This is a genomic window from Streptomyces sp. NPDC054047 (assembly GCF_055585065.1).
The window spans coordinates 676,197-791,539 of record NZ_JBVJKV010000003.1; the positions used below are offsets into that span (position 1 = coordinate 676,197).

The window sequence follows — 115,343 nt, forward strand, 5'->3', positions numbered from 1 at the left end:
GCGCCGAACGACGCCAGCTGCCGTACGACGATGCCGCTGGCCACCTCGCCGCCGGGCTGGCCGCCGATGCCGTCGGCGACCGCGACGACGAGGGGGTTGCCGAGCGGAAACCCCAGCGTCTGCGGGTTCTCGGTCGTGGTCCCGCACAGCGTCCACGGGCCGACGGCCAGACTGTCCTCGTTGTGATCGCGCACGAGCCCGGGGTGGCTCAGCGCCGTGACTGTTATGTAGGGCATTCCTGTCCCGCCTCTCCGCAACGGCAGGCGTGCTCCGCACCACCATTGTCACGCCGGGAGCCCCTCTCGGCTCAGTGGCGGACCGTGGTCACCCCCTGCCCACCGGTGACCCGCGCATGCCATGGTGGGGGATTCGGCTGGTCTGGACCAGCCGCCGGTCGTGGTGAGGAGCGTACGCATGCGCGGCACAACGGTCTTGCCCGGCGAGGGGAACAGCGGGTTACCGGGCAGCGGGCCACCCGGTGAGGAGGACATGCCGACGCATCGTCTTGAAGTGCCGATGCCCAACGCGCTGCCGTTCGCCATCGGCACCTTCGACACCATCGGGCCGATGTCCCGCGCGGCGTTCCCGCACCGGCACACCTTCCACGAGATCGTCCACGTCACCGGCGGCACCGGCAGCCACGTCGTCGATCTGACCCGCTTCGCGCTGCGGCCGCCCGCCCTGTGCTTCATCGCGCCCGGCCAGGTCCACCACTGGGAGAACGCCGACGGCCTGGACGGGCACGTCATCCTCTTCACCGACGACTTCCTCCTGGACCACCCCGCGGACCGCCACGCGCTGCGGGGGCTCAGCCGGCGCTCCTGTCTCGAACTCCCCGCCGACGCGGCCGACCGGACCGCGCGCCTGGTCGCCGAGCTGGACGCCGAGTACCGGACGGGCGCCGACGGATTCCAGAGCGTGCTGCGGGCCCTGCTGCACGTCCTGGTGGTGCGGGCGGCGCGGCTGCCCGCACACCACCCGGTACCGGACGCGCCCGCCCCGCGCTCGCGGCCCGGCTCGGTCGCCGCGGAGTTCGTGCTGCTGCTCGGCACTCCAGAGGGGGCTCTGCGGTCCGTGCGCGGGTGCGCGCAGCACCTGGGCGTCTCCGTGAGCTACCTCAGCGAGGCGGTGAAAGCGTCCACGGGCCGCACGCCCGGCGAACTGATCCGGCAGGCCCGGGTGCACGAGGCCAAGCGCCTGCTGCTGCGTACGGAGTTGTCGGTCCGTCAGATAGCGGCCCGGGTCGGCTTCGGCGACCCGGCCTATTTCTGCCGCTTCTTCCGCCGCGAGACCGGTGCAAGTCCCGGGGACTTCCGGCGCGGCGGTGGCGATATTCACCACGACCACCGCCTTGAGTCCATCGCCCGCGCCGGGCCCTCCGCATAGCTTCGGAGCCGATCCGGAACCCACCCCACCCCCCCCAGGAGGAGCGATGGAGCGCGAGATCGGCACGACCGGAGACGGCATACCTGACGACGGCTTACGCGACGACGGCTCACGTGCCGACGGCTCACGTGCCGACGGTGAGGGCGGCGGCCCCAGCCGCAAGACCGTCCTGAGAGCGGCCGCCGCGGTGGGCATGTCCCTGCCCGTGGCCCTCATGGGCGTCCCCGCCCTGGCCAGGACCGCGGGCGACCGGGGCGTGGCCCCGGAGGCGACCCCGGCCTGTGACGACGGCGACGACCCGACGCCCCCGCAGATGGAGGGGCCCTACTTCAAACCCAACTCCCCCCGGCGCACCTCGCTCCTCCAGCCCGGCACACCGGGCGTACGGCTCACCGTCACCGGCTACGTCTTCGGGCGGGCCTGTCGGCCGATTCCCCGGGTCCTGATGGACTTCTGGCAGGCCGACACCTACGGGACGTACGACAACACGGGATTCCGCTTCCGCGGGCACCAGTTCACCGACGCCAACGGCGCGTTCAGGCTCACCACCATCGTGCCCGGCCTCTATCCGGGCCGCACCCGGCACCTGCACGTCAAGGTGCAGGCCCCGGGGCGCCCGGTGCTCACGACCCAGCTGTACTTCCCCGGTGAGCCGCGCAACAACACGGACCCGATCTTCGACGCCCGGCTGCTCATGAACGTACGCACCGTCGGCAACACGAAGGAGGCGGACTTCGACTTCGTCCTGAACGTGCCGCAGTAGTCCCGGCGGGTGGGGCGGCTGAGCGGCGTGGGGCGGCATACAACCTTTGGTGGCCGTGGAGGGTCAAGTGATCGGCCGTCATGAACCGGCGGTGAACTCCGCCGGGCGGCCGACCGGCCGAACTCTGAACCAAAGGGAACCCGTATGTCGCGAGCCAGTCGCTCAGCCCGTCGCACCCTGCCCCTGATGGCCGCCTCGCTGCTCGTGGGCAGCGGCCTCTCGGCCCTGGCCATCGGGGCGGGCAGCGCCCAGGCGGCCACCCCGGCCGCCGACGCGGGCCGCGCGAGCGCCGCCGCGGAGAAGGCGACCGACGACTTCAACGGCGACGGCTACGCCGACCTCGTGGTCGGCGCCCCTGGCGGCACCGTCTCCGGCCAGGCCAAGGCCGGGTACGTCGTGGTGACCTACGGCTCCAAGGACGGTCTCGCCCCCGCCAACAAGAAGATCATCAGCCGCTCCACGAGCGGGGTGCCCGGCGCGGCCACCGCCAAGCAGGAGTTCGGCAGGCACTTCACCAAGGCCGACCTGGACGCGGACGGGTACACGGACGTGGTGATCGGCACGCGGCCCGCCGGCGTCGGCTCGGTGATCCTGTGGGGCTCTCCGAGCGGCTTGACCGGCGGCACCGGCATCAGCACCTTCGGATTCTCCCCGCGGGCCGGGGACTTCGACGGCGACGGCACCACCGACCTGGCCCTGTTCGACCTGGTGGGCTCGCACGGCGACGACCCGGTCGAGCAGAAGGCCCGCCTGTGGAAGGGCCCCATCGCGCGCACCGGCGCCCCGGCCGCGACCCTCGACTTCATGGACAAGTCGCAGTGGTGGAGCTACGACAGCGACGAGCGCCCCAACCCCGTCTGCCGGGAGAAGCCCGAGACGTGCGTCGACGGACCGCTCTCCGTCCAGGGCCCGGTGATCCCGGAGGCCGTCGGCGACATCAACGGCGACGGCCGCACCGACATCGCCGTCAACGACTACGCGGGCGACGGCGAGTGGGGCAACAGCATCCTGTACGGCAGCCCCACCGGCTTCAAGCGCGGTGACGCGCCGGGATCCAGGGGAGCACTCGGCGTCGGCGACGTCAACGGCGACCACTACGACGACCTGGTCGTCGGCGACGGAGACTACGAGTCCAAGGTCATGGTCGCCTACGGCTCGGCGGACGGCCTGAAGGCGGGCGTCCAGAAGTTCGACCAGGACCTGCCCGGCATTCCCGGCGCCGAGGAAGAGGGCGACCGCTTCGGCAGTTCTCTCTCCGTCGCCGACGTGACGGGTGACGGCTACGCGGACATCGCCCTCGGTGTCGTCGGCGAGGACGTCAAGGCCGTCGGCGACGCGGGCGCCGTCGTCCTCGTGCACGGAAGCGCGAACGGCGTGACGGGCTCCGGAGCCCAGGCCTTCCACCAGGACACGGCAGGCGTTCCCGGAGTCGCCGAGGCGGACGACCAGTTCGGGCAGGCCGCGGCGCTGCTCGACGTCACCGGCGACGGACACCGCGACCTGGCGGTGTCCTCCGCCCGGGAGAACGCCCAGGCGGGCGCCCTCTGGTCGCTGCGCGGCACCTCCACCGGCCTGACCGCCACGGACTCCGTCGCCTTCGGCCCCAAGGACGTCGGGGCCCCGGACGTCGCGGCGATCTTCGGCACCACCCTGCGCTAGGAGCCGAGCGGGTCACGCGCGTGCCCGCGCCCGGGGACGATGGATCGTCGCCCCCCACGGGCGCGGGCTCGCGCGTTCCTCCTCAGTCGCTTCCGCTCAGTCGCTCCCGCCGCCTCCGCCCCCACAGCCGAAGCCGGAGTCGGAGTGGTCGGAGTCGTGCTCCAGGGCTTTGCCCATCCGGATCAGGGTCCGGCCCAGGGTGGACGGGACCAACTGCGCCTCCGTGACGCTGCGTTGGACCGTCCCCTTCGGGAGGACCTCGGGTCCGCCGAACACGTAGTCCGGCAGGCTCCCGTCCTCCTCGGCCGTCTGGAGCCGCTGCCTGCCGACCCGGGTCGGCAGGTGCCGGGCCCTGGTCACCAGGCCCCACTCTGCGAGCCGTTCACCGATCTCCTCCACCTCGGGAGACTCCCGCAACTCCGCGCACACGGCCGCCGCGCCGCGGCTGCGCAGGCACGCCGTGACCAGGGCGCGCTCGACCGGGTGCTCGGGCAGCTCCCCGTCCACGGCCTGCACCCGCGAAGCCCTGAGCCTGAGCAGTCCGCCCTCGGCCAGCGCGATCATGGCGCACTCCACCACCCGTCGCGCCCCACCCGCCAGATAGGCGACGTCGTACACCCCAAGGGCCCGTCGCCCGGCCACCGCCGTCGTGGCCCGCCTGAAGTACATCCGCATGCCCCCACCCCCTTCGGACACCCCGTCCTTCGGCTGTGGTGCCCGACGGCAGGAGTGCACATCCCTCCAACTCGCCTCTTCAGAGCTAAACTTGAGGGTCCCCGCCCCATTGGTGCCGCCAGGCCCCGCGGTCATCATGAGGGCATGCGGGAATACGAGGACGTCGATGCTGCCGGCACGGACGGCGAGGCCCTCTGGAGCGCCGCGGACGGGGAAACGCATCTGCGCCGGCTGCTGGGCGCCGTCGCCACGACAATGGCGGGGCTCGGCTTCGGCGGGCTGCTGCTCGCCGCCGACGAGCCCGTCGCCGCCGCTGTGATCGCGGGCTTCCTTCTGCTCATCGGGCTGCCCATGGCCGTCCACTGGCTGCGCGAGAGCCGCTCCGTCGTCGAGGTGCGCGTGGTGCCCGGCGACCGGTCGGCCTTGCGGCTGCGCCGCGCCGGCGGAGGGATCGTGGAACTCCCGGCGGCCTCGGTCAGCCGCGTGCACATGGTGACCACGCCGTTCCAGGAGCCCGACACTCCCGGCGACGGGTCGGTGGTACTGCACCTGTACATCCGTCACGACCCGCACAGTCGTCAAGGCCGCCGCTACCGGTGCCGATTCGCGGGGATGGACACACAGAGGCGTGCCCGCTCCCAGGAGGCGTGGAGCAGGGTGTGCCCCGCCGCGTCCTTCACCACGGGAGTGCGGAGCTGGCCGCTGCCGTCCGGCGACTACGACTGATCAGTGACGCGGCGGGCAGAAGAAGGCCGGTTACGGGGGACAGGGGGAGAGACAGGCCATGTTGCGGGTGCACTTCACGGCCGAGGACCTGGCGCGGGTGCGGGTCGCATCGGGGCCGGACTTCCTGTGGGAGATCAGCAACAGCGTACAGACGCTGCAACGGCGCGACGGGGCGCGGGTGTTCGGTGAATGGAGGCGGTGGGCGAGACCGCGGCTGTCGGACAGCTGCCGCCTCCTGTCGCCCCTCCTGCCGCCGCACGGCTGCTCTCCCGACTTCCTCACCCCCACCCACGGGGAAGGCGAGACGCTCCACGCGGCGGTCGACACGCTCGTGCGCACGCCCCGCCCGCGGTTGCGCACCGATCTGACGCGGGTGGCCGCGTCGCGTCGCCTTCCGGGCTGGACGGAGTCCCTCGCGCGCGGTGACGCCGCCGCGCTGCGGCAGTTGGGGCAAGCTCTCCACACGTACCACCTGGAGGCGCTCGCGCCGTTCTGGTCGCGCATCCACGCCCAGATCGACGCCGACCGCATCATCCGGCTGCACAGCCTCCTGGACGGCGGGACCGACGGGCTGCTGGCGGGTCTGGGGCGTCAACTGCGCTGGCGCCCACCGGTGTTGGAGGTCGACTATCCCGTGGACCAGGACCTGCGGCTCGACGGCCGGGGGCTCACCCTGCAGCCCTCCTTCTTCTGCTGGCCCACGCCCGTCACGCTCGCCGACGGTGAACTGCCCCCCGTCCTGGTGTATCCCATCGACCACGCGATGGACTGGACCCATCCCACGCCTCCCGACTGCCCGGACGACGGCGCGCTGGGGCCGCTCATCGGGCAGACGCGCGCCGCCGTCCTCAAGGCGGCGCGCACCGGGTCGTCCACGGTCGAGCTCGCCCGTCAGCTCGCGGTCACCCACCCGGCCATAAGCCAGCACGTCAAAGTCCTGCGCGCGGCAGGTCTTGTGACCACGGTCCGCAGAGCGGGACGCTCGCTGCATGTCGCGACCGCGGAAGGGCGAGCGCTGCTGCGCAGTTGCGGGTCGTAAGTCTGGGCTTTCATCGATTGCGCCCGGCATGGCCATGCCAGGAAGCTGGCCGCGCTGTTGTTGCCCACGCATCCCCCCACCGCGTTGCGTCCCGACATCCCGCCCTGCGCTTCCTAGGTCAACGCGCGTCCACCTGTGGACCCGTGCGCACGGCACGAGGGGACGCATCGACGATCCGATGAAGGAGTGGCGTTGCGCACTACTACTCGTATCCTCACCCGCCGCGCGGCCGTGGCCGCCTCGCTCGCCGTGCTCGGCACCCTCTGCGCCGTGCCCGGCGCCGCAGGAGCCTTTGAACCCCCCAGGGCCTCCGCGGAGGCCTCCGGGCACGGACTGAAGTGGTTCCAGGAACGCCACGGGCTGCCCCGGACCGGCTCGGTCGACGGCGCGACGGCCAGGGCCCTTCAGCGGGCCTCCGATGCCGAACTGCACCGGACGTTCCGGACCGCGGCCGACCTCGGCCCCGAGGAACTCGCCAACGCACGCACCGTCATCGGTGTCGGCAAGGGCGCGCAGATCCCCGAACAGGGCCTGGTCATCGCGCTGATGACCGCCATGCAGGAGTCGAAGTTCGTCAACTACCTGACGCCCGTCGACCACGACTCCCTGGGGATCTTCCAGCAGCGCCCCAGCACCGGCTGGGGCACCCCCGAGCAGATCACCGACGTCGCCACCTCGTCCAAGTCCTTCTACGGAGTGGCGCCCTTCGGCAGCAACCCGGGGCTGATCCAGATCGACGGCTGGCAGACGATGCCCCCGGGCGACGTCTGCCAGGCCGTCCAGGTCTCGGCCTACCCCGACCGTTACGCCCAGTGGGAGCAGTTCGCCCGCGACCTGCTCGCCCAGGAAGGCCCCTCGGTCCCGCCGATCCCCTGACCCCCGGGCGCCGGGTCTCGCATCCCGCACGCCCCCGCACTCTTCACGCCCCCCCACACCAGGAGCCCGTATGCGCAAGAGACTTGTCTCCACAGCGATCGCCGCAGCCGCGGTCGGCGCCCTCGTCACCCCGGCCGCCGCCCAGGCCGAACCAGCGCACCCGCACAGCGTCTCCGTGCTCGGCCACGGCTCCAAGGCCGGGACCGCGGTCGTCAGCGGTCAGAACGAGCCCGGCACCCGCCTGCGCGTCGGCGGTGCGAGGACGGCGAGCGCCCACACGCTCCCGGTCGACTACCAGGTCCAGGAGACCGGCTACTGGTGCGGACCCGCCGCCACCCGCATCGCCCTGTCCGCACGGATCGCCCCGCCGAGCCAGGGCGCCCTGGCCGCGCAGCTCGGCACCACCGAGGCGGGCACCGACCACATCGGCCAGGTGACCGGCGTGCTCAACGCCAACCTCGGCACCGGTTGGTACGAGACCAAGGAGATGCCGAACGATCCGCCCACCCAGGCCCAGAAGGACCTGTTGTGGAACGACATCGTCCTGGACATCGACAACAACTACCCGCTGGTGACCAACATCGTGGCCCCGCCCGGCAACCAGCCGCCCGGCTATCCGTCGGACCAGACGATCTACCACTACTTCACGGTCATCGGCTACGACGACGCGAACCGCACGGTTCTCATCGCCGACCCCGCCTCTTTCGGCGGCAACCAGATCTACTGGCTCTCTTTCGCCCAGCTCGCCACCCTCATCCCGCCGAAGGGCTACGCAGCCTGAGACGCGGCCGTGGGCGGCGCCGCACGACACGTGCGCCGCCCACGGCCCGCTCGGTCGCCGTTTCGGGGGCAACGACGACGACAAGCCTCAGCGGCACCGACTCCGCTGAGGCCGAACAGGAAGCAGGGTCCGGGCGATCCTGCCGACCTCAAGCTCACAGCGGACATGACGAGCTGAGCTACCCCTTGCTTCCGTCCGCACGGGCCGCGCGGATGCACCCGCGCGAGGAATTCTTCATTCGTCGTCCTGCGCGCCCTCAAGGCGGAGGCGCAGACTGCGCATGCCGCGCCGCGCATGGCTCTTGACCGTGCCCAGCGGCCACCCCGTGCACTCGGCGATCTGCGGATGCGTGAGGTCCTCGTAGAACGCCAGGCGCAGCACCGTCCGCTGCGGGCCCGGGAGCCTCGCCAGCTCCTGTTTCATCAGGGTCCGGTCGACCGTCGAGTCCATGCCCTCCTGGGCGCGGTGATCCATGGCGGCGTACTGCACCCCGGCACCCTCGACGAGAGCCGCCCGGCGGCTGCGCGCCGCCAGCGCGTCCGCGATCCTGTGCCGCGTGATGCCGGTCAACCAGGCCGCCAGGCTGCCGAGTTCGGGACGGTACCCCGCCCCGCCGCGCCACGCGGCCAGGAACACCTGCTGCGTGATGTCCTCCGCCTCCCGGCTGTCACCGAGCGCGCGCTGGGCCAGGGCGTGCACCAGCGGCCCCCACCGGCGGTACACCGCCGCGAGGCTCGCCTCGTCCCCGCCGGCCAGGCCCCTGGCCAGATCCGGGGCCCGCTCACCGGCGGGGACTCGCATCGGCTGTTGCACCGGTGTGCTCATCGACGCTTCGTCAGCTCCTCGTGGCGATCACACTCGCCGTACGACCGATCGGAAACGGGCAGTCGCGCCTTCGCCGTAGCCGCGATCCGGTCATCCTGGAAACAGCCGCTCACGCTCTGCAACTCGCATCGGTTGTGCGTCGTATCGTGGCCGGATGAGCGAGGGGCAACACCACGGTCAGGACGGCGAGTCGGCGAGCACGGGAGTCACCACCGGTGCTCTGGCGCGACGGCTGGGGGTGTCACCGACGACGTTGCGCACCTGGGACCGCAGGTACGGTCTGGGCCCCGCCCGGCGCGACCCCGGTCACCACCGGCGCTGGTCCACGCGGGACATCGCCATGGTGGAGGAGATGGGCCGCCTCACCTCGGCGGGGGTGCCGCCGGCCGAGGCCGCCCAGGAGGCGCTCAAGCTGCTCGACCCCGAAGCCGCCGCCGAGACCGCCGCAGGGCCGGCCGCCGTGCCGCGGCCCAGGCGGACTCGGCGCCCGGCGCCGGCGGGGTCACCCGACGCGTTCGTGCGCCAACGACGGGGACTTTCGCGCGCCGCCGTACGGCTCGATGCCCCCACCATGGAGGATCTGCTGACCGACGCGGTGGAGAACCACAGCCTGGTCACCGCCTGGCAGGAGGTGATGGTGCCGACCCTGCACGCGGTGGGCCGCAAGTGGGAAGAGGCCGGCGACCGTTACGTGGAGGTCGAGCACCTGCTGTCCTGGCACGTCTCCCGCACCCTGCACCGCTGCGCCACCGCCCCGATCCCTGCGACCCCACCGAGCGCGCCCGCCGCGAGCACCCCCCTCGTCCTGGCCTGCGTACCGGGTGAGCAGCACTCCCTGCCGCTGGAGGCGCTCAGCGCGGCGCTGGGCGAACTCGGCGTCCCCCAGCGCATGTTCGGCGCCGCCGTGCCGGTCGAGGCGGTCTCGGCGGCCGTGCGCAGGACGGGCCCGGCCGTCGTCGTCCTGTGGGCACAGGCCCGCTCCACCGCGAGCGTCCCGCTGGCCCGGCACATCGCCGACACCCGCTGGGGCGTACGCGGGGCCCGCGGCCGTCCCGTGGTCATGCTGGGCGGGCCCGGCTGGGCCGGTCCCGCGGTGCGCGGCGCGCTGCGGCCCACCAGCCTGCGGGAGGCGCTGGCCCAGATCGGCAAGGTGCGCGGGGAGGCCGTGTCCGCACACGCGAGGTGATGCTCGCCTCGGCCCGCCGTCGTCAGTCCGCCGTCGTCAGCCCGCCGTCGTCAGTCCGGCCGCCGTCAGTGCGTCGGTGTCAACGGCTCGCGCAGGGCGCTGCGTTCGTCGCGCCAGGCGGCCAGGAACCGTGCGCCCAGGCGGTCCTCCAGGAAGCCCGTGGCCTCGATGCCGAACACCACGTCGGACTCGAGGCCGGGTTCGCTCTCCAGGAGACCGCCGATCACGTCGCGGCGCACCACCTGCTCATGCACGGCGTCGGCCTCCACATGCTCGTCGTAGAACCGCTCGGCCGCCTTCCCCGCGCCGCTCCTGCGCATGGCCTTGGCCAGCCGCCGCGAGCCCGGCGACGAGGTCACCTCGACGGCGGCGAAGTGCCCCACAAGCGCGCCGCGCAGCGCCCGGTGCAGGCCGAGCAGGGACATCAGGTTGACCGTCGCGAGCACCTCGGCAGGAGCTGCGTCGAGGTAGTACCCGTACGCCGTCTCCAGCGCGAGGTCCTCCATGAGGTCGGCGAAGAGACGGGCATGGATGTCCTCGGCACGCCCGGCCCCGAACTCGTCGAACTCGACGGCCACCATCGCCGCCTTGGCCCGGCCGTGCAGCCGCGGGATGACCCAGGCGTGCGGGTCGGCCTCCTTGAGGTGGTACAGCGAGCGCGCCGCCGCGTACTCCCGCAACTGCCACAGTTCCCCGTCGCGCTGGAGGTGGTGGCTGACGCTGGTGTCGCTGTGCCCGATGGGCTCCACAAGCAGGTCGGCCAGGGCGCGTTCGGCGCTGTCCGTGGAACGGCAGTTGGCGCGCAGGGCACCCAGGAAGCGCCCTTCGAGCGCGCGGCGCAGGCCAAGGAGCTCCGGGTCCCATTCGAGGTCCTCGCGGACGCCGTCGAAGCCCTGGTAGTGCAGTTCGTAGAGCGTGTAGAGAGCGAGCTGGAGGTCGTCCCCGTAGGGGTCGGCGTCGTGGGTGTCGATGGGCAGCGGCCCGGGGCTTCCCCCGGCGCGCAGGGTGCTGATCACCAGACGGGACAGCACCCCGCGGGGCTCGGGCAGGGCGGGGCTCGCGCGGCGCGACTCGCGCGCACCGCCGACGAGGGAGGGACTCTGGCTCTCAGCGGACATCGGGTACGTCCTCCCCCTCGGTGTTCTCGGTGTTCTCGGCGGCCTCGGTGTCGGTGTCGCCCTCTGGATCTTCCTCGGACGTGGTCTCGTCGTCTCCCCTGACGCGGCGGCGGTGGCTGGTGTCGCACCACGGGTAGGTCCGGCTGCGGCGGCAGGTGCAGATCGCGGCGGTGAAGCGCCGGGAAGCGACGACCTTGCCGTCGTCGCCCACCACTTCGACAGGCCCCTCGACGAGCAAGGGACCTTCGGGGTCGATGGTGACGCGGCGGGGGCGCTGGTCCCGTGCGGTCGGCGCGGGGTCAGGTGCGTTCGGCACGGACGACCACCAGCTCCTCCATGTTCTCGCCGTTCTCGACGCTTTCGCCGTCGTTCTCGCCGCTCCTATCGTCCAGCAGCCCCTGCCTGCGCAGGAAGGCCCGGCGCGAGCGAAGGACGGGACCGAACGGTATGAGGGCGCGGTCGACGACCGAGGCCTCCAGGCCGGCCTTCGACAGACGGCGCAACGTGGCGTCCGTGTCGCACATCGCGGAATGGACCATGAGCAGCACGCCTCCGGGGCGCAGCGCAGCCGGCGCCGCGTCGCAGATGCGGTCGACCACCGCGCGACCGTCCCGCCCCGCGTCCCAGGAACGCGCCGCGCCGCGCCGTGGCAGCAGGACGGAGGGGGAGGGCACGTACGGAGGGTTGCTCGCCACGAAGTCGAAGGACCGGCCGGGTACGGCGGCCGTGAGGTCGCCCCGCAGGACGGTGATGCGCTGGCGCGTCACCCGCGCGTTGAGCCGTGCGGTCAGGACGGCACGCCAGGCGATGTCCACGGCCGTCACCCGGGCACCCAGCCGCGCCGCATGGACGGCCAGCGCACCGCTGCCGGTGCCGAGGTCCAGCAATTCCGCGCCCGGACCGATGGCCTCGCGGCACAGTGCGCGGGCGAGGAGGCCCGTGTCGTCCTGCGGCGCGTACACGCCGGGAAGGGTCAGCAGGCGTACCGGGGGCGTCGGTGCGGCCGTGTCGGCGACCATCACGCACCTCCGCTCTCTGTGGGCCCCACGGGGCGAAGCCCACTCCTTGGCCCCCTCACCACACTCCGCTGTTCCGGGGCCGCCCACCACTCGGGTGATGACGCACAGTGATGTGCCGGACCGGCTGGGTGCACCTCTGGCCTCATGGATTCCTTGGATGCTCGGGGCTCGCTCCCGCGACTGTCGTCGTCCCTGGTGCCCGGCGAACCGTGCCGCACACGTGCCCCACTCCCCGTGGATCACTGGACGGGGGAGCCGGGGCCTGCGTGGAAGGAGGGTGGTGATTGCGCCACCGCGGCGTGGGTACGCGGCCATCCCTGCCACTCAGCGCACCTGCTGCCGGCACCCCGCGATCGAAAGGGCGCCATGCCGCACAACATCTTCGTACTCGGTCTCGACGAGGCCAACCTGCCCACGCTGCGCGCCGTGCCCGACGCGCAGGACTACGTCTTCCACCCGCTGCTCACCATCGACGAGCTCCAGAACGGCGAGGTGTCGGTCCCCGGACTGCTCGCCGAGGCCGAGCGGATCCTCGACGCGTTCGACGGCCACATCGACGCGATCGTCGGCTACTGGGACTTCCCCGTCAGCACGCTCGTGCCGATCCTCAGCGAGCGCTACGGCACGCGCAGCACCAGTCTTGAGTCCGTGGTCAAGTGCGAGCACAAGTACTGGAGCCGTCTGGAGCAGCAGCGGGTCACCGACGCGCATCCGCCCTTCGGCCGGGTCGACATGGAGAGCGCCGACCCCAAGCCCCCCGAGGGCATGGACTTCCCGATGTGGCTCAAGCCGGCCCTGTCCTACTCCTCGGAACTGGCCTACGGGGTCGGGGACCAGACCGAGTTCACCGAGGCCGCCGACCGCATCCGGGAAGGCATGGGGCGCATCGGGCGGCCGTTCGAGGACATACTCGCCCGCGTCGAGCTGCCCCCGGAGATGGCCGACGTGGGCGGCCAGGTGTGCCTGGCCGAGGGCGCGCTGAACGGCATCCAGGTCGCGGTCGAGGGCTATGTCCACGAGGGACAGGTCACCGTCTACGGCATCCTCGACTCGATCCAGTACCCCGACTCGTCGTGCTTCCTGCGCCACCAGTACCCCTCCCGGCTCCCCGAGCCCGTCCTCGAACGACTGCGGGACGTGTCGGAGCGGGTCATGCGGCAGATCGGCATGGACGCGGCGACCTTCAGCATCGAGTACTTCTACGACCCGCGGTCCGACGTGCTCAACCTCCTTGAGATCAACCCGCGCCACTCCCAGTCGCACGCGGAGATGTTCCAGTACGTCGACGGCGTGCCCAACCACCACTGCATGCTGAGCCTCGCGCTCGGCAAGGACCCCGCGCTGCCGCACCGCCAGGGTGAATACCGCACGGCCGCCAAGTGGTACCACCGCTGGTTCGCCGATGCCACGGTGCACAATGTGCCCTCCCGCAAGGACATCGAGAGCATCGAACGCCGCATCCCCGGCGTGCGCATCGACGTGGTCGTCGAGGAGGGCCAGCGCCTCTCGGACGCCTCCCAACAGGACAGCTACAGCTACGAGCTGGCGCACATCTTCACGGGCGGCGAGGACGAGGAGGACATGCGGGCCAAGTACGACCAGTGCGTGGCGGCCCTCGGCCTCACCTTCGACGAGGCCGAACCCGGCAGCCGCGAGACGAAGAACGCCTGACGCGCGCTCGACGCACGAGCACCGCCGCAACACGAAGGAGCGTCCCCGGTTTGCGCTATGTGAACGACCTTCCGTACGAGACCAAGGAAGAGGAGAACGTCACCATCCCCGCGGCGGACGGAACCCGCCTCGCGGCCCGCATCTGGCGGCCGACGTCCTCCGACCAGGCCCCCGTCCCCGCGATCCTGGAGTACATCCCCTACCGCCAGCGCGACCTGACCGCCGAGCGCGACTCCATCCACCACCCCTACATCGCCGGGCACGGCTACGCCTGCGTCCGCGTCGACCTGCGCGGCACCGGCGACTCCGAAGGGGTGCTCAAGGACGAGTACCTGGAGCAGGAGCAGACCGACGCCGAGGACGTCCTCGCCTGGCTCGCCGACCAGCCCTGGTGCGACGGCACCACCGGCATGATGGGGATCTCCTGGGGCGCCTTCGCCGCGCTCCAGGTCGCCGCGCGCCAGCCCGAGAGCCTGCGCGCCATCGCCATCGCGTCCTTCACCGACGACCGGTACGCCGACGACATGCACTACATGGGCGGCGCCCTCCTCTCGGACAACCTCGCCGAGGCGGGCACCATGTTCGCCTACGGCACCATGCCCCCGGACCCGGCCATGGTGGGGGACCGGTGGCGCGACATGTGGCACGAGCGCATGGAGGGCACCCGCCCCTGGGTGCTCGAATGGCTGCGGCACCAGCGCCGCGACGACTACTGGCGCCACGCCTCGGTCTGCGAGGACTACCAGGCCGTACGCTGTCCCGTCCTCGCGTCCAGCGGCTGGGCGGACGGCTACTCGAACGCCGTGACACGGCTCCTGGGCAACCTGGACGTGCCGCGCAAGGGGCTGATCGGCCCCTGGTCCCACAAGTTCCCGCACCTCGGCGAACCGGGCCCCGCCATCGGCTACCTCCAGGAAGTGGTGCGCTGGTGGGACCACTGGCTGAAGGGCGTCGACAACGGCGTCATGGACGGCCCGATGCTTCAGGCGTGGATGCAGGACAGCGTGCCGCCCTCCACGTCGTACGAGGAGCGTCCGGGCCGCTGGGTGGGGGAGCCGTCCTGGCCCTCCCCGCACATCACCCCCGTCGTGCGGCGCCTCACGCGCCACAGCCTCTCCGAACCGATCCCTGAGTCCGAGGCGCGGGCCGAGGCCGCGCGGGGTGCGAGTCCCGCCGAGGGCGCGGGTCCCACCGAGGGGCTATCCGTCCAATCACCGCTGTCCGTAGGCCAGTTCGGCGGGAAGTGGGCCTCCTACAACGCGCCCCCCGACCTGCCCTACGACCAGCGTGAGGAGGACGGCGGCTCACTCGTCTTCGAGACCGACCTGCTGACCGAGCGCACCGAGATCCTCGGCTCGCCCTGCGTCGAACTGGACCTGAGCGTCAGCCAGCCCGTTGCCATGGTCGCGGCCCGCCTCTCCGACGTGGCCCCCGACGGCAGCGCCACCCGGGTCAGCTACGGCCTGCTCAACCTCACCCGCCACGAGGCGCACAACGACGATCCGCGCCCCCTGGAACCCGGGCGCCGCTACCGCGCGGTCATCCCGCTCAACGGCGTCGCCCAGGCCTTCCCGCCCGGCCACCGGATCCGCCTGTCCCTGTCCACCTCGTACTGGCCGCTGGCCTGGCCGCCGCCCAAGCCGGTGCTCCTGACGGTGTACGAGACCTCGAGCACCCTCACGCTCCCGGTCCGCCCGGTGACCGAGCCCGATGAGCTGCCCGAGCAGCCCTTCGGCGACCCGGAGGGCACGCGGCCCGTCAGCCCGGTCCAGCTGACCGCCCCCGAGCAGCGCTGGCAGGTCAAGCGCGACCTGGTCGACTACGCAGCGGAGCTGGAGATCGTCAAGGACCGGGGGACGGTGCGGATGGAGGACATCCGCCTGGACGTCGGCCGCCGGGCCTACGAGCGCTACACGTCCGTGGCCGAGGACTTCACCTCCGCCACCGGGGAGTCGGCCTGGACGATGTCCTTCCGCCGCGACGACTGGGACGTACGGGTGGAGACCCGCACGGTCCTCAGCTGCGACGAGGACACCTTCCGGGTGGACGCCACCCTGGACGGCTACGAGGGCGACCGGCGGGTCTTCTCGCGGTCCTGGAACGAATCCGTGCCCCGCGACTTGCTGTGACACGTCCACGGTGCCCGCCGGGGAGAGACGGCCGGAAGTTTCTGTTTGGCCTCTTTCCGGCAGGGCACCCGGTGCTTTGGAGGTTGATCATCCCCTCCCGTTATTTGAATCCCTGCCTTTCAGGGAAAACCAATTGAGGAGTTCTCGATGAGCAACGAAATCTGGAGCTACGCTCCCACCGCCGGGCACGGCCCGGACAACGACCTGACGGGCTACAAGGTCGAGGCCGCGGACGGCCACATCGGCAAGGTCGACAAGCACTCGAACGATGTCGCCAACCAGTACATCGTCGTCGACACCGGCGTGTGGATCTTCGGCAAGGAGGTGCTGCTGCCCGCGAGCACCGTCACCGCCATCGACCACGAGGCGCGGAAGATCCTGGTCTCGCGCACGAAGGACCAGATCAAGGACGCGCCCGAGTTCGACAAGGAGAAGCACTTGGGCGACCCCGCCTACCGCGACCAGCTCGGCGGCTACTACGGCGGCCTGGGCCCGGGTCACTGACCGACCCGTCGCGGAGGCGTGCGCACGCCTCTTCACTCACACTGATGGCGTCCGAGGCACCTGGTGCCCCGGACGCCATCAGGCGTTCCGGCGAGGCTCAGTGGCGGCCAGACGAATTGCCGTGCGTCACCGCACGGCCTCGTAACCCCGGCTGCCGTGCGAAAGCTCGGGGAAATGGTTCTCCTCGATCGCATTCGATGCGCGGGTGATTCGATGCGTGAGTGTTTCGATGCGTGGGTGTGCCGAAATGGCTGGGAGTGGCGAAATGGCTGGGAGTTCTGAGAAGAACGACTTCGACGGCCTCAGGCGGCGCGGACGACGCGGGCGGCGATGGCTCGCGCGCACTCCAGGGACTCGGTGTGCGTGGTGTCCACCTCCATGTCGTAGAGCACGCCGCGGTGGACCAGGTCCGCCTGGGCTGCAGCCATCCCGGAGACGCGGTCGCCCCGTGCCGTCTCCCGGCCCGTGGCGACCCTGCTGTCGCAGCGGACGCCGACCCACAACACCCCGAGATCGCCGAGGGACTTCTGCCACCGCTGCTGGGACGCCGCGCCGCCGAGGAAGACCTCGTCGACGATGACGCGGGCACCGGCCCGGGCCATCGTCGCGATCCCCTCGATCCACGCCGCCTCCAGCGTCCGGAACTCCGGGCCGACGGTCACCGCGCCGTCCGCGGCGAACTCGATTCCCTCCGACGCGGTCCGCATGGACGCGGGTATCGCCTCGACCAGCGTGTCGCATCCGAAGGCCAGCCACGGATCGGGCAGCACCGCCTGAAGGCACCGCGCGATGCCGGACTTGCCCGAGCTGGAACCACCATTGAGAACGATCACTTGAGTCGTCACCGCGCCACAGTAGGAGCACCACCGGGCCACGGGAAACGGATTTCGGCGACCGACGTCGGCCGCGGGGTCAGCCCGTGCCGTCGTACGGGCTGACGCGGCGGTACGCGGCGCGCGCGTGCAGGACACGGCCCGCGGCCGTGCCGACGAGAGCCGCGGCCAACAAGCAGGCCATCCACTCGGGGTCCCGGTGCCCGGCCCAGGAGATCTCTCCGATGGGGTGGGCGGCGAAGAAGTTCAGCAGCATCCAGCACAGCAGGGCCGTCCCCGGCGCCGCGACGAAACGGCCCCGCAGTCCGAGCAGCGCGGCCAGCACCGAGAGAGCCGCCAGCGCGAGCCCCGTGCGGTCGAGCGCGCCGAGCAGGTCGAGCACGGTCACCAGGGCGAACGCGCCCGCGTACGCGCCCGTCCAGATGAAGGGCGTGGCCACCGGTTCGGGAACGACCCGCACGCCCTTGGCGATGTATCGCCACTCCACCACCATCGACTCCTCCCCACCGCCGGTCCGCCGGGGCGCCGATGCCCCGGGGACGTCCGTGACCGGCGCTTCCCGCAACGGGACCGACGCGCCGGAGACGGGGCACAGGGCGTGGTCCTGGGCAGATTGTCGCACCACATCCGGGGGAGGCCGTCCGGCTCGGCGTATCCGCCCACGACGGACCCTTCGGTGGAAAAGCGGTCGTCGGACACCGTCGGGATGGTCTCTACTCTCGTCGTGTCCGCGTCATAATTTCCGGATGAACCTCGCCTCGACCCCCGAGCCCTCCGCGCCACCACGCCGCGCCCGCGTCGTCGTCGTAGGAGCCGGACCGGCCGGACTCACCGTCGCCAACATCCTGCGGGCCGCCTCCGTCGACTGCGTGGTTCTGGAGACGGAGAGCAGAGAGTTCATCGAACAGCGGCCCCGCGCCGGCTTCATCGAGGAGTGGGCGGTGCGCGCCCTGGAGGAGCGAGGCCTCGCCGACCGGCTGCTGGCCCACGCGCAGACGCACGGCGAATGCGAGTTCCGCTGGGCGGGAGAGGCCGGCCGGTTCTCTTACGGCGAGCTGTCCGGCCACCGCCACTTCGTCTACCCGCAGCCGCTGTTGGTGACCGACCTGGTGCGTGCCTACGCCGACCGCGCGGGCGGCGACATCCGTTTCGGCGTACGCGAGGTGGAACTGCACGGCATCGACACGGACCGCCCCTCGGTCTCGTACACGGACCCGGGGACGGGCGAGCGCATACGCATCGACTGCGACGCCGTCGCGGGCTGCGACGGCGCGCGCGGCGTGACGCGCACCTACCTGGGGCCGGAGCGGGCCACCGTCGCCCGGCACGACTGCGGCATCGGCTGGCTTGCCCTCCTCGCCGAGGCACCGCCGTCGTCGGACTGCGTCGTCTTCGGCCTCCATCCGCGCGGCTTCGCCGCCCACATGGCCCGCAGCCCCGAGGTCACCCGCTACTACCTGGAGTGCCCGCCCGGCGACGACCCCGAGAACTGGCCGCACGAGCGCGTCTGGTCCGAGCTGCACGCCCGCCTCGCGGCGGCGGGGGCGCCGCCGCTCACCGAGGGGCGACTGATCGAGAAGCGCGTCCTGGACATGCACAACTACGTCGTGGAGCCCATGTCCTACGGGCGGCTGTACCTCGCGGGCGACGCCGCCCACCTCGCCGCCCCGATCGCCGCGAAGGGCATGAACCTGGCGCTGCACGACGCGCTGTTCCTCGGCGACGCACTCGTCGCCTATTGCGCGGACGGCGACGACAGTGATCTGAGCGGCTACTCGCAGGCCTGCCTGCCGCGGGTCTGGCAGTACGAGGAGTTCTCCCAGTGGCTCTCGGAGCTGCTGCACGGGACGTCATCGGGTGACCCGTTCAAGGCGGGCGTCGCGGCTGCCCGGCTGCGCAGAATTCTGCGCTCGCCGGCCGCCGCTGCCGCGTTCGCCGAGATCTACATCGGCAAGGGCGCCGACCACTGACACCCGTCGCGGGGGAGACGCTCACGCGATGACGGATGGTGCGCGCGGGTAAGATCGACGGATGCCGGGGTCGGCTCGCGTGCCGCCCCCACCAGGGTGCGGGACACCTTCCGTGACCTCAGCCGCGTCGCAGCCGCCGAGCGCAGCGCTTCCGGCGCCCCTTCACGCACGCCCAGGGTCATGCCCGGCGCTGCCCGAGCACGACAGGTACCTCTCTTGTCCACGTCCGCACCGTCCCCGGCCGCCCGGCTGCGTGGCCTGCGCCCCGACTGGCTCTCCGACCCGAAGGTCTGGCGCACCGAGGTGCTCGCCGGTCTGGTGGTCGCGCTGGCGCTGATCCCCGAGGCGATCTCGTTCTCGATCATCGCCGGGGTCGACCCCGCGATCGGTCTGTTCGCCTCCTGCACCATGGCCGTGACGATCTCGCTCGTCGGCGGACGCCGCGCGATGATCTCCGCGGCGACCGGCGCCGTGGCCCTGGTCATCGCCCCGCTCAACCGCGAGCACGGCCTCGGGTACCTGGTCGCCGCCGTCATCCTGGCCGGTGTCTTCCAGATCGTCCTCGGCGCCGTCGGCGTCGCCAAGCTGATGCGGTTCGTGCCCCGCAGCGTGATGGTCGGCTTCGTCAACTCCCTCGCCATCCTGGTCTTCATGGCGCAGGTCCCCGAGATGCACGACGTGCCCTGGCCCGTGTACCCGCTGATCGCGGCCGGTCTCGCCCTCATGGTGTTCTTCCCGAGGGTCACCAAGACGGTCCCGGCCCCGCTCGTCTCCATCGTGATCCTCACGGTGATCACGGTCGCCGCCGGGATCGCCGTGCCGACCGTCGGCGACAAGGGTGAGCTGCCGTCCGCGCTGCCGGTGCCGGGCCTGCCCGATGTGCCGTTCACCCTGGACACGTTGACGACCGTCGCGCCCTACGCCCTCGCCATGGCGCTGGTCGGTCTCATGGAGTCCCTGATGACCGCCAAGCTGGTCGACGACATCACCGACACCCGCTCCTCCAAGACCCGCGAGTCCATCGGCCAGGGCATCGCCAACATCGTCACCGGCTTCTTCGGCGGCATGGGCGGCTGCGCCATGATCGGCCAGACGATGATCAACGTGAAGGTGTCCGGGGCCCGCACCCGCCTGTCCACCTTCCTCGCGGGCGCCTTCCTGTTGGTCCTGTGCATCGTCTTCGGACCCGTCGTCTCCGACATCCCCATGGCAGCACTGGTCGCCGTGATGGTGATGGTCTGCTTCGCGACCTTCGACTGGCACTCCATCGCGCCGAAGACCCTCAAGCGGATGCCCGCCGGGGAGATCACGGTCATGGTCGTCACCGTGGTCTGCGTGCTCGCCACGCACAACCTCGCCGTCGGCGTGGTCGCGGGATCGGTCACGGCGATGGTCGTCTTCGCCAAACGCGTCGCCCACCACGCCGAGGTCACCGCCGTCACCGCCCCCGACGGAGGCAGCGCGGTCTACTCCGTCACCGGCGCACTGTTCTTCGCCTCCGCCAACGACCTCGTCGGACGGTTCGACTACGCGGGCGACCCCGACCAGGTCGTCATCGATCTGACGGCCGCCCACATCTGGGACGCCTCCTCCGTCGCCGCCCTGGACGCGATCGGGGCCAAATACGCCCAGCGCGGCAAGACGGTGGAGATCATCGGCCTGAACAAGCCGAGCGCCCGCATCCACGAGAAGCTCAGCGGCGAACTGACCGGCAGTAACTGACCGCCCTCGCGGCGAGGGCCACGCACACGGCGGGGTCCACCAATCGGCGCGGGGTCACGAATACCAGGTGGGTTCCGGGAGTTCACCGGTCAGGACGTGCCGCCCGACCTCGCGGCGCTTGTAGGCGACCGGGTCGTGCAGGGTGTGGGTGCGTACGTTGCGCCAGAACCGGTCGAGCCCTTCGGCGGAGGCCGTGGCGCGGGCGCCGGTCACCTCGAAGACCTGGTTGGTGATCTCCAGGGCGACCTCGGTGGCCCGCGCCTTCACCGCCGCGACCCGCACCTCGAACGCCCCGCGGGACTGCTCGGTCACCGCGTCCGGCTCGTCGTGCAGCGCCTGGCCCTCCAGGGCGACGGCGTCGGCCAGCGCCTCGACGGCCCAGAGCTTGGCGGTGAGATCGCCGTAGATGTCGATGACGTACGGCTCGTCGACTGCCCGGTCGTGGCCTCCGTGCAGCCAGGGGCGGGACTTGGCCGTGGTGTACGCGGCGGCGGTCTCCAGGGCCCCGGCGGCGATGCCGAGGTAGAAGCTGACGAAGACCAACTGGATCGTGGGGACGTTGAGCGTGTTGTAGACACGCGGCGTGAACTCCTTGTCGACGTATCCGGCGGCCGAAGCCCACGGTGTGCGCACGCCGTCGAGGGTCACGCCGCCGCTCTCGGTGAGCCGCTGGCCGATGTTGTCCCAGTCGTCGTGGAAGGTCAGGCCCTGGCTGTCGGAGGGAACGATGGCGAAGACGTGCTTGTCCGTGCCGTCCAGCACACCTTCGAGCACGGTGACGTCCGAGACCTTGCTGCCGGTCGAGAAGGTCTTGCGACCGGTGAAGACCAGGTCCTCGCCGTCCTCGGTGACCACGACGTCGTGGTCGCGCGGGTTGACCGCGCCGCCGAAGAACCACCGCTCGCGGGCGGCCTCGGCCTCGACGTGCTCCCACTGCTCGCGGGTGCCGACCAGGCGTGCGGCCCAGTTCCACAGATAGTGGTAGCCGAGCAGCTGGCCGATCGAGCCGTCGGCCTTGGCGACCTCGCGCACGACACGGTAGGCCGTCGGCCAGTCCTGACCGGCTCCGCCGTGCTCGACCGGCCCCAGGAGGGTGACGAGGCCGGCGTCCTTGAGCAACTGGACCTCGGCGTACGGGGTTTCACCCGCCTTGTCGCGGGCGACGGCGTCGGTGGCCAGTACGGCCGCGACCTCGGAGGCGCGGTCGATCCAGGCCCGGGAGTCCTTGGGCGCGGGGAGGGTCTGCCAGTCGGCGGGTGCGACGGTGCTCATGTTGATGCCTCTCTACGGGAGTTGGAGCGAGGGAAGGAAGGAGCGATGGGGGTGTGTCAGTGGTCGGCTGCGGCGGCCTCGAGCTCACGGACGATCGGGAGCACCTTCTTGCCGAAGTACTCGACCTCTTCGAGGTAGTGCAGGAAGCCCAGGAGGAAGAGGTCCACGCCGAGCCGCTTGTAGGCGACGATGCGTTCCGCGATCTGCTCCGGGGTGCCGATCAGCCCCGTACGGAAGCCGTCGTTGTACTGGACGAGGTCCTCGAAGCCGGAGTCCTGCCACATGCCCTTGCCGTCGGCGGCGGAGCGCCCCGCCTGCTTGACGGCCGCGCCGAAGCCCTCCACCGCGTCGGAGTCGGCCTTGGCGACGATCTCGCGCAGCGTCTCGCGGGCCTCGGCCTCGGTGTCGCGGGCGATGAGGAAGCCGTTGAGGCCGAAGCGGGGCGCGGTGCGCCCGGCGGCCGTGGCCGATGAACGTACGTCCTGGATCTGCTCGGTGACGCCGTCGAAGTCCTTGCCGTTGGAGAAGTACCAGTCGGAGACGCGGCCGGCCATGGCGCGGGCGGCGGTGGAGTTGCCGCCCTGGAAGATCTCCGGGTGCGGGCGCTCGGGGGTGTTGAGCGGCTTGGGCTTGAGGGAGAAGTCGCGGATCCGGTAGAAGTCCCCGGCCAGTTCGGCGTGGTCCTCGGTCCAGACCGCGCGCAGCGCCCGGATGAACTCCTCGGAGCGGCGGTAGCGCTCGTCGTGCTCCAGCCAGGGCTCACCTAGCGCGGTGAACTCGTCCTTGAACCAGCCGCTGACCACGTTGACGGCGAAACGCCCGCCCGAGAGATGGTCGGCGGTCGCGCCCAGCTTGGCGAGCACACCCGGGTGCCACAGGCCCGGATGGACGGCGGCGATCACCTTCAGACGCTGGGTGGCGAGGAGCAGGGCGAGGCTGAAGCTGGTCGACTCGTGCTGGAACTCGGCGCCGTAGCTGGCCATGTAGCGCACCTGGCTGAGGGCGTAGTCGAAGCCGTTGTTCTCGGCGAGGACGGCCAGTTCGCGGTTGTAGTCGTAGCCCCAGTCGGTGCGCTGCTCGATCTTGCTGGTGACGAGGCCACCGCTGACGTTGGGCACCCAGTAGGCGAAGCGTGCGGGCTCGGGGAAGGCAGGGGTGGATGACATGGAGAACTCCTGGGGAGCGCAGGGCAGGGCGAGACGGCGGGTCGAGGGATGAAGATGGATGAAAGGGATGCGCACCGGGACGCGTTGATCACACGGCGTCGCTCAGGCGCGGCAGGCATGGCAGGCGCGGCAGACCACCCGCGGATCGCGTCCGCAGTGGATCAATGAAGGGGAAAGGAAAGGGGGAAAGGAAGGGCCGAGCGGAGGCCGGAGGCCAGAAGTCAGCGGCGACAGAAGGCGCCGGCGAGACGTCCGAGGTCGATGTGGCGGCGCTGCGTGAGCCTGCGCATATCGATCAACTCCTCGCTGGACAGGGCCGGATACCGCACACCGAACGGTGTGGAGAGGCCGGTCCGTCCACACGTTAGCGAGCCGCACCGCTCGCGGTCGATTCGGCATTGGCGAGGGGCTGATAGGGCATCCCTTCCACCCGGCGCCGTGGACGGTGACATTTGTACCGGGGGACCGGCGACATCCGAATCTGCCCGCCGTCTCGCCGCGCAGGCACGATGAGTCAGGTGACCGCGGTGGTGGCCGAACCGCCGCGGAGGGCGCGAGAGGGAGGCGCAGGGCCATGGTCCTGCCGATGCGGAGGGACCTGAGGGTTCCGCAGAGCGGTACGTACGAGATCGACGCGGCGGCTTCGACGGTGCGGTTCCGTACGCGCGCGGTGTTCGGTCTGTTCCCCGTGCGGGGCACCTTCGGCATCGGGCGGGGGCGGATCACCGTGGCCGATGCCGTCGAGAACTCCGCGGTGGACGTGACCGTCCGGGCGGGCACCTTCGACTCGGGTCTGGGACGCCGTGACCGGCACGTCGTATCCGCCGACTATCTCGACGCGGCCGAGTATCCGGAGATCGAGTTCCGCGGCGGGCGGGTGACCCGGGCCGCGACGGGTCCGGCGGCCCTGCAAGGGGAGTTGACGGTACGAGGCGTCACGCGGCCACTCGATGTCATGGTCGGGACGATCACGCAGGACGGCCCGCGGCTCACCGTCGAGGGCACGGCCACCGTCGACCGGTACGCGTTCGGCGTGACCACGGCGAAGGGCATGACCGGCCGCCACCTGAAGATCGACCTCGCCGTCGAAGCGGTCGCCCGCTGACAGGAAAAGTGTGGTCCTGCCAGCTCCGGCGGGACGCGTGGCGAACGCCCTCCAGGCAGCCCGCGGGCGGGCGCGATCGCACTCTCGGGCGGGGCCTCCGTGAATACGCGTGAGGCGCGTGATGGACTCGGGGGCATGGCTGTGAAGGCTCTCGTCGTCGTCGACATGATCAACCTGTACGACCACCCGGATGCGGAGATCCTCCGACGGTCGGTCAGGGAAGTGCTGCCGAACGTCCGCAGGATGATCGAGCGGGCGCGGGCCGACGACATCGTGGTGATCTACGCCAACGACAATTTCGGGCAGTGGCGCTCGCACCACGACGAGCTGCTGGACATCGTCCTGAGCGGCCCGCACGCCGATCTGGTCGCTCCGATCCGCCCCGACGGCGAATCGCTCTTCGTGGTGAAGGCCCGGCACTCGATCTTCTACGACACGCCTCTGGAGTACCTGCTGCGCCAGCGCGGCATCGATTCCGTGCTCCTCTGCGGCCAGGTGACCGAGCAGTGCATCCTCTACTCGGCTCTCGACGCCCACATCAGGCATCTGCGGGTCGTCGTGGCCGAGGACGCCTGCGCGAGCATCCACGGCGACCTCGCCGCCGCCGCGCTCCAGATGATGGAACGGAACATGCAGGCACGCATGGTCCGTTCCACGGACGACGCGCTGTTCGGTCCCGCATGAACCCGCTGACCGAGCTGGACGCGCGGATCTCGGGGTGTTCCGCCTGCCCGCGGCTGGTCGCGTGGCGGGAGGAGGTGGGGCGGGTCAAACGGGCCGCCTACCAGGACTGGACGTACTGGGCCCGGCCGGTGCCCGGGTTCGGTCCCGCGGATGCCTCGATGCTCGTCATCGGCCTCGCGCCCGCGGCACACGGAGGGAACCGGACGGGCCGGATGTTCACGGGCGACCGCTCCGGCGACGTCCTGTACAAGGCGATGTACGAGCTGGGTCTCGCGTCGAGCCCGCTGGCGGTGTCCCTGGACGACGGCCTGACCTTGCGCGGGGTGCGGGTGACGTCGCCGGTGCACTGCGCCCCGCCCGAGAACAAGCCGACCCCTGGCGAGCGGGACATGTGCAGGCCGTGGCTCGTGCGGGAGATGGAGCTGCTGGGGCCGCGACTGCGATCGGCGGTGATCCTGGGGGCGTTCGGATGGCAGGCGGCGCTTCCGGCGTTCGCGGCGGCGGGATGGCGCGTGCCCAAACCACGGCCGCGGTTCGCGCACGGCGCGCGGGTGACGCTGGAGCGCGAGACCGCGCAGGAACCGGGAGGCCAAGCGCAAGCCCTCGCGCCCGGGGAGGCCGGGCCGGGCCCGGTCACGCTGTACGGCTGCTTCCACGTCAGCCAGCGCAACACGTTCACGGGCCGCCTGACCCCGGACATGCTCAAGGACGTCCTGCGGGAAGCGGCGGGCGAGGCGGACATCCCGCCCTACACGCCGGTGGAGCGGCGGCTGACCTGACGGGAACGGCCGAAGCCCCCGCACACAAGTGGGCGGGGGCTTCGGCGGAGTTGGTCAGGTGTCGCGGCGCTTGAGGGAGTCCTGGGCGCGGTCGCGGGCGTCGCCCATGGCCTTCTTGGCCTCGCCCTTCGCCTGGTCCATCTTGCCCTCGGCCTCCTTGCCACGGTCACCCGTGACCTTGCCGCCCATTTCCTTGGCCTTGCCCTTGATCTTGTCCATGCCGCCCTTGTCGGCCATGACCACTCCTTTGTCGGTACAGCGCCCACCGGTCTCACCCGTGGTGTGGGCCTCTGCAATCAACGTAGGCGGCGCACGGTGACCTCGCCCGTCCAGCCGTCACACACGGTCACCGAGCGGCGGTCCGGGACGGTCAGTCCAGGCAGAACTCGTTGCCCTCGGGGTCGGTCATCACGATGTAGCCGGCGCTCAGCGGAGGAGCGGGCTCGTCGCGACGTACCCGCTTCGCTCCCAGGGCGACGAGACGGTCGCACTCGGCCTCAAGGGCGGCCATCCTCTCCTCGCCCTCCAGACCGGGAGCCGCGCGGACGTCGAGGTGGACGCGGTTCTTGGCGACCTTGTCCTCAGGCACCTGCTGGAAGAACACGCGCGGGCCGTGCCCGGCCGGGTCCTCGATGGCCGATTTCGCGTTGCGCTGATCCTCCGGTACGCCGATCCGCGCGAGGAAGTCGTCCCACGCCGCCAGCGCGTCGGCGCCCTCGGGCAGGTCGACGCCGGGCGGCCCGGGATGGACGTAGCCCAGGACCTCGCGCCAGAAGGACGAGAGCCCCCGCGGGTCGTGGGCGTCGAAGGTGATCTGGATGTGGCGGCTCATCGGCTTGCTCCGTTCGTGGCGGGATACGCGTGCAGACAGGGGGCGCGGACGGACCTCGGACAGGCGGCGGACCAGCGCGCGGCGGTCGCGCTGTCGGCATGCTCCCAGCTCCCGTACGAGGGCGCCGCCGCGCCGAAGCGCGTCGCGTCGCGCGTCCGGCGCCGGAGACGAGTCCGTCTGCGTCCATGGATCCACCGTGACACCCAAGGCGGACAGGATCGGTCCGCCATCTCTGGCAGGGTGGCGGCATGGACGGGATACGCGGTGACGAGCGGGGCACGACGGAGCGGGTGCTCACCCTGCTCGGGCTGCTGCAGCAGCGCCGGGTCTGGACCGGCCCCGAGCTCGCCGAGCGGCTCGGGGTCACCTCGCGCACGGTGCGCCGGGACGTCGAGCGGCTGCGCGCACTCGGCTATCCGGTGCATGCGGGCCAGGGCGTCGGCGGCGGCTACCGGCTCGGGCCGGGGCAGGAACTGCCGCCGCTGCTCCTCGACGACCAGGAGGCGATCGCCACCGCGGTCTCGCTGCTCGCCGGCGCGGGAGGCGCGGTCGCGGGTGCGGGCGATGCCGCACTCCAGGCGCTGTCCAAGCTCGACCAGGTGCTGCCCGCGCGGCTGCGACACGAGGTGCGTGCGCTCGCCGGCGCGGTGGAGTCCTTCGGCGGCGGACGCACGCCGGTCGATCCCGAGGTGCTCATGACGCTGGCCAGGGCCTGCCGCGACGAGGTGGAGGCCACCTTCGGCTACCCTTCCTCGGACGCCGCCCGGGAGGCACCTCCCGGGGGCGAGGTGCGACGGCGGCGGGTCGAGCCCTACCGCCTGGTCGCGTCCGACCGGCGCTGGTATCTCCTCGCCTACGACCTCGATCGCGACGACTGGCGCACCTTCCGCGTCGACCGGATGACTGATGCGTCGGCGCGGACCTGGCGGTTTCGCCCGCGCGATGCGCCCGACGCGGCGACGTACGTACAGGAGGGCGTGGCCAGTCGGGTCTACGCGCACCGGGCGCGCTTCCTCGTGCACGCGCCGGTCGACACGGTGCGCGCGCAGATTCCGGCGTCCGCGGCCGTCGTACGAAGTCGGGGGAGCGGGCGCTGCGAGGTGATCAGCGGCGGCGAGCGCCTCGACGCCGTGCTGATGCATGTGCTCCTGCTGGGGCACGCGTTCGAGGTGCTCGACCCTCCTGAGCTCGGGGAGCGCTGCCGCGAACTGGCGGACAGGCTCCTGTCGGCAGGAGCGGCGGCCCCCCGGCCGTCAGGCCAGGGACGCGGCACGGGCGGGATCGATGGCGTGCCGCAGGGGCCGGTCTCGTAGGAAGCGTCCGAGTTCGTCGAGCACGAGGTGTCCGAGGCGGTGGCGTTCGGGCCCCAGGGCGCCGCCGAGATGCGGTGTCAGGACGGCGTTGGGGAGGGTGAAGAGCGGCGAGTCCGGGACCGGCGGCTCCGGGTGCGTCACGTCCAGGACGGCGGTGAGATCGGGCCGTGCGCGCAGGACCTCCGCCAGCGCCTCCTCGTCGATGAGCGCGCCCCGAGCCGTGTTGATCAGCGTCGCGCCCGGCAGCAGGGAGTTCACCAGGCGCGCTCCGACGGCGCCGCGGGTCTCGGGCAGGAGCGGCGCATGGAGGCTGACGACGTGGCAGGTGGCGAAGAGCTCCTCGATGTCGACCAGTCGTACGCCCAAGTCCCGTGCGGTGTCCGGGCGGGCGAGGGGGTCCGTGGCGAGGATCTCGACGTCGAAGCGGCCGAGGTGCGCCGCGACGAGACGGCCGATGTGACCGAGCCCCATCAGGCCCACGCGTGAGCGGTAGGCACCGGGGACCTTGGGGTCGTGCGGGAACCGGCGGCTCGCGGCCACGTCGCGGCCGATGCGGTGGACCTGCTTCAGCCCGAGCAGGACCTGGGCGAGGGTGAACTCCGCCACCGGGACGGCGTTGGCGGCGGCCGCGGAGACGATCGGAATGCCGCGCGCCCAGAAGGCGGGCGTCGTCAAGTGCCGTACGGAGCCCGCCGCCACGAGGACGGCCCGCAGTTCGGGGGCCCGTGCCAGGAAGGCGGAGTCGAGGACGGGAGCGCCCCAGCCGGTGAGCAGGACCTCGGTGCGGCGCAGGAGGCCGGGGCGGTCCTCGAGCTCCCGGCGGGTGAGAGGTGGGCTGGTCCGGTCCACGAGCCGGTCGATGGCGGCGAGCACTTCAGGCGGATAGACGTCCGGCCTGCGTTCCTCCTCCATGACCAGAAGTGCTGTCGGTCTGCGTGCCGTCTCGTCCATGTCGATGACGCTCCTCGGCTGATGTGTGTGGCCCGCGGCCGGTGGCCGATCGGGCGTGTGGGGAAAAGTGCGTCTGGGTGTCGAAGGTTGGCGCGGCTTGTTCGAAATCTCGGATATTTGCCCCTCAGGGCGACGATACATCGGATGACTGATTCGCTTCAGGTGTCGGTGCGTACTGCTCGTACTGCGTTAACCCTGCGTCGGTGGACGGGAGTTCGGTGTCTCCGTCCCAGTGTGGAGGCGACTGCCCGGGGAGTGGTGTACGGCGGAGGCCTGCGGTCGGCGTCTCGTGGGGTGCCGGGGAAATTTTGTATTCATCGGAGTATTGACCCGGGATTTGCTGCCCCGTTAGCGTCCCCGGCAAGCGCTTACTAGGGGCGGCTGTGAAGCAGTGACACGGGAGTTGTGATGCAGAGATCACGGTGGATCGGTGCGGGTTTCCTCGCATCGGCACTGATCCTCACCAGCTGTACATCAGGTCCCGCGGGAGCGGACGTCGAGCAGGACTCCAAGGCGAAGCTCGAGCTGTGGACCCGGACGACACCGGGCGGGCCGGGGGAGAAGGGCACGCTCGCCCTGGCCGCCGCCTTCGAGAAGTCCACCGGCCTCAAGGTCGAAGTGACGGCCATCTTCGACGACTTCGAGACCAAGCTCCAGCAGCGGGCCGCGCAGAAGGACCTCCCCGACATCGTCATGAACGACGTGACGCAGCTCGGCGCCCTGCACGGACAGGGCCTGCTCCGTGAGATCGACCTGGACAAGATCAAGAACAGCGGGCAGGTGACCGCCCAGGGTCTGGACTCCGGGAAGAGCCTGGACGGCAAGCAGTTCAGCCTGCCGTACTCGGCGCAGGCCACCGGGCTGCTCATCCGCAAGGACTGGCGCAAGAAGCTGAAGCTCGAAGTCCCCGAGAACTGGGACGACTTCGCGAAGATGGCGCAGGCCTTCACCACCGAGGACCCGGACGGCGACGGCAAGAAGAACACCTTCGGACTCGCCGCCCCGCTCTCCACCAAGCGCGGTTACGCCTCCTGGTACTTCTCCAACTTCCTCTGGGCCGCGGGCGGAGACTTCATCACCGGGGCCGGGGACGGCAAGTACAAGCCGGCCATGACCACGAAGCAGTCGGTCGAGGCCGTGCGGTGGTTCCGCGACCTTGGCTGCAAGGACAAGGCCATCCAGCCCGGCGCGGTCACCATGGACACCCCGCCCACGAACGAGACGTTCGAGGCGGGCCGCACCGGCATGTTCGCCGTCGGCCCCTATCTGCTGCCCCGTTTCGACGAGGTGCTCGGCAAGGACAAGTACGAGGTCGTGCCGATGCCCAAGGGCCCGAAGGACGCGACCGTGCTCGCCGAGGGCGGCTCCCTCTATCTGATGGCGGGCTCCGCGAACCGGGCCGGCCAGGATGCCTTCGCCGACTTCGCCGTCTCCGCCGACGGCCAGCGAACCGGGATGCGGGGAGACACCGGCTTCACCGTCCAACTGCCCGTCAACAAGACGGTCGACATCTCCAAGGTCCGCCCGGACCCCCGCTGGCAGACCTACGACGACATCTACCGCTCCTCGGGGAGGTACGCCCCCTCCATCCCGAACTGGACCGCGGTGCGCCAGACCACTGCCGAGACCATCAACGCCCTGATGGCCGACTGCGACCTGAACACCGACAAGGAGCTGCGCGACCTCGACAAGCAGCTCGCCGGCCTCCTCGAGGAACAGGGAATCTCCGCGCCATGAGCCTCGACCAGGTCAAACGCGCCCCGCTCCGCGCACGGGGGAGCACCGGCGCGGCGGGAGGTCCGGACGGCGGGGCCGCCGCGGACCGACGCGGACGCAGCCGCCGGGCGGGCCGGTGGTGGACGCCCTGGCTGTTCCTCGCCCCGGCGCTGCTGCTCTTCCTGTACTTCAAGTTCATCCCCATGGCCAACGCGCTGACCATGTCCTTCCAGGAGGTTCAGCCCTACCTCGGAAACCGGTGGGTCGGCACCGAGAACTACGCCACCGTGCTCGGCTCCGACGGCTTCCGCGAGGCCGCCTGGCACACCGTCGTCCTCGCCGCCGGACAGACGGCGGGCTCGATGCTCCTGGGTCTCGCGCTCGCGCTGATGATGGAAGGGCAGGGCCGCCGCCTGGGGATCGTGCGCTCCGCGGCGTTCCTGCCGGTCGTGGTGCCGATCGCCGTCGTCGCCGAACTGTGGCGGATCATGTACCACCCGACCGACGAGGGCATGCTCAACTCGGTGCTCGGCCTGGTGGGGTTCGGCCCTTCGGGATTCATCAACGACCCCGACTCCTCGCTCGTGTCCATCATGCTCACCGGCATCTGGCGGGGCGCCCCCTACGACATGATGATCTTCCTCGCCGGGCTCGCGAGCGTGGACCGCGGTCTGTACGAGGCCGCCAAGGTCGACGGCGCCTCCAGGCTCCAGCGCGTGTGGCACGTGACGGTGCCCGGACTGCGCTCGGTGTTCTCGATCCTGTTCATCCTCGCCGCCATCCGCGGCCTGCGCGTGTTCACCGAGGTCTTCCTGCTGACCAATGGCGGCCCCGACGGCTCCACCGAGGTCGTCATGACCCTCATCTACAAGCTCGGCCTCGAACAGAACCGGCTCGGCGTCGGAGCGGCGGGAGCCGTCCTGCTGTTCATCACGACGCTGATCCTGACGGTCGTCGTCCACCTCGTGCGCCGCAGGGAGAGCAAATGAACGCGCCCACCGAGACCGCCCTGGGCCTGACCGAGAGCAGGAGCACGGGCGGGCGGATCCTGCGGGCCACCACGTACCTCGTGGTCCTGATCCTCTTCGCGGGGCCGCTCCTCGCCCTGCTGGTCGGCGCCTTCAGCAGGGTCAAGGACCCCACGCAGCTGAGCGTCATCCCCACGGGCGCCACCCTGGACAACTTCAGGATCGCCTTCGACCAGGGCGTGCTCGGGTACCTCCTCAATTCGTTCTTCGTGGTCGGCTTCGGCCTGCTGCTCCAGGTGGCCGTCTCCGTCCTGGCCGGCTACGCGCTGGCCCGGAAGGTCTTCCCCGGAATGACGCTGGCCCTCGTGGCGATCCTGGCCACGCTGATGCTCCCCGAGGAGATCCTGGCGCTCCCGCTCTCCCTGATCCTCGCCGATCTGCCGGTCGTCCACTTCAACCTCATCGGCACCCTCGCGGGAATGATCGTCCCGCTGGGCGCCTGGGGATTCTCCATCCTGGTGATGACCGAGTTCATGAAGGACGTGCCCAAGGAACTCGAAGAGGCCGCCCGCATCGACGGCGCCGGTGACCTGCGCATCTTCGCCCAGATCATCCTGCCGATGTGCAAGCCCGCGCTCGGGGTCATCGGAGTCTTCGGCTTCACGATGATCTGGGACCAGTACCTGCTGCCCCTCCTCGTCGCCACCGACTCCTCCTCCTACACCCTGCCGTTGGCGCTGCGCACCCTGCGCATCGACCCCCACGTCACCCCCGGAGTGGTCCTCGCGTCCGCGCTCCTCGCCCTGCTCCCCTCCGTGATCGTCTTCCTCTTCTTCCAACGCTCCTTCGTGCACGGCCTTTCCTCCGGCGCCCTGAAGGGCTGACCGCGCCCGCCGTGCCGCACCACCCCGTACCGACGACAAGGAGCGACACCTCCGTGACCCCGGAAACCACCTGGTTCACCACCGCCCGGTTCGGCATGTTCGTCCACTGGGGGCTGTACTCCCTGGCCGCCCGGCACGAATGGGTCAAGAACCGGGAGAAGCAGTCCGACGAGCAGTACCAGGTCTACTTCGACCACTTCGACCCCGACCGCTACGACCCGGGCCAGTGGGCGAGGACGGCCAAGGCGGCCGGCATGCGGTACGTCGTGCTCACCACCAAGCACCACGACGGCTTCTGCCTGTGGGACAGCGCCCTCACCGACTACAAGGTCACCAACACCCCGTACGGCCGCGACCTCGTCGCGCCGTTCGTCGAGGCGTGCCGCGCCGAGGGGCTCAAGGTCGGCTTCTACTACTCGCTGATCGACTGGCACCACCCGTCCTTCCCCGTGGACGGCACCCACCCGCAGCGCGACGACGAGGAGTTCAAGGCCGCCACCGCCGACCGCGACATCCGCGAGTACCGGCGCTATCTGCACGGCCAGGTACGCGAGTTGCTGACGGACTTCGGACAGGTCGACTACCTCTTCTTCGACTTCTCGTACGCGGGCCGCCACTGGTGGGGCGGCAAGGGCGCCGACGACTGGGACGCGCCGAAGCTCCTCGAACTGATCCGGGAGCTCCAGCCGCACGTCCTCGTCAACGACAGGACGGGCCTGCCCGGCGACTTCGTCACCCCCGAGCAGTACCAGCCCGCAGGACCGATGACCAAGGACGGGCGGCCCGTTGTCTGGGAGGCGTGCCAGACGCTCAACGGCAGCTGGGGCTACGACCGCGACAACCTCGACCACAAGAGCGCCGACCTGCTGATCCGCATGCTCGTCGACGGCGTGTCCAAGGGCGGCAACCTGCTGCTCAACGTCGGCCCCACCGGCCGCGGCGACCTCGACCCGCGTGCCGTCGCCGTACTCGGCGATCTCGGCCGGTGGACGGACCTGCACGAGCGGTCGGTCCGCGGCTGCGGCCCCTCCCCGTACACCGCCCCCGCCGACTGCCGCTACACGCAGCGCGGCGACCGGCTCTACGTCCACCTGTTCTCCTGGCCGCTGCGCCACCTGCACCTGCCGGGCCTCGCGGGCCGGGTGCGCTACGCCCAACTGCTCAACGACGCGTCCGAGATCACCCGGATCGAGATCGCCCCCGGCGAGCCCGCGCTCAACACCGAGATGGGCGGGCAGCCCGCGGGGACCCTCACCCTCCAACTCCCCGTCCAGCGGCCGGACACCCCCGTGCCCGTCATCGAGCTGTTCCTGGACACCTACCAGGACACGCGCCTGGACACCCCCGCCGTCGGCTGAAACCGCGGCCGCATCCGCCCTCACCGTCAGACCTGCCACACCCGCCAACACCCCCATGGAGGCACCATGCAACGCCGCACCTTCCTCACCGGCACGGCCTTAGGAGCAGCCCTGGCCGCCGTGCCGCTCGCCACCCTGCGCACCGCGGACGCAGCCGAGACCGGCGCGTCCGCAACGGTCGGTTCCCTGAACGACCTGCAGAAGGCGATCAACAGCGCGGCGCCCGGTGCCCGGATCGTCCTGGCCGACGGCACCTACACCGTCCCGTCCGGCGGCTCCATCAACGTCTCGGGGAAGAACGGCACGCAGGACGCCCCCATCACCATCGCCTCCGCGTCCCGTGGCGGCGCGGTGCTCCGCGGCGAGCGCGGCTTCGTCTTCAGCGACTCCAGCAACATCACGGTCACCGGCTTCGCGTTCCGCCAGAGCACCACCCTGGAGATACCGGCCAGCTGCTCGCGCATCCGGCTGACCCGCAACGACTTCCAACTCGCCGACATCGAGGGCCTGCACTGGGTGATGGTGCGCGCCGACGACAGCAAGGTCGACCGCAACCACTTCCACGGCAAGACCACCCTCGGCGTCTTCCTCTGCGTCGAGGGCGCGGGCAGCACCGCCATGGCCCAGCGCGTGCACATCCTCCGGAACTACTTCTCCGACCACAGCTTCTCCGGAGCCAACGGAGGGGAGCCGATCCGCCTCGGCGTCAGCCCCCGGGCACTGTCCGGCGCCCGCGCCGTCGTGGAGTACAACCTCTTCGAGCGCTGCGACGGAGACCCCGAGGCCATTTCGGTGAAGTCCTCCGACAACACCGTGCGGTACAACACGATCCGCGACAGCCTCGGCGGCATCGTCCTGCGCCACGGCAACCGCACCCGGGTCGAGAGCAACTACCTGCTCGGCGGCAAGGAAGGCGTGCGCCTGTACGGAAACGACCATCTGGTGGTCAACAACTTCATGGCGGGCCTGTCCGGGCGGGCACTGGTGGTCGGCAGCGGCAGCACCCGCGACCACCACTCCGGCGAGACGGCCGACGAGCGGCGGGGCAACGACGCGTGCGACCGCGCGGTGATCGTGCACAACACCCTGGTCGGCAACGCCGACACGCTCTCGGGCGAGACCCGGGACTACGAACCCCAGAAGGTGGTCATCGCCGACAACCTGCTGGTGGGCGACTCCGGCAGCCTGGTCGCCATGGGCAAGACCACCGGCTTCACCTGGCGAAGCAACATCCTGTGGGGCGCGGCGGCCAACGGCAACATCCCCGCGGGCGGCTACACGCGGGTCGACCCGCTCCTGCGGAAGGAGTCCGACGGGGTGTCCCGGCTGTCGGCGGGCAGCCCCGCGATCGGCAAGGCGACGCTGGGCAGCCCGGCCGTGGCCGACGACATCGACGGCCACCCGCGCGGCACCGCACGGGACATCGGCGCCGACGAGTACGCCACGACGGCACCGCTCCGCCGTCCCCTCACGGCAGCGGACGTGGGCCCGAACGCGTCCTGACGGGGCGGGCGCGGTCGGAGCACAGGCGGCCGCGCCCGCCGGGCTCGTGGAACACGAGGGCGCAACGTGCTGACCATCCGTCAGCAGGCCTCCGCAGTCGCATGGATGAACACAACTGTCGCCCCACGCGTATCTAGAGCCGAACATGTCCCCGGCTTCGGTCGGTGGTCGATACGGCATCCGCACAGGAGGCGACGAGTTGAGGCACAAGCGAATACCCAAGCGAAAGGCCGTTCTGGCCGGGGCCGCGGTGATGGGCATGGTCGCCACGGGCGTCCTGCTGCAGCAGGCCAACGCTTCGCAGTCCGGGACGGAGAACGCCTCGCAGTCCCCTGCCGAGAAGCTCAGCGCGGCATCGGCGACGCAGGTGGTCGAAGGGCTGGCCTCACAGCTCGGTGATGCCTACGGCGGTGCGTACTACGACGAGGACAAGCAGCAGCTCGTCGTCAACGTCGTGGGCAACGACAACGACGTGAACGTCGAGGTGAGGAGAGCTGGAGCGGTGGCGCGCAGCGTCGACAACAGCACCGGTGAACTGGGCACCGCGACAAAGACGTTGGCCGAGCGGGCGACCATGGCCGGTACCGCGTGGGCCACGGACCCCAAGACCAACCAGATCGTGGTCACGGCGGACCGCACGGTCACCGGTGAACGCTGGGACAAGCTTGAGGCGACCGTCGAGTCGCTCGGCGCGGGCATGGCCCGCATCCAGAAGTCCACGGGAGAGTTCAAGCCCTTCGCCGCGGGCGGAGACGCCATCTTCGGCGGCGGCGCACGCTGCTCGCTCGGCTTCAACGTGACGACCGAGGACGGCAGCCCCGGCTTCCTCACCGCCGGGCACTGCGGGGTGGCCGCCGAGAGCTGGTCGGACGCCCAGGACGGCGCGGCCATCGGCACGGTCCAGGCCGCGACGTTCCCGGGGGAGGGCGACTTCGCGCTGGTCACCTACGACGACCCGGCCACCGAGGCGCCCAGCGCGGTCAACACGGGCGACGGCCAGACCGTGGAGATCGCGCAGGTCGCCGAGGCGGCCGTCGGCCTCGAGGTGTCCCGCATGGGCAGCACCACCGGCCTCCAGGACGGCACGGTCACCGGCCTCAACGCCACGGTCAACTACCCGGAGGGCACCGTCACCGGCCTCATCCAGACCGACGTCTGTGCCGAACCGGGGGACAGCGGAGGATCGCTGTTCACCGCCGACGGGAGCGCGATCGGCCTCACCTCGGGCGGCAGCGGTGACTGCACCGCGGGAGGCGAGACGTTCTTCCAGCCCGTGACCACCGCACTGGCAGCGGTCGGCGCCGAGATCGGCGCCGGCGGCAACTGAACGGTCGCGTAGCAGAAGCCCCCCAGAGTCCCCTGGGGCTGACCGGCCGGCGGCGGCCGACCGGCCAACCCCAGGGGGCACCGCTCACCGCTCCACCGATCGAGAAGACGGCCCCCGGGGCGGCACGGCCGACGGGGCGGCCGGGCTCAGTCGACCGGCTTGCCGGGCTGGTCGTGCGTGGAGCAGTGGATGCCGCCGCCACCGGAGGCGATGGTGTCGATCCGGACCGGCACGATGTCGCGCTTGGGGAAGTGTTCGCGCAGGATGCTCCTGGCGCGGTCGTCGGCCTTGCGGTCGCCGAACCTGGGCATGAACACGGAGTCGTTGGCGACGTAGAAATTGGCGTACGTCGACACGAAGTCGTCGCCCTCGCCGGTGATCCTGTCCAGGTCGGGCTGCGGCAGATCGATGATCTCGAAGGACAAGCCCCTGGCGTCCGTCGCCTCGCTGAGCACGGCCCTGGCCTGGTCGGCCGCGCGCGACCAGGAGTCGGCGGGCGTCCCGGGGAAGGCCTGGTCCAGGAGCACCACACCCGGCGCGGTGAAGCGCACCAGACTGTCCACGTGCGCGTCGGTGATGTCCTCGCCGCGCACGCCGGCCAGCCAGATCACCTTCTCCACGCCCAGGGTCCGCTTGAGTTCGGCCTCGATCCGGGCCCGGCTCTTCCCGCGGTTGCGGTTGTCGTTGACGATCGAGCTCTCGGTGATGAGGAGCGTCCCCTCGCCGTCGGTCTCGACGGAGCCGCCCTCGGAGACGAAAGGGGCCTTCCTGCGGGGGATGTCGTACTCCGCCAGGAGGGTGCGGCCCACCCGGCCGTCGTGCGTGTGCTCCTGCTTGTCGCCCCACCCGTTGAAGTTCAGGTCGACGCCGACGACCTCGCCGTCCTGCTCGACGAACACCGGCACGGTGTCGCGGGCCCACAGGTCGTCGACGGCCAGCGGGACGACCTCGACGTCGCGCCCGCAGGCCTTCTGCGCGGCGGCCTGCTGGTCGGGCCTCGCCATCATCACGACGTACTCGTACTCCGCGATGGCGCGGGCGACGCGGGCGATGTCCTCGCGCACGTACCGGAGGTCCCCCTCCCACACCGACTCCAGGGCCGGCCACGACATGAAGGTGCGCGCGTGGCTCTCCCACTCGGCACCCATGCGCAGATCCTTGGCCGCCGTGTCCTCGTCACCGTCGGCGATCGCGGCGCCCGCGGGCTCGTCACCGGTCCCGCACGCCGACGCGGATGCTCCGAGGACCGCGGTGCCGATGCCGGCGAGGGCGCGGAGGGCCGAGCGGCGGGAGGGACGCGAGGAGCGGCGGGGGAGGAGGGGGGACACGGTGAACTCCGATCATCGTGATGGGGATCAAGCTATCCATCGGCAGGGCGGGGCGCGCGACGAGCGCGCCGCACCGCGGTCCTGCCGAAGCCGCTCGACACCTCGACTCTGACACGGACTGAAAATTCAGTCAAAGAGGGGAGTGTTTCTGGTGCGGATACGGCACCCGGCGGTACGGCGCTCCGTCCGGTCGCCCGAGATCACCGGGCCGCGAACGGCCCGATAGGGTTCGGATCCATGGCGTCTCGCACTACTCAGATCCTCGAAGCGGCCGCACGGCTCATCGCCCGTCGCGGTGTCCGCGGCCTGCGTGTCGAAGAGCTCGCCGCCGAGGCGGGCGTATCGACCGGGTTGATCTACTACCACTTCAAGGACCGCACCGGGATCCTGCGCCACACGCTCGAGTTCATCAACGACCGCGCCGAGCGCTACACCACCGGGCGCGCACCGGACGCAGCACCGCTCGCTCCGCGTGCGGAACTGGAGGAGACCCTCCTCCTGGAGCTTCAGGACACCCCGGTGGTCAGGGAGAACAGCTCCGCCTGGGGCGAGCTGCGGGCGAGCGCCGTCTTCGACGAGGTGCTGCGGGAGGATCTCGCCAGGGCGACCCTGGTGTGGGTGCAGGAGGTGGCGGCCCTCCTCGGGCAGGTCACGCCGACGACCCCGGCGCCCGCCCTCGCGGCGGCGGGCGAGCGGCTGACCGCCCTGCTGGAAGGGCTCAGCATGCGATGGCTCAGCGGCGGGCTGCAGATCGACCACGCGCGTGACCTGATGCGCGGCGCCGTCGACGCCGAGCTGGCGCTGCTGCGGGAGAAGTAGCGCCGGCGTCCGCGGAGGCCCCCATCCATAAACTGAAAAGTAAGTCAGGCGGGCGGCCTCCGCGGGCACGGCTCAGGCCATGCTCTGGGCGCCGTCCATGGACTCACGGATGATGTCCGCGTGGCCGGAGTGCTGTGCGGTCTCGGTGACGATGTGCATCAGCACCTGGCGGGCCGACCATCGCGCACCGGGCTCGGACCACGGGGACTTCGGAAGCGGCCACGTGACGTTCAAGTCGGGCAAGGTGGCGACGAGTTCGTCGGTCCGACGGGCCACTTCCTCGTAGAAGGCCAGTACGCCCGCCAGCGTCTCGCCCGGCAGCAGTCGGAACTCGTCGCTCCTGTTGGCCCAGTCGGCCTCGGTCATGGCGGTGAAGTCGCCCATCGCCGAAGGGCCGTTGAGGATGAAGTCCACCCAGCTCTGCTCGACCTCGGCGACGTGCTTGATCAGGCCGCCGAGGCACAGCTCGCTGGCGGTGGTGCGCAGGGCTGCCTGCTCGTCGGTGAGGTCGCGGGTGGTGAAGCGCAGGAAGTGCCGGTGCTTGGCCAGCGTGTCCAGCCATTCGGCGCGCTCACCGGTGACGGCGATGTCCTGTGAGGGGCTTTGGGGGGTGCGTTCGTCTGTAGTCATGGCCTCCGCCTTCCGTGTTCCTGTCCCACCGGTCGAGGACCACGCTATGGGTCATATAGGCCAGATGCCGTCCTAGATGGAGGGGAGGGGGTCGATCGCAGGGAAGGTCAACTGCCGCCCGTCGCCCACCGGGTGAGGGCGGCGTAACGTCGGATGCTGCCGCCGGACGGCGGCATCGCCGGCCCTCCGTGAGGATGCTCGCGAGCCCCTGCCGGGCATCTGCCGCATCTCCCGTATCTTCTGCATCTCTTGTGATCCCTATGCGAAAGGCGCCTCCCATGACGACGCAGAACGCGAGCAGCCGACCCGAGCAGTGCCCGCCCGCTGCCGACCTCACCGTCGCTGTCCTGGGCACGGGAATCATGGGTGCCGCGATGGCCCGCAACATCGCCCGGTCCGGACACACCGTCCGCGCCTGGAACCGCTCCCGCGACAAGGCAGAACCCCTCGCCGCCGACGGCGTGCGGGTCTGCGACACCCCCGCCGAGGCCGTCACGGGCGCCGATGCCGTGCTGACCATGCTGTACGACGGCCCGGCCGCCCTCGACGTCATGCGGCAGGCCGCCGAGGCGCTGCGGCCGGGCGCGGCCTGGGTGCAGTCGACCACCGCCGGGATCGAGGCGATCGGCGGCCTGGCCGAGTTCGCCCGTGAGCACCGGCTGGTCTTCTTCGACGCCCCGGTGCTGGGCACCCGGGAGCCCGCCGAGGCCGGGCAGTTGGTCGTGCTCGCCGCCGGGCCCGGCGAGCACCGCCCCGCCGTGACCCCCGTCCTGGACGCGGTCGGCGCCCGCACCGTGTGGACCGGCGAGGACGGGGCGGCCGGCAGCGCCACCCGGCTCAAGCTCGTGGCCAACAGCTGGGTCATCGCCACCACCAACGCGGCCGGCGAGGTCCTCGCCCTGGCGCAGGCCCTCGGCGTGGACCCGCAGAGCTTCTTCGACACCATCGCGGGCGGCGGCCTCGACATGCCGTACCTGCGCGCCAAGGCCGGACTCGTCCTGAACGACCAGTTGTCCCCTGCGCAGTTCGCCGTGAACACGGCGGTCAAGGATGCCCGCCTCATCGTCGAAGCAGGGCGGCGGCACGGCGTCCGCCTGGACGTCGCCGCCGCGAGCGCGGACCGCCTGGCGCGCGCCGCCGAGGCCGGACACGGTGACGAGGACATGGCCGCTGCCTACTTCGCCAGCTTCGACGACCCGCCCACGTCCTGAGCGTCCTGAAGCGTCCTCAAGTCCCGACTCGGTGAAGCCGCGGAGGAGGAAGACCCGGAAGCCGCGCCCCTTCTTGTCGCACCCGTTGCCTGGGTGACCCCATGGGTTCTACGCTCACCCGGTCCGTATGGCGAACGTTGTTCACATCCGTGACTCGCTCATGACTCATCCATGATTCGTCCGCGACTGGAGTGTGTGTGATGCGCGCAAGATCCCGAGTGCGGTTCGGCGCCTTGCTCACCGCGGCGGCAGCCCTCGCCTCCGTCCTGATGCCGGCCACGAACGCCGCCGCACGCGAAGCCGCCCCGCGAACCGCCGTGCTCGACGGCAAGCGGCTTCAGCTGACCAAGCTCCGCCTGGACCGCGGCGACCCCCAACTGAAGCGTTCCATACGGGACTTGACGGCCCGTGCCGACGCCTGGATCGACAAGGGGCCCTGGACGGTCGTCGACAAGCCGAAGCCCGCGCCCGGCGGCGACGTGCACGACTATCTGAGCCAGGCCCCCTACTGGTGGCCCACCCAGGCCCCCACCGCCGACAACCCATGGGGCTGCCCCTACGAACAGCGCGACGGGCAGCGCAACCCCGAGGTCGACACCGGGACCGACCGGCAGGACGTGGAGAAGGTCTTCGACTCGACGTACGACCTCACGCTCGCCTGGTACTACACGGGCAAGAAGCGGTACGCCGAGAAGGCCGCCTCCGTGCTGCGCACCTGGTTCCTCGATCCGGCCACCCGGATGAACCCGAACCTGGACCACGCGCAGTTCATCCCCTGCAAGTACGACGGCCGGGCCATCGGCATCATCGACTTCTCGCAGTCGTACACGAGCGTCGTGGACGCCATCGCGATCCTCGGCACGGGCGCACCCGGGTGGTCGAAGAGCGACCGCTCCGCCATGGCGAAGTGGAACAAGGACTTCCTCGGCTGGCTCGTCGACAGCGACTTCGGCAAGCAGGAGCGCGCCGCGCAGAACAACCACGGCACGTTCTACGACCTACAGGTCGCCGCCCTCGCCCACGCCACGGGCGACACGGCCCTCGCCCGGCGCACCGTACTCGACGCCCGTGCCCGCCGCATCGACCCCCAGATCGCGGGCGACGGCAGTCAGCCGCAGGAGCTTGCCCGGACGCGGAGCTGGCACTACTCGACCTTCGACCTGGTCGCCTACACCCGGCTCGCCGCCATCGGCAGGAACGTGGGCGTGGACCTCTGGGCGCACCAGGGCCCCGACGGGCAGAGCCTGTTCAAGGCCGTCGGCTATCTGCTGCCCGCCGCCACGGGGGCGGCGAAGTGGCCGCACCCCGAGCTGGAGTTCCACCGGTTCGCGGCGAGCGACGTCGTCCACGCGGCGGCCGACGCCGGGGACGAGGCCGCGCGCAAGGCGGTCCCCAAGCTCGAGACGCCGCCCGGCGGCGATCTGTGGGCGCTGCGCCCCGCGGCCGAGCAGCTGGACTCGATCGCGGGCTGAGCCCTGCCCCCCCCGGGCATCCCGTCGGCAGGGGTTACGGGGGTTAGCCCTACCTCTACCTGGGCGGTCAGCAGGATCGCCCCGGACGATCACCTACGGAAATGCTGGGTCCGGCGAATACCGCTGGTTTTCCGATCAATCCGTAGGAGTCGGCTCGTGCGTGAGCAGGTATGGCAGAGGTTCAGTTCTCCCAGGCAGCAGGGCGGTCGGCGCAGAGCCGTGCAGGCCGCGGCGGCGGTGGTCGTCGGCGTCATGGCGGTGGGTGCCCTGTCGCCCACCGCGGCGTACGCCACCGCGAAGCGGGACACCGCCAAGCCGGACACCGTCCAGCAGGGCCTGAACTCACTGGTGCACTCCGACGGCGTGCCGGCCGCGCTGGCCGGTGTCCGGGACGGCGAGGGCCGTACCCGTTCCTACACCGCGGGGGTCGGTGATCTCGCCACCGGTTCGAAGGTGCCCAGGGACGGCCGGGTGCGGATCGGCAGCAACACCAAGACGTTCACCGCGGTGGTCGTGCTGCAACTGGTCGGCGAAGGCAAGATCGGCCTCGACGACTCGGTCGACACCTATCTGCCGGGCCTCGTCCGCGGGAAGGGCATCGACGGAAGCCGCATCACCGTCCGCCATCTCCTTCAGCAGACCAGCGGACTGCCCAACTACAGCAACTACCTCGGGGAAGAAGTCCGCTACTTCGCACCCCGTGAGCTCCTCGACATCGCACTCCGGCACGAGGCCGGGTTCGACCCCGGGGAGAAGTGGCAGTACAGCAACACGAACTACGTGCTGGCCGGCCTGATCGTCGAGGAGGTCACGCGCCACTCCCTCGCCGAGGAAATGGACCGGCGCATCATCAAGCGCATCGGACTGCGCCACACCTACTTCCCCGCCCCCGGCGACGCGACCATCCGAGGACCGCACCCCCACGGCTACTACCGGGACTCGGCCGACGCGCCGCTGCAGGACATCACGGAGATCGACCCCTCCTGGGGGTGGGCCGCGGGCCAGTTGGTCTCCACCAACTCCGACCTCAACCGGTTCTTCTCCGCGCTCCTGTCCGGCGACCTCCTGTCGCGGACCCAGCTCGCCCAGATGCGCGGCTCCACCCGCCCCGCCGCGGAGACCTTCGGACCCGGGGCCCGCTACGGCCTGGGGATCGTGAGCAAGCCGCTTCCGTGCGGTGACGGCCTCTACTGGGGCCACGGCGGCAGCTTCCCGGGATACGAGACCCGGGGCGGAGCCACCGACGACGGCCGCGCCGCCAATGTCGCGGTGACCGAGCAGCTGAACGACGAGGCACGCAGGGAGCGTGTCGACAAGGTGGTGGTCGAGGCCCTGTGCCGCTGACCCAGGTTCTCCCGCGCTGCCTTTGACGGCTCATCAGCCACAACAGATGTGAGCGCGGGTGCACCGGTCCGGGTCGGCGGTCACTCCGTCGACCCGGACGCCGTGCAACTCGACCGTGACGCCGATCTTCGCGCTGCGCTTCCGGAGCGCGCGGGTTAATTTGTGCACGTTTGTACCGGCTTTCTGTCCTGCGCCCTGTAGGTCAGCAGAGGAGCCCTACAGCGTGTAGGGGGAACGGCGTGCGATGGCCAAGACCTTGAACGTTCCGCTCGTCGCCATGGACTACCGCGGCCCGACGCGGGCCGTGCGCACTCCGCGGCGCATCGGAGGTCACGGCTGGACGGCCGCTGTGGCGGTGGCGTTCCCGCTGGCACAACTGGTGCTCGTCCGGCCCGGAATGGGTCTCGGCTGGGACGAGGCGGTGTACGTCAGCCAGGTCAGCGGCCACGCTCCCGCGGCGTTCTTCAGCGCACCCCGCTCCCGTGGGATCTCCCTGCTGGCCGCGCCGATCGCCTCCTGGTCGTCGTCCACCTCACTCCTGCGGATCTACCTCGCCCTGCTGTCCGGACTCGGCCTGTTCCTGGCGCTGCGCGTCTGGCGCGGGCTGTTCCCCGTACGGGTGGTGGCCCTCGCCGGCGCGCTGTTCGCGACGCTCTGGGTGACCGTGTTCTACGGCCCGGAGGTCATGCCCAACTACTGGGTCGCCATCGGCGCCCTCGCGGGGGTCGGATGCTTCCTGCGCGCCCAGGTGGACCGCCGCGACCGGGCCGCACTGTGGGGCGTGGGCGCGAGCGCGGCGCTGATGGCGTGGATGCGGCCCACCGACGCCGTCTGGGTGATCCTTCCGCTGCTCGTTCTGGTGGTGTGCGCCCGCCGGTGGCGTCGCCCGCGGCTGCTGGCGGCGCTGGTCGTGGGTCTGGGGACGGGCGCGGTCGCGTGGGTCGTCGAGGCGTACGCCAGTTTCGGCGGTCTGGGCGCGCGCCTTGCCGATGCCTCCCGGATCCAGGGCGGCCTCGGCTGGAACATCGCCGTCCTCGACCAGTTGCGCAGCCTGCGCGGGCAGACCCTGTGCCGCCCGTGCACCGGCTCGGTTCCGGCGCCGGAGCTGATCGCGTGGTGGTTCGCCCTGCCGCTGCTCGCCGCCCTCGCGCTGGTCGTCGCGGTCAGGGCCCGCCGCACCGCGAGCACGCTGCTGCCGCTGGTCTGCGCCGCGACGGCGAGCGCCCCGTACCTGTTCATGATCGGATACGCCGCGCCCCGCTTCCTGCTGCCGTTCTACGCACTGCTCGCCATCCCGGTCGCCGACGCCCTCGTCCACCTGGTCACCGCCCCGCGCCCGTCGTGGCGGCCGGTGGCGCTGACGCTGGTCGCGCTCGGTCTCGCCGGGCATGTGGCCGTGCAGTACGCGGTGCTCGAGGACGCGGTGGGCCGCTCCACCGGCGCCCGCCAGGACTGGGCGCGCACGGCGGCCGAGCTCCACCGTCTCGGCGTACGGCCGCCGTGCGTGGTGACCGGGCAGGAGGCGCTGCCGATCGCCTTCTACGCCGGGTGCTCCTCGGCCCAGACGCAGGGGCACAACGCCAGCACCACCACGGCGAACCTTCTGCGGACCGCGGGGCGGACGCCGACGGCCGCCCTCGCCACGACGAAGGACGGGCCGCCCGGCTACGCGCGCGACTGGCCGTCCCACCGGTTCGGCGACCTGCGCATCCATGTGGGCCCCGCGACGAGGGCGGCGGGCAGTCAGGGGTGACCCTGCAGGGTTCTGCCGCCGGGCGTCCGATTCCCGCGGGGAACATGCGCACCCTTTTGGCACATATGAACGGTTTGCGCTTCGCGATGTCGGGTACCCCGGGAAGGGCGGAACGCGACGTTCCGCCCGATGCCCTCATTCGTCGTCCTGGAGAGTTCATGTCGGATCAGCGCAAGAGTTCGTTTGCGACCGTGAGCCCGTACACGGGGGAAACCCTCGAGGAGTTCCCGGTCATCGAGGGCGAAGAAGTCGACTCCGCGCTGGAAACCGCGGACCACGCGTTCCACGCATGGCGCAATCGGCCGATCGAGGAACGCGCCGCCGTCGTCGCACGAGCGGCCGGACTGATGAAGGAACGCAAGGAAGAGCTGGCCCAGATCATCACCCTGGAGATGGGCAAACTCATCTCCGAGGCGCGCGGAGAGGTGGATCTCGCCGCGTCGATCCTGGAGTACTACGCCCGGCACGGGCCGGACTTCGCCGCCGCCGAACCGCTCGACGTCGAGGAGGGGGAGGCGTACCTCGTCAACGAACCCCTCGGTGTCCTGCTCGGCGTCATGCCGTGGAACTTCCCGCTCTACCAAGTGGTCCGGTTCGCCGGCCCCAACCTGGTCCTCGGCAACACCGTGCTGGTCAAGCACGCCGGTATCTGTCCGCAGTCCGCACGCGCCCTGGAGAAGCTCTTCCGCGACGCGCAGGCCCCCGAGGGCGTCTACACGAACCTGTTCGTGAGCCACGAGGAGATCTCACGCGTCATCGACAGCCCGGTGGTGCGCGGCGCCTCCCTGACCGGCAGCGAGGGCGCGGGCGCCAAGGTCGCCGAACGGGCCGGGCGGAACATGAAGCCCAGCCTCCTGGAGCTCGGCGGCAGCGACGTCTTCATCGTCCTCGACGGCGAGGGCCTCGAGCGCACGATCGGCGCCGCGGTGGCCGGCCGGATGGCGAACACCGGCCAGAGCTGCGTCGCCTCGAAGCGGTTCATCGTGCTCGACGACGTCTACGACGACTTCGTCGACGGCATGCGCCGCAGGTTCGAGGCGCTGGAGCCGGGCGACCCCGCCGACGAGGCGACCACCCTGGGCCCGCTCTCCTCCGAGCAGGCGGCAGCCGACCTGGCCGACCAGATCCGCGAGACGGTGGACCAGGGCGCGGAACTGGTCACCGGCGGCCACCGCATCGACCGCCCGGGCGCCTTCGTCGAGCCGACGATCATCACCGGCGTCAAGCCGGGCATGCGCGCCTACGCCGAGGAGCTCTTCGGGCCGGCCGCGGTCATCTACCGCGTCGCCGACGAGGACGAGGCGATCGCCCTGGCCAACGACAGCCAGTACGGCCTCGGCGGCTCCGTGTTCTGCGCGGACGTGGAGCGGGGCCGCCGGGTGGCGGAGCGCGTGGAGACCGGCATGGTCTGGGTCAACCACCCCACCTCGACCCAGCCCGACCTGCCGTTCGGCGGCATCAAGCGCTCCGGCTACGGGCGCGAGCTCTCCCGGCTCGGCATGCGGGAGTTCGTGAACCGCAAGCTCGTCAGGATTCTGCCGCCCGACGCGCAACTGCGCGGAATCGCCGGCTGAACCGTCCGGCCGCGTCCCGCACCTCGACGGCGGGACAAAAGATGCCCATACGAGTGTTTTGCGGCCGAGTGAACGGACAGCAGTCCTGACACGCAGCCCTCTGCACGCGACACCAGCAGTACCCAGCAGTACAAGGAGAGCCATCGTGACCGCAGTACCCGCCATCACCCTCAACAACGCGGTGCAGATCCCGCAGCTCGGCTTCGGCACCTTCCAGATCGAGCCGGAGGAGACCCGCGAGACGACGCTGGCCGCGCTGGAGGCCGGCTACCGGCACATCGACACGGCTCAGATGTACGGCAACGAGAAGGAGGTCGGCCAGGCGGTCCGCGACTCCGGCATCGACCGCGCCGACATCTTCGTGACCAGCAAGCTCAACAACGGCGCCCATGCGCACGACGACGCCCTCAAGGCGTTCGACGGCACCATGGACGACCTGGGCCTCGACTACCTGGACCTCTTCCTCATCCACTGGCCGCTGCCCGGCAAGGGCGACTTCGTGGAGACCTGGAAGGCCCTGGAGGAGATCTACCGCTCCGGCCGCGCCAAGGCCATCGGAGTCTCCAACTTCCAGCCCCACCACCTGCGCCGGCTGCTGCAGGACAGCGACGTGGTGCCCGCGGTCAACCAGATCGAGGTGCACCCCTACCTCACCCAGGACGACGTCAGGGCCTTCGGCGCCGAGCACGAGATCGCCACCGAGGCCTGGTCGCCCATCGCGCAGGGCAAGGTGCTCGACGACCCCACCATCAGCCGCATCGCGCAGCGGGTGGGCAAGACGCCCGCACAGGTGACGCTGCGCTGGCACATCCAGCGCGGAGACATCGTCTTCCCCAAGTCGGTGACCCAGAAGCGCATCGAGGAGAACTTCGACCTCTTCGACTTCGAGCTCAGCGAGGGCGACATCGGTGAGATCTCCGCCCTGAACCGCGACGAGCGGACCGGACCCGACCCGGAGCGCTTCAACGGCTGAGGGAACCCCGTTAGAAGGCGTCTGGCGTGCGGGAGAGCACGTCAGGCGCCTTTCTCCCTGCTCATCTGCCCCTGCTCACTTCGGGCAGTACTCCGCCTCGATGACCGCCTGGCTGTCGCCCGCCCAGTCGCCGTTGAAGTTGAAGGCGAGCGCGTGCTTGCCGTCCGGCGTGGTCACGGCCTGGGACGCCGACCCCTGGATGTTGCCGCCGTGGCCCCAGACCGAAGCACCGCAGGACGGCTCGAACTTCATCAGGCCGAGCCCATAACCCTTGATCAGGCCGGCCCCGGCGACGGGGACGGTGGTCTTCATCTCCTTGAGCTGCTCCGCGGGCAGCAGCTTGCCTCCCAGCAGGGCCGAGTAGAAGCGGTTCAGGTCACCGGAGTCGGAGATCATCGCGCCCGCCGAGCCCGCGGCCGACGGATTGAGCTCGGTGACGTCGTGGGTCGGCCCGTTCGGCCGCGGCGCCAGGGAGAGCTTGGAGTACGCGCGCGAACTCGGCTCCGGCAGCGCGGAGTTCGTGCGGGGGACGGAGGTGGCGTACAGGCCGAGCGGGCTGACGATGCGCCGCTTGATCTCGTCCTCGTACGGGCGGCCCGAGACCTTCTCGATGATCATTCCGGCCAGTGTGTAGTTGGTGTTCGAGTAGCTCCAGCCCGCGCCCGGGGCGAAGAGCGGCTCGTGACGCAGGGCGATGTCGACCAACTGCCGGGGCGTGTAGGTGTCGTAGCGGTGCTCCAGGAACTTCTCGGTGAAGCCCTTCTCCAGGAACTCCGGGTCGGCGGTGTAGCCGAAGATCCCGCTGGTGTGGTTGAGCAGCTGCCGCACCGAAATCAGGCGGCCGTCGTTGCCGTTGCCCCGCACCACGCCGGGCAGCCACGTGTCGACCTTGTCGTCGAGGTCGAGTCTGCCCTCCGCCTCCAACTGGAGCAGCACGGTCGCCACGAACGTCTTGGTCATGCTGCCGATCCGGTAGCGGTCGACCGCCGAGCGCGGCGCACCCGTCCTGAGGTCGCCGACGCCCGACGTGCCCGCCCAGACCGAGTAGCCCTCCTTGGCCTGCCCGGCGACTCCGGGCACCCCGGCCTGCACTGCGGCGTCCATGGCCTCCTGGGTCCGGGGATGTCCCACGCCGTTGTCGGCGGCCGCGGGTGAGATGAACGGTGCGGCGGTCAAGGCCGCCGCTGCCACCAGTCCCACCGCGCCGATCCGTGCTGTCCGCACTGCCATTGCTTCCCCTCTCGGTCGTTGCGATCAGAGGCAATGGCCGTACCGCGGCGCGGTGTTCGCCCGTTCCTCAGACCGGTGATGCCCGGAAGCTAGGGCGGCCGGCCGGGGCGCCGCTTCGTGGCGGGCGACAACACGGCACGCGGCGCTCGTCGGGGGCGACGAAGGGGAGGCGCGCGCCCGGGTGCGGGCGGGCCGTCCCATCCGGCCTTGAGGATCATCCCGTCTTGGGGAAGGCCTGTTCGGTCCAGATGGTCTTGCCGGAGCGGGTGTAGCGCGTTCCCCACCGCTGGACCAGCTGCGCGACGATGAACAGGCCGCGCCCGCCTTCGTCGTCCTCGCCGCTGTGGCGCAGGTGCGGCGAGGTGTGGCCCCTGTCGGCGACCTCGCACAGGAGGGTGCGGTCACGGATCAGGCGTACCTGGATCGGTCCCTCCGCGTACCTGACCGCGTTGGTCACCAGTTCGCTGACGACGAGCTCGGTCGCGAACGACAGCTCTTCGAGGCCCCATTGGCGCAGCTGCCCGGTGGCCAGCTCCCGGGCGCGGCCCGCGGCGACCGGTTCCGCGGGCAGCTCCCACTCGGTGACCCGCGCCGTGTCGAGCTCGCGGGTACGGACCAGGAGCAGGGCGGTGTCGTCGGCCGTCGGGCCGCCGGGCAGGAGCTCCGACACGGCCCGGTCGCACAGGTCCTCGAGTGACGCGTCGCGGTCGCCGAGTACGCGTCCCAGGGTGTCGAGTCCGTGATCGATGTCGCGGTCGCGGGCCTCGACCAGGCCGTCGGTGAACAGAGCGAGCAGGCTGCCCACCGGCAGCTCGATCTCCATCGACTCGAACGGCAGGCCGCCCAGGCCCAGGGGCGGTCCGGCCGGCAGTTCCGGGAAGGACGGCCGCCCGTCCGGGGCGACGACCGCCGGCGGCAGGTGCCCGGCCCTGGCCATGACGCAGCGCCGCGAGACCGGGTCGTAGACCGCGTAGAGGCAGGTCGCCCCGGTGGTCACATCGGCGTAGACGCCGTCGGGCGTGCCCAGCTCGCTGCGCTGCTCCTCAGCCGACTGCGCCACCAGGTCGTCGAGCCGCGAAAGGAGCTCGACGGGGTCCATGTCCATCTGGGCGAACGCGCGCACGGTGGTCCGCAGCCGCCCCATGGTGGCGGCTGCCTGAAGGCCGTGGCCGACCACGTCCCCGACCACGAGTCCGACCCGGGTACCGGACAGCGGGATGACGTCGAACCAGTCGCCGCCGACCCCGGTCACGTCGTCCGTGGGCAGGTAGCGGTAGGCCACGTCGACCGCCGACTGCTCCGGCACATGTTGCGGCAGCAACTGGCGCTGAAGGGCCAGGGACGCTGTGCGCTCGCGGGTGAAGCGGCGGGCGTTGTCGATGGAGACGGCCGTCCGGGCGACCAGTTCGTCGGCCAGCGCCACTTCGCCGCTGTCGAAGGTGGCCGAACCGGTGCCGCGGACGAAGGTGACAAGGCCCAGCGTGTTGTTCCCGGCCCGCAGCGGCACGACCAGGGTCGTCTCGTCGAGCACGAGCCCGCCCGAGGAGAGGCTGCGATGCTGTGGCGAACCGGACGGGTACTCCACGGGCACGCGGTCCGCGGGGGAGCGGGGCCGTTGCCCCGGATTCTCCCGGCCGGCGTCCTGAGCCGAGCAGCAGCCCGCGACCCGGACCAGCGACATCGCCGCCGAGCCGCTGGTGGCCGGTACCTCGCCCTCCAGGACCGCCCTGGCGAGGTCGACCGTCACCGTGGCGGCGAACTCCGGCACCGCCACCTCGGTGATCTTCTCGGCGGTGACCAGCACATCGAGGGCGGTCCCGATCCCGCGGCCCGCCTCGACGAGCAGGGCGAGGCGCTGCTGGGCCTTGTAGCGGTCGGTGATGTCGAACGCGTCCTCGCACACGCCGAAGACGTGGCCGTCGGGGTCCTGGAGCCGGTAGTAGGCGCAGGACCAGAGGTGGTCCGTCGTCGGGTCGCTGGGCGGCCGGCCCTTGAAGTGCAGGTCAAGAAACGGCTCTCCGGTCTTCAGGACGTGATGCATGACCGCGTCGAGCGTGGGCGGATGCCCCTTGGACACGAACACACCGTCGGAGTACAGCTCATCGGCCCGAAGCCCGCGGAACTCCGCGAACGGTCGCCCGATCTCCCGTTCGTACGCCGTGTTGCACCAGGTCAGACGCAGGTCCGTGTCGTAGATGGCGAGGCCGACGGGAGACTGGGTGGTCAGTCCGTGCAGCAGCGCGAGCCGGGACTCCCACTGCCGCAGATCCTTCAGCTCCGTCGCGACGAGGACGCGCCCCGCCTCGCCGTCGCCCGGCAGGGGGCACACCGCGGTGGCCACGATCAGCTCGTGCCCGTCCCGGTGCCGGGCGACGCGGATCTCGTTCCCCTGTGACCGGGGGTGGAGAGGGGGCACAGCGGGAGTGGGGCCGGGCGAAAGGAACGTGGAAACGGGCCGGCCGACGATCTCCCGCGGCCGGTAACCGAGCAGCCGCTGTGCCGCGGGGCTCCATCCGATCACCGTGTCCTGGGCGTCGACGACCGCCGTGGCTGCCCTGGTGACGTCGAGGGGCCCACGGAAGTCGGCACTCTGCTCCGCGTTCGATGCCGTCATGGCGCCACACCAGCCCCGTTCATCCCCTACAGAATCCGCCGTCCCGGGGGCGGGCACAACCGCGGCACGCCCACCCACCGGAAGTCTCGTGTCGCCGCGGCGCGAGCGGAACGCACGCGCCCGGGGAAAGCCCAGGTCGTCGTCCGCGGGTGACCGGCGGCTCTCACGTGGCCGGGCATCATACTCCGCCGCCCGATGGCCGAAGTTGGCCCCTGTGAGGCCACGGCCCCTGACCGGCATGTTTGCATGTGTCCATGATCATTAACGCACAGCAAACAACGCAGCCGCACACGTACGTGGACCGCATCCTGGAACGCTGGGACACGGACGAGAACGTCGAGGCGCTCGTCCAGGGCGCGCAGCGGCTGACCCGCGGAGAGGCTCGGCGGCGTCTGTTCCAAATGGGGCACGCACTGCGCCGTCAGGGGCTCGCGCCGGGCGACGGAGTAGGACTTTTCCTGGCCAACCGTGTGGACTCCGTCCTGGTGCAGCTCGCGGTCCATCTCATCGGCTGCCGCGTCGTGTTCCTGCCGCCTGAACCGGGCCCCGGCGAGCTCGCCGCACTGGTCGAGCAGTCCCGGGCACGCGCCGTGGTCACCGACCCGCTCTTCGCCCAGCGGGCCGCCGACGCGGCCGCCCGCAGCGTCCACGCCCCCGAGCTGCTCAGCCTGGGGCCCTGCGAGCAGGAGTGCGCGGACCTGCTGGCCCTGGCCGCCGATTGCCCGGCGGTGCGACCCGACGGCGTACCCGCCCCGGGGCCGGACGAGGCCGTCACCGTCCTCTACACGGGCGGCACCCTGGGCCGCCCCAAGCTCGCCGCCCACAGCCACCGGCTCTACAACGTGCTGGTGGACCAGGCGGAGGACGCCCCGCGCGACTCCCGCCACCCGGGCTTCTTCCCGGTCATGGACCCGGGCACGGACCGGGTGCTCGTCGCCACGCTGCTCACCCACGGCAGCGGCCACCTCACCTCGCTCCAGGCGCTGGTGACCGGGTCCGCCCTCGTCGTGCTGCCCGAGTTCGAAGCGGGGGCGGCCCTCGCGGCACTGCGCGAGGAGCGGATCACCGCCACCATGTTCGTACCGCCCATGCTGTACGCGCTGCTCGACCACCCGGAGTGCGTGCCGGGCGCCTTCCCCGCGCTGCGGCGGATCGTCGTCGGCGGCGCGGCCTCCTCGCCCAGCCGCCTGCAGCAGACGGTCGAGGTCTTCGGGCCGGTGCTCAGCCAGGGCTACGGACAGTCGGAGGCGCTCGGCATCGCCGCGTTCGGTGCCGACGACCTCGCCTCGGAGGGCGCCCGGCGGCCCGAGCTCTGGCGCAGCTGCGGTCGCGCGATATCCGACACCGAGATCGAGATCCGGGGTGAGAACGGCACGGCGGCGCTGCCCGTCCGGCAGGTCGGCGAGGTGTGTGTCCGGGGCGAGACGGTGATGCTCGGCTACTACGAGGACCCGGAGCGCACCGCGGAGGCGCTGGAGGACGGCTGGCTGCGGACCGGGGACATGGGCTATCTGGACGCCGACGGATACCTGTATCTCGTCGACCGGGCCAAGGACATCATCGTCACCGGCAGCACCAGCGACAACGTCTACTCCCGCGTCCTGGAGGACTTCCTGCTCACGCTGCCCGGCGTGCGCAACGCGGCGGCGCTCGGCGTGCCGGACGAGGAGTACGGGGAGGCCGTGCAGATCTTCCTGGCCACGGCCGAAGGCACCGACGTCGACCCGGACGCGGTCGGCGCGGCGGTGACCGCCGAGCTGGGCGAGCTGTACACGCCCCGGAAGACGGTGCTGCTCGATCAGTTGCCGACGACGAAGGTCGGCAAGGTGGACAAGAAGGCGCTGCGCGCCGCCTGGACGGGCCCGGCTCTCGTCACGCGCTAGACGGGCATCAGAGGGCAGCGGTGTCGGATCGGACGGACGGCGAAGGCTGCCTGGAAGTACCGGGACGTGTGAGGTGAAGCACAGCGACCGCGCGTGAGCCCGAAACGGGCAGAAGGCGGGCGCGCGGGCACGGTGAAACGGGCACGGCCGCCCGCTGTGCGCTCCACGGCCGGACACGCAGTGTGGTGCGTTAATTACTCCGGAGTCAGTTTTCGCGGAAGCGAACTGCGCGGATCGATGCCAGGTGGCGGAGTCGGCAGGCATTCGCGGCGGCATACGGAAGGGCGCGTTCACCACACCCGGTGACGCGCCCTTTGTGTGCGTGGAGAAGGGCTGTTCCGCCTCCGCCTGCCACATAAAGAGAGCCTGGTGCGGGCTACACGCACTCCGATACTGTTGGGTCAGCGCGAGGCCACAGGTATCGCGTTTGTTCCGACCATGCACCCCCGTCCGCAGGCCGATCAGGTCCTCTCGGAGTGCCCGCTTCCTTGGTCCTCCGTATAGGTCCCGGCAACCGCATGGGGTTTTACGTAAAGGAGGGATAAGAATCGGTGGGCCGTGACGCGGGTGCCGCCACTTTCCGGCGCGCTGCCTCGGCTGCCATGTGAAGACCAGAAGGGCTTTTCCGCTGCCCGAACGCGAGTCGCTGTTCCTCTGAACGGCTTATGTCGTTCTCCCGCTCCCGGCCGATGGTTCGCGAACTCGGACCGTCGCGAAATTCGATCCCGGCCGGCGCCTTGCGGGGGCCTGTCCTTACCGGCCCCTTCGCCCCTGTTTCCCGCTACCCCTGCCTACGCCCAGGCCCAAGGCCCGCCGTGGGGGGCACCGCCCTGAGCTCCCGCAACGCGGGAGCCGCTTCGGCATGCCCGGTCGACGCGTTGGTTTCCGCCCTCTGTGCATTCAGTGTTTCACGGTGGTCGTGCGCGAGGCCTGATTCTTAACGGAACCCGTATGGCCAGATCGTGACGGTCGAATGGCGGGTTGTTGATGAACGGACTGTGTCGCTATTCCGTCGTCCCCGGGTGCGAGCCGCCGCTGCGCGATGGGGTAAAAGTCGCTGCACGATAGGGCAGGAGCTGCCCGGAGGCAGGGCAAGAGGCGGGTCCGCCGCTCTCCCGGGCCCGTCGATAACCAGGTAAATTCGGGAAGTCCGTACGGTAAATCGCGTGAGTCGACGCGCCTCTGCGCAGCGCTTCCACCTGCCCTACGTTTGTTTTCCGCCTGCGGCAGACCGAAAATAGACCGCAGTTGACAATTTCTGGATTTCTGGTTTTGACTTGCGATCGTTGTCGCGGCGAAGTGGCCGAGAAAGTATCGAGCCGATTCACGCCAACCGCGCGTGTATCCACTTTCCAGTTGGATGACTGACGAAGGCAGAGGCTGCTATGCGCTTATCCGAAGGGGTGCACACCGGCACTGTCGCCGTCATTGGCGCCGCGGCTGCGGCACCGGTGCAGGCGGAGAGCGATCACGGTGCACTGGCCGAGCTGACCGGTGCGCCGCTGCCCGCGAGCCGGGCGGGCGAACTGGAGTCGGCGTGGACGGCCTGCGAGGACGCGGGCATCGGCACGGCCGAGCGGGCAGGAGTCGGTGTCTATCTGGCCGCCGGCACCGAGGGCGAGGACGACGCGGCCGGGCTGGCACGCGCACTCGGCTTCGACGGTCCACGCCGGGCAAGCCGCGACCCCCTCGCCGATGCTGCCGCCGCCGTGCGCTCCGGAGAGTGCGACCTCGCGCTGGTCGGGTCGGACGGTGCCTTCGCCGTGCTCACCCGCGACGACATCGCGCGGACCGCGACCTTCGCCTACCGGCTCGACACCGACCACGCCTGGTCCGACGGCGTTCCCGCTCTGGTCGACGCCGCACTGAGCTCGGGCCGGCCCGATCCCGGCCGCGCCGCACCGGACGGGCCCGCCGTCCCGATCACCCTGTCGGCACACAGCCAGGACGCGCTGCGGGCACGGGCCGCCGATCTGCGCGCGCTGATCGAATCCGAGCCCACCCTGCCGCTCGCCGACCTCGCCTTCTCCCTGGCCACCACCCGTCCCGCCCTCGACCGGCGCACGGTACTGGTCGGCGGGGACCGCACGCGGCTCGCCGAGGAACTGCTCGCCGTCAGCGAGGGGCGAATACCGGTGCCGGGGCTCGCCGGAGGGCCGGTGCGGGCCGCGGCAGACGACGTCGCCTTCGTGTTCCCCGGGCACGGGCCGCAGTGGCTGGGCATGGCCGACGAACTCCTCGCCGCGTCGCCGGTGTTCGCCGAGCAACTGCACGCCTGTGCCGACGCCCTCACGCCGTTCGTGGACTGGCCCGTCCTCGACGTGCTGCGCGGCACGACGGACACGCCCTCCCTCGACCGGCCGGACGTGGCGCAGCCCGCCCTCTGGGCGATGATGGTCTCCCTGTCCGCGCTGTGGCGCTCCTGGGGTGTGCGGCCCGGCGCCGTGATCGGCTCAAGCGTCGGCGAGATCCCGGCCGCGACGGTCGCGGGCGCCCTGTCCGTCGAGGACGGCGCACGGGCCGTGGCCCTCTTCAGCCAGGCACAGGTGCACCTGCTCGAACGCGGCGTGATGCTGTCCGTGCTGGCGTCCGCCGACGACGTACGCGAACGGCTCACCCGGTACGCGGGACTCGACCTGGCCGCCGTGCACGCCCCCACCTCGGTCCTGGTCTCCGGCACCGAGGACGAGGCCGACGAACTCCTCGCCGAACTGGCCGCGGACGGCATCAGGGCCAGAGGCATCGCGATCCGTCTCGCGGCCCACGGCCGCCAGGTCGACTCCGTGCTCGACCTGGTGCGCGAAGGCCTCGCACCGATCACACCCCGCCCGACGGACGTGCCGATCTACACGGCAACCACGGGCGCCAGGGTCGACCCGCTCACGCTCACCGCGGACCACTGGTGCCGCAACATGCGCGGCGTCGCGGACTTCCAGAGCGCCACCCGCGCCGTCCTGGCGGCCGGACACCGACTGCTGCTCGAGCCGAGCCCCCACCCCGTGCTGACCAGGGCCGTGCAGGAGACCGCCGAGGACGCCGCCGTGGAGGCCGCCGTCATCGGCACGCTGCGCAGAGAGCGGGGCGGCGCCGACCAGATGACCGCCGCGCTCGCCGAACTGCACACGTACGGCGTGCTCCCCGACTGGAACGCGGTGTTCGCGGGCCGGGACGCACGCGCGGTGCCGCTGCCCGCCTACCCGCTGCACACGGCGCCCGGGACCGCCCCCGCCCCGTCCTTCGCCGACCGGCTCGCGGACGCCCCCGACCGCACCGCATTCCTCCTCGACCTGGTCCGCGCACAGGTGGCCGCCGTCGTCGGGGACGCCGGGCCCACGCCCGACGCGAACGCGCCGCTGCTCGAACTGGGCGTCGACTCGGCGGGCGCGGTGCGACTGCGCAACCTCCTGAACGCGGCCACCGGCCTGAACCTGCCGGTCTCGGCGGTGTTCGACACCCCCACGTGCCGTGGCCTCGCCGAGCGCATCGACCGGACCCTGCTCGGCACGGCGGCCGACGACGACCAGCCGTTGGCCTTCGCGACGGTGGGGGACGACGAGCCGATCGCCGTCGTGGCGATGAGCTGCCGCCTGCCCGGCGGCGTGCGCAGCCCCGAGGACCTGTGGGAGCTCCTTTCCACGGGCGGCGACGGCATCACCGCGTTCCCCACCGACCGTGGCTGGGACCTGGACGGGCGCTACGACGAGGACGCCGAGCGGGCCGGCGGCTACTACCAGCGCGAGGCCGGATTCCTGCACGACGTCGACCAGTTCGACCCCGAGTTCTTCGGGATATCGCCGCGCGAGGCGCTGGCCATGGACCCGCAGCAGCGGCTGCTCCTCGAGATCGGCTGGGAGGCGATCGAGCGCGCGGGCATCGACCCGGACGGGCTGCGGGGCAGCCAGGCGGGCGTGTTCGTGGGCGCGATGACGATGGACTACGGGCCGCGGCTGCACGAGGCCCCCGCCGACCTCGAGGGCTATCTGCTCACCGGCAACACCGCGAGCGTCGCCTCCGGCAGGCTCTCCTACTCGTTCGGGTTCAACGGGCCCGCCGTCACCCTCGACACGGCGTGCTCCTCGTCGCTGGCCGCCCTGCACCTGGCCGTGCAGTCGCTGCGCCGCGGCGAGTGCCCCCTCGCCCTGGCGGGCGGTGTCACGGTCATGCCGTCGCCGGGCATGTTCGTGGAGTTCAGTCGGCAGCGCGCGCTTGCCCCCGACGGGCGCTGCAAGGCGTTCTCGGCGAGTGCCGACGGGTTCGGCCTCGCCGAGGGCGCCACCATGGTGCTCCTCGAGCGGCTGTCCGACGCACGCCGCAACGGGCACCCCGTCCTCGCCCTGATCAAGGGCACCGCGATCAATCAGGACGGCGCGTCCAACGGCCTCACCGCCCCCAGCGGCCCCGCGCAGCGCAGGGTCATCCGGCAGGCGCTCGCCGACGCGGGCGTCCCGGCCGCCGAGGTCGACGCCGTCGAGGCGCACGGCACCGGCACCCGCCTGGGCGACCCGATCGAGGCGGACGCCCTGCTCGCCACCTACGGCCGCGAACACCCCGCCGACCGGCCGCTGCTGCTCGGCTCGGTGAAGTCCAACATCGGCCACACGCAGGCGGCCTCCGGAGTCGCCGGCCTCATCAAGATGGTGCTCGCGCTGCGGCACGGCGTACTGCCCTCGAGCCTGCACATCACCGAGCCCACCCCGCACGTGGACTGGGCATCGGGCGCCGTGTCGCTGATCACCGAGACCACGCCGTGGCCCGAGGTGGGACGCCCCCGGCGGGCCGCCGTTTCCTCGTTCGGCATCAGCGGCACCAACGCCCACGCCGTGCTGGAACAGGCACCCGACGAGACCCCCTACGGAACCCCCGTCGACCCGCCGCGGACGTCCGAGCCCACCCCGCTGGTGTTCTCCGCGCGCACGGAGGACGCCCTGCGCGCCCACGCGGCCCAACTGGCCACCGCCTCACAGGCGTTGGCGCCGACCGACATGGCCGATGCCCTGCTGTCGCGGTCGGTGTTCGACCACCGGGCCGTGGTGGTGGCGGGCGGAGCGGAGGCGCTGGCGGCGGTGTCCGCAGGCACCGAGTCCACCCGCGTGGCGATCGGTGTCGCACGGCCTGTGGGGAAGGTGGCGTTCGTGTTCCCCGGTCAGGGTTCGCAGTGGCTGGGCATGGGTGCCCACTTGGCGGAGTCGTCGCCGGTGTTCCGCGCCTCCTTGGATGCGTGCGCTGAGGCGCTCGCCCCGTATGTGGACTGGTCGCTGCACGAAGTGCTCGCCGATGGGGCCGAGTTGGAGCGGGTGGATGTTGTGCAGCCCGCGCTGTTCGCGGTGATGGTGTCGCTGGCCGCGCTGTGGCGTTCGTACGGTGTGGAGCCCGACGCGGTGGTCGGGCACAGTCAAGGCGAGATCGCCGCCGCGCACGTCGCGGGAGCGCTGTCGTTGGACGACGCCGCCAAGGTGGTGGCGCTGCGCAGCAAGGCGATCCTGGCGCTCTCGGGCCAGGGCGGCATGGTGTCGCTTTCGGTGACGGTCGACGAGGCGCGCGAGCGGATCGCGCGCTGGGACGGGCGGATCTCGCTCGCCGCGGTCAACGGCCCGCGGTCGGTGGTGGTGGCGGGCGACGCCGACGCACTGGACGAGCTGATCGAGTCCTGCGCGGCCGACGAGGTGCGGGCACGTCGGGTGCCTGTGGACTATGCCTCGCACTCGCCGCATGTGGAGCGTATTCAGGAGGCGTTGGCGGGCGTGCTGGCCGGGGTTGAGCCGCTGCCCGCGAGTGTGCCGATGCTGTCCACGGTGACGGGGGAGTGGCTGACCGGTTCCGAGGTGGGTGCCGATTACTGGTACCAGAATTTGCGGAATACCGTGCGGTTCGAGGAGGCCACGCGCGGCCTGCTCGACCACGGGGTCGGCGCGTTCGTCGAGTGCAGCCCGCACCCCGTGCTCACCATCGGCGTGTCCGAGACGGTGGAGGCCACCGGTGGCGACGCCGTCATGGTGGGTACGCTGCGCCGGGACGAGGGCGGTCTCGACCGGTTCCTGCTCTCCGCCGCCGAGGCGTACGTGGAAGGCCTGCCCTTCGAGTGGCGGCAGACCGTGCCCGCCGGGCGGCACGTGGACCTGCCCACCTACCCCTTCCAGCGCAAGCACTACTGGCTGGACGCCCCCCGCGACCTGCGCTTCGTCGAAGCGGCCGGTGGTCTCGGCCTTGCGGACGCCGATCACCCGCTGCTCGGCGCCGCCGTGGACCTCGCCGACGAGCAGGGCCTGGTGTGCACCGGCAGGCTGGGCACCGACACCCACCCGTGGCTCGCCGACCACGCCGTCGCACAGACGATCCTCCTGCCCGGCACCGCCTTCGCGGAGATCGCGCTCGCGGCGGGCGGCAGGCTCGGCCTGGACGAGGTGGAGGAACTGGCCCTGGCCGCACCGATGGTGCTGCCCGAACGCGGCGGAGTACGCCTGCGGGTGACGGTCGGCGGCGACGACGGCTCCGGCCGCCGGGCGCTGAGCATCGACTCCTGCCCGGACGGACCGGTCGGATTGGAGGCCCCGGCCGCCGGTGCCGACTGGACCCGGCACGCCACCGGCTTCCTCACCACCGGAGCCCCCGCCGAGCCGGCCGCGCTCACGCAGTGGCCGCCCGCCGAAGCCGAGCCCGTCGACATCGAGGGCCTCTACGACAGCCTGGAGGGGGCCGGGTTCGGATATGGGCCCGCCTTCCAGGGACTGAGGGCGGCATGGCGCGGCGAGGGCGCCGTGTACGCCGAGATCGAGCTTGACGAGGACCAGCACCGGGACGCCGCTTCGTTCGGCCTCCACCCGGCGCTGCTTGACGCCGCGCTGCACGCCTGCACGCTCGGCGGCCTCGTCGAAGACGCCGGTCGCCCCCGGCTCCCGTTCTCCTGGAGCGGGATCCGCTGGCACGCGACCGGTGCCACGGCGGCGCGGGTACGGCTCACACCTGCCGGACCCGACGCCGTCTGCCTGGAACTGACCGACGTACAGGGAAACCCCCTGGCGACGGTCGCATCCCTGGTCCTGCGGCCGATCGCCGCCGACCACTGGGGTGCGCGCCACCGCGATTCACTGTTCCGGCTGGAGTGGGTGGCCGCACCGACCCGTGCGGCCACTCCCGCTCCCGCCCGCGGTTGCGCCGTCGTCGGCCCGGACGACCTGAAGGCCGGCGCGGGTCTCGCCGCGGCCGGTATCGCCGTCGAGGAGTACGACGGCCTCGCGGCCCTCGCCGAGTCCGGGGTGCCGGAGCTGGTCGTCGTCCCGTGCGCCGAGGACGACACGGAGCCGGTCGCCGCCGCCCGCACGGCCGCCCTGCGCGCGCTGCGCATCGCCCAGGAGTGGCTGGCCGACGACCGTTTCCTCGCATCCCGCCTCGTCTTCATGACCCGAGGGGCCGTCGCGACCGGACCCGACGAGGACGTGCCCGGCCTCGCCGACGCGGCGGTGTGGGGCCTGATCCGGTCGGCGCAGTCCGAGAACCCCGACCGGTTCACACTGGTCGACGTGGACGGGCACGACACCTCCTGGCCTGCATTGCCCGCCGCCCTCGCCGCCGCCGAGCCCCAATTGGCGCTGCGCGACGGCGAGGTGCTGGTGCCGCGCATCGCGCGGACCCGGCCGCCGTCCGACGTGGACTCCGGCATCGCGTTCGCCCCCGGTGGCACCGTCCTGGTGACCGGAGCCACCGGCATGATCGGCGGTCTCGTCACCCGGCACCTCGTGGCCGAGCACGGCGTACGGCACCTCGTCCTGGCCAGCCGCAGCGGCCCTGCCGCCCCGGGCGCCGAGGACCTCAGCACCGAACTGACCGGCCTCGGCGCGCACGTGACGCTCGCCGCCTGCGACGTCACCGACCCCAACGCGCTGGCGGAACTCCTTGCCGATGTGCCGTCGGACCATCCGCTGACCGGCGTGGTGCACTCGGCGGGCGTCCTGGACGACGGCACGATCAGCTCGCTGACCCCGGACCAGGTCGACCGAGTGTTCCGCCCCAAGGTCGACGCGGCCTGGCACCTGCACGAGCAGACCCGCGACCTGGACCTCTCCGCGTTCGTGCTCTTCTCCTCGGCCGCCGGCATCCTCGGCGGCCCCGGCCAGGGCAACTACGCGGCGGCCAACGCGTTCGTCGACGCGCTCACCCAGCACCGCAGGGCCGCCGGACTCCCCGCGACATCGCTGGCGTGGGGCCTGTGGGAGACGGCAAGTGCGATGACCGGCGCCATGGCGGGCAGCGACGTGGAGCGGCTTTCCCGCTCCGGTGTCGCGGGCCTGACCGAGGAGCAGGGCCTCGCGCTGTTCGACCTCGGCTGCGCGGCGGACGACGCGGTCGTGGTGCCGATGCGGCTCGACCTCGCCGCCCTGCGCGGCGGGCCCGACGAGGTGCCACCGCTGCTGCGCGGCCTCGTACGCCCGCGGGCCGCCAAGGCGGCCGCCACGAGCGAGGAGCCGCTGGCGCAGCGCCTCGCCGGTCTCACGGAGGAGGAACAGGGGCGGGAACTCCTGCTGCTCGTCCGGGACCAGACGGCGGCCGTGCTCGGCTATGTGCCGGAGGAGCTCGATGTCTCCGGCGCCCTGACCCAGCTCGGCCTGGACTCCCTGACCGCGCTGCAACTGCGTAACCGGCTCGCCGGCGCGACCGGGCTCCGCCTGCCCACCACCGTCGTCTTCGACCAGCCGACAGGACCGGCGCTCGCCGGGTACCTCCGGCGTGAACTCGCCTCGGGGGCCGCGGCCGACGCCGGGGGTGAGGCTCCCGCCTCGACCGCCGCCCTGGCGGTCGAGGACACGCTCACCGGTCTGTACCGGCAGGCCTGCGACCTCGGCCTGTACGAGGAGGGGTGGCAGATGGTGAACGCGGCCGCCCGGGTGCGCCCGGTGTTCGAGACGCCGGACGAGGTGCCCGCACTGCCGCCGGTCACGCTGGCGACCGGGCCGGGCACTCCGCTGCTCTGCCTGCCGCCGACGATGGCGCCCTCCGGACCGCACTACTTCGGCCGGTTCGCCCCGGTGTTCGCGGGCGAGCGGGACGTGACCGTGCTGCCCAACCCCGGCTTCGCGGCGGGGGAGTCGCTGCCCGCGACCAGGGACGCGGTCGTGCGCTTCCAGGCCGAGGCCGTCAGGAGGGAGGCCGGCGGCCGACCGTTCGTGCTCGTCGGCTACTCGTCGGGCGGCTGGCTGGCCAACGCGGTCGCCGCGCTGCTCGAACAGCAGGGCAGCGCACCGGCGGCCGTGGTGCTCGTGGACACCTACACCGCGACGACCTCGTTCGAGGGCCGGCTCGAGGAGGCGCTGCGGCAGCGCGCGGCGACCAGCGAGGCGTTCGAGCTGATGTCGGGCGCGCAACTCACCGGGCAGGGCGGCTACTTGCGCGTGTTCGGCGACTGGGAGCCCGAACCGATCGACACACCGACGCTGTACGTGCACGCCACCTTCCCGCCGGGGGAGTCGCAGGCGCTGGAGACCGAGGACGACTGGCGCCCCCGGTGGCCCCTGCCGCACGAGGCCGCCGACGTCCCCGGCGACCACTTCACGATCATGGACGACCACTCGGAGTCGACGGCGCTCGCCGTACGGGCCTGGCTGGCCGACGACCGGACCACCAACTCCCCCTGAGGGCAACCAAAGACAGACCAGCGAACCACCGAAGACACAACAGAGTCATCCGCACACTGAGTACGACAACCACAGCAGAACGGACGATCGACATGACTGTTGCCGACGGCAGCGACCTCTGGCTCCGCCGGTTCCACCCCGCACCGGACTCCCCGGTCCGGCTGGTGTGTTTCCCGCACGCGGGCGGATCGGCGAGCTTCTACTTCCCCGTATCGGCCGCGCTCCAGAGCGACTGCGACGTGACGGCCCTGCAGTACCCCGGCCGTCAGGACCGGCGGTCCGAGCCGAACGTGGACGACATAGGCGTGCTCGCCGACCGGATCGCGCCCGTGGTGGCGCCCCTGTTCGACCGGCCCGTCGTGTTCTTCGGGCACAGCATGGGCGCGATCATCGCGTTCGAGGTCGCACGCAGGCTCCAGGAGCGCGGCCACACGCCCGCGATGCTCTTCGCCTCCGGGCGCCGCGCACCGTCGACGCGACGCGTGGAGAACGTCCACCAGCGGGACGACGACGGCATCGTGGCCGAGATGAAGGCCATGAGCGGGACCGACGCCCAGGTGCTCGGTGACGAGGAACTGCTGCGGATGGTGCTGCCCGCGATCCGCAGCGACTACCGGGCCATCGAGACGTACGGACCCGTGGACGCGACCGTCGACTGCCCGATCACCGCCCTGGTGGGCGACGCGGACCCGAAGACGACGGTGCCGGAAGCGGACGAGTGGCGCTCCCACACGACGGCCGCGTTCGACATCAAGACGTTCCGCGGGGGTCACTTCTTCCTCAGCCCGCGCGCGGCGGAGGTGATCTCACTGATGCGCGAGACGCTGCGCGGCGCCGTGACCGTCGGCTAGGCACCGGTCAGGCAGGGGAGAACGGGGGTTGGACGAGAAGGTGGTCCAGCCCCCGTCGCGCCGTACGCGATGCGGCGCACCGAGGCATGAGCTCACGCGATGCGGCGGCACCGTGGCACGAGCCCACACGATGCGGTGCGGCCTGGCGCGACCTCAGATGTAGCCCGCGCGCACCGCGTAGGCCACCGCATGGGTGCGGTTGCGCAGTTGGAGGCGGGAGGTCAGATTCTGCAGGACGTTCTTCACCGTCCGCTCGGAGTACGCGAGCTTGACCGCGATCTGCCCGGTGTCCAGTCCCTCCGCGACCAACTGGAGGACTTCGACTTCGCGTGGCGTGATTCCCATCGTGGGGAGTCCGGCCGGACTTGGTGTGCTGCTCTTGAGCTGTCCCATACGGGTGAGGAAGGTGCCTAATAAGTCGGCCGGTAAGTCACCGTCACCCCGGTGAGCCGCGAGCACGGCCCGCAGCAGCCGCGCGGGCGTGGCCTCTCGTCGCCATACGATCGAGGTGACCCCGCACCCGGCGACATCCAACAGGTCGGCTTCCCGCATCCGGTCCACCACCAGGACCGCCCGGACGCCCTTGACGCGGACGAGTGTGCGCAGGCTCAGCAAGGTCGTCTCGTCGACGGAACAGGCGACGAGCAGGGCGACTTGGCCGCGGTCCTGCTGGGTGGTGTCCACCAGCTCGATCTCCGGGTACTGACGGAACTGACTGAGTACGCCGGCCCGGGAAATCGGGTCCGATGTGTGAACGGACAACAGCACCCGCTCAGTCGTAGGGACACTCTCGACGGTCTGCTGCACGGGCTAGAGCTCCTTCTGCTTCCATGAAGGCCCAGGGGGCTCGAGCACGGCAGACATGAGTGTGCGCCGCCACCCCCTCGTCGACCAGATAATCAGGTACTGCGTTGGTGCCCTAGGAGGCTCAACGTGTTCCTGATCACCAGGTTGGTGCTCACCGCTCACGTCCTGCTGATGTTGCGCTGACGTCCGCTCCTTCGGGACCTGCCCACCGGGCGCCAGGAACTACTGTCGGGAGCATGGTCGAACACGATGCCCTCAGTGCCACCCGCGATGCCTACGACGATGCTGCTCACACCTATGCGCAACTGTTCCGCGACACGTTGCGCGACAGCCCCCTGGACCGCGCGATCCTGGGTGTGTTCGCCGAGGCGGTCGGCGCGAGCGGGGACACTCAGGTCGCGGACCTGGGGTGCGGACCTGGCCATGTCACGGCCCATCTGGCGGAGTTGGGACTGCTGGCATCCGGTGTCGACGCCTCACCCACGATGATCGAATTGGCTCGAGAGGCCTACCCGGGCCTGCGGTTCGACGTGGGCTCGATGGCCGCGCTGGACATCGCTGACGGCGCGCTGGGCGGCGTGCTCTCCCGTTGGTCCGTCATTCACACGCCGCCGCGGGAACTCCCCGTTATCCTGGCGGAGTTCCACCGCGTTCTGGCACCTGGCGGTCACCTCCTGATCGGCTTCTCGGCGAGCGAGGACCAGACCCACCTGACGCAGGTCTTCGACCACGCGGTCGCACCCGCCTATCGGTGGTGGCCCGACCACCTCGCCGCGCTGCTGCGCGAGTCCGGGTTGGCCGAGGTGGCCCGGATGGTCCGAGAGCCGCAGCCCACCGACCGCCGACAGTTCAAGGAGATCCAACTGCTCGCCCGCAAAGCGTAGGCAGGCCCAGGAGGAACCGCCTTGGCCCAGGGGATCCCGCGAGCCGTGCCGCCCCTGCGGCCTTCGGCGGTCGTACTGTCGAACCGACACCGAGGAGGACCTCTGATGCGCAGCGTGACCTATTCGATGAACGTCTCCCTTGACGGCTACATCGCCGGCCCGGACGGCGGCATCGACTGGGGCGCGCCCGACGCGGAGGTCTTCCGCTTCTGGATCGACGAGATTCGGGGGATCGACGTCCACCTGCTGGGCCGACGGCTGTACGAGACGATGCTGTACTGGGAGACCGCCGACCAGGACCCGTCGCTCGATGAGGCGAACCTCGAATGGGCCGGGCTCTGGAAGCCGCTGCCCAAGGTGGTGTTCTCCACCACGCTGTCGGAGGTGCAGGGCAATGCACGCCTGCTGTCCGGCGGCCTGGCCGAGGAGATCGAGCGGTTGCGGGCCGAGCCGGGAGACGGCGAGATCGCGATCGGCGGCGCGACACTCGCCGCCGAGGCGGCCGCGGCGGGTCTGATCGACGAGTACCGGGTCGTGGTCCACCCGGTACTGGTGGGCGGCGGCATTCCGTTCTTCCCCCAGCACGAGCGCCAGGTGAATCTCGAACTCGTCGAGACCCGCACGTTCGCCTCGAAGGCCATCTACCTCCGCTACCGCGTGGCGCGCTAGGCCTTGGCGGGCCTTCGCCGTCCGAACCCGGCCTGAGCAAGTCCGAGGACGTCATGTCATCCGGCTCGCCCGCCCCACGCACGTACGCCGGATGTTCGCCGTGCGCCGCGCCAAGGGCCCCGCGGGCTCCCGCCGATCCGCTCGTCGGTCAGTCGCCGGTGTCGGTCGCCCAGATCGGCGCGCCCTGGTGGTAGATGACGACGTTGCCGTCGTCCTGGACGGCCAGGTGGGCACCGCTACGCCCGTTGGTGTCGGAGGCCCAGAGAGGCTTGTCGTTCTCTGTGTAGACGACGAGATTGCCGTCCTCCTGCATGACGGCGTAGGCCGCCTGTTCGCCGGCCGTGTTGGAGGCCCACACCGGCTTGGAGACCGATTCCCTGTAGAGGACGAAGTTGCCGTCCTCCTGAAGGCGCAGGATCGCCCGCCCGTTTCCCGACGTCCAGGCCTGGTTGCGGCGGATCGTGGCCTCTGGTGTTCCGGGACGGAAGGTCGCATCGCTCATGGTGTGCTTTCCCCTCTCGGCTACTCGGCTACATGGGGCTGCTGTCCGATCCCCTGGGACGGTAGCGCCCGGAGCGCGGCTGGCAGAGGACGAATAGCGTCAACCGGAAAAGACCATCTATTTCAGGCCCACCGATTCCGAGTTCGTGCTTGCCACTTGCCACTTGCCGCTCGTCGCGTGCGGGAACTGCGAGAGGTTTCCGATGCCTTCGCCCGTCTCTGGGGGGCTCAGACCGCCGCCGCCCCGCACACGACGGTCGGTCACGGCCCGGGCAGGCACGGAGGTCAAGGGGCCAGACGCAGCAGGGTCTCCCGGAAGGAGACCGCGTTCTTCGGGGGACGGTTGTGGGGCATCTTGGCCAGGGCTGCGGCCATGCCGCAGGTGTTGGTCACGCCGGAGAAGACGAGTCCGGCGCCGATGGCCCCGGACAGCCAGTGCGCGGGCGTCCAGGCGAGACCGGCCACGAAGCCGGCGAGGACCAGGGTGCCGGCGGCGAGGCGGACCTGGCGGTCCATGGGCCAGGTCGCGCGGGCGCCGGCCGGGCGCTCGACCTCGTGGCCCGCAGAGGCCCAGGCGGTGGTGCCGCCTTCGAGGGTGGCGGCATCGATGCCGTGGGCGGCCAGCTGGGCGCAGCCCCTGGCGGAGCGTGTTCCGGAGGCGCAGACGACGAGGAGCGGCGTGCGCTGTGCGGCCTTCCTCAGGGTGTCGGCGGCCGTGTCCAGGCGGTCCAGGGGGATGTTGTGGGCGCCGGGCAGGTGGCCGGTGGCGTACTCGCCGGGGGTGCGTACGTCGATCACGGTGAACTCGCCGAAGCGGGCGGTGGCCTGGGCGGAAGTGAGTGCGGTGGTGGTCACGGAACAGATGCCTTTCTGGGCTGGTTCCCACGGTAGGATACCCATGGGGGTATGAGAGGAGGTTGGTGTGCAACTCGACATGAGTGCCGAGGAACTGAAGTCGGCGCTGAACCGGCTACGGCGGGCGCAGGGCCAGCTCGCGGGAGTGATCAAGATGATCGAGGAGGGCCGGGACTGCGAGGACGTGGTCACGCAGTTGTCCGCGGTCTCCAAGGCGCTGGACCGGGCCGGGTTCTCGATCATCGCGACGGGTCTGCAGCAGTGCATGACCAGCGAGGACCCGCAGGTGCGCGACTCGGCGCAGATGCGCGCCCGGCTGGAGAAGCTGTTCCTTTCGCTGGCCTGACCGTTCCGCCCTCCCGTGGGGCCTGCCGCGGACGTGCCGACAGCGGGGCGTCCGCGGCAGGCCCCACGGGTGTTTCACAGCAGGGCGCCGGTCGCCATCACCGCGGCTACCGTCAGCAGCAGGCCGCCGAAGACTTGCTGCAGGACGGCGGGCTGGACCTTCGCGGACAGCCGCTTGCCGTCCCACGCCCCCAGGACCGCCGTCGCGATGAACGGCATGATCAGAGCCCAGTCCAGGCTGACCTCGGTGGCCGCCCGGGCCGCGAGAGCGACCAGCGCGTTGGCGACGATGACCAGCAGGCTCGTGCCGACGGCCGCGCTCATCGGCACCGCCAGCGCCGCCACCAGGGCGGGGACGGCGAGGAAGCCGCCGCCGACCCCGAGGAACCCGGTCACCGCACCCAGCGCGGCGCCCGCTCCCGTTGCGCGGGGCGCCGACACTGTTCCGTTCACCGGCGGTGTGCGCGGGCGCAGCATGCGCAGCCCGGCGAGCACCGCGAGGGCGGCGAAGGCCAGGGTCAGCACCGTGGCGGGGATACGCGCGGACAGCAGGCCGGCCGCCGCGGCGGGCAGCAGTCCCGCCGCGGCGAACAGCAGTCCGGCTCGCCAGCGCACCGTTCCCGCCCGGGCGTGGGCCACCAGCGCGGTGAGCGAGGTGGCGATCACGATGATCAGGCTGGCAGTGGTGGCCTCGGCCGGGCTGAAGCCGAGCAGGTAGGTCAGGGCGGGGACGGTCAGGATGCTGCCGCCCGCCCCGAGTGAGCCCAGGGCGAGACCGACCAGCGCCCCGGCGAGCAGGGCGAGCACGAACGCGGTCATATGACGGTGCCCGCCGCCCCGTGCGCGTCCTGGACGGGCAGACCCTGATCGGCCCAGTCCACCATGCCGCCGATGACGTCGACAGCCGTCACACCGCGCTCGGCGAGCAGGCGCACGGCCTGCTGGGAGCGGTTGCCGGAGCGGCAGATCAGCACGAGACCACGGCCGTCATCGGGACCGGGCGGAGCCGCGCCCCGGGCCAGCCGCGACAGCGGCCAGAGCGTTGCCCCGGGGGCGTGGCCGGCCCCGAACTCGTTCTCCTCACGGACGTCGGCGAGCAGCGCGGAGCCGTCCTCGACGGCGCGGCGGGCCTGTGCCGGTGTGATGCGGCCGGGGCCGCTGTGCGGCAAGAGCATGATGCTTCCTCTGATGCTCTGACCCCGGGCGGACCGTGAGGGGCCGGCAGGGTCAGGTGGTGCGGTCAGTGTTGGGCGGGGGAGACGAGACTGAGGCCGGCGTCGGCGGCAGCGGCGTAGCCGTCGTCGACGGCGACGACGTCACGTCCGGCGGAGTCCAGGACGGAGGCGGCGATCGCCGCGCGCATGCCGCCCGCGCAGTGCACCCACACGGTCCCGGCGGGCACCTCGTCCAGCCTCTGGTGGACCTGGTGGATCGGGATGTGCACGCTGCCCTCGATCCAGCCGTCGGCCCGCTCCGCGTCCCGGCGTACGTCCAGCACCACGGGGTTCTCGCCCCGCTCACGGGCGGCGGTCAGGTCGGCGAATGTCGCCCGAGGGAACGAGGCGAGCGGCGCCCCGCCGGTAGTCCAGTCGGCCGGGGAGCCGACGGCCGCGGCGGCCGGGCGGTCGATTCCCACCCGGGCAAGCTCCCGCTGGGCGCGGGTGATGTCCTCGGCACTCTCGGCGAGCAGGGTGACCGGCTTGCCCCACGGGATCAGCCACGCCAGGTAAGTGGCCAGCTGGCCCTCGACCTCGAAGTTGAGCGAACCCGCGACATGGCCTTCCGAGAACGCCACACGGTTGCGCAGGTCGATGACCCACTCCCCGGCCGCCAGGCGGCGGGCGATCCCTCTGGCGTCAGCCCGCTCAGGTGCGGTCAGGTCTATAGGAGCGGGGCCTGCGGCATTGGCCGGGCCCATGTGGGTGTAGTAGGCCGGGACGTCGTCCAGGCCGGTCAGCAGCTCCTTGACGAACGTCTCCGCGTCCTGGAGCAGCGCCGGGTTGGATGTCTTCTCCGTGCCGATGGTGCTGTGGTCGCCGTTGGCCTGGGTGGAGGAGCAGAAGCTGCCGAACCCGTGTGTCGGCATCACCGCCACGTCGTCGGCCAGCTGGGCGGCGAGCCGGTGCGCGGAGGCGTGCTGGGCGCGGGCCAGGTGCTCGGTGAGCCGCGGCTCCACCAGATCGGGACGGCCCACGCTGCCGATCAGCAGCGAGCCGCCGGTGAACGCGGCCACCGCACGCCCGGCCTCCTCCAGCACATAGGAGGTGTGGTGCGGGGTGTGCCCGGGAGTGGCCACGGCCCGCAGCGCCAGGCCCTCGTCGACCTCCTCGGTATCGCCGTCGGCCACCGGGAGGCGGGCGTAGGCCACCGACGCCCCGGCGGGCACCAGGTAGCGGGCGCCGGTCAGCCGGGCCAGCTCCAGACCACCGGTGACGTAGTCGTTGTGCACGTGCGTCTCCGCGACGGCCACGATCCTGACTCCGCGCCGGGCCGCCGCCGCGATCACCCGGTCGATGTCCCGCGGCGGATCCACGACCACCGCCGCCCGGGCCCCGCCCGCCAGATAGCTGCGGTTGCCCAGACCTTCGGTCTCCAAGACGTCGGCAAAGAACACGGCGCACTCTCCCTCACTCCGAAATTACCCCCCGGGGTATCTCCATCCACCGTAACAGAGATACCTAGGGGGGTATTTTCGGGCGGGTGTGTGACGGCCGCACACAGGCGGATCACGCGCTCCTTTCCGCACCTGGCGCACCAGTGGCGTCGGCGGAACTCCGGCCATGAACCGTGCGCAACGGGCGCTGTTCACCCCGCACTGGTTCCGCGAAGGGCCCAACGGCCCGTCAGGTACGGCGAATCCGCCCTGCCCCGCGGGCCTCCCTGCCCAACCGCGTTCGGCGCGGAACGCGCCGGCGGTCGATAGGGTCGGTCCATGTCCAGTCCTGGAGACGTGCCGCCGGAGATCCTGAACCGGGTGCGGTCGATCTGTCGGCAGCTGCCCGAGTCGTACGAGGAACCGGCCTGGATCGGCGTGCGCTGGCGCATCCGTACGCGGACGTTCGCCCATGTCTACGCGCCGGACGTGGATCGCTACCCGGTCTACGCCTCGTACGTATCCGCAGATCAGGAACCGGTGGTGATGACTTTTCGGGTACCCGTCGACGACCTGCTCGGCCTGACCGCCGGTGGTTTCCCGTTCCTCCGTGCCGACTGGGGCCATAACGTCGTCGCCGCGATTCTCGGTGACCACACCGACTGGACCGAGCTCGCCGAACTGATCACCGACAGCTACCGCGAAATGGCCCCGAAGTTCCTCGCCGCCCGGGTGCCCCTCCTGCCGCCGATCAGCTGACCGGCGGTGGGCCTCGCCTCCCGCCGCACCACGCCCTGCGTGTGGACCTCCACCAAGGCCGTGCGCGCGCACGATCCAACTCCCTTGCCCTGGAAGCGGGCTGAGGCGCGAGGTGCGTGGGAGTCGTGAAGAGTTTGTGCGCGATTCTTGGGATTCGGTCATCGGAGAGGAAAACTCGGAGGGCTCACTCGGCGCTTTCGAACAGGTCGGGCGCCGACCCATGCGATGGGAGACCGATCAACGATGTTCACTCTGGTACGGAGCAGAGCGCGGGCGGCCGCGCTCGCGCTCTCGGCCGTCGCGGCCCTCACCTTCGGCACGACCGCCACGACCGGCGCGGCAGCGGCACCAGCCCCCGGGCCCGCTCCCACGAAACAGGGACCGACCTCGGTGGCCTACGTCGAGGTGAACAACAACAGCATGCTGAACGTCGGCAAGTACACCCTCGCCAACGGCGGCGGCAACGCCTTCGACGTCGCCGTGATCTTCGCGGCGAACATCAACTACGACACGAGCAAGAAGGCGGCGTATCTGCACTTCAACGAGAACGTGCAGCGCGTCCTCGACAACGCCGCCACGGAGATACGGCCGTTGCAGCAGAAGGGCATCAAGGTCGTCCTCTCGGTGCTCGGCAACCACCAGGGCGCGGGCTTCGCGAACTTCCCGTCCCAGAAGGCGGCTTCGGCGTTCGCGAAGCAGATGTCGGACACCGTGACCAAGTACGGCCTCGACGGGATCGACTTCGACGACGAGTACGCCGAGTACGGCAACAACGGCACCGGCCAGCCCAACGCCAGCTCGTTCGTGCACCTGGTGACGGCGCTGCGCGCGAACATGCCGGACAAGATCATCAGCCTCTACAACATCGGCCCGGCCGCGTCGCGCCTCTCCTACGGCGGCGTCGACGTCTCGTCGAAGTTCGACTACGCCTGGAACCCGTACTACGGCACCTGGCAGGTCCCCGGCATCGCACTGCCCAAGTCGAAGCTGTCGCCGGCGGCCGTCGAGATCGGCCGGACCTCGCAGAGCACGGTCGCCGGCCTCGCCCGCCGCACCGTCAGTGAGGGATACGGCGTCTATCTGACGTACAACCTCGACGGAGCCGACCGCAGTGCCGATGTCTCCGCGTTCACCAGGGAGTTGTACGGCAGTGACGCCGTCTACACGCCGTAGGGCGACGGCACGCCCCAGTGCGCGGTGCCTCCTCGGGGTCTGCCGCATCCCGTAGGTTCGCGATCCGTGCAAGCCGCGCCCTTGACAACGATGTCGGGGGCGCGGCGCGGGCGGGCGATGGGGCCTGTCTGGGGCGGGAAGCGGGATGCGGGGACGGGGGAGACTGTCTGGTGCAAGGGCAGGACATGAGACGGGATTTGGGAACAGGAGGAACCGTCATGCGTATCCCCGGACCCGAGCATCAGGAGGACGGCGGGCTGAGTGCCGTCGCGGCCGCGGGCGGGCTGCACCACTACCAGTTACGCCTGCACGAGGCGCACGGCCCCGTCGTGCGCTTTCAACTGCCGGGCGCGGACACGGCCGTGTCGGTCGCCGATCCCGTGCTTCTGGAGGCCACGGCACACATCGACAAGCGGCCCGAGGAACTGTTCGCTTTCCTGGACCCGCTGTGCGAGGCGGACAACCTGCAAGTGCTGTCCGCCGACGAGCACACGCCCTGGCGCCGCGTCCTGCTCTCCGTGCTCGCCGGACGGCCGGCGCACGAGCGGCACTTCGCGCGCTTCACCGAGCTGGCGCAGGAGCTCGCGGACCGTTGGGCCGGGCAGGCCGACGGCGAACCCGTCGAGCTGCAGAAGCAATTGACCGCGCTGTCGCTCCGCATGATCTGCGGGTTCGCGCTCGGCGGCGCGGAAACCGACACGGACCGTGTCGTCGCCGCGTTCGAGGAAGTGCTCACCGAGCACCTCGGACGGCTCTACCAGGTGCCCCGGGACGACCCGCGCGCGGCGGAGCGGGCCGAGGAAGCCCTCGCGTACCTGCGCGCGACGGTCGACCGCATGGTGGCGACACACCGCTCGGGCGACGGCACCGAAGGCACCGCCCGCGCCGACCGCAGCGACCTGATCGGGGCACTCGTCGAGGCCGGTCAGAGCCCGGCGCGGATCAGGGACACCGTGATGGTGACGCTGCTCGCCGCCCACCACACCACCGGCGTCGCCGTGTCGTGGACGCTGCACCTGCTGGGCCACCACCCCGAGGCGGCCGACCGCGTCGCCGCCGAACTGGATCAGGTGCTGGGCGAGCGCGCCACGCCCGACTACCGCGATCTGCGGCGGCTCACGTATCTGGACATGGTGCTCAAGGAGTCGATGAGGCTGTTCCCGCCCGGTCCGTACGGCGCGCGCGAGACGACCGAGGACCTGGTCCTTGGCCCGTACGAGATCCCGGCAGGGACGACGGTGTTCTATCCGTTCTGGGCGGTGCACCTGAACCCCGAGCACTGGCCCGAGCCGGAACGGTTCGACCCCGAGCGCTTCACGCCGCAGGAAGTGGCCAAACGGCCGCGGCTCGCGTACGTCCCCTTCGGGATCGGGCCACGCAGCTGCGAGGGCGCCGCTCTGGCGACGATCGAGGCCCAGCTCGTCCTGGCCGTCCTCCTCAAGCGCCTGCGCTTTCGGCCGGCGCCGGGGCACGAAGTGACGCCGGTGGAACGGTTCGTGGTGTGGGCGCGGGACGGAATCCGGATGACGGTGCGGCCACGGGGCCTCTAGGGCGCCGGATCAAGGGCCGCTCGTCAGTGTCGAGATCGGAGACGGGGCCGTTCACCAGAGATCATCGAGCGATACGCTCCTGCGATGCGTCTGATACCCGACGATCCGTTCCCCGAGATCGGCCACCCTTTCACGACCGATGTGAGCGCGGACGGCCGGTGGATCGCCGTCAGTTGTCACGCGAGCGGCCGGGCCGGCCTTGGCCGGATCGCCGTCTACCGGACGAGCGATCTCGCCCTGTGGGACGAGATCGTGCTGGAGCAGGGCATCGAAGGGCTCGTCTTCCATCCCACCTTGCCCGTACTTGCCGTGGGCACGGAGGACGGTGACGAGTTCGAGCTCCGGGGCGGGCTGCACCTGTACGAGCCGGAGACCCGGCGCCGTACCGCCGTGGCTGTTGCCGGGGCCGGTGTCAGCGCCCTGTGCTGGCGGGACGCGCGCCGCCTGGAGGTGACGTTCGCCCGGCCGGTCGTCGACTACGAAGACCTGGGCCGAGTGACGTACACGCGCTCCGTCGCCGAGCGCGACGACTGGCACGCCGTCGCCGCTGACGTGCTCGCGGCTCTGGTCTCCTGGCCGCAGGTGCCGGTGGAGGTCGACTGGAGCCGCATCAAGGGACCGGACATCGACCAACCCCAGCGGTACCTCGCCGCCCTCGCCGCCGAGAGGGGCCGCGCCTGGAACCGGCGGCCCGGGGCGGCCGTCGTGGAGGTCCTGCGGGACGGCCGGATACTGGCCGCGGCGCAGAGCGGGGTCCTGCTGGAGTGCTGGTCGCCGGAGGGCACCCTGCAGTGGACCGTGCCGGTGCCCGACACGCAGCGGCAGCGCAACGGCTGTCGGCTGTACGTCACCCCGGACGAGGAGAGCGTCTGGATCACGCTCCTGGAGGGCGACAGCAGCGACCGGCGCACCCTGCTGTGCCGGTTCGCCCTCGCCGACGGCGCCCGGCTCGCCGAACTCCGCCTCGACTTCCCGGTCGCCATCGCCGCGCGCACGGATGGCGCCTGGGTGGCCAGGGACTCCCGGGAGCTGTTCCCCGGTCCGCGCTGGCCGCCGAACGAGAGCGTCGTGCTCACGCCTTCCGGGCGACAGCTGGCCACCCTGGCGTTGGGGGAGAGCGACAGTTCCTTCGACTTTCCGGTGCGACGCTCGCCCCACCTGCTCTTCCTCTACGGCGTCGGTGGCGGGGACATAAGGCCGGAGGTGCTGGAGAAGTGGGTCGTGCGGGCAGGCCCAGACGGGATCAAGCGGCTGTTCCCGTTCTCCTGGAACGACTCCCTCGGCCCTCACCTGCGCGGCGGTCCCGCCGTCTACGTCGACGACGAGGCCGGGCCTGGACTCGTCCACACCTGCACGGCACGCGACGGCACCCACCTCGTACGCCGCGCCTACCCGGGCGGTGCCGTGGCCTGGGCGCACCGCTTCGACGCGCGGGTCACCGGGGTCGACGTCCACGGCGGCCTCGTCCACGCCGCCGTGACCCGAGCGGGCTCCTGCGAGCTGCTCACGCTGCGAGCAGCGGACGGCACGGTCGTACGACGAAGGACGCTCACCCTCGGCGGGCACGTCTACACCCCGATGAGCCTGAGCGCCGGTCCGGACGGAGACCTGGTGATCGGCACGGTGGAGGGACGGCTGATCAGGACGCGGGCGGACTAGCGCACGCTCCCCGCACTCAACCGCGGTGGCGGCTGGGCATGCGTAACGCCTTCTGCGCAGGCGGCTGTCACGGCGGTCTTTGCTCGCCGTCCGGGCCGCGGTGTATTCGGCCAGCAGCAACTCATGGTGCCCCACCGCGCGTTGCTTCGAAGCCGGAGCACTGGCCACCGGGTGCGAACTGACCGTGAGCTCCGGCGGACCCGACTACGCCGACCCGCGCCCCGATCCCGCGATGCTGGCTCTGCACCGGGCCAACACCGAAGCCCTCGGCCGCAACCTTCTGGACCTGCCCGGCGACGCTGCCGCCGGAGCCGCTCGCACGCCGTACCCATTCCCCACCACCCCTAATGCGCGGTAGGCACTCCCTGCTGGGAACCGAGCCCCGCTCAGGGGGCTGTGTGGTCGCGTATGCCTGCCTAGAACACGCGGTCGCGCCGGATGTGGTGCGGGATGAGGTCGAGAAAGGCGTGCAGCGCCCGCGTCGGCGGATGCGTTGCCGAGGCGACCACGCTGAGCGTCCAGGACAGCGGCGCGTCCGCGAGGGGGACGGGACGCACGGCGTCCCCGGCCGCCTCTGCGAAGTCCGGGGGCAGCAGCGCCACTCCCAGCCCGTGCGCCACGTACTCGGCGATCGTGGTGATGTCCGACACCTCGCTCAGGACACGTCGGGACAGCTCCGCCTTGGTGAACGCGTCGTCCACGATCTGGCGTTGCCCGAATCCCATGGGCATGTCGACGAAGGGTTCCCCGGCAACGTCCTTCAGGCGCACGCTCTTTCGAAGTGCCAGTGGGTGACCGGCGGGAACCAGCAACTGGAGGGGGTACCTCTTGACGGGCCTCACTCTGAGGTGGTCGTCCTTGATGTCGACTCCCACGAAGGCCACGTCGACGTGGCCTTCCTTGATCTTCTCGATCAGACCGGAGGTTCCCCGCTGGGAGGTCTCGGTACGCAACCTGACCTCCGGATGGCGCCGGTGGAAGTCGCCTGCTGCGCGGGCACGTCGACCACGGTCAGCCCGCCGAGCACGCCCACGGTGAGGCTGCCACGCAGATCATGATCCGCCTCGACCACGCCAACACGCTGCCCGCCACGAACGCCGCCGCCACGATCGTCGCGGGCGGCCACGCCGGCAACGTCGACCTGGTGGTGGCCGGTGACGTCCTCAAGGAGAACGGTGTGCTGAAAGCCGGGGACTCCGTCTTCGACGAGGCAACGGCCTCCCGTGACCGGCTGTTCCACGCCGCGGGCCTGCCGCTGGCCGTCTGAGCCGACCGCCCGACCACACGCACGAACACGAACACGAACACGAACGCCGACCGCCTGACGGATGCACGTCACGGCTCTGCTCACGGTCCGTCACCCGCGGCGAGCAGTCGTCTCCGTCCCGAGGGCTGACCGCCAGTTGCCGGACACGCTCCGCTGCCTGGTCGCCTGGAGCGCTACGGCGTCTCCAGGCGACCCGGCGCGAGTTTCAGAAGAACCCATGCCTCTTCGGGCTGTAGGAAACAAGAAGGTTCTTCGTCTGCTGGTGGTACATGCCCAACAGAGGCTCTGACCTGCCGGAAAGTGTGGAATCGTCTGCTACCGAGCCAAGTTGGCCCGGGCCTGGTCCGGATCTTGGAGTGCAGTCTGTGGTGTCGAGGCGCCCGTCATGCTGTACGACCTGGTGCAAGGGACGATTAGGGCGTCTGAGGCTATTCCCGCAGATCATCCGACACCATCCACGGCGAGCTCGCCGCACCGGGCCGAACGCTCAACTCGCATGTCGGCAAAGGCCGGCAGGGTGGATTTACCTCATTGTGTTAGCCGTTCGCTAACAAAGCCGTTGGTCGTGACCGTGAGTGATCAGACAGTCCGCGAGGCCGAGGAGGGCCTCATGGTTGTCGTCGCGCCGTTCCCAGCGGATGCGCAGGCGGCGAAAGCCGTGCAGCAGCCAGGCGATGGTGCGCTCGACGGCGTACCGGAATATGCCCAGGCCGCTGCTGTGTGGCTCGCCGCATTTCGCGATCACCGGGCGGATCCCGCGCTGCCGGAGCAGGTGCTGGTACATGTCGTGGTCGTAGCCGCGGTCGGCCAGCAGCGCGTCAGGGCGCCGGCGCGGTCTGCGGACTCGGCCCGCGACGGCCGAGATCTTGTCGAGCAGGGGCATGAGTTGGGTGACATCGCTGCGGTTGTCGCCGGTCAGCGTGACCGCGAGCGGGATGCCTTGCCTTGGCCGTCGGCCCGCGACCAGTCGAGCTTGCTCTTCGAGCGCAGCTTATCCAGCAGGACGACGTGGAGTTGGTCCCAGACGTCGGCTTCGTTCCAGGCGGCCAGACGCCGCCAGCAGGTCATGCCCGAGCCGAAGCCCAATTCCTGGGGCAGGTACTCCCACTGGATACCGGTGTGTGGCACGAACAAGATGCCGCACAGAACCTGCCGGTCGGGCGCCCTAGGTCAGCCCTGGGCAAGCCCTGGGCCAGCTTCGGTCCCGATTCGGGCATCAACGGCTCGATGAGCGACCACTGGTCATGCCATCTCGGCGAGCTGTCCCCTGACGACGTGGAGGGGCGGCATCCGTTCCGGACGCCGCCCCTTGCGTGACTGACCGGGGGTTACTTGACGTTGACGCCGGTCCAGGCGGCGGCCACGCGCTTGTACTCGGTGGAGTTCGCGCCGTACAGGTCCTTCGCGGCGCGCAGCGTTCCCTTACGGGCCGCCTTGTAGTTGGTGGTCGACGTGAAGTACGTCGTCAGGGCCTTGTACCAGATCTTCTCGGCCTTGCCGCGTCCGATGCCAAGGACCTTGGAGCCGTCGGCGGTCGGCGAGTTGTACTTGACGCCGTTGATCCGCTTCTTGCCGCTGCCCTCGGACAGCAGGTAGAAGAAGTGGTTGGCGATGCCCGAGGAGTAGTGGACGTCGACGTTCCCGGCGTTGGCGCTCCACTTGTCCAGGGAGCCGCCGTCCTTGCTCGGCTTGTCCATGTAACGCAGCGGGGTGCCGTCGCCGTTGATGTCGATCTTCTCGCCGATGAGGTAGTCACCGACGTCCTTGGGGTTCTTGGCCTTGAACTCCACGGCGGCGGCGAAGATGTCCGAGGTGGCCTCGTTGAGGCCACCGGACTCGCCGTTGTACTCCATGTTGCCGGTCGCCGAGGTGACGCCGTGCGTCATCTCGTGGGCCGCGACGTCGATCGACGTGAGAGGCTTCTTGTTGCCCTCGCCGTCGCCGTACGTCATGCAGAAGCAGCTGTCGTCCCAGAAGGCGTTCACGTAGCCGTTGCCGAAGTGGACCCGCGACGACGCGCCCTTGCCGTCGCCGTTGATGCCTTTGCGGCCGTGGACCGACTTGTAGTAGTCCCAGGTGAGCTGGGCGCCGTAGGCGGCGTCGACACCGGCGGTCTGCGCGCTCGAGGGTTTGCCGTTGCCCCAGACGTCGTTGGCGTCCTTGAACAGCTTGCCGGCGCCGCTCTCCGCGTGCTTCAGGTCGAAGGTGCGGTGGCCGCCGCGGGCCTTGTCGGTCAGCTCGTAGCCGCTCGTGCCCTTCTTGGAGCCGACCGTGACCTTGCCGCTGTACTGGCTGTTGCCGGTGCCGTTCTCGATGGCCTGGTACTGGTACAGCTTCTTGCCGGTCGCGGCGTCCGTGATGACGTGGAGCCTGCTGGGCGTGCCGTCCTTCTGCATGCCGGTGACGACGGTCTCGTACGCGAGGACGGGCTTGCCGGAGGCGGCCCAGACCACCTTGCGCGGTGACTGCGCGTCGGCCTGCGCGGTCTTCGCCTTCGCGGCGGTCGACTCGGCGGACTTGGCGACGGAGGACTTGGCCAGCTTCGCGTCCGTGGAGGCGACCTTGACGGTCGCTTCGGTCGCCTTGGTGACGCCCTTCAACTCGCCGCTCTTCGCGGTGTGCACGACGAGGTCGCCGCCAAGGACGGGCAGACCGTCAAAGGTGCGCTCGTAGCGGGTGTGGGTGGTGCCGTCGGCGTCCTTGACGACGTCGCGGACGACGAGCTTCTCCTTGGCACCGAGACCGATCCGCTCGGCGGTCACCGATCTGTCGGCGCTCGCGTCCTGGAGGAGGTCCGCGCGGGCCGACGCCGAGAGGGCGACGGGGGAGCCGGACGGCTCGGTGTCCTTGGCAGGCTCGGCGGAGGCGCCGGTGGTCAGTCCGGCGGTGAGCAGCGCTCCGGCGGCGACGGCGGTGCCGATCGTGAGCGTCGAACGCTTACGGGATATATGAGAGGTCACGCAGGCTCCATCTGTGGGGGCCCGGGAGGCATGGAGGGCCGCCCGGAGCAGAAAAAGACGCGATGCGGGCGTGCAGCGTGTGGCTGTACATGCAGCGTGTTGCGGGGAAGCGTGCCATTCGAGCCAGGTACATGTCAGCATTTCGGCTGGATGTTGGCCGGATATCGTCCGTTGGGCGATGGTCGACATACGTAATGCGAACAAGCCGTGCACGCGGGCGGCAGCGACAACGCGCTTGCCGCGCCTTGGAGTTGTTGACCCGGGGCGGCGGCGTGGCTCGGTGAGGGCGGAGGCTCTGTGTGCGATGGGTTCACGGGAAGGTGACCTTCGAGCCGTTGGTGCAGCCCGTGTCCTGCACGGCCCCGTCCTGGACCTTCAGCTTCCCGGCACCGTTGGCGACCTCCGAGCAGGCGTGGCCTGGCTTGCTTCGTCGGAGCCCTTCTTACTCTGGCGGGGTGCGAGCGGCGTCGGCCATCTGCCAGTAAGCACATCGGCAATGTGCTCGTGAAGCTGGGGCTGCCGCCGAGCGGCAGCGGACATCGGCGGGTGCTGGTCGTGCCGGCCTGTCTGAACGCGGTGAACGGGGTAGCGGGGCGTCAGTTCGGTGTGGGTCGTGTGCTCGAAACGTGAGCGAAACGTGAGCGAAACGTGAGCGGCGGATCTCACGCTGAGCCGCGTAACGCCCCGCTCTGGACAGGAGTCCCATGCCCGGCCCCACTCCTCGCGCCGCCCGCGCCGGATCGCGCATACGGTCCCGCCCGCTGGCACATCTGATGACGGTCTGTGTCGCGCTCGGCGCGGCGCTGCTGACCCCGACCGCTGCTGGGGCGGCCGGGTCGACCAATGATGAGGCCTACCACAACCTCGGCGCACCGGACCGGAACGAGTGGATGTGGGGCGTCGCGAGCAACACCATGCTGTCGGACGTGCCCATCCCGGGGACTCACGACACGCTGTCCGTCCACGGTGGTAACTACGTGGAGACGCAGGAGAACTACGACGACAGCGGGCAGACGCTGAGGGCGCAGTTCGACCGCGGGATCCGTGCCATCGACATCCGGGTTCGCTCCATCGGTGGCAAGTTCACGGTTCACCATGCGTCGTACTACCAGAAGGCCAACTTCGACGAAGTCCTCAAGAAGACGCGGGGCTTCCTCAAAGCCAACCCGCACGAGACGATCGTCATGCGACTGAGGGCCGAGTGCCTTTACAAGGACGAAAAGGGCAGCCCGGCCGACGGTAAGAACGAGCCGGACAACGTGACCCAGGAACAGATCCGGTCGACCTTCGACACCTTACGTGAAGGAGTACCCCGGCCTCTTCCATGCCGATTCGGTGAAGGGGGACGGCAAGGCGGGCATTCCCAGGCTGGGGCACGTCCGCGGCAAGCTGGTCCCGGCCAGCTTCGACAATGCGGAAGCCGGCGGATAGGGCATCAAGGATCTCAACTCCAACACGGAAGACACCTGGAACGCGGCGGAGCCCAACGCGAAGTGGGGCTCCGTCAAAAAGAACGTCAACAAGGCGATGTACAGCCCTTCGTCCCATGACCTGTTACTGATGGATACGTCCGCATCCACCGTCCCCCTGGGCTGCGCCCCGTACGAGTACGCCGACGGCCGAGTACGCCGGCAGTCGCTCCTCCGTGCGAGCTACGCGGAAGTGTCCACCGTGCGGTGACGATTTGAAGCCGGCGGAGGAGGTGGCCGGGCGGGGGCCGGGGCCGTGCTCGGCGTGGGGACGCTGATCGGCTTGGCGGTGTTCGGGCTTGTCATCCTGCAACCGGCCACCAACGGGAAGTACGAGAGCAACGGCCGGGGCTCGATGGCCGGAGCGGTAGGGCTAGTCGGTTTCATGGCCGCCGCGGTGGCAGAGGCGACCAGGACTTCTGCGTTCACGTTGTGGCGTCCTCAGGCAGTAGGGGAGCGGCAGTTCTCGCGTTCGGTACCGAAGTGAGGCGGATCCACCCGCTTGTCTGCGCCCTACGGCCACGGTTCATGTCCTTCGTCTCGTGGTCATCCTCGGATCGGTGGGCGTCCCAACGTCCCGGCGTCCCGTTCCACGCCCACGACGTCTGTGCTGGTCAGGGAATGTTTCGGCGTTCCGGCGTCCCGTAGTGGTCGTCATCTGTGGCGGGCGGGACGATCACCGAAACAAGCTGCGGTCATCTCAGAAACCCGCTGGACGAACCACTTCCGCACCCTTCAGCACCATGGAGATCCAGATGCGTTGGCGCCTTGTCGCCCGTTCCGCCCGCCTCGCCCTCGCCGCGGTCGCCGCGCTGGCCCTCACCGGCGCCGCGACGGCCGTTGCCACGGCCGACAGCCGCGGCACCGCCGCACCGGCCTGCGTAACCGACGACCTGACCTTCACGGTCACCGAGGAGACGCAGGCGGGCGGCTACCTCTTCCTCACCGCCAAGGCCAAGCCCGGTATCTCCTGCACCCTGGAGGGCGTCTTCCCCTCCGCGTCCTTCGGCTCCTCCCCCGACACTGCCGTGTCGCCCGCCGAGCACGCTCTCAGCGAGAGCATCTCCCTCGACCTCTCCAACACCGTCCTCGTCGACCAGCCCATCGCCACCAACTGGCACGCCGACCCCGCCGACGCCGTCCCCTTCTCCCGCTGACGCACTTCTCCGGCTGACCAGCCTTAACAGCTGACCTTTCACCTCACGCACGCACCAACTCCCGGTCCTTGTCGGAGCCCTTCGGCCCGCCCTTGCCGTCTTAGGACGAAGGGCGATCATCGTTCGGTGTGGGGATTTCGATTTTGAGTCGGTCGATGGGTCCGAGACGGCCGTTCCGGCGGATGCGTTGGAGTATGTCGCGGGGAAGGACGGTGCCGCGTTCGTATTTGACGGCGAGTAACTCTTCGAGGTTCGGTTCGGTGTTTATGTCGTCGGCGAAGGTGATGGCGGGTGAGGAACGTCCGCACCGGCTGGCGGTGCGGGGTGAGAACTAACGTGTCGCCGACCGTTGCGTGACACAGAGGGTAATTTTTTCAGCCCGGTTCAGAGTGTGACGAACCTGGCGCCTGTCACTCCTCGTTCCTTCGACCCACGCAAGGGAAAATTACGTGACCATTACGTGGCGAGATCAATCCAGTCAGAAACTCGTTGTGGAAGAGCAAGCCGCTGGACACGACAGCGGCACCTTGACATACCAATTGTCGGATCAGTGGTTCGGCATCGTCACGCCAATACGAGGTGTGTGTCAAATTGAACGTCGGGACAATCACGGTTGGCGAGGTACCACGCTCACGCCTGGAGAGGTCTGCCGGGTCGCACCCAACAACCTGATCCGGCTCAGCAGGACACCGCCTAGATATCTCCCATTCGAAGTCGTCTATATCCAGCTTTCCGTAGAATTCCTTCAGCGGGCACTGGACACACACGCCGCCGCCCCTGTCCATGATGTTTCGGAATTGCAGACGCTGCGCGCCTTCGATCCACATGTCGCATCCATGGCGCAAACTCTGCTTCACGCCCGAAAGACAGGTGCAGGAGAGCGCTATGCCTTGAGTGCAGCCCACTACCTGGCCGAACACTTGCTCCATCCTTTCCATCCCGCATCACCGGGCACGGGAGGTCTCAGCCCGGAACAACTGCTCACTTTGCGGGCCTACATGGAGATGCACCTGTCCGAGAACATCACACTCGACCAGTTAGCCAGAGAAGTACGTCTCAGCCGGTACCACTTCCTGCGCCGATTCTCTGCCACCACGGGAAAGACGCCCATGCGGTACTTGACCGGGTTACGCATCGACGCTGCCCGCCATTTGCTCACGGCGGGCAGCGACCCCATATCCCAGGTCGGCAGGCTCTGTGGTTTCCCGAATCCGGAGAACTTCGCGCGGGTGTTCAGGAAGCACATGGGCTGCTCGCCCTCGGAGTACCGGCAGCGAGGGCAGTGTCCGCCCTCTCCTTGAGCGCCGACACGTGACGACGGACCATGGCCCCAGCGAACACGGTGGTGGAGAAGGTGGCAGACAGGTGCAGGACGAGGCCCCCGGGCAGAGAGGCGGGCGGTGGAGGCGTTGATGTAGTGCGTGTGCTGCCAGGGGTGGGTGGACTTTGATCCGCCCCGCCCTGGACACCAGCGGCGCGGATGGTCTTGAGGAGGTGGCCGCTCACGCTCTTCAGCGATATGCCCCGCCGAAACGACCACGGCAGGCGGCTCGGAATCCGTCCAGCGTTCCTGCTCGGCTCGGCCTCGATGACCGGACCGGTGTTGACCTGGAGCAGCTTTGACGCTCGGCGATCAGACACTCCCGCGGGGAGGTAGCAGTTGCCCTGGTCGGTGGGCTGGGACAGCGCATACCGCTGGCCCACTTTGACGGGCTCCGGGCTGTCGTGCGGGATGCGGGATGCCGGATGCCGACGGAAATGGGCGATCTTGGCGGTGGTGAGGAAGCCGATGCCCCAGACGTCGACGGCCGGCCGGCAGGGCTGGTTCCTCACCATCGAGATTGAGCCATCGCTGTACTTCTTGCAGATGCACGGCGATCGACGTGGAGATCTCCTCAGTCTGCAGGAAGAGCAAGACCGCCCGCCGAGTTCGAACGGGCCATCCAGGAAGCGCGAGCCCGGACCGATGAGGAAGGCCGGGCCGCAAACCAACGTCTTTACACAACCAGGGAGTTGACACGGCCCATGGATCGGGCCGCAGCATCGATACTTCCCCCCTTCACTGCCAACTCCGCCACGAAGAAAGCCCGTTGAGTGAGCTGATGGCACCCGCATCCGCACCACCGCCGCCAAGCTCGGCCTGCCGCACCTGGCCGAAGCCCTGAACCAGTACATCCAGCGGGCGGACGAGGCCAAGACGGGCTACCTCGACCTGTTTCGACCTGGTGCCGGCCGAGGAACTTGCTCTCCGCGACGACCGCCGCTTCCGCAACGGCCTGCGGCTGTCGAAGCTGCCGCACCACAAGATGCTGGAGGACTACGACTTCGCCTTCCAGCCCGACCTCGACCCACGCAAGGTCAAAGACCTGGCCCCCCTCTCCTTCGTCGAGGACAAAGCCAACGTCGCTCTGCTCGGGCCACCCGGGGTTGGCAAGACGTACATCGCCGCCCTGGCAGTCGAGTCCTGCCGGGCCGGCTACTCGAGCTACTCCACCAGCCTCGACGACATGGTCCGCCGCCTCAAAGCCGCCGAGGACCAGGGCCCACTGATCAGCAAGCTCACCAGCTACCTCCGGCCCAGCGTCCTCGTGGTCGACGAGGTGGGCTACCAGCCGCTGGAGCGGGCCGGGGCGAACCTGGTCTTCCAGGTCATCTCCAAGCGTTACGAGAGGGGCTCGATCATCCTGACCTCGAACAAGACCTTCGGTGAACGGGGCCAAGTATTCGGCGAAGAGGTCCTGGCCACCGCGATCCTCGACCGCCTCCTGCACCACTGCGAAGTCGTCTCGATCAACGGCAACAGCCACCGGCTCAAGAACCGTCGCCGGCCCACGTGCGCGGTGGCCGTGCCGTCGACTCCTCTGCGGCACCGCCGGGAGAGTCGGCGTACTGAGAGCAATAACGATGCGGCAATGAGCAACGTAGGCCAACTGTTCGTACTGGGGGCGCCATACATTCCCACGTTGAAGGCGTCGGACAGCGTTCGGAGAATGATGACGTTCCCTGGGGCATTACTCAAAGACTGGATGCGCGACCATTATCACGATCCGGTCATCGGCATCGGGTCGAGCGGGGTCCTCGATTATTCACTCGCGCGGGTGCGGCAACTTGTCGGCATCGAGCCGGGCGAGCTCCACGAAATCGTCTTCCGGTGACAGCCCGTGCCTGGGGCGCGACGACCTGCGCGAGGCCAATTGCCCAACGATTGGGGCGACGGGGACGCACAACGGGTGATGACCACGCACGGCGGCAGCGAGGCGCTCTACGTCGCGCCATCGTGGTCAACTTCACGCAGAATCTGACCGGCACCACACTCGACCTCGACGGTTTCCACCGACTGATCGAGATCGCTGCCGACGCCAATGCCGGTCTTCTATGGGACGCGGCCTTCACGGACCTGGTCCATGAGGACGCGCCGTTGCCAGACCCGGGCTGAGCTACTACCGGGTCCGTCCCCGTCGGATCCTGCTCGAAGGCTTTCGGCCTGCCCGGCATGAGATTCGGATGGTGCATGGCCGACCCGGAGCTTCTGCGGGCGATGACCAGTGACAGCAGGGCGTAGACGGCTCACGAGGCGTCCGCGCGCCCTTTCACCCTGAGCCGCTAACTGCTCTTCCGTGCCTGGCTGTTCGCGCTCGGGCCGCAGGACCACGTACTCCTCCTCTCGATGCACCACATGGTCAGCGACGGCTGGTCGCGCGAGCTGCTCGCCCGCGACCTCTCCCGCGCCTGCGCGGCGCGACGGCGCGGTGTCACACCGGATCCGCCGAGGCTTCCCCTGAGTTACGCGGACTACGTGCTGTGGCAACAGCAGTTGCTGGGCAGCGAGAAGGACCCGGACAGTCTTCTGGTGTCACGACAATGGGAGTACTGGCGCACCGCGCTCGGCGGCATGCCCGAGGAGCTGCGGCTGCCGGTGGACCGGCCGCGTCGGCCGGTGTCCGACGGGGTCTGCGGCGCAATCACGGTCAGCGTGGACGAAGGGGTTGCACACGGCGCTGACCGAGGTGGCCCGGTCCGAGGGCGCGAAAACGCTGTTCAAGGTCCACAGCCTTCTTCAGGCCCCCACCAGGACGACGCACCCGCCCCCTCCGGTCTCCCCATGCCAGAACAACGAGTCCCACAGTTGGAAGCCACGACTTGTTTCCCGGCAAGTCCTCAACTGCCAAACCCCACCGAAGAATCGAGGCTGAATTCGAAGACCCAGAATGGGCTGTTGTCTGTTGTCGATCGTTGCCCGATATTCGATCAATATTGCTGCGCCATCTGCCGTCGTCGATTCGGCTGTTAAGGTTACGGAGCGCGATGCCGAGAAAACTCCGTGACAGCGAAGGTGATTTCCTTGGTGAATATGCGAGCAGGGTTCGACTATGACAGCCATGACCCGGCGATAGCGGTGGATCCGTTTCCGACCTATGCGAAACTCCGCGAATCCTGCCCGGTGCAGTGGAGCCGCGCCTGGGACGGCTATTGGGTCGCGACCGGTCACCGCGAGGTCTCCTCGGCGGCCCGCGATGCCCGGACCTTCCAAACCGCGCAGGATAGGGCGGACGGTACGGTGCAGGGCGTGACCATTCCCTCGCTCGGGCAGAGCAACCGGATGATACCGCTGGAACTCGACTCGCCGGAGTGCCTGAAGTACCGCAAGCTGATCTCCGTTTTCTATTCCCCGAAGCGGGTCGCCGCGCGCGTCGGCGAGGTCCGGCAGTTGGCGGCGGCTTGTATCGACGAGGTGATCGAGCGCGGCGAGTGTGACATCGTTCTGGCGATGACCGAGAAGCTGCCCAGCATTCTGACCATGCGGGACATCGGACTGCCGGAGGAGCGGTGGTTCGACATCGACTCCCTGCTCTACCGGGCGCTTTTCGCGGCTCCGCACGATCCGTCGACAGCCCGCGAATGCGCGCAACTGATCTGCCTGGAGCTGGTGGAAGCACTCGACGCGCAACGGGACGGCGACAAGCGGGGGTTGCTCGGGCACCTGGCGACCCGTGAGGTGGACGGAGCACCGGTACCGGACGATGACATCGTCTCGATGATGTATTTGCTGCTGCTCGGCATCCATCCGACGTCAAGCCTGACCGCGATCGCGCTCCGTACCCTCGCCCAGCAACCCGAGCTGCGGTCCCGGCTGATGTCCGACCGCTCGATGATCCGCACCGCCGTGGACGAGTTCCTGCGGTGGGTCTCGCCCGTTCAAAGCACGGGCCGGATCGCCGCCGAGGACGTCGAACTCGGTGGGACGCGCATCACCCGGGGCGAGCAGGTGCTGCTCGGGTGGGCCGCGGCGAACCGCGACGATTCCGTCTTCCCGCACTCGGACCGGATCGACCTGGACCGCGATGCCGGCCGCCACCTCGCTTTCGGTGCCGGCCAGCACTATTGCGTGGGCGCGGCCATGGTGCGAGAGATGTTCACGGCGATGCTGGAGGAGGTGTTCGACCGGATACCGGACTACACCGTCGCCGATGACGCGGCGATCGAATGGTTTCCGGATCTCACCCCGGTATACGGGATCAAGGCTCTGCCGATACGGTTCACGCCCGGCCGATAAGAGGTTCGCTTCGGTCAGCGCGGCGGTTACTGCGGCGGCGATGCCGCGGCCACGGTAGGCGGGGCGGGTGCCGACGCCGGACAGCTCTGCGGTGCCCTCGGCCGACGGGGAGCCTGACGCCCGGCCGACGATGCCGCCCTGCGGGTCGCGGACGAAGCACTGCTCCGCCGCTCTGCTGGGTGCGGCGCAGTCGGGCCGCACCCTGTGCGGAGGGTGTGAAGACGCCACCGAACGCCTCGGCAAGCGCGGCATCGAGCTCGGTGAACTGTTTCTCGGCGGTCGGGCTCTCCACACGCAGGGAGTCGGCGGACTGGGGGAGTATCAGCGTGTGGAGTGTGCAGACGAGGTATGCGTGCACCGCCTCGGTGTCGAAGCCTGCCGCCTGCAGGGGCCGGTGCCACGGCGGGGGCGGCCTGCGGTGCGAACTCCAACCGGGGCAGCAGACCCCGCTCCCGGAAGATCCCGATCAGCGCAGCGATGTCCCGCTCCATCGGCTCGGCGCCGGGTAGCGGGGTCGCGTAGCTCAGATAGGGGTTGTCGGCATCGGGGGTGAAGCCCGCGACGAAGCCGCCGGTCTCGACGAAACGGGACGGTGGCGGAGGTTGGTGACGGCAAAGCTCTGGACCTGGGTGTCCATGGTGGTGTTGACCTCACGAAGTCTCTGAAGGAGCCCTGGTGAACTCGGGAAGTTCGGGGCGCGGGAGAGTGGCGATGCGTCAGGCACCGCGTCGTGGGGCCGTCGTAGAGGACAGCGTGGCAGGCTGAGGCTGCTGCAGATCCAGTCCGGCCGGCGCGGGCCGCACATGTTGCGTGCCTTGGCGTAGACGGACAGCCGCACGCAACATCGGTTCCTGGGGCATCCGGTGTCCGAGCGGGAGCCCGAGGTCGACCCATTCCTGGAGCTTGTGCGTCTGCGGAACGAGCCCCTCAGCCCGGTCCGTTCGACGAGTGCGGCGATGGTGGCGGCTTCGTGCCCGACCTCGATGAACAGGCGCGCCATGGCTTCCAGTATGGCCTCACGCGTACGGGCGCGCGCACGCTCCTGACGCGCCACTCGGCCGCCCCCCCGTCTCTCTCGCCCTGCCTGCACATCGAACCGTCCACCATGGGCCCACCGAAGGTTCGGTACGGCACCATGCCCTTCCTGCCGTCCCGGGAGCTCTACTGCGGGACGTGGAGCCGGGGACGGGGGATGATCCCGGCTCCGCGTCCCAGGCGGCACGTCAGTGGTTGACGTGGCCGCCGTGCATGGGGCGCCCCGCTGCCATCAGGTACTTCAGGTCCCGGGCGTACTTGGTGACGAGGTCGCGCGTGAGGCTCGGGATGTCGCCGTGCCCTGTGATGGCGCCGGCCTGGACGGCGGCGCGGAACCGGTCGGAGGGGATGACGGATCCGGCTACCGGGTCCTCGGGCTCCTTGAAGCCGTGCCGGATGGGCAGCGCCGCGTACTGCCGCTGTGCCTCGGGCAGGGCGCGCATCGCCGCCTCGAATCGCAGGTACCACTCGGCGTAGTCGTCCACCCGTTCCATGGCGTGGCCGTCCTGCGCGAGCCAGTCGATGATGGCGTCGAGGGAGACGCCGTCGTCGTTGGGGTTCACGAGGCTGAACGTCCGGTATCCGGACGGGGCTTCAGAGGTGCCGCGACCCCCCAGCGCCAACACGGCGGCGGCGGTGAAGTCGACCGGCAGGCCGTCGTAGTGCGCGCGTTCGCCGTCCGCACGGTAGAAGCTGCGCGGCGCGATCCCGGTGGCGAGCACGCTGAACAGGAGGCGGCTGAACACGTCGGTGACGTTGAGCTGTCCGCCGTACCGGCTGTGCGCGAGGATCATGCTGGACCGGAAGGTCGTGACCGGCAGTCCGCACAGGTCGTGCGCCTCCCGCAGCAGTACTTCGCCGGCCCATTTACTGGTCGCGTACCCGTTGGCGTAGCCACCGTCAACGTTCAGGCCCGGTATGGCGACGCGGACGTCAGTGTCCTCGTCGAGGGCCGGCCGGCAGGAGTCGGCGACCCCGACGCTGGAGATGTAGGTGATCGGCTTCGTCCGGCGGGTGAGGGCCAGCCGCACGAGTTCGGCGGTGCCGACGACGTTGGCGTCGAAGAGGTGCGGGTACGGCAGGAGGTGGTTCACCACCGCACCGGCGTGGACGATCAGGTCGACCTCGTCGGCCAGCCGGTCCCAGGCCGCCTCGTCCAGGCCGAGCCGCGGTTCCGCCATGTCACCCGCCACGACCTCGAGATGCACCGCGGCCAGTTCCTCGTACGTCCGCACCAGCTCCGGGTCGCCGCTGTCGAAGGCCGCGTCCAGCCGCTGCCGGGCCGCGGCGGCGTCCTTGCCGCGCACCAGGGCGATCAGCCGGCCGCCGACCGGCGCCAGGGTGCGCAGCCATTCCAGGGCGAGGAAGCGGCCGAGATAGCCGTTCGCGCCGGTCAGCAGCACGGTGCGCGGCTCCCGCTCGGCGCGGGGCAGCGCGGGGGCGTCGGCGAGGAGGTGTGCATCGAGGAATTTGTCGAGGGTGAGGTCCTTCGCGTGGACCTCGGTCACGCCCTCGCCGTGCACCGAGGCGAAGGTGGGCCGCCGCACGGCCGTAGCTCGGTGAGCAGGGTGCCCGGGGCTCTCGCCGCCTTCCTTGATTTCCACGATGTGGATCGTCATTTCCTTTAGCGTGACCGGTTCCAGGAACAGCTGGATCGGTACGTCGATGTCCAGCTCGTCGCGGAGCCGTCCGGCCAGATGCACAGACGTCAGCGAGTCGCCGCCCGCCTCGATGTACGTCTTCTCCAGACCGGCGGGCCCGTCGAGATCCAGCGCCTCGATCACCAACTCGGCGACCCTGGCCTCCAGTTCGCCCCCCAGCGCAGGCGCCGCGCTCTCGGCCGGCGCTTGAGCGGCCGGGCCGCGCAGCGTCAGCGCGCCGTAGCTCTCGCCCGCGAACGGGTACGACGGGAGCCGTACCCGGCGCACCTCGCCGTCGAGCGCCGGCCAGGTCACCTCCTCGCCGCGCAGCCACGCCTCCCCCGAGGGGTGCCGCACAGGATCCGGGTGGCCCTCGGCCAGTGCCATGAGCTTGTCCGACGCCTCCTGCACGCCGGCGGCGACCACGTAGGCACGCACGGGCATCCCGACCCGGCCGGTGCGCAGGGTGTGCGCGACATCGGCGAGGGCGGGGGTGTCGGCCTCGCGTAGACGTGCCGCCAACCGTGTTGCCACGAGGCCGAGTTGATGCTCGGTGCGGGCCGACAGCGGCAGGACCGTCGGGCGGGCGTCGGCCTTCGCGCGCGGCTCGCGTGCCGGTGCCTCCTGCGCCACCACGTGCACGTTCGTGCCGCCCATGCCGACCGACGTCACGCCGGCCAGCCGGGGCAGGTCCGGCCTGCGCGGCCAGTGACGGGTCTCGGTCACCAGCCGCAGCGGCGAGTCCCGCAGGGCGGCCATCGGGCTCGTGACGTTCACCGTCGGGGCCAGGGTGGCGTGCTCCAGCATCAGGACCGTCTTGATCAGCGCCGCCACACCGGCCGCCGCGTCGGCGTGCCCGATGTTCGACTTCACCGAACCGAGCGCGATGCCGACGCCGCCGTCGAGGCCGGCCCGGGCGGTGAACGCCCCGCTCGCCGCCGCCAGTTCGATCCGGTCGCCCAGCTCGGTCCCGGTCCCGTGCGCCTCCACGTACTGCGCCGCCGACGGCTCCAGCCCCGCCGCCGTCCACGCCTCGGTGATCGCGGCCGTCTGCCGGTCCACGCCCGGAGCGGTGAAGCCGACCTTGCCGGCCCCGTCGTTGGTGACGGCCGTGCCCCGGATCACCGCGCGCACCGGGTCGCCGTCGGCGAGCGCGTCCTCCAGCCGCCGCAGCACCAGCACGCCCACCCCGCTGCCCGGCACCGTGCCGGCCGCTTTCTCGTCGAAGGGGCGGCAGCGGCCGTCGGGGGAGGAGGTCCCGCCCTGGTAGTAGACGTAGCCCTCCTTGCGCGGGGCGCCGATGGAGACGCCGCCCGCGAGCGCGGTGTCGCACTCGCCGAGCAGCAGGGCCTGGACGGCAACATGGACCGCCGTCAGCGAGGACGAGCAGGCCGTCTGGACCATCATGCTCGGCCCGTCCAGGCCCAGCCGGTAGGAGATCCAGGGCGCCAGGAACTCGCGGTCGGTGAGGAGACGCACCTGGATCGCGCCGATCGACGCGGCGAGCGCCGGGTCCGTCTCGGCGGCCAGCGCGTGCTCCGTCGAGCTGCCGCCCATGTAGACGCCGGTGCGGGAGGGTGCGTTCAGCGGGGCGTACCCGGCGTCCTCCAGCGCCGACCAGGCGGTCTCCAGGAGCACCCGGTGTTGCGGGTCCAGGGCGGCCGCCTCGGTGCGGTTGAAGCCGAAGAGCTCGGCCTCGAAGCGGTCCGCGTCAGCCAGATGCCCCTGCACCGGGACGAACGCGGGATTGCGCAGCTCGGCCGGGTCCGTCCCGTCGGCGAGCAGTTCCTTCTCGGTGAACTCGGACAGCGAGCAGACGCCGTCGCGAAGGTTGGCCCAGTAGGCGTCGAGGTCGGGGGCGCCGGGGAAGCGTCCGCTCATCCCCACGACGGCCACCGCTTGCTCAAGGTCGTGCTGTGTGGCTTCCTCGGTCGTCATCGCGTCGTGCCTTTCCTGGAACGGAGCTTGTGCAGGGCGGCCCGGCGGTCGCTGCCGCGCCGGGCCGCCTCCTGCTCGGCGGTCTGGTCGAGATGGGCAGTCATGGCGGCCACCGTCGGGTGCCGAAACAGGTCGGTCAGGGTGATGAGGTCCTGGTACTCCGGGTGTTTCTGGAGCGCCGCGAGGACGGCCGGCAGCCGTATCGAATGGCCACCCGGTTCGGAGAAGTTGTCGTGGACGCCGACCGGTCAAGGGTCAGCAGCTGCTGCCACACCCGGGCCACGCGCCGCTCGGCCGTGCTGTCCGCCTCGTACCCCACTACGGATTTCCCCATGTCAGGGTTACGTCCCTATTTGCCTGCATGAGGCGAGTCCTTCCGGCTGGTTATCTTGACGTTGGGGGATTTCCGGATCAGAGAGTATGGAGGTTCTGAATGGTCGACGGTCCGCATGCTCGTATTCGGCGCCGGAGATTGTGGAAACGGGGCAGTGCAACTGCGGCTCCGTGTGTCCATCAACGGGTCGTTTCGGCGTCGTTCTCGGGGGCGGCGGGCGGCGGGCGGTGGATAGCTGGCTGCGTTGCGGTTGCCCGAAGCGAATAGATGCGCCACTCGGGTGCCGCGCGCCTGGAAGACTCGGGCAGTCTCCAGGGCTACCAAGGCGCCCATACTGTGATGGGACCTAGGTCAACTCCACCGTCACAGCCGCCCCCCTCCCTCCAAACGCTGGCGCCGTACTTGCCGCGCGCGAGCGCGCCTCGCCGATGCCGCTTGCCCGACCACAGCCGAACCATCGTCCGAGGGCACGCCGTTACGGATCAGCGTCGCCTGCGCCGCCACCGTGGTATGCGAGAACAGAGAAACAACCGAGAGTCGAACTCCCGTACGTCGCTCAAGGGCGTTCTGAAGCTCGAAGAGCTTGATCGAGTGGCCGCCCAGATCAAAGAAATTCACCTCGATCGGAATGTCTTTCCGATTCAGCACCTCGGCCCAGGCGGCGGACACCCGTCCAGTCGTGTTGTCCGTGGGGGCGGCGGCTACCTCCTCTGTCTGGGAGTCCGGACAGGTTTCTGCCAGAGCACCAAGGCGTTTCCGGTCGAGTTTTCCGTTGCCAGTCACAGGAAACCGATCGAGCACATGAATCCAGTTCGGAACCATGGCTTGCGGCAGCCTGCTGGCCACATGCTCGCGGATAGGTTCTGGAGAAATACCAGGAGGCGACAGGACGAACCCGACAAGCTGAGTCCGCTCCGCGTTCGTCACTACGGCGGCGTCGCTGACCCCTGGCGCAGTACGCAGATGAGCCTCGACTGCGCCGAGCTCGATCCGATGGCCACGGATCTTCACTTGTTGATCGCGGCGGCCGAGGAATTCCAACTCACCATCGTCTTTCCACAGGGCGAGGTCTCCCGTGCGGTACATCTTGGCGCCCTCGACGTCGGTGAAAGGGTCGCCGATGAAAGCCTGGGCAGTCGCTTCAGGGCGGCCGAAGTATCCTCGGGCCACCCCTGCGCCGCCGATGAACAACTCGCCGCTTACACCGCGTGGGACCGGCTCCAGTTCCTCATTCAGCAGGTACAGGCGAACACCAGGAACCGGCCCGCCGATGGATATCGGCCCAGGGGCCTCATAACGGCGGAAGCTAGCCCATACAGTGGCCTCGGTCGGGCCGTACTCATTGACCAGGGCGACCGTGCGGCCGAGTAAGGCGAAATGGCGTTCCACCAATGCCTCAGCCAGCGAATCGCCGGCCACGATCACCGTATCCAGCGCATCCAGCCGCGTGCCCTGCCGTGCCGCCGCGTCTAGCAGTGCGCTGTAGAGGAGCGGTACACAGAGCAGCCGGGTCACCTGCAAGCGTTCCACCAGGCGGGCCAGCCGCTCAGGATCGCGGATTTCATCAGATGCAGCTACGACTAGGCATCCCCCCGCGGTCAAGGTCCCCCACACCCCGGCGACCGAGGAATCGAAGGCCAAGGGGGACACAAGCAAGAAGACTGGAGCGCCGGGATACACCGCGCGGCGTGCCCAAGTGGAAGCGGACAGCTGACTGTGCTCGACCAGGACGCCTTTGGGCTCGCCAGTGCTGCCCGACGTGTAGATGACGTAAGCGGCGTCATTGGGTGTCACCGCGACTGCCGCCGCCGCGGTCTCTTCTCCTTCTCGGGCGTCCTCCGCTCGAATGACCGGGCATGTGAGCGTGGGCAGTCGGGCAGACGTGCCGTCTGCGACGATCACGGCAGACACGCCCGCGTCAGCGAACACGTCAGCGATCCGCTGATCAGGGTGGGCCGGGTCTGCCGGGACGTACGCGGCACCCGCGTACAGGATTCCGAGCACGGCGGCAATCATCGCGTTCGAAGGTTCAACGAGCACACCGATTCGCTCGCCTCTGCCCGCACCTGCCGCACGGACAGACGCTGCGATGCGCCTGGCCCAAGCGTCGAGCTCGCCATAGCTCAGCTCGGTGCCCCTGCTCCGAACGGCGGCCCTCAGTGGATCACTGCTGGCTATCCGGGCCACGACTGCATGGACTGGGCTGAGTTCCTCGTGTGGAGCGTTCGACACAAAGTTCTGTTCTGGCAAGGTCATCAAAATTCCCACGCTAATTCGTCGTCACGGAGATCGGTGTGTCCAAGCAGTTCAGTCCGCACCCCGGCTGGCGTGGCCTACGGATCAGGTACTACCGGTATCAACTCCCGAAAACACCGAATTCCTACGGACAGGAGTGGCGGGCGAACATGAGCAGTACACGCTCATCGGACGGTCACTGAACTCCGCTCAGACCGGAGAGGATTCACTCTGGCATCCGCTCACCCCAGCGTCAATGCCGTAAGAAGGGCCGGTGAGGGGGCACGCAATACGTGTCCAGAAGAGCGCAATAACTGTCAACCGTGCTTTGTTGACGACACTTGACGCCAGCTCGAGGACATCGCTAGCTTGTCTCGATATTCCATCACCGGTGCAGTGCTCAACTCCGACTCTTCATTCCTGAAACCCCTGGGTGGAACGGAGCTGACGGCGCCAATCGACCACAGTGCCTGTAGCTTCACAAGCAACAAGCAGGCTGCAGCCTCGGGTTATCGACTTTTTCGATGCGATGGACTGGAGGATCTTCCATGCGCACTCCCCATACGACGAATCTTTCTCACCTGCTCGATCCCGAACATGCGGCGGAGCCATACTCATTCTATGCCGAGTTACGCACAAAATCACCGGTGCAGTGGGACGAATGGATGCAGACCTGGGCGGTGTTCGGCCATCCGGAAATCCTCGATCTCTCGAAAGACGGGCGTCTTTCTGTAGCCAGAATATCGGATTTCTACGAGAACCTTCCCGAACAGGCCCGTGGCGATGTTTCACTGCTGGCTCGCACCTTGTCAGACATGATGCTGTTCAATGATCCGCCGCATCACACCCGGCTACGCCGACTGATCAGGCCGAGCCTTTCTCCCCGCCTCGCCCGGGAACTACGCTTTCATGTCCAGGAGTTGGCCGACGCACTGCTCGACAAGGTCCTGCCGAGCGGGCGCATGGACATCATTCACGACTTCTCGGAACCGCTCAGCCGTGGCGTCATCGCGAAACTGGCAGGCGTATCTGACGACGCCACCCACCTCATGGAGAACTGGCAGGGACTGTTGCATGAGTTCTTTACGCAGTCCGACTCCCAGAACGCTCGGATACAGGCACTGAGGGAATCCTTCGACCGCACTGCCGCCGCTCGTCGGAACAGCACGGCCGACGACTTCTTCAGTCGGATGATCAGTCCCCAACTCCGGGCAGCCGACTACACCGAGGACGAAGTCTTCGCCAACCTCCTGCTGCTCATCGACGCGGGGCAGGCGACTACCACACATCTGATCGGGAACGCGGTCCTTGCCCTGTTGAACAACGACGAGCAAACTCAGCGGCTGCGCAGAGATCCTGATCTGATTTCACCCGCCACGCACGAACTGATGAGATACGACAGTTCGGTCCAGTTCACCACTCGGAAGGCGCTCGCCGACATCGACATCGGTGAGCACCTCATCAAATCCGGCCAGTCGGTGACCCTGGTTCTTGGTTCAGGGAATCGTGACCCCCGCCGCTACACCGACCCTGACATATTGGATGTCTCCCGACCGGCCGCTGATCACCTATCGTTCGGGCACGGCATCCACTACTGCCTGGGCGCCTCACTCGCTCTCACCGAGATCGACGTCGCACTGCGGGCGCTGCTGCGTCGGACCACCAACTGGAAGTGTGAGGTGGCGCAGCCCGAGTGGCTCGAAAGCATCAACTTCCGCTTCCTTGCATCCCTTCCGATCACTTTTGAGGCAATCGCCTGAATGTGGCATTCTCCGCGGCCTCTCCGTCGTTCTTGCCGTGCATCCGGTGTTGCGCAGTCCGTTCGAGTCGTCGGCCGAGCCGGCCCTTAAGCAGGTGTTCCACCGTGAGGCGGTGTGCGAGTAGCGGACCGCCCGTTAGACCTCGGCCGGGCACCGTTGCTGCGAGTCCCTCCCGGATGGCGCTGCCTCGGCTCCGGGCAGCGCCATGTACGAGGACTCCGCCCACTGGTACGACGCCGTCGCCGACTTCGGGCTGTCCCGGCTGGCCACTGGATCGCTCTCCCTATACCGGTGGTTCGTCAAGTCCGGTGATGGTGTGGGTTGATGGCGGGTCAGGCTGGTCGTAGGCCGGTGCTAGCCGGTGCTAGGAGTGAACGGGCTTGGGGGCTGAGGATGACTGCTCGCCGTCCGTGTCCGCCTGGGCCGGGGCTATTGGAGGAGTACGCGGCCCGGATCGATGACCTCTTCTTCGGCCTGGCCCAGCGGCGGGGATGTCGCGTGCGTACCTGACGGGGCTGCCGGCGCCGTGGGAGCGGAACGAGGCGATCACCTGCCTGGCCGGGGCGGAGCCGGTCGCCGGTGCGGGGATGCCCGGGGGTGCAGCGGCTGCAGTTCTTCTTGTCCGAGTCGCCCGGGGAGGCCGAGCAGGTCAACGACCGGCGGCTTGAACTGCCGCGCAAGCAGCGGGCGATGGCACCGCACGACGGCGGGTCCATCGTGATCGACGAATCCGGGGACCGCAAGGACGGCACCGCAAGGACGGCACCGCAAGGACGGCACGGCCACCGCGCACGTGGGCCGGCAGCAGCCGAGCCGATACGGCAAGACGGACAACGGCATCGCCACGGTGACCACGGTGTTGAGCGACGGCCGCGTGTACTACCCGCTGCACGCACAGCCGTACACGCCCGCCCACCACCTCGCCCCAGCCGGCCCGACCCAGCCATCCCCACCAAGCCGCAACCGTCCGCCACCCTCGCGGCCGGGTCAAAGAGGCGGGATTCGCCGGCCGGGCCGTGGCGTCCAGCACTGGCCCGACATCGTCGAGGGTGCTCCGCCGGAACATCCCTCACACTCGAACCGCCCTGACCTGCGACACCATTTGAAGATCGGTGGTGTCTGGAGCGTGCCGCTCACCACGCTACGGAAGCCCTCTTCTTCCGCGATGTCGGCTATCGGCAGATGGGGCCCTGACTCGTCGACGCATGGGCAGCAACGCAGATCCCGCAGCGGGCAATATCTGTCAACTGCCCATATCGGGGAGGACATACATTGCTCCACAGAAGACCTCACACCCTCGATCTGGGAGTTTGAGGAATCACAGTCATTGGAGCAGATACGCGAGATCGGCATCTCTGCCGAAAAGAATCTACTTACCTCTTGTGATCCCTGTATGGGGTCGCGGTTCTCGGGTCGCGTGGACAAGGTTCTGGAGAACGATGAATTTTGATGGGGCATTGCTCGAAGACTGGATGCGCGACCACTATCATGACGCTGCGATAGACATCGGGTCGAGCGGGGTTCTTGACTACTCGCTCGGACAGGTGCGAAATCTCGCCGGCATCGAGCCTGGTGATTTGGACGAGATCGTCTTCCGGGACAGTCCGTGCCTGGGCCGGGACGACCTGCGCGAGGCCATCGCCTCGCGCTGGGCGGACGGTGACGCGCGCAGGGTGATGCTTACGCACGGCGGCAGCGAGGCTATCTACGTCGCGCTCCAGACCCTCCTCGAGCCAGGTGACCAAGTCGTCGCCCTGCACCCGGCCTACCACTCGCACGTATCCGTCGCAGAGTCCATGGGGTGCGAAGTTCTGCGCTGGCGGCTGCGCGAGGAGGATAGATTCCGGCCTGACGTGGAGGAACTAGCGAGGCTCGTCACTGCGCGCACAAAGGTTATTGTGGTCAACTTTCCGCACAACCCGACCGGCGCGACACTCGACCTTGCTGGTTTCCGTCGCCTGCTTGAGATTGCTGACAGTGTTGGCGCCCATCTCCTGTGGGACGGCGCTTTTACGGACCTGGTCTATGACGACGCACCGCTGCCGGACCCCGGACTGACCTATCCGCGCAGTGTGTCGATCGGAACCTTTTCAAAGGCTTTTGGTCTACCCGGCATGCGTTTCGGATGGTGCATGGCCGACCCGGAGCTTCTGCGGGCGATGACCAACCTGCGCGACCGCATCACCCTCAGCCTCTCTCCGCTTCTCGAGTACATAGCGCTGCGCGTCGTACAGCGTGCAGACGTCTTCATCGCTCCCAGGCTGAAGAACGCCAAGGCCAACCGACGCCTGTTGGCCGACTGGGCCGAGCGGCACGAGGATCGTGTCGACCTGCCGCTGCCCCTCGGCGGAGTGACAGCGTTCCCGCAACTACGCCCGTGGCGGGACACGACCGAGCTGTGCCGTCGGCTGGGAGAGACCAGCAACATACTGCTCGTCCCCGGCCGGGCATTCGACCACCCGTGCCGCGTCCGGCTCGGTTTCGGCGGCGATCGCAGCCAACTAAGCAAAGGCCTGGACATTTTGGGCGCTGAGTTCGCCGCGAGCCCCCAACCGTGAGGCGGAAAGGAACCCTGACGAACATGCAGAGCATTGAACTCTCAGACATTGAGTTGAAGACAGTCCACGAAGTACTCGCTTCGCTCACGGCGAAGTTCCACTCGAGCAGTGACCCGGAGTTCGTCCGGCAGTGCGCTGTGTACGCACACGAGCTGCCGCAGCGGCTGCGGGCTGAGTTGAACGCGTTCCGCCTGGAGGCTTCCGGTGGCGTGCTGTCCATTCGCGGCTTCCGGATTGACGACGTCGCCATCGGGGCCACTCCCGAGCACTGGCGTTCCCACGTCGGCCGAGTGTCCACGCTCCCCGCGGAGGTGTACTTCATGCTCTGCGCATCCCTGCTGGGCGACCCCATCGCCTGGGCGACACAGCAGGACGGCCGGATCATGCACGACATCTTTCCGATCAAGGGTCACGAAAATGAGCAGCTTGGCTCCGGCAGCGAAGAACTGCTGACCTGGCACACCGAGGAGGCCTTCCACCCGCTGCGGGCCGACTACCTCGGCCTGGCCTGTCTACGCAACCACGACCGGGTGGCAACGACCTTCGCCTCGGTCGACGACCTTGAGCTCACTGATGAGATCAGGGACCTGCTCTGCCAGGAGCGGTACCCGATCAGGCCCGACCGCTCGCATTTACCGCACCACGCCGAAGACAACCGGGAGATGTCGTCGCGCGAACGCGAGCTGCTCTCGCGCAGCTATGAATGGATCATGGCCAAGGACAGCGAGCCCGACCGAGTCGCCATCCTCTTCGGCGACCGCGAAGCACCCTATCTGCGCATCGATCCATTCTTCATGGAGGACGCATACGCCGTCCCGGACAGCGCCCGCGCAATGAAGGCCATCGCCGCGGAGGTCGATCGCAACATACGAGATTACGTGCTCGAACCGGGTGAACTGCTCTTCCTGGACAACTACAAGATCGTGCACGGCAGGGTGCCATTCACTGCCCGCTTCGACGGCACGGACCGCTGGCTCAAGAGGCTGAACGTGGCGCGCGACCTGCGGAAGTCGCGCGATCGCAGAATCAGCCACGACGCGCGAGTGATCCATTGACGACCTACAGCGCCTCGGCCCTCGCGGCCGGACGGACCCTACCCGGAAACGACTGGGAGACGTCAGTGTCGACTACCCAAGACTCTGCGATACAACCGAAAGACAGCCAGGACCGCCGCGTTGACAGGGATTTCCCCCTTTCCCTGGCACAGGAGCGGATCTGGGTCTCCGAGCAGCTCGCCGATGCGGGCTCGCACTACGGGGCCCCGGTTGTGTTCGCCCTGCGCGGCGAGTTGGACCCCGGGCTGCTCGAGGTGGCTCTGACCCATATCGTTGAACGGCACGAAGTGCTGCACTCCGTGGTCTCCATCGCGTCTGGCTCGCCCCGGTTCGTCGTCGTCCCCGCACGCCCCGTACGACTCGATCCACAGGATGTGGCCTCGGAGCAGGAGATGACTGAGCGGGTGAGCGCCGCGACGGCAGCTCCGTTCGACCTCTTGCATGGGCCGCTCGTGCGGTTCGGCTTGTACCGCCTTGGTCCCGCGGATCACCGCCTGCTGGTGGACATACATCACCTGATCTTCGACGGAGTCTCGGCCGGCGTGTTGGTCCAGGAGCTCGCCGAACTTCTTGCCGCGGGGGCCGAGGGCCGCACACCCGAGCTCCCCGTTCTGCCTTTCGCCTACGGGCAGTACGCCGTTGCGCAACGTCGCTCGCTCGACGAGGGCCTGTTGGACAGTCAGGTCGAGCACTGGTGCACCCAGTTCAGGGACGCGTCCTTCACACTTGAACTGCCCACCGATTACCAGCGTCCCGCACGCATGAGCTTCCATGGCGCCAGCCACTCCTTCACGTTGCCGGCTTCGCTGGGCGTCGAACTCGCGGAGGCGGCCCGCCGCTGGAGCGTCACCCCCTACGTGGTCATGCTCGCTGGCTGGGCTGCCGTTCTCGGCCGCTACGCAGGCCAAGAGGACCTGATGGTGGGCACCGCCATGGCCGGTCGGACCGAGCCGGGCACCGAGGAAATGATCGGCATGTTCGTCAATGTCCTGGCCCTCCGGGTACGCCCAGAGCGAGGTCAGACCTTCCACGGCCTGGTCAGCCAGACACGCCTGGCTTCCATCGAAGGTCTCGCCCATCAGGAAGCGCCGATCGAGAAGGTCATCGAGCGACTTCGTACGCCACGCGACCCGAGCCGCAATCCGCTGTTCCAGACGGCGTTCATCTACGACGAGGCGCTTGAGGAGTCCATACACGTCTCGGGACTGACCATCGAGGGCGCCGCACCGCCACCGCGCACCGCCAGCAAACTGGACCTGAGTATCGAGGTCGTTGAGCGGGACGGCCGACTCGAAGCGGAAATCGAGTACGCGACCGACCTGTTCACGCCGGAGACGATCCGCCGCATCGCAACGCACTACACCACCTTCCTCGCCAACGCGGTCCGCTCGCCGAACCGACCGCTGTGCGAGATTCCACTGGCCTCAAAGGAGGAGCACGCTCTGCCGGCGACGCAGCAGAGCGGAGACGGCGCGTCATACGATCCCGTCGTCCTCCCCTCGCTCTTCGAGGCCCAGGTCGCGCGGCGTCCCGACGCATGCGCGGTCTCCTGCGGCGCATCGCGGTGGAGCTACCGACAACTCAACGAGCGGGCCAACCGGCTTGCCAGAGATCTGATTGCCCGCGGAATGGGACCCGAGAAGCTGGTGGGGGTCGCGTTGCCCAGCGGCCCGCTCCTCGTCCTGGCCATCCTCGCGATCAGCAAGGCGGGTGCCGCGTTCCTACCGCTCGACCCGGCCTATCCGACCAAGCGAATCGAGTACATCGTCGGCGACGCGCGCCCCGCCCTGCTGCTGACCGATGCCGCCGGCGCCACGGCCCAGCCCTGGACGACGCCGATCCTGGTGCTCGACGAACAGCAGACCGGGCGTGACGCGGACGCGGACGCATCGAACCTTTCCGACGCACAGCGGTCGCACCCACTCACCCTCGCGCACCCGGCATACGTCATTTACACCTCCGGTTCGACCGGGACACCGAAGGGCGTGACGGTCACGCACGAGGGCCTCGCCGGGCTCTCCGGCGCGCAGATCGAGGCATTCGGCGTACGGTCCGACAGCAGGGTCCTGCAATTCGCCAGTCCAAGTTTCGACGCCTCCGTCTCGGAGCTCTGCATGGCCCTGCTCAGCGGCGCTACGGCGGTGTTCGTCCCGGGCCTTCACGATTTCGTCGGGGGTTCGTTCGAAGCAGTGCTTGTCCGAGAGACCGTGACGCACGTAACCCTGCCGCCCTCGGTGCTCGCCTCGCTTTCCCCCGACGAGGATCTGCCCGCGGACCTGACCATCGTGGTTGCCGGGGAAAGCCTGACCGCCGACCTCGCCGCACGTTGGTCCGGGCGTTGCAGCATGTTCAACGCTTACGGGCCTACCGAGGCCACGGTGTGCGCAACGCTGATCGGCCCGCTGAGGGGGAACGAGGGGAACGAACCGCCACCCATCGGCCGGCCGATCGCCGGCACCCAGATCTTCGTCCTGGACGAGGGCCTGCGGCCGCTGCCGGTGGGCGTGGCGGGCGAGTTGTACCTTGGCGGCGCCGGGCTGGCCCGCGGATATCTCAGCCGACCCGACGTCACTGCGGCCGGCTTCGTTGCCTGTCCCTTCGGTCCGGCCGGGGGGCGGATGTATCGCACCGGAGATCGGGCCCGCTGGCGTAGCGACGGGAATCTTGAGTTCGTCGGGCGCCGGGACGACCAGGTCAAGATGAACGGCTTCCGGATCGAGCTCGGCGAGATCGAGAACGTGATCGCAGCGCACCCAGATGTGGAACAGACCGCCGTGGTGGTACGCGAAGACAGGCCGGGACTGCGGCAAGTCGTCGCCTACGTAGTGGCCCAGGCGCCCAACGAGGAGATCCTCGCCCACGCCGCGTCACAGTTGCCCGGTTACATGCTCCCGTCTGCCGTGGTGCGCTTGCAGAACCTGCCGTTGACCACGAACGGCAAGGTGGACCGTCGTAACCTGCCTGCTCCGGATGATCGAGGATCTGTCACCGATCGCAGCCCGGGCACCGCGCGCGAGCAGCAACTGTGCGAGCTGATCAGCGAGGTGCTGGACCTCTCTGCGGTCGGCGTGGACGAGAGCTTCTTCGAACTCGGCGGCCGGTCTCTGCACGCGGTGCGTCTGCTGAGCCGGATCCGCAGTGTCATGGGTGTAGAGATCGGTATCAAGGCCCTGTTCCAGGCGCCTACCGCGGCGTTGCTCGCGGCGCAGATCGACTCTGGTCAGGTCGCCGTCATCACCCGGCCGGCACTCCTCCCGATGGCCCGCTGACCCACGGCGGGCGCCGGATGAATTCCGCGTGGGCGGATGGGCCCGCACAGAGCAATAGGGATCTCAATGATTGTGTCAAGCCGTTTGCGCGAGCGATCGGACCGAGGCGACATTATGTGGGACCAGCCATGATCCCTCTGTCGTTTGGTCAGCTCGGACTGTGGTTCATCCATCAGATGAATCCGGGCAATTCGATATACACCATGCAGCTCGCTGCGCGGCTGACGGGGCAGTTGGACCGCACAGCCCTTGAGGAGGCACTGCGGGACGTCGTGCAGCGACATGAATCGCTTCGCACGGTGATCCGGGACGGTGAGGGCGGGCCGCACCAGGTTGTCCTGGACATCTCGGAATACGCGGTGAGGCTGGAGTACGAGGAGCTTGCCGAGGAAGAGGTGTACGAGGCGATGCACGAGGCCTCGGAGCACCCGTTCGACCTTGTGCACGACCTGCCTCTTCGGGCATGGCTGTTCGCACTGGGGCCGCAGGAGCACGTGCTGCTCATATCGATGCACCACATCGTCAGCGACGGCTGGTCGCTCGGGCCGCTCACCCGAGACCTCGCCCGGGCCTACGCGGCGCGACGCCGTGGTGCCGAGCCGAATATGCCGCCGCTGCCTGTCCAGTACGCCGACTACGCACTCTGGCAGAGGCGGTTGCTGGGCCGCGAGGAGGACCCGGACAGCCTGGCGTCGAGACAGCTCGCGCACTGGCGCTCGGTGCTCGACGGCATTCCCCAGGAACTGCGGTTGCCGGTGGATCACCCGCGCCCACCGATGTCCGACTTCGCCGGGGGCACGACCGAGTTCACCCTCGACGCCGATCTGCATACGGCACTGGCCGAGGTCGCCCGCACCGAAAACGCGACCATGTTCATGGTATTGCAGGCCGGGTTTGCGGCGCTGCTGAGCAAGATCGGTGCGGGCGCCGACATTCCGATCGGCTCACCCGTGGCCGGCCGCATGGATGATGCGCTGACCGATCTCGTCGGGTACTTCGTCAATATGCTGGTATTCCGCGTTGACGTCTCCGGCGACCCGAGTCTGCGAGACCTGGTCAAACGGGTCCAGGCCGTTGCCCTTGATGCCTACGACAACCAGGACATCCCCTTCGATCGCCTGGTAAGGGAACTCAATCCTGCCCGCTCGCGGACCCGTCACCCGCTTTTCCAGGTCATGTTGACCCTGGAGGACAACACCGACGCCGGGCTCACATTCGACGGATTGACCGACGTGCCCTTGGATGTCGACGCCGGCAGCTCCATGTTCGACTTGGTGTTGAGCCTGCGGGAGAACTTCGGCCCGGACAAGGAGCCGGCGGGGATGGATGCGCTCCTGGAGTACCAGCTCGACATGTTCGAACCGGAGACCGCACAGCACATGGCCGACGGTTACCGGCGGATGCTGGCCGCTCTTGCCGCGGACCCGGATGCGCCGATCAGCACCGTCGACGTGCTGCGGGTTGCATAAGTTCCCTATTTCTCATGAATGCGGCACGCGCATCGAGTTGAGCGGCCGTTGACGAACGATGACAACTTACTTAGGGGAGTGAAAGCAGTGGCGAATCCGTTCGAGGACCAGGACGGCGTGTACCTGGTGCTGGTCAATGCTGAGGGACAGCACTCGTTGTGGCCCGCCGCCATCACAGTGCCCAAGGGCTGGACCGTAGTGCACGGCGAAGCCGGGCGAGAGGAATGCCTGGAGTACGTGAAACGGAACTGGACGGACATGCGGCCCAAGTCCCTGGTCGAGGCGACAACCTCTTGAGGGCCCCTCGGTGTGGCACCGCCGACCGACCGGACCCGAAGAAACCATCACCTAGCCCTCGTGCCGGGACCTGAAACCCGCACGCGCGGAAAGAGACGCAATGAGCGATGTAGAGGTCTCCGACAAAAAAGGACGCCGAAGCAAACGCAGAAGGCTGCTGACCAACCGAAACTTCACCTGCCTATTGGCCGCCCGGTTGGGCTCCAGCATGGCCAACGGCTTCCTGCCGGTCGCGGAGAGCTTCGGTGTCCTCCACACCACTGGCTCTGCGAGTGACCTCGGCCTTGTCCTCGGAGTTCAGGCGGCGGTTTCGCTCGCCTTGTCGCTGTTTGCCGGCGTCGCGGCGGACCGCTTTCCGCGTGCCGCTTTGCTCATCGTCTCGTCGATCGTACGCCTGACCGCGGCGGCGACCTTGGCGATAGGACTCCTCACGGATACTGCGACCCTCGCCTGGTTCTTCGCTCTGGCAGTCGTGTATGGCGGCGCTGACGCGCTGTTCGGTCCGGCCAGCATGGCGATCATGCCGGACATCGTTGCGAGAGAAGACCTGGACGAGGCCAATGCGCTGGTCGGCGCTTTTTCCTCGCTGGCTTGGACGGTGGCCCCTGCGGCGGCAGGCATGGTCGTGGCGGCGTACGGCTCGGGAGCCGCTTTCCTGGTGGAGAGCGTGCTGATGGCTTTCATCACCCTCTGTCTCATATTCGCCAGGATCCCCGCCCGGGGCGAAGTCGAACCGGATCACGAAGGCGGGACGCTCACGCAGCTGAAGCAAGGCTGGCGGGAGTTTCGAAAGCGCCCCTGGCTATGGCTGTTGACCTTGCAGTGGACGTTGTTCTCGATGGTCCTGCTGGCTCCCCTCGCGGTCCTCGGCCCGTTGGTGGCCGACACCCATCTGGGCGGTCCCGCGGCCTGGGGTGTCATCGGCACCTGCATGACCATCGGCGTGCTCTGCGCGGAGTTCACCTCCAGCCGGATCAAGCCGAAGCGACCGGTGGTCTTCATAGCGTGGCTGCCACCGCTGATCGTCTTCGAGGCGTTGGCCCTCGGCTCCGGCGTGCCGACGGTGGTGGTGGCGGGTGCCGCAGTGCTCTCCGGCTGCGCGATCGGCCTGCAAGGAGTGTTCTTCCAGACCCTCATGCAGCGAGCGGTGCCGAGCAAGGTACTCGGCCGGGTGGCCGCCTTCGATCTGATGGCCTCGGAGATCGCCCAGCCGGTCGGCTTCGCCGTAGCCGGCCCCCTGGGCATCCTGTTCGGCCTGCGCCCGGTGCTGGTGGGCTGTGCTGTGGTCGCGGTGGTGGGCACGGCACTGTTCGCCCTTGCCCTGGCCAAGGTTGAGCAACCAGAGCTACAGCTGCAGAACGAACCGCACGTACCGGACAGCGGCACTGAGGCGACGGTCAGCTGAGCGGCACTCGACTGCGGACGAGCCTTTGACGAAGCCGGACCACCGCGGCACGAAGGAATCAGGAAGATGATCTACAAGGACAGATTGGCCATACCCGGTCCGACCCCGCTGCCGCCCGCGGTCATCGCGGCGGCGACGCATCCCATGGTCGACGAGCGCACCGTGGACTTCGCACGCATATTCACACGCATCATCGACGGGCTCAGGCAGGTGCTCGGTACCACGGGGGACGTGCTGGTCTTCACGTCAAGCACCACCGGTGCGTTCGAGAGCGCGGTGCAAAACCTCTTCAGTCCAGGGGAAAAGGTACTCGTGGTGGACAACGGTGCCTTTGGAAGGCGCTGGGTGGAGCTGTGCCGCGCTTACGGCCTCGAGACGGTCGTGCTCGACGTCGCACCGGGTTGCGAGCCGGACCCTGTCGTCGTCGAAGCCTGTCTGGAGGCCGACTCGCAGATCGTCGCGGCGATCGTCGTGCACTGCGAGACCTCCACAGGCGTCGTCACCGACCTTGAGGCCTTCGGGCGAGCGACTCGCAACGTGCTGACGATAGTGGACTCGGCCTCCGGGGTCGGCGGCTGCGAGATGCAGGCCGACGCGTGGGGGTTGGACGTCGTGGTCAGCGGGACTCAGAAGGCGCTGATGGCGCCGCCAGGGGTCTCTTTCGTCTCGGTCAGTGAGCGCGCCTGGCGCCGGCACGCCGAGGCCAGGCACATGCGGTACTACTTCGACTGGACGATCACGCGTGACAGCCTGAACCACTCCATCCCGCGTACCCCCTGGACGCCGGCGATCGGCGTGCTGCTCCAGTTGTCCGCGGCGCTCGAACAGGTACTCGCTGAAGGCATGGAGCGGCGCCAGCTGCGGCATGCGGAGCTCGGCCGGATGGCCAGAGCGGGCTTGCGCGGCCTCGGACTCCGGCTGCTGACCCCGGAAGTGGCGCGCAACGGCATCGTGACGGCCGCGTTCACACCACCCGGAGTGGGCGCGCAATCTCTCGTCGATGCGGTGGTCGAGCACACAGGCGTCCAACTGACCACAGGCAACGGAGAACTGGCCGACCACGTCGTGCGGATCGGTCACTGCGGCCACGTCGACCCGCTCGACCTGGTCACCGCGCTGGCCGCGCTCGAGACCGGGTTCGCGGCCCTCGGCGCCCCGGTGCTGCCGGGCAGTGGCGTCACACCCGTTGTGAAGCTGATGGCAGAGCAGGTTGACGTCCCCGCAGGCCCCTTGACGTCGATGTCGTCCAACCCTGAGGAGTCCGCTGCGTGAACGCCGACGTTCGATCAGCGCGCAACGACGCGCCGAAGCTCATCCCGAGCCTGCTCGAGCAGCACTCCAGGGTGACGCCGCACGCCCCCGCCACCGAGGATGCACAGCGGGCGCTGACCTACGCCGAACTCGCCGCCGAAGCCGAGCACATGGCGGCGCGCCTGGCGGAGGCGGGAGTGCTTCCCGGAGATCGCGTCGGCGTCATGATGCGTCACTCCGTCGACCTGCTTGTCGCGATGCTCGGCGTGCTGCGTGCGAGAGCGGCCTACGTGCCCATCGACCCGGACTACCCCGACCAGCGCAAGAGTTTCCTCGCGGCGGACTCCGGTATCAAGATTCTCATCGTGGACGGAGCGCATGAGGGGCCGACCAGCTTGCCCGTCACGACGCTTGCGCCGGACCGAGGGCGCTTGGCTCCCCGTCCGGGCGCCCCCGCGGCCGCGCCGGAGGATCTGGCCTGCGTGATCTACACCTCGGGTTCCACCGGAGCGCCCAAAGGCGTCATGATCACCCATCTCGGCCTGGCGAATCTCGCAGCCGCCGCGAGTGCCGAGTTCGGCATGGGGCCGCGTGATCGCTACCTGATGCTGGCCGCCTCCGCGTTCTCCGCCTCACTCGAGGAGCTGTTCCCCCCACTCGTGCAGGGCGGGACAAGCGTGTTCCCGGCCGACCGGGTCGCGCTCTCCCCGGTGGAGGCCCTGCTCGACTTCCTCACCGCGCACGACGTCACCCTGCTGGAGATGCAGACCGCGCACTGGCACCTGCTGGTTCACCACCTCGTGGACACCGGCGGGGCACTGCCCCCATCGCTGCGCCTGGTCGTCATGGGAGGAGACCGCGCCATGCCGGAAGCCGTCCAGCAGTGGAACCGCTTCCGCCTTCCGCTGGTGCACGTCTACGGGCCGACCGAGACCACTGCGACCGCGGCGTACTGGAGCGTGCCGCCCGGACAGACACCCAAGGACGGGGTGCTGTCCATAGGCGACGCCATCGCCGGAACCCGCATGTTCGTCGTCGACGAGCGGCTCGAACTCGTTCCGGCGGATACCGAGGGCGAGCTGCTCATCGGTGGTGACTCGCTGGCACGCGGTTACCTGGGCAGGCCCGACGTCACCGCGGAGAAGTTCGTCGCCGACCGCTACTCGGGGATTCCGGGGGCCAGGTTGTACCGCACCGGCGATCGGGTACGCCGTCTTCCCGACGGTCGGCTGCAATTCCTCGGACGCAGCGACCAGCAAGTCAAGGTGCGTGGTTATCGCGTCGAACCGGGCGAGATCGAGGCTGCGCTCGACCGGCACCCAGCGGTGCGCCAAGCCCTGGTCACGACTGGTCGGGACGCGTCGGGTGAGCAGCGTCTGATCGGCTACGTGACTGCTGACCGGGACACGGTGAGCGTCGGTGAGCTGCGTTCCTTCCTCGCCGACGAACTGCCGACCCATCTGATCCCCTCAGCGCTGATCCGGCTGGAGGAGTTCCCGCTGACGACGCATCGGAAGATCGACCACGCGATGCTTCCGCAGCCGCCGAAGCGCCGGCCCGACCTGCCCACAGAGTTCGTACCGCCGGCAGGTGAGATCGAGCGGCGCATCGGCGCCGCCGCGGCGGAGCTCCTGGGACTCGACGAGATCGGTGTGCTCGACAACCTGCTTGAGCTGGGCGGGGATTCGCTGTTCATGTTGCGGCTGATCAGCTGGATCCGCAAACACTTGGGCATCAGCCTCGGTCCGCGCGAGGTCTTCGACGCGTATTCGGTACGCGGAGTGGCAGCGCTGGCCGACATGAAGGCGGACGTCACGGCGGTGGGTAAGCCGGGCAGTGGCTGGTGACCATGCTTCCCGACCTACCAGTGGCAGTGCTTCCGCAGCCGGCGCCCGCCGATCTCATGACAGCGCTGCATGCTTCAGGCGTTCGACCAGTACCGCTGGCCCGGGCTCAGGGCTTGATCTGGACCGGCGAGCAGCCCTCGGTGCTGGCAGCCGCACTTCAGAGCGCGCCGTCGGTGCGCTGGGTTCAGCTGGCGAGCACCGGCGTCGAAAGCTACCTGCCGCTCATGGATCAGCGGATCCGCTGGAGCCGGGCCGTGGGCGTCCAGTCCGAGTTGGTAGCGGAACACGCCCTCATGCTCGCGCTGACCGTGCTGCGTCAGGGCACTGCCTCCGTGAGGGCCGGCGCGTGGCTGCCGCGCCCCGCCATCGGGCTGACGAACGCCGAGGTCCTTGTGGTGGGCGGCGGCGGGGTTGCCCGGGCACTGCTCGCACTGCTGCGCCCGTTCAAGGTCCGCCCCAAGGTGGTGTGCCGCAGCGGCGCCCCGATGGCGGGCGCCGAGGTCGGCACGCCCGATCGCCTCGACGCATGGCTGCCCGAGGCCCGTGTGGTCTTCCTCGCGGCGCCGCTGACCGCGGACACGGCGGGGCTGATCGACGCAGTCAGACTCAGGTCCATGCGTCGGGACGCGTGCCTGGTGAACGTGGCGCGCGGCGGGCTCGTCATCACAGATGACCTCGTTCGTGCGCTGACCTCCGGGTGGATCGCCGGCGCGGGCCTGGACGTCACCGACCCCGAGCCGCTTCCTCCGGAGCACCCGCTGTGGTCCCTTCCCACCTGTGTGATCACCGCGCACTGCGCGGGCGATATGGACCACGCAATCGGACCCTTCGTCGACCTGGTCCGGCGCAACATTCGTCGACTGGCGAACGGCCTCGAGCCGATCGGCCTGGTCGACCGGGACCTCGGTTACTAGCCGACTGTCAGGAAGAGCGGATCACGATGACCGAGTCAACCACCACTCCGAAGGCCCCGCACCCGACCGGAGCACCCATGGGCAACCGACAGACCGAGAGGATCTCCCTCCTGCAGGAGCAGATCTGGATTGCCGAACAACTCGCCCCGGGCCGCAGCGTTTACGGAATACCCATGGTGATCCGACTGCGTGGCGCGTTGGACACGGAACTCGCCGCGCGCTGCGTGAGCGAGATCGTGCGCCGGCATGAGGTGCTGCGCTCCCGGGTGGGCGAGGAAAACGGTGAGCTGTACCTCGTCACAGATCCGCCGCAGCCCTTCGCGCTGCCTGTGTTCGACTTTCGCTCCCGCCCCGACGAGTGGCGTGTGTTCGTCGAGACCGCCGCTCGCGAGCCCTTCGACCTCGTGCACGGCCCGCTGCTGCGGGCTGCTGCGCTACGTCTCGAGGATGACGCCTACGCGTTTTTCCTCAACATGCACCACATCGTTGCGGACGGCTGGTCGCTGCGTCTGTTCTGGACCGAGTTCGCCGCGCTCTACACCGCATGGCACGCGGGCGATGAGCCCGATCTGCCCGACCTCACGCTGCAGTACCGCGACTTCGCTGCCGAACAGCGGCGCCTCACCGAGGACGGCGGGTACGGCGACGCGCTCGACGCGTGGGCCCGGGAACTGGCCGGTGCGACGACGACCCTTGCACTGCCGGTCGATCACAGTGCAGGAGCGTCCCGGGAGTACCGGGGGGACGAGTTCACGACAGTGGTGCCGGAGCAGCTTCGGGCCGATGCCTACGCCTGCGCCAAGCGGCTCGGGGTCACGCCGTTCGCGATGCTCGGCGGTGTCTGGGGCGTGCTGCTGGCCCGCTACACCCGTCAGGACGACCTGCTGATCGGAACGCCTCTGGCCGGCCGGACACGGCCCGAGTACCAGTCGCTCATCGGGCTGTTCGCCAACACCATGCCGTTGCGACTGCGGCTGGACGCGGACGTTTCCTTCGCCTCGCTGGTCCGCGAACTCCAGCTGAGTACTTTCGACGCGCTCTCCTCGCAAGACGCGCCTTTCACCGAGCTTGTCAAACGGGTCGACTCCAAACGCACCTCGCATGAGACCCCGCTCTTCCAGACGGCGTACTCCTTCGAGCAGTCCACGGAGTTCGAGGCCACGCTGCCGGGCTGCGCGGTGACGGAGCTGTACGAGTTGTCCAATGGCGGGGCCCGGCTCCGTCTCGGTCTCGGCGCTGTGGACGCGCTGGGGGAGCTGAGCCTTCAGTTCGAATACGACAGTGCGCTGTTCGACCCGGGCACCATCGAGGCCATGGCCGAGAGCTACCTGGCGCTGCTCGGCGAGGCCGCGTCCCATCCTGAGTTCCCACTGGGAGCGCTTCGCACGTCGACCGACGCCGCGCCCGATCGGGAGCTGACCGGTCGGCCCGTGCCGGGGGACGAGCCGGCCACCCTGCACGCGCTGTTCGAGCGACGGGTCCGACAGAGCCCGGATGCGCCGGCGATCGAGCGTGAAGACGGTACTCAGGTCAGTTACGCACAGCTCAACAGCCAGGCCAACCGGCTCGCGAGGCATCTGCGTCAGCTGGGTCTTCGCACGGGCGAGCGGGTGGCGCTCGCCTTGCCCCATGGCTCCTCCTGGCCGTCCGCCGTGCTCGCCGTGCTGAAGGCGGGCGGGGCCTACGTCCCTGTGGCTCCGGACGCGCCCGGCAGCCGCAAGACCCACGTCCTCGCCGAGACCGCGCCCCGCTTGGTGCTCACGGTCGTGGACCTTGCCGAGGACTTTGCCGGGGCCCACCACGTGCTCGCCCTCGACGACCCAGCGGTTGCTTCCTCGATCGAGGCGCAGACCGGTGAAGATCTCGAGGACATCGCTGTGACAGGCCGTCAGGTCGCCTATGTCCCGTTCACCTCCGGCTCGACGGGAGTGCCCAAGGGCACCCTCGTCACCCATGTCAACCTGACTGCGTTCACCCGTGCCGCGGTGGACACGTTCGATCTGGGCCCGGAAGACAGGATGCTGCAGCTCGCCGCGATGACCTTCGACGTACATGTCGAGGAGCTCTTCCCCACCTGGCTGGCCGGTGGCTGCGTCGTCTATTTCGACGGCGTGCTCGGCCGGACCAGCCAGGAGAAACTGCTGCACCTCCTCGGAGAGCGCGAGGTCACCATATGTGAGCTCCCCACCGCCTACTGGATCGAAGTAGTGCGCCTGATCGACCCGGCTGTTGTCCCCATTCCGCAAACCTTGCGGCGAGTGCTGATCGGCGGCGAACGCGCGCCACTCGAGGTATACCAGCGCTGGTTGGACTTCGGCATTCCGCTCACCAACGTCTATGGGCTCACCGAAACGGCGGTGACCAGCACGACCTACCAGCCTGGTGCTGACTTCGACCGCGAGGCGCTGCCGATCGGACGACCGATGCCGCACGCCGCCGTCTACGTGCTCGACGCATTGCTCGCACCGGTTGGACGCGGCGTGACAGGGGAGATCTACCTGGCCGGCCCCGGCGTCTGTGACGGCTTGCTCAACCGGCCCGAGCAGACCGCCGAGCGCTTCTTGGCGGACCCCTTCGCGGCCGAGCCGGGCGCACGTATGTATCGCACCGGTGACCAAGGCCGATGGACTACCGACGGTGACCTCGAATTTCTCGGCCGCGTGGACCGCCAGCTCAAACTGCGCGGCCATCGGGTCGAGCTCGCCGAGATCGAATCGGTACTCGACGGCCACCCGGACGTAGCGCGCAGCCTGGTCGTGCCTCGGCGCACCGAGGCCGATGAAGCGACCGAGCTTGAGCTGATCGCGTTCCTGATCGGTGCGTACGCCGACGAGGCAGCAGTCGCGGCGTACGTTCGTACCCAGCTTCCCCCACACCTGGTTCCGGCTCAGTTCTCAGTAGTTGAACGGTTCCCGCTCACCTCGCACGGCAAGGTTGACCAAGCAGCCTTGCTCGCGCTGCAGAGCCGCGAGCGTGTCGTCCCCGAGGAAGCGCAGGGCAGCGAGCTCGAAGTCAAGGTCGCGGAGATCTACTGTGCGGTACTCAAAGTACCGACGATCGACCTGCGGACGGACATCTTCGCGCTGGGTTTCCACTCTCTGGCCGCGCTGCGGCTCGTTTCCCGCCTCAAGAGTGTGTTCACGGTGCAAGTTCCGATGGTCGAGTTCTTCGTGGACTCCTCAGTCACCAACGCCGCCCGACTGATCGTGGCGGCGGGGGCCGACCAACCAGTCGGCTGACTGCGCCATGGGCGCATACGGCCGACGCTCTGCACCCGACTATGCAACTTCGGGCCACCGCCGCCTGGCTGTGCTGCACTCGTGTCGGTGAATCTGCCAGTAGAGGAGTTCATGTGGGGTGCACCCGCTCGTGGAGTAGCTGGCCTACCAGAGCGAACCGCTTAATCGCGGTGACCGAAATGGCGCCAAGGGATTGGGGGTGGTCAAGGTGGTCAAAGACCGTCCGCGGAGGCTGTCCGCGAACTTTGCGCACCTGGCATGCATCCAGTGCACTGCGAGCGGGCTGGTATCCGACAGGTGAAAGTGCACGTCAGCAATGGCCGTGGCCCGGTGATTTTTACCTTCGGACTGTCGTCCCGAAGGGCCGCACGGCCACCTTGCGGAGGTGGGAGAGAAGCGTGAGCTCGCCGCTGCTATGGCGGAACTCAACGTGAGCCAGGGCGAGTTGGCGCATCGCGTGAACGCAGCCGGCAACCCCTTCACCTGGGAGCGTGTTGATTCCGTATCCAAGCTCTCCTGCAGCGAAAAGGTGGTCGGCGAGGGAATCGGCAACAAAGGCGTGGGGTTTCGCAGCGTGCTGCAGATCAGTGCCGAACCCGAGATTTACAGCGCTAGGCCCGATGGCGGCACCCCCGCCGAGCTGGACGGCTATTGCTTCCGCTTCGCCACGCCCGACGACCTGAGCCTGCTGCTGGGCGACGCCGAGCTGGTGAGCCGGGCGACCGACGAGTTCCCGCCGTTCCAGCTCCTGTTCCCGGTCTCTGTGGTGCCCGAGAGCTGCGCGACGCTGGCCCTGGCCGGCCATGTCACCGTGATCCGGCCTCCCTTGCGCAGCGAGATTGCACGC

General features: G+C 69.6%; 89 protein-coding genes and 7 pseudogenes (2 of these 96 cut by a window edge). 63 read left to right on the forward strand and 33 right to left on the reverse strand.

From position 1 onward, the window contains the following. Positions 1-236, reverse strand: the 5' end (the start) of a protein-coding gene (locus ACZ6ZP_RS14660; protein ID WP_469406947.1) for a PP2C family protein-serine/threonine phosphatase. The gene continues 523 nt to the left of window position 1, outside the view; 236 of the gene's 759 nt are visible here — the first part of the coding sequence; the start codon lies at positions 234-236; the stop codon falls past the left edge of the window. Between the two features lie 178 nt (positions 237-414). Between ACZ6ZP_RS14660 and ACZ6ZP_RS14665 the strand changes: the two genes are divergently transcribed. From ACZ6ZP_RS14665 to ACZ6ZP_RS14675, 3 genes and pseudogenes are all read left to right on the forward strand, one after another. After that, on the forward strand, positions 415-1,386 hold the full coding sequence (locus ACZ6ZP_RS14665) for a helix-turn-helix transcriptional regulator (protein ID WP_469406950.1): 972 nt from the start codon (positions 415-417) through the stop codon (positions 1,384-1,386). A gap of 193 nt (positions 1,387-1,579) precedes the next feature. Then, a pseudogene (locus ACZ6ZP_RS14670) lies at positions 1,580-2,146 on the forward strand (dioxygenase family protein); the annotation flags it as partial. Positions 2,147-2,293: 147 nt separating this feature from the next. Continuing rightward, the gene (locus ACZ6ZP_RS14675; RefSeq protein ID WP_469406952.1) at positions 2,294-3,808 is read left to right on the forward strand and encodes an FG-GAP-like repeat-containing protein; all 1,515 of its coding nucleotides are present in this window, start codon (positions 2,294-2,296) and stop codon (positions 3,806-3,808) included. Between the two features lie 96 nt (positions 3,809-3,904). Here ACZ6ZP_RS14675 and ACZ6ZP_RS14680 read toward each other — a convergent pair whose 3' ends face one another. Continuing rightward, positions 3,905-4,483, reverse strand: a complete 579-nt coding sequence (locus ACZ6ZP_RS14680) for a TIGR04222 domain-containing membrane protein (protein ID WP_469406954.1) — start codon at positions 4,481-4,483, stop codon at positions 3,905-3,907. A gap of 144 nt (positions 4,484-4,627) precedes the next feature. Here ACZ6ZP_RS14680 and ACZ6ZP_RS14685 point away from each other — a divergent pair, with 144 nt between their 5' ends. The 4 genes from ACZ6ZP_RS14685 (at position 4,628) to ACZ6ZP_RS14700 (ending at position 7,905) form a co-directional block, all read left to right on the forward strand. Continuing rightward, positions 4,628-5,209, forward strand: coding sequence for a hypothetical protein (locus tag ACZ6ZP_RS14685; RefSeq protein WP_361463888.1), 582 nt, complete (start codon positions 4,628-4,630; stop codon positions 5,207-5,209). 58 nt (positions 5,210-5,267) lie between these two features. Beyond that, positions 5,268-6,248 carry an ArsR/SmtB family transcription factor gene (locus tag ACZ6ZP_RS14690; protein ID WP_469406956.1) on the forward strand — a complete coding sequence of 327 codons (981 nt, stop codon included), beginning with the start codon at positions 5,268-5,270 and terminating at the stop codon, positions 6,246-6,248. A gap of 249 nt (positions 6,249-6,497) precedes the next feature. Continuing rightward, entirely contained in the window at positions 6,498-7,124 is a 627-nt protein-coding gene (locus ACZ6ZP_RS14695; protein ID WP_351157945.1) for a peptidoglycan-binding domain-containing protein, read from the forward strand. Positions 7,125-7,194: 70 nt separating this feature from the next. Beyond that, a complete protein-coding gene (locus ACZ6ZP_RS14700; protein WP_351156598.1) occupies positions 7,195-7,905 on the forward strand; it encodes a C39 family peptidase in 711 nt (236 codons plus the stop codon). A gap of 234 nt (positions 7,906-8,139) precedes the next feature. Here the strand turns inward: ACZ6ZP_RS14700 and ACZ6ZP_RS14705 are convergent, their stop codons facing one another. Then, on the reverse strand, positions 8,140-8,730 hold the full coding sequence (locus tag ACZ6ZP_RS14705) for an RNA polymerase sigma factor (protein ID WP_361463884.1): 591 nt from the start codon (positions 8,728-8,730) through the stop codon (positions 8,140-8,142). A gap of 154 nt (positions 8,731-8,884) precedes the next feature. Here ACZ6ZP_RS14705 and ACZ6ZP_RS14710 point away from each other — a divergent pair, with 154 nt between their 5' ends. Next, positions 8,885-9,916, forward strand: coding sequence for a MerR family transcriptional regulator (locus tag ACZ6ZP_RS14710; RefSeq protein ID WP_361463882.1), 1,032 nt, complete (start codon positions 8,885-8,887; stop codon positions 9,914-9,916). Between the two features lie 65 nt (positions 9,917-9,981). On the opposite strand, the gene ACZ6ZP_RS14715 is transcribed toward ACZ6ZP_RS14710, so the two are convergent. From ACZ6ZP_RS14715 to ACZ6ZP_RS14725, 3 genes are read right to left on the reverse strand one after another with little or no spacing between them, the layout of a single operon-like run. Then, on the reverse strand, positions 9,982-11,034 hold the full coding sequence (locus ACZ6ZP_RS14715; protein ID WP_366465067.1) for an iron-containing redox enzyme family protein: 1,053 nt from the start codon (positions 11,032-11,034) through the stop codon (positions 9,982-9,984). Then, the gene (locus tag ACZ6ZP_RS14720; RefSeq protein WP_351156587.1) at positions 11,024-11,350 is read right to left on the reverse strand and encodes a CDGSH iron-sulfur domain-containing protein; all 327 of its coding nucleotides are present in this window, start codon (positions 11,348-11,350) and stop codon (positions 11,024-11,026) included. Before ACZ6ZP_RS14720 ends, ACZ6ZP_RS14715 begins: the two co-directional genes overlap by 11 nt. Beyond that, the gene (locus tag ACZ6ZP_RS14725) at positions 11,334-12,053 is read right to left on the reverse strand and encodes a HemK2/MTQ2 family protein methyltransferase (protein ID WP_469406959.1); all 720 of its coding nucleotides are present in this window, start codon (positions 12,051-12,053) and stop codon (positions 11,334-11,336) included. The genes ACZ6ZP_RS14720 and ACZ6ZP_RS14725 overlap by 17 nt, the downstream gene beginning before the upstream one ends. 366 nt (positions 12,054-12,419) lie before the next feature. Here ACZ6ZP_RS14725 and ACZ6ZP_RS14730 point away from each other — a divergent pair, with 366 nt between their 5' ends. The 3 genes from ACZ6ZP_RS14730 (at position 12,420) to ACZ6ZP_RS14740 (ending at position 16,357) form a co-directional block, all read left to right on the forward strand. After that, complete coding sequence (locus ACZ6ZP_RS14730; RefSeq protein WP_351156582.1) at positions 12,420-13,724, forward strand: ATP-grasp domain-containing protein; 1,305 nt, start codon at positions 12,420-12,422, stop codon at positions 13,722-13,724. A 50-nt stretch (positions 13,725-13,774) separates the two neighbouring features. Further along, positions 13,775-15,853: a CocE/NonD family hydrolase gene (locus tag ACZ6ZP_RS14735; RefSeq protein WP_469406961.1), complete on the forward strand. Its 2,079-nt coding sequence runs from the start codon at positions 13,775-13,777 to the stop codon at positions 15,851-15,853. A gap of 147 nt (positions 15,854-16,000) precedes the next feature. Beyond that, complete coding sequence (locus ACZ6ZP_RS14740) at positions 16,001-16,357, forward strand: PRC-barrel domain-containing protein (RefSeq protein WP_351156577.1); 357 nt, start codon at positions 16,001-16,003, stop codon at positions 16,355-16,357. Between the two features lie 302 nt (positions 16,358-16,659). Here the strand turns inward: ACZ6ZP_RS14740 and cpt are convergent, their stop codons facing one another. Both cpt and ACZ6ZP_RS14750 read right to left on the reverse strand, forming a co-directional pair. Then, on the reverse strand, positions 16,660-17,202 hold the full coding sequence (cpt, locus tag ACZ6ZP_RS14745; RefSeq protein WP_469406962.1) for a chloramphenicol phosphotransferase CPT: 543 nt from the start codon (positions 17,200-17,202) through the stop codon (positions 16,660-16,662). Between the two features lie 67 nt (positions 17,203-17,269). Continuing rightward, positions 17,270-17,812, reverse strand: a complete 543-nt coding sequence (locus ACZ6ZP_RS14750) for a hypothetical protein (RefSeq protein WP_351156572.1) — start codon at positions 17,810-17,812, stop codon at positions 17,270-17,272. Between the two features lie 124 nt (positions 17,813-17,936). On the opposite strand from ACZ6ZP_RS14750, the gene ACZ6ZP_RS14755 reads away from it, so the two are divergent. Next, positions 17,937-19,160, forward strand: coding sequence for a 4-hydroxybenzoate 3-monooxygenase (locus tag ACZ6ZP_RS14755; protein ID WP_469406964.1), 1,224 nt, complete (start codon positions 17,937-17,939; stop codon positions 19,158-19,160). Positions 19,161-19,340: 180 nt separating this feature from the next. Next, positions 19,341-20,882, forward strand: coding sequence for a SulP family inorganic anion transporter (locus ACZ6ZP_RS14760; RefSeq protein WP_469406966.1), 1,542 nt, complete (start codon positions 19,341-19,343; stop codon positions 20,880-20,882). Positions 20,883-20,936: 54 nt separating this feature from the next. Here ACZ6ZP_RS14760 and ACZ6ZP_RS14765 read toward each other — a convergent pair whose 3' ends face one another. The 3 genes from ACZ6ZP_RS14765 to ACZ6ZP_RS14775 form a co-directional block, all read right to left on the reverse strand. Then, positions 20,937-22,154 (reverse strand): acyl-CoA dehydrogenase family protein, encoded by a 1,218-nt coding sequence (locus tag ACZ6ZP_RS14765; RefSeq protein ID WP_351156566.1) that lies wholly within the window; start codon positions 22,152-22,154, stop codon positions 20,937-20,939. Between the two features lie 56 nt (positions 22,155-22,210). After that, a complete protein-coding gene (gene sfnG, locus ACZ6ZP_RS14770) occupies positions 22,211-23,320 on the reverse strand; it encodes a dimethylsulfone monooxygenase SfnG (RefSeq protein WP_351156564.1) in 1,110 nt (369 codons plus the stop codon). Between the two features lie 221 nt (positions 23,321-23,541). Then, positions 23,542-23,772 (reverse strand): putative leader peptide, encoded by a 231-nt coding sequence (locus ACZ6ZP_RS14775; protein ID WP_366464215.1) that lies wholly within the window; start codon positions 23,770-23,772, stop codon positions 23,542-23,544. Positions 23,773-23,894: 122 nt separating this feature from the next. Between ACZ6ZP_RS14775 and ACZ6ZP_RS14780 the strand changes: the two genes are divergently transcribed. The 3 genes from ACZ6ZP_RS14780 (at position 23,895) to ACZ6ZP_RS14790 (ending at position 25,888) form a co-directional block, all read left to right on the forward strand. After that, entirely contained in the window at positions 23,895-24,425 is a 531-nt protein-coding gene (locus ACZ6ZP_RS14780; RefSeq protein WP_351156562.1) for a YceI family protein, read from the forward strand. Positions 24,426-24,560: 135 nt separating this feature from the next. Further along, complete coding sequence (locus ACZ6ZP_RS14785; protein ID WP_351156560.1) at positions 24,561-25,109, forward strand: cysteine hydrolase family protein; 549 nt, start codon at positions 24,561-24,563, stop codon at positions 25,107-25,109. Next, the gene (locus ACZ6ZP_RS14790) at positions 25,106-25,888 is read left to right on the forward strand and encodes a uracil-DNA glycosylase (protein ID WP_366464217.1); all 783 of its coding nucleotides are present in this window, start codon (positions 25,106-25,108) and stop codon (positions 25,886-25,888) included. The genes ACZ6ZP_RS14785 and ACZ6ZP_RS14790 overlap by 4 nt, the downstream gene beginning before the upstream one ends. 54 nt (positions 25,889-25,942) lie before the next feature. Here ACZ6ZP_RS14790 and ACZ6ZP_RS14795 read toward each other — a convergent pair whose 3' ends face one another. Beyond that, a complete protein-coding gene (locus tag ACZ6ZP_RS14795; RefSeq protein WP_361463864.1) occupies positions 25,943-26,125 on the reverse strand; it encodes a CsbD family protein in 183 nt (60 codons plus the stop codon). 133 nt (positions 26,126-26,258) lie between these two features. Then, positions 26,259-26,720 (reverse strand): VOC family protein, encoded by a 462-nt coding sequence (locus tag ACZ6ZP_RS14800; protein ID WP_351156554.1) that lies wholly within the window; start codon positions 26,718-26,720, stop codon positions 26,259-26,261. Between the two features lie 248 nt (positions 26,721-26,968). On the opposite strand from ACZ6ZP_RS14800, the gene ACZ6ZP_RS14805 reads away from it, so the two are divergent. Next, positions 26,969-28,033: a helix-turn-helix transcriptional regulator gene (locus ACZ6ZP_RS14805; protein WP_469406967.1), complete on the forward strand. Its 1,065-nt coding sequence runs from the start codon at positions 26,969-26,971 to the stop codon at positions 28,031-28,033. Here ACZ6ZP_RS14805 and ACZ6ZP_RS14810 read toward each other — a convergent pair. Then, on the reverse strand, positions 27,974-28,984 hold the full coding sequence (locus ACZ6ZP_RS14810; RefSeq protein ID WP_469406968.1) for a hydroxyacid dehydrogenase: 1,011 nt from the start codon (positions 28,982-28,984) through the stop codon (positions 27,974-27,976). The genes ACZ6ZP_RS14805 and ACZ6ZP_RS14810 overlap by 60 nt on opposite strands. A 408-nt stretch (positions 28,985-29,392) precedes the next feature. On the opposite strand from ACZ6ZP_RS14810, the gene ACZ6ZP_RS14815 reads away from it, so the two are divergent. From ACZ6ZP_RS14815 to ACZ6ZP_RS14840, 6 genes are all read left to right on the forward strand, one after another. Beyond that, positions 29,393-30,721, forward strand: a complete 1,329-nt coding sequence (locus ACZ6ZP_RS14815) for an ABC transporter substrate-binding protein (protein ID WP_361463858.1) — start codon at positions 29,393-29,395, stop codon at positions 30,719-30,721. Beyond that, positions 30,718-31,689, forward strand: coding sequence for a carbohydrate ABC transporter permease (locus ACZ6ZP_RS14820; RefSeq protein WP_469406969.1), 972 nt, complete (start codon positions 30,718-30,720; stop codon positions 31,687-31,689). The genes ACZ6ZP_RS14815 and ACZ6ZP_RS14820 overlap by 4 nt, the downstream gene beginning before the upstream one ends. Then, positions 31,686-32,552 carry a carbohydrate ABC transporter permease gene (locus ACZ6ZP_RS14825; RefSeq protein WP_351156543.1) on the forward strand — a complete coding sequence of 289 codons (867 nt, stop codon included), beginning with the start codon at positions 31,686-31,688 and terminating at the stop codon, positions 32,550-32,552. The genes ACZ6ZP_RS14820 and ACZ6ZP_RS14825 overlap by 4 nt, the downstream gene beginning before the upstream one ends. An 11-nt stretch (positions 32,553-32,563) precedes the next feature. Next, positions 32,564-33,910: an alpha-L-fucosidase gene (locus ACZ6ZP_RS14830; protein WP_469406970.1), complete on the forward strand. Its 1,347-nt coding sequence runs from the start codon at positions 32,564-32,566 to the stop codon at positions 33,908-33,910. 66 nt (positions 33,911-33,976) lie between these two features. Beyond that, complete coding sequence (locus ACZ6ZP_RS14835; RefSeq protein ID WP_468613015.1) at positions 33,977-35,413, forward strand: chondroitinase-B domain-containing protein; 1,437 nt, start codon at positions 33,977-33,979, stop codon at positions 35,411-35,413. Positions 35,414-35,558: 145 nt separating this feature from the next. Continuing rightward, positions 35,559-36,740 carry a S1 family peptidase gene (locus ACZ6ZP_RS14840; protein ID WP_361463851.1) on the forward strand — a complete coding sequence of 394 codons (1,182 nt, stop codon included), beginning with the start codon at positions 35,559-35,561 and terminating at the stop codon, positions 36,738-36,740. Positions 36,741-36,886: 146 nt separating this feature from the next. Here the strand turns inward: ACZ6ZP_RS14840 and ACZ6ZP_RS14845 are convergent, their stop codons facing one another. Further along, positions 36,887-38,068, reverse strand: coding sequence for an agmatine deiminase family protein (locus ACZ6ZP_RS14845; protein ID WP_469406972.1), 1,182 nt, complete (start codon positions 38,066-38,068; stop codon positions 36,887-36,889). A gap of 237 nt (positions 38,069-38,305) precedes the next feature. Between ACZ6ZP_RS14845 and ACZ6ZP_RS14850 the strand changes: the two genes are divergently transcribed. Next, positions 38,306-38,887 (forward strand): TetR/AcrR family transcriptional regulator, encoded by a 582-nt coding sequence (locus ACZ6ZP_RS14850; protein ID WP_366464223.1) that lies wholly within the window; start codon positions 38,306-38,308, stop codon positions 38,885-38,887. Between the two features lie 72 nt (positions 38,888-38,959). Here the strand turns inward: ACZ6ZP_RS14850 and ACZ6ZP_RS14855 are convergent, their stop codons facing one another. After that, on the reverse strand, positions 38,960-39,517 hold the full coding sequence (locus tag ACZ6ZP_RS14855; RefSeq protein ID WP_351156530.1) for a DinB family protein: 558 nt from the start codon (positions 39,515-39,517) through the stop codon (positions 38,960-38,962). A gap of 278 nt (positions 39,518-39,795) precedes the next feature. Here ACZ6ZP_RS14855 and ACZ6ZP_RS14860 point away from each other — a divergent pair, with 278 nt between their 5' ends. From ACZ6ZP_RS14860 to ACZ6ZP_RS14885, 6 genes are all read left to right on the forward strand, one after another. Beyond that, positions 39,796-40,728, forward strand: a complete 933-nt coding sequence (locus tag ACZ6ZP_RS14860; RefSeq protein ID WP_383817058.1) for an NAD(P)-dependent oxidoreductase — start codon at positions 39,796-39,798, stop codon at positions 40,726-40,728. A 200-nt stretch (positions 40,729-40,928) separates the two neighbouring features. Beyond that, on the forward strand, positions 40,929-42,200 hold the full coding sequence (locus ACZ6ZP_RS14865) for an alginate lyase family protein (protein ID WP_366464225.1): 1,272 nt from the start codon (positions 40,929-40,931) through the stop codon (positions 42,198-42,200). A 156-nt stretch (positions 42,201-42,356) separates the two neighbouring features. Beyond that, on the forward strand, positions 42,357-43,544 hold the full coding sequence (locus tag ACZ6ZP_RS14870) for a serine hydrolase domain-containing protein (protein WP_366464226.1): 1,188 nt from the start codon (positions 42,357-42,359) through the stop codon (positions 43,542-43,544). Positions 43,545-43,788: 244 nt separating this feature from the next. Continuing rightward, a complete protein-coding gene (locus ACZ6ZP_RS14875) occupies positions 43,789-45,297 on the forward strand; it encodes a hypothetical protein (protein WP_469406976.1) in 1,509 nt (502 codons plus the stop codon). A gap of 158 nt (positions 45,298-45,455) precedes the next feature. Beyond that, positions 45,456-46,871 carry an NAD-dependent succinate-semialdehyde dehydrogenase gene (locus ACZ6ZP_RS14880; protein WP_469406978.1) on the forward strand — a complete coding sequence of 472 codons (1,416 nt, stop codon included), beginning with the start codon at positions 45,456-45,458 and terminating at the stop codon, positions 46,869-46,871. 145 nt (positions 46,872-47,016) lie between these two features. Further along, positions 47,017-47,844 carry an aldo/keto reductase gene (locus ACZ6ZP_RS14885; RefSeq protein WP_351156520.1) on the forward strand — a complete coding sequence of 276 codons (828 nt, stop codon included), beginning with the start codon at positions 47,017-47,019 and terminating at the stop codon, positions 47,842-47,844. 75 nt (positions 47,845-47,919) lie between these two features. On the opposite strand, the gene ACZ6ZP_RS14890 is transcribed toward ACZ6ZP_RS14885, so the two are convergent. Both ACZ6ZP_RS14890 and ACZ6ZP_RS14895 read right to left on the reverse strand, forming a co-directional pair. Beyond that, positions 47,920-49,074, reverse strand: coding sequence for a serine hydrolase domain-containing protein (locus ACZ6ZP_RS14890; RefSeq protein ID WP_469406980.1), 1,155 nt, complete (start codon positions 49,072-49,074; stop codon positions 47,920-47,922). Between the two features lie 214 nt (positions 49,075-49,288). Then, positions 49,289-51,688, reverse strand: coding sequence for a SpoIIE family protein phosphatase (locus ACZ6ZP_RS14895; protein WP_469406982.1), 2,400 nt, complete (start codon positions 51,686-51,688; stop codon positions 49,289-49,291). Positions 51,689-51,942: 254 nt separating this feature from the next. On the opposite strand from ACZ6ZP_RS14895, the gene ACZ6ZP_RS14900 reads away from it, so the two are divergent. The 3 genes from ACZ6ZP_RS14900 to ACZ6ZP_RS14910 all read left to right on the forward strand — a co-directional run bounded on the left by ACZ6ZP_RS14900 (position 51,943) and on the right by ACZ6ZP_RS14910 (position 64,048). Beyond that, entirely contained in the window at positions 51,943-53,571 is a 1,629-nt protein-coding gene (locus ACZ6ZP_RS14900) for a class I adenylate-forming enzyme family protein (RefSeq protein WP_351156514.1), read from the forward strand. A gap of 1,385 nt (positions 53,572-54,956) precedes the next feature. Then, positions 54,957-63,197, forward strand: coding sequence for an SDR family NAD(P)-dependent oxidoreductase (locus tag ACZ6ZP_RS14905; RefSeq protein ID WP_469406985.1), 8,241 nt, complete (start codon positions 54,957-54,959; stop codon positions 63,195-63,197). A gap of 92 nt (positions 63,198-63,289) precedes the next feature. Then, positions 63,290-64,048: a thioesterase II family protein gene (locus tag ACZ6ZP_RS14910; protein ID WP_361473841.1), complete on the forward strand. Its 759-nt coding sequence runs from the start codon at positions 63,290-63,292 to the stop codon at positions 64,046-64,048. 153 nt (positions 64,049-64,201) lie between these two features. Here ACZ6ZP_RS14910 and ACZ6ZP_RS14915 read toward each other — a convergent pair whose 3' ends face one another. Next, positions 64,202-64,855 carry a helix-turn-helix transcriptional regulator gene (locus ACZ6ZP_RS14915; RefSeq protein ID WP_351156500.1) on the reverse strand — a complete coding sequence of 218 codons (654 nt, stop codon included), beginning with the start codon at positions 64,853-64,855 and terminating at the stop codon, positions 64,202-64,204. 236 nt (positions 64,856-65,091) lie between these two features. Between ACZ6ZP_RS14915 and ACZ6ZP_RS14920 the strand changes: the two genes are divergently transcribed. Together ACZ6ZP_RS14920 and ACZ6ZP_RS14925 are read left to right on the forward strand one after the other, a co-directional pair. After that, entirely contained in the window at positions 65,092-65,739 is a 648-nt protein-coding gene (locus ACZ6ZP_RS14920) for a class I SAM-dependent methyltransferase (protein ID WP_351156498.1), read from the forward strand. Positions 65,740-65,844: 105 nt separating this feature from the next. Further along, a complete protein-coding gene (locus tag ACZ6ZP_RS14925; RefSeq protein ID WP_361473834.1) occupies positions 65,845-66,408 on the forward strand; it encodes a dihydrofolate reductase family protein in 564 nt (187 codons plus the stop codon). Between the two features lie 148 nt (positions 66,409-66,556). Here the strand turns inward: ACZ6ZP_RS14925 and ACZ6ZP_RS14930 are convergent, their stop codons facing one another. Together ACZ6ZP_RS14930 and ACZ6ZP_RS14935 are read right to left on the reverse strand one after the other, a co-directional pair. Then, positions 66,557-66,910 carry a hypothetical protein gene (locus tag ACZ6ZP_RS14930; RefSeq protein ID WP_351156494.1) on the reverse strand — a complete coding sequence of 118 codons (354 nt, stop codon included), beginning with the start codon at positions 66,908-66,910 and terminating at the stop codon, positions 66,557-66,559. A gap of 284 nt (positions 66,911-67,194) precedes the next feature. Then, positions 67,195-67,809 carry a rhodanese-like domain-containing protein gene (locus tag ACZ6ZP_RS14935; protein WP_468612984.1) on the reverse strand — a complete coding sequence of 205 codons (615 nt, stop codon included), beginning with the start codon at positions 67,807-67,809 and terminating at the stop codon, positions 67,195-67,197. 22 nt (positions 67,810-67,831) lie between these two features. On the opposite strand from ACZ6ZP_RS14935, the gene ACZ6ZP_RS14940 reads away from it, so the two are divergent. Next, a complete protein-coding gene (locus ACZ6ZP_RS14940; RefSeq protein WP_225823872.1) occupies positions 67,832-68,110 on the forward strand; it encodes a metal-sensitive transcriptional regulator in 279 nt (92 codons plus the stop codon). A 74-nt stretch (positions 68,111-68,184) separates the two neighbouring features. Here ACZ6ZP_RS14940 and ACZ6ZP_RS14945 read toward each other — a convergent pair whose 3' ends face one another. From ACZ6ZP_RS14945 to ACZ6ZP_RS14955, 3 genes are all read right to left on the reverse strand, one after another. Then, positions 68,185-68,928, reverse strand: coding sequence for a sulfite exporter TauE/SafE family protein (locus ACZ6ZP_RS14945; protein ID WP_351156490.1), 744 nt, complete (start codon positions 68,926-68,928; stop codon positions 68,185-68,187). Continuing rightward, the gene (locus tag ACZ6ZP_RS14950; protein ID WP_351156488.1) at positions 68,925-69,284 is read right to left on the reverse strand and encodes a rhodanese-like domain-containing protein; all 360 of its coding nucleotides are present in this window, start codon (positions 69,282-69,284) and stop codon (positions 68,925-68,927) included. The genes ACZ6ZP_RS14945 and ACZ6ZP_RS14950 overlap by 4 nt, the downstream gene beginning before the upstream one ends. A gap of 65 nt (positions 69,285-69,349) precedes the next feature. Then, positions 69,350-70,723, reverse strand: a complete 1,374-nt coding sequence (locus tag ACZ6ZP_RS14955; RefSeq protein WP_469406989.1) for a rhodanese-like domain-containing protein — start codon at positions 70,721-70,723, stop codon at positions 69,350-69,352. Positions 70,724-71,041: 318 nt separating this feature from the next. Here ACZ6ZP_RS14955 and ACZ6ZP_RS14960 point away from each other — a divergent pair, with 318 nt between their 5' ends. The 5 genes from ACZ6ZP_RS14960 to ACZ6ZP_RS14980 all read left to right on the forward strand — a co-directional run bounded on the left by ACZ6ZP_RS14960 (position 71,042) and on the right by ACZ6ZP_RS14980 (position 76,201). Then, complete coding sequence (locus ACZ6ZP_RS14960; RefSeq protein ID WP_361465163.1) at positions 71,042-71,461, forward strand: MmcQ/YjbR family DNA-binding protein; 420 nt, start codon at positions 71,042-71,044, stop codon at positions 71,459-71,461. A 243-nt stretch (positions 71,462-71,704) separates the two neighbouring features. Further along, on the forward strand, positions 71,705-72,634 hold the full coding sequence (locus tag ACZ6ZP_RS14965; protein ID WP_351156482.1) for an endo-beta-N-acetylglucosaminidase H: 930 nt from the start codon (positions 71,705-71,707) through the stop codon (positions 72,632-72,634). Between the two features lie 218 nt (positions 72,635-72,852). Then, on the forward strand, positions 72,853-74,184 hold the full coding sequence (locus tag ACZ6ZP_RS14970) for a cytochrome P450 (protein WP_469406992.1): 1,332 nt from the start codon (positions 72,853-72,855) through the stop codon (positions 74,182-74,184). Positions 74,185-74,268: 84 nt separating this feature from the next. Beyond that, entirely contained in the window at positions 74,269-75,843 is a 1,575-nt protein-coding gene (locus tag ACZ6ZP_RS14975) for a hypothetical protein (protein WP_469406994.1), read from the forward strand. 184 nt (positions 75,844-76,027) lie between these two features. Further along, entirely contained in the window at positions 76,028-76,201 is a 174-nt protein-coding gene (locus ACZ6ZP_RS14980; RefSeq protein ID WP_469406995.1) for a hypothetical protein, read from the forward strand. A gap of 58 nt (positions 76,202-76,259) precedes the next feature. Here the strand turns inward: ACZ6ZP_RS14980 and ACZ6ZP_RS14985 are convergent, their stop codons facing one another. Next, positions 76,260-76,796: a LysR family transcriptional regulator substrate-binding protein gene (locus ACZ6ZP_RS14985; RefSeq protein ID WP_469406996.1), complete on the reverse strand. Its 537-nt coding sequence runs from the start codon at positions 76,794-76,796 to the stop codon at positions 76,260-76,262. Between the two features lie 101 nt (positions 76,797-76,897). Here ACZ6ZP_RS14985 and ACZ6ZP_RS14990 point away from each other — a divergent pair, with 101 nt between their 5' ends. Then, on the forward strand, positions 76,898-77,110 hold the full coding sequence (locus ACZ6ZP_RS14990) for a hypothetical protein (RefSeq protein WP_366464347.1): 213 nt from the start codon (positions 76,898-76,900) through the stop codon (positions 77,108-77,110). 547 nt (positions 77,111-77,657) lie between these two features. On the opposite strand, the pseudogene ACZ6ZP_RS14995 reads toward ACZ6ZP_RS14990, so the two are convergent. Then, positions 77,658-78,327 (reverse strand): annotated as a pseudogene (locus ACZ6ZP_RS14995) (transposase). 111 nt (positions 78,328-78,438) lie between these two features. After that, positions 78,439-80,070 carry a M4 family metallopeptidase gene (locus ACZ6ZP_RS15000; protein ID WP_383817114.1) on the reverse strand — a complete coding sequence of 544 codons (1,632 nt, stop codon included), beginning with the start codon at positions 80,068-80,070 and terminating at the stop codon, positions 78,439-78,441. A 704-nt stretch (positions 80,071-80,774) separates the two neighbouring features. On the opposite strand from ACZ6ZP_RS15000, the gene ACZ6ZP_RS15005 reads away from it, so the two are divergent. The 3 genes from ACZ6ZP_RS15005 to ACZ6ZP_RS15015 all read left to right on the forward strand — a co-directional run bounded on the left by ACZ6ZP_RS15005 (position 80,775) and on the right by ACZ6ZP_RS15015 (position 83,997). Beyond that, a complete protein-coding gene (locus ACZ6ZP_RS15005; RefSeq protein ID WP_469406999.1) occupies positions 80,775-81,620 on the forward strand; it encodes a phosphatidylinositol-specific phospholipase C domain-containing protein in 846 nt (281 codons plus the stop codon). 662 nt (positions 81,621-82,282) lie between these two features. After that, positions 82,283-82,696 carry a DUF4232 domain-containing protein gene (locus ACZ6ZP_RS15010; RefSeq protein ID WP_469407000.1) on the forward strand — a complete coding sequence of 138 codons (414 nt, stop codon included), beginning with the start codon at positions 82,283-82,285 and terminating at the stop codon, positions 82,694-82,696. A gap of 449 nt (positions 82,697-83,145) precedes the next feature. After that, entirely contained in the window at positions 83,146-83,997 is an 852-nt protein-coding gene (locus tag ACZ6ZP_RS15015) for an AraC family transcriptional regulator (RefSeq protein WP_351156457.1), read from the forward strand. Here ACZ6ZP_RS15015 and ACZ6ZP_RS15020 read toward each other — a convergent pair. Further along, the gene (locus ACZ6ZP_RS15020) at positions 83,930-84,871 is read right to left on the reverse strand and encodes a helix-hairpin-helix domain-containing protein (protein ID WP_469407265.1); all 942 of its coding nucleotides are present in this window, start codon (positions 84,869-84,871) and stop codon (positions 83,930-83,932) included. The genes ACZ6ZP_RS15015 and ACZ6ZP_RS15020 overlap by 68 nt on opposite strands. On the opposite strand from ACZ6ZP_RS15020, the pseudogene istB reads away from it, so the two are divergent. The 5 genes and pseudogenes from istB to ACZ6ZP_RS15045 all read left to right on the forward strand — a co-directional run. Next, a pseudogene (istB, locus tag ACZ6ZP_RS15025) lies at positions 84,810-85,518 on the forward strand (IS21-like element helper ATPase IstB); the annotation flags it as partial. The gene ACZ6ZP_RS15020 and the pseudogene istB overlap by 62 nt on opposite strands. A 455-nt stretch (positions 85,519-85,973) precedes the next feature. Beyond that, positions 85,974-86,132 carry a hypothetical protein gene (locus ACZ6ZP_RS15030; protein WP_469407001.1) on the forward strand — a complete coding sequence of 53 codons (159 nt, stop codon included), beginning with the start codon at positions 85,974-85,976 and terminating at the stop codon, positions 86,130-86,132. A 33-nt stretch (positions 86,133-86,165) separates the two neighbouring features. Continuing rightward, positions 86,166-86,258 (forward strand): annotated as a pseudogene (locus ACZ6ZP_RS15035) (aminotransferase class I/II-fold pyridoxal phosphate-dependent enzyme); the annotation flags it as partial. A gap of 45 nt (positions 86,259-86,303) precedes the next feature. Next, the gene (locus ACZ6ZP_RS15040; RefSeq protein ID WP_469407266.1) at positions 86,304-86,987 is read left to right on the forward strand and encodes a condensation domain-containing protein; all 684 of its coding nucleotides are present in this window, start codon (positions 86,304-86,306) and stop codon (positions 86,985-86,987) included. 30 nt (positions 86,988-87,017) lie between these two features. Further along, the gene (locus ACZ6ZP_RS15045) at positions 87,018-88,250 is read left to right on the forward strand and encodes a cytochrome P450 (RefSeq protein WP_469407002.1); all 1,233 of its coding nucleotides are present in this window, start codon (positions 87,018-87,020) and stop codon (positions 88,248-88,250) included. A gap of 6 nt (positions 88,251-88,256) precedes the next feature. Here ACZ6ZP_RS15045 and ACZ6ZP_RS15050 read toward each other — a convergent pair. The 5 genes and pseudogenes from ACZ6ZP_RS15050 to ACZ6ZP_RS15070 all read right to left on the reverse strand — a co-directional run. Further along, positions 88,257-88,887, reverse strand: a pseudogene (locus ACZ6ZP_RS15050) (GNAT family N-acetyltransferase); the annotation flags it as partial. Positions 88,888-89,473: 586 nt separating this feature from the next. Beyond that, entirely contained in the window at positions 89,474-92,863 is a 3,390-nt protein-coding gene (locus ACZ6ZP_RS15055) for a thioester reductase domain-containing protein (RefSeq protein WP_469407004.1), read from the reverse strand. Then, a pseudogene (locus ACZ6ZP_RS15060) lies at positions 92,860-93,096 on the reverse strand (hypothetical protein); the annotation flags it as partial. The gene ACZ6ZP_RS15055 and the pseudogene ACZ6ZP_RS15060, both read right to left, overlap by 4 nt. A gap of 116 nt (positions 93,097-93,212) precedes the next feature. Then, the gene (locus ACZ6ZP_RS15065) at positions 93,213-93,530 is read right to left on the reverse strand and encodes a hypothetical protein (protein ID WP_469407006.1); all 318 of its coding nucleotides are present in this window, start codon (positions 93,528-93,530) and stop codon (positions 93,213-93,215) included. Positions 93,531-93,560: 30 nt separating this feature from the next. Beyond that, positions 93,561-95,465 carry a non-ribosomal peptide synthetase gene (locus ACZ6ZP_RS15070; RefSeq protein ID WP_469407007.1) on the reverse strand — a complete coding sequence of 635 codons (1,905 nt, stop codon included), beginning with the start codon at positions 95,463-95,465 and terminating at the stop codon, positions 93,561-93,563. Between the two features lie 515 nt (positions 95,466-95,980). Here ACZ6ZP_RS15070 and ACZ6ZP_RS15075 point away from each other — a divergent pair. From ACZ6ZP_RS15075 to ACZ6ZP_RS15135, 13 genes and pseudogenes are all read left to right on the forward strand, one after another. After that, positions 95,981-97,192 (forward strand): cytochrome P450, encoded by a 1,212-nt coding sequence (locus tag ACZ6ZP_RS15075; RefSeq protein WP_469407008.1) that lies wholly within the window; start codon positions 95,981-95,983, stop codon positions 97,190-97,192. 393 nt (positions 97,193-97,585) lie between these two features. Continuing rightward, a pseudogene (locus ACZ6ZP_RS15080) lies at positions 97,586-98,217 on the forward strand (transposase); the annotation flags it as partial. Between the two features lie 414 nt (positions 98,218-98,631). Then, positions 98,632-99,750 (forward strand): capreomycidine synthase, encoded by a 1,119-nt coding sequence (gene vioD / locus ACZ6ZP_RS15085; RefSeq protein ID WP_366464105.1) that lies wholly within the window; start codon positions 98,632-98,634, stop codon positions 99,748-99,750. Positions 99,751-99,773: 23 nt separating this feature from the next. Beyond that, a complete protein-coding gene (gntD, locus tag ACZ6ZP_RS15090; RefSeq protein ID WP_469407010.1) occupies positions 99,774-100,805 on the forward strand; it encodes a guanitoxin biosynthesis L-enduracididine beta-hydroxylase GntD in 1,032 nt (343 codons plus the stop codon). Between the two features lie 65 nt (positions 100,806-100,870). After that, on the forward strand, positions 100,871-104,074 hold the full coding sequence (locus ACZ6ZP_RS15095; protein WP_469407012.1) for a non-ribosomal peptide synthetase: 3,204 nt from the start codon (positions 100,871-100,873) through the stop codon (positions 104,072-104,074). Positions 104,075-104,202: 128 nt separating this feature from the next. Further along, positions 104,203-105,543 (forward strand): condensation domain-containing protein, encoded by a 1,341-nt coding sequence (locus ACZ6ZP_RS15100; RefSeq protein WP_469407013.1) that lies wholly within the window; start codon positions 104,203-104,205, stop codon positions 105,541-105,543. A gap of 87 nt (positions 105,544-105,630) precedes the next feature. Then, a complete protein-coding gene (locus ACZ6ZP_RS15105) occupies positions 105,631-105,840 on the forward strand; it encodes an MbtH family protein (RefSeq protein ID WP_399972250.1) in 210 nt (69 codons plus the stop codon). Positions 105,841-105,940: 100 nt separating this feature from the next. After that, a complete protein-coding gene (locus tag ACZ6ZP_RS15110; protein ID WP_469407016.1) occupies positions 105,941-107,245 on the forward strand; it encodes an MFS transporter in 1,305 nt (434 codons plus the stop codon). 66 nt (positions 107,246-107,311) lie between these two features. Beyond that, positions 107,312-108,517, forward strand: a complete 1,206-nt coding sequence (locus ACZ6ZP_RS15115; protein ID WP_468612950.1) for a pyridoxal-phosphate-dependent aminotransferase family protein — start codon at positions 107,312-107,314, stop codon at positions 108,515-108,517. Continuing rightward, positions 108,514-110,343: a non-ribosomal peptide synthetase gene (locus ACZ6ZP_RS15120; protein WP_469407018.1), complete on the forward strand. Its 1,830-nt coding sequence runs from the start codon at positions 108,514-108,516 to the stop codon at positions 110,341-110,343. Before ACZ6ZP_RS15115 ends, ACZ6ZP_RS15120 begins: the two co-directional genes overlap by 4 nt. Positions 110,344-110,456: 113 nt before the next feature. Continuing rightward, positions 110,457-111,257, forward strand: a complete 801-nt coding sequence (locus tag ACZ6ZP_RS15125; RefSeq protein WP_399972261.1) for an NAD(P)-dependent oxidoreductase — start codon at positions 110,457-110,459, stop codon at positions 111,255-111,257. 77 nt (positions 111,258-111,334) lie between these two features. Continuing rightward, entirely contained in the window at positions 111,335-114,496 is a 3,162-nt protein-coding gene (locus ACZ6ZP_RS15130) for a non-ribosomal peptide synthetase (RefSeq protein WP_469407019.1), read from the forward strand. Between the two features lie 385 nt (positions 114,497-114,881). After that, positions 114,882-115,343, forward strand: the 5' portion of a protein-coding gene (locus ACZ6ZP_RS15135; protein WP_469407021.1) for a hypothetical protein. Its footprint extends 264 nt past the window's final position; only the first 462 of its 726 coding nucleotides appear in the window; its start codon is at positions 114,882-114,884; its stop codon lies off the right edge, out of view.

Coding starts and splice junctions, on each gene's coding strand:
- ACZ6ZP_RS14665 (WP_469406950.1), top strand. CDS start 415: ATGCGCGGCACAACGGTCTTGCCCGGCGAGGGGAACAGCGGGTTACCG.
- ACZ6ZP_RS14675 (WP_469406952.1), top strand. CDS start 2,294: ATGTCGCGAGCCAGTCGCTCAGCCCGTCGCACCCTGCCCCTGATGGCC.
- ACZ6ZP_RS14680 (WP_469406954.1), bottom strand. CDS start 4,483: ATGCGGATGTACTTCAGGCGGGCCACGACGGCGGTGGCCGGGCGACGG.
- ACZ6ZP_RS14685 (WP_361463888.1), top strand. CDS start 4,628: ATGCGGGAATACGAGGACGTCGATGCTGCCGGCACGGACGGCGAGGCC.
- ACZ6ZP_RS14690 (WP_469406956.1), top strand. CDS start 5,268: ATGTTGCGGGTGCACTTCACGGCCGAGGACCTGGCGCGGGTGCGGGTC.
- ACZ6ZP_RS14700 (WP_351156598.1), top strand. CDS start 7,195: ATGCGCAAGAGACTTGTCTCCACAGCGATCGCCGCAGCCGCGGTCGGC.
- ACZ6ZP_RS14705 (WP_361463884.1), bottom strand. CDS start 8,730: ATGAGCACACCGGTGCAACAGCCGATGCGAGTCCCCGCCGGTGAGCGG.
- ACZ6ZP_RS14710 (WP_361463882.1), top strand. CDS start 8,885: ATGAGCGAGGGGCAACACCACGGTCAGGACGGCGAGTCGGCGAGCACG.
- ACZ6ZP_RS14715 (WP_366465067.1), bottom strand. CDS start 11,034: ATGTCCGCTGAGAGCCAGAGTCCCTCCCTCGTCGGCGGTGCGCGCGAG.
- ACZ6ZP_RS14725 (WP_469406959.1), bottom strand. CDS start 12,053: ATGGTCGCCGACACGGCCGCACCGACGCCCCCGGTACGCCTGCTGACC.
- ACZ6ZP_RS14730 (WP_351156582.1), top strand. CDS start 12,420: ATGCCGCACAACATCTTCGTACTCGGTCTCGACGAGGCCAACCTGCCC.
- ACZ6ZP_RS14740 (WP_351156577.1), top strand. CDS start 16,001: ATGAGCAACGAAATCTGGAGCTACGCTCCCACCGCCGGGCACGGCCCG.
- ACZ6ZP_RS14755 (WP_469406964.1), top strand. CDS start 17,937: ATGAACCTCGCCTCGACCCCCGAGCCCTCCGCGCCACCACGCCGCGCC.
- ACZ6ZP_RS14760 (WP_469406966.1), top strand. CDS start 19,341: ATGCCCGGCGCTGCCCGAGCACGACAGGTACCTCTCTTGTCCACGTCC.
- ACZ6ZP_RS14765 (WP_351156566.1), bottom strand. CDS start 22,154: ATGAGCACCGTCGCACCCGCCGACTGGCAGACCCTCCCCGCGCCCAAG.
- sfnG (WP_351156564.1), bottom strand. CDS start 23,320: ATGTCATCCACCCCTGCCTTCCCCGAGCCCGCACGCTTCGCCTACTGG.
- ACZ6ZP_RS14775 (WP_366464215.1), bottom strand. CDS start 23,772: ATGTCACCGTCCACGGCGCCGGGTGGAAGGGATGCCCTATCAGCCCCT.
- ACZ6ZP_RS14780 (WP_351156562.1), top strand. CDS start 23,895: ATGGTCCTGCCGATGCGGAGGGACCTGAGGGTTCCGCAGAGCGGTACG.
- ACZ6ZP_RS14785 (WP_351156560.1), top strand. CDS start 24,561: ATGGCTGTGAAGGCTCTCGTCGTCGTCGACATGATCAACCTGTACGAC.
- ACZ6ZP_RS14790 (WP_366464217.1), top strand. CDS start 25,106: ATGAACCCGCTGACCGAGCTGGACGCGCGGATCTCGGGGTGTTCCGCC.
- ACZ6ZP_RS14795 (WP_361463864.1), bottom strand. CDS start 26,125: ATGGCCGACAAGGGCGGCATGGACAAGATCAAGGGCAAGGCCAAGGAA.
- ACZ6ZP_RS14800 (WP_351156554.1), bottom strand. CDS start 26,720: ATGAGCCGCCACATCCAGATCACCTTCGACGCCCACGACCCGCGGGGG.
- ACZ6ZP_RS14805 (WP_469406967.1), top strand. CDS start 26,969: ATGGACGGGATACGCGGTGACGAGCGGGGCACGACGGAGCGGGTGCTC.
- ACZ6ZP_RS14810 (WP_469406968.1), bottom strand. CDS start 28,984: ATGGACGAGACGGCACGCAGACCGACAGCACTTCTGGTCATGGAGGAG.
- ACZ6ZP_RS14815 (WP_361463858.1), top strand. CDS start 29,393: ATGCAGAGATCACGGTGGATCGGTGCGGGTTTCCTCGCATCGGCACTG.
- ACZ6ZP_RS14820 (WP_469406969.1), top strand. CDS start 30,718: ATGAGCCTCGACCAGGTCAAACGCGCCCCGCTCCGCGCACGGGGGAGC.
- ACZ6ZP_RS14825 (WP_351156543.1), top strand. CDS start 31,686: ATGAACGCGCCCACCGAGACCGCCCTGGGCCTGACCGAGAGCAGGAGC.
- ACZ6ZP_RS14835 (WP_468613015.1), top strand. CDS start 33,977: ATGCAACGCCGCACCTTCCTCACCGGCACGGCCTTAGGAGCAGCCCTG.
- ACZ6ZP_RS14840 (WP_361463851.1), top strand. CDS start 35,559: ATGTCCCCGGCTTCGGTCGGTGGTCGATACGGCATCCGCACAGGAGGC.
- ACZ6ZP_RS14850 (WP_366464223.1), top strand. CDS start 38,306: ATGGCGTCTCGCACTACTCAGATCCTCGAAGCGGCCGCACGGCTCATC.
- ACZ6ZP_RS14855 (WP_351156530.1), bottom strand. CDS start 39,517: ATGACTACAGACGAACGCACCCCCCAAAGCCCCTCACAGGACATCGCC.
- ACZ6ZP_RS14860 (WP_383817058.1), top strand. CDS start 39,796: ATGACGACGCAGAACGCGAGCAGCCGACCCGAGCAGTGCCCGCCCGCT.
- ACZ6ZP_RS14865 (WP_366464225.1), top strand. CDS start 40,929: ATGCGCGCAAGATCCCGAGTGCGGTTCGGCGCCTTGCTCACCGCGGCG.
- ACZ6ZP_RS14875 (WP_469406976.1), top strand. CDS start 43,789: ATGGCCAAGACCTTGAACGTTCCGCTCGTCGCCATGGACTACCGCGGC.
- ACZ6ZP_RS14880 (WP_469406978.1), top strand. CDS start 45,456: ATGTCGGATCAGCGCAAGAGTTCGTTTGCGACCGTGAGCCCGTACACG.
- ACZ6ZP_RS14890 (WP_469406980.1), bottom strand. CDS start 49,074: ATGGCAGTGCGGACAGCACGGATCGGCGCGGTGGGACTGGTGGCAGCG.
- ACZ6ZP_RS14895 (WP_469406982.1), bottom strand. CDS start 51,688: ATGACGGCATCGAACGCGGAGCAGAGTGCCGACTTCCGTGGGCCCCTC.
- ACZ6ZP_RS14900 (WP_351156514.1), top strand. CDS start 51,943: ATGATCATTAACGCACAGCAAACAACGCAGCCGCACACGTACGTGGAC.
- ACZ6ZP_RS14905 (WP_469406985.1), top strand. CDS start 54,957: ATGCGCTTATCCGAAGGGGTGCACACCGGCACTGTCGCCGTCATTGGC.
- ACZ6ZP_RS14910 (WP_361473841.1), top strand. CDS start 63,290: ATGACTGTTGCCGACGGCAGCGACCTCTGGCTCCGCCGGTTCCACCCC.
- ACZ6ZP_RS14920 (WP_351156498.1), top strand. CDS start 65,092: ATGGTCGAACACGATGCCCTCAGTGCCACCCGCGATGCCTACGACGAT.
- ACZ6ZP_RS14925 (WP_361473834.1), top strand. CDS start 65,845: ATGCGCAGCGTGACCTATTCGATGAACGTCTCCCTTGACGGCTACATC.
- ACZ6ZP_RS14930 (WP_351156494.1), bottom strand. CDS start 66,910: ATGAGCGATGCGACCTTCCGTCCCGGAACACCAGAGGCCACGATCCGC.
- ACZ6ZP_RS14935 (WP_468612984.1), bottom strand. CDS start 67,809: ATGGGTATCCTACCGTGGGAACCAGCCCAGAAAGGCATCTGTTCCGTG.
- ACZ6ZP_RS14945 (WP_351156490.1), bottom strand. CDS start 68,928: ATGACCGCGTTCGTGCTCGCCCTGCTCGCCGGGGCGCTGGTCGGTCTC.
- ACZ6ZP_RS14950 (WP_351156488.1), bottom strand. CDS start 69,284: ATGCTCTTGCCGCACAGCGGCCCCGGCCGCATCACACCGGCACAGGCC.
- ACZ6ZP_RS14960 (WP_361465163.1), top strand. CDS start 71,042: ATGTCCAGTCCTGGAGACGTGCCGCCGGAGATCCTGAACCGGGTGCGG.
- ACZ6ZP_RS14965 (WP_351156482.1), top strand. CDS start 71,705: ATGTTCACTCTGGTACGGAGCAGAGCGCGGGCGGCCGCGCTCGCGCTC.
- ACZ6ZP_RS14970 (WP_469406992.1), top strand. CDS start 72,853: ATGCGTATCCCCGGACCCGAGCATCAGGAGGACGGCGGGCTGAGTGCC.
- ACZ6ZP_RS14975 (WP_469406994.1), top strand. CDS start 74,269: ATGCGTCTGATACCCGACGATCCGTTCCCCGAGATCGGCCACCCTTTC.
- ACZ6ZP_RS14990 (WP_366464347.1), top strand. CDS start 76,898: ATGATCCGCCTCGACCACGCCAACACGCTGCCCGCCACGAACGCCGCC.
- ACZ6ZP_RS15005 (WP_469406999.1), top strand. CDS start 80,775: ATGCCCGGCCCCACTCCTCGCGCCGCCCGCGCCGGATCGCGCATACGG.
- ACZ6ZP_RS15010 (WP_469407000.1), top strand. CDS start 82,283: ATGGAGATCCAGATGCGTTGGCGCCTTGTCGCCCGTTCCGCCCGCCTC.
- ACZ6ZP_RS15020 (WP_469407265.1), bottom strand. CDS start 84,871: ATGTACTGGTTCAGGGCTTCGGCCAGGTGCGGCAGGCCGAGCTTGGCG.
- ACZ6ZP_RS15055 (WP_469407004.1), bottom strand. CDS start 92,863: ATGACGACCGAGGAAGCCACACAGCACGACCTTGAGCAAGCGGTGGCC.
- ACZ6ZP_RS15065 (WP_469407006.1), bottom strand. CDS start 93,530: ATGGGCGCCTTGGTAGCCCTGGAGACTGCCCGAGTCTTCCAGGCGCGC.
- ACZ6ZP_RS15075 (WP_469407008.1), top strand. CDS start 95,981: ATGCGCACTCCCCATACGACGAATCTTTCTCACCTGCTCGATCCCGAA.
- vioD (WP_366464105.1), top strand. CDS start 98,632: ATGAATTTTGATGGGGCATTGCTCGAAGACTGGATGCGCGACCACTAT.
- gntD (WP_469407010.1), top strand. CDS start 99,774: ATGCAGAGCATTGAACTCTCAGACATTGAGTTGAAGACAGTCCACGAA.
- ACZ6ZP_RS15100 (WP_469407013.1), top strand. CDS start 104,203: ATGATCCCTCTGTCGTTTGGTCAGCTCGGACTGTGGTTCATCCATCAG.
- ACZ6ZP_RS15110 (WP_469407016.1), top strand. CDS start 105,941: ATGAGCGATGTAGAGGTCTCCGACAAAAAAGGACGCCGAAGCAAACGC.
- ACZ6ZP_RS15115 (WP_468612950.1), top strand. CDS start 107,312: ATGATCTACAAGGACAGATTGGCCATACCCGGTCCGACCCCGCTGCCG.
- ACZ6ZP_RS15130 (WP_469407019.1), top strand. CDS start 111,335: ATGGGCAACCGACAGACCGAGAGGATCTCCCTCCTGCAGGAGCAGATC.